Source organism: Affinundibacterium baiyunense (genome assembly GCF_018139645.1).
Taxonomy (GTDB): domain Bacteria; phylum Pseudomonadota; class Gammaproteobacteria; order Burkholderiales; family Burkholderiaceae_D; genus Undibacterium; species Undibacterium baiyunense.
The window spans coordinates 1-115,343 of the sequence record NZ_JAGSPM010000007.1; the positions used below are offsets into that span (position 1 = coordinate 1).

At 44.9% G+C, this 115,343-nt stretch carries 93 protein-coding genes and 3 tRNA genes (1 of these 96 running past the window's edge); 59 read left to right on the forward strand and 37 right to left on the reverse strand.

The genetic code is table 11. The features are described 5' to 3' along the window. On the forward strand, positions 1-104 hold a 104-nt coding region (locus KDM92_RS11950; protein ID WP_212684929.1), incomplete at its 5' end, for an IS3 family transposase. A gap of 79 nt (positions 105-183) precedes the next feature. On the opposite strand, the gene KDM92_RS11955 is transcribed toward KDM92_RS11950, so the two are convergent. Next, positions 184-840, reverse strand: coding sequence for a response regulator (locus KDM92_RS11955; RefSeq protein ID WP_212684696.1), 657 nt, complete (start codon positions 838-840; stop codon positions 184-186). A gap of 347 nt (positions 841-1,187) precedes the next feature. On the opposite strand from KDM92_RS11955, the gene KDM92_RS11960 reads away from it, so the two are divergent. Then, entirely contained in the window at positions 1,188-2,798 is a 1,611-nt protein-coding gene (locus KDM92_RS11960) for a M1 family metallopeptidase (RefSeq protein WP_212684697.1), read from the forward strand. A 136-nt stretch (positions 2,799-2,934) separates the two neighbouring features. Here the strand turns inward: KDM92_RS11960 and KDM92_RS11965 are convergent, their stop codons facing one another. After that, the gene (locus tag KDM92_RS11965) at positions 2,935-4,767 is read right to left on the reverse strand and encodes a M61 family metallopeptidase (protein ID WP_212684699.1); all 1,833 of its coding nucleotides are present in this window, start codon (positions 4,765-4,767) and stop codon (positions 2,935-2,937) included. Between the two features lie 405 nt (positions 4,768-5,172). Then, positions 5,173-5,263 (reverse strand) — tRNA-Ser (locus KDM92_RS11970). Between the two features lie 167 nt (positions 5,264-5,430). Here KDM92_RS11970 and murJ point away from each other — a divergent pair. Then, positions 5,431-6,984: a murein biosynthesis integral membrane protein MurJ gene (gene murJ, locus KDM92_RS11975; protein WP_212684701.1), complete on the forward strand. Its 1,554-nt coding sequence runs from the start codon at positions 5,431-5,433 to the stop codon at positions 6,982-6,984. A gap of 136 nt (positions 6,985-7,120) precedes the next feature. Here murJ and KDM92_RS11980 read toward each other — a convergent pair whose 3' ends face one another. Then, positions 7,121-9,037 carry an ATP-binding cassette domain-containing protein gene (locus KDM92_RS11980; RefSeq protein WP_189344667.1) on the reverse strand — a complete coding sequence of 639 codons (1,917 nt, stop codon included), beginning with the start codon at positions 9,035-9,037 and terminating at the stop codon, positions 7,121-7,123. 239 nt (positions 9,038-9,276) lie between these two features. Between KDM92_RS11980 and KDM92_RS11985 the strand changes: the two genes are divergently transcribed. The 3 genes from KDM92_RS11985 (at position 9,277) to pyrF (ending at position 11,652) form a co-directional block, all read left to right on the forward strand. After that, positions 9,277-9,351, forward strand: a tRNA-Arg gene (locus KDM92_RS11985). Positions 9,352-9,517: 166 nt separating this feature from the next. After that, positions 9,518-10,693 carry an acyl-CoA dehydrogenase gene (locus KDM92_RS11990; RefSeq protein ID WP_212684702.1) on the forward strand — a complete coding sequence of 392 codons (1,176 nt, stop codon included), beginning with the start codon at positions 9,518-9,520 and terminating at the stop codon, positions 10,691-10,693. 140 nt (positions 10,694-10,833) lie between these two features. After that, on the forward strand, positions 10,834-11,652 hold the full coding sequence (pyrF, locus tag KDM92_RS11995) for an orotidine-5'-phosphate decarboxylase (protein WP_212684704.1): 819 nt from the start codon (positions 10,834-10,836) through the stop codon (positions 11,650-11,652). A 142-nt stretch (positions 11,653-11,794) separates the two neighbouring features. Here the strand turns inward: pyrF and KDM92_RS12000 are convergent, their stop codons facing one another. From KDM92_RS12000 to KDM92_RS12015, 4 genes are all read right to left on the reverse strand, one after another. Continuing rightward, the gene (locus KDM92_RS12000; RefSeq protein WP_212684706.1) at positions 11,795-12,280 is read right to left on the reverse strand and encodes a CinA family protein; all 486 of its coding nucleotides are present in this window, start codon (positions 12,278-12,280) and stop codon (positions 11,795-11,797) included. Between the two features lie 105 nt (positions 12,281-12,385). Further along, positions 12,386-12,898, reverse strand: coding sequence for a phosphatidylglycerophosphatase A family protein (locus KDM92_RS12005; RefSeq protein ID WP_230408326.1), 513 nt, complete (start codon positions 12,896-12,898; stop codon positions 12,386-12,388). Positions 12,899-12,900: 2 nt separating this feature from the next. Next, positions 12,901-13,869 carry a thiamine-phosphate kinase gene (gene thiL, locus KDM92_RS12010; protein WP_212684707.1) on the reverse strand — a complete coding sequence of 323 codons (969 nt, stop codon included), beginning with the start codon at positions 13,867-13,869 and terminating at the stop codon, positions 12,901-12,903. Positions 13,870-13,910: 41 nt separating this feature from the next. Next, positions 13,911-14,558: a DUF6882 domain-containing protein gene (locus tag KDM92_RS12015; protein WP_212684709.1), complete on the reverse strand. Its 648-nt coding sequence runs from the start codon at positions 14,556-14,558 to the stop codon at positions 13,911-13,913. 541 nt (positions 14,559-15,099) lie between these two features. Here KDM92_RS12015 and KDM92_RS12020 point away from each other — a divergent pair. Continuing rightward, positions 15,100-17,409, forward strand: coding sequence for an NADP-dependent malic enzyme (locus KDM92_RS12020; RefSeq protein ID WP_212684711.1), 2,310 nt, complete (start codon positions 15,100-15,102; stop codon positions 17,407-17,409). Between the two features lie 594 nt (positions 17,410-18,003). Beyond that, on the forward strand, positions 18,004-20,199 hold the full coding sequence (locus KDM92_RS12025) for a M4 family metallopeptidase (RefSeq protein ID WP_230408327.1): 2,196 nt from the start codon (positions 18,004-18,006) through the stop codon (positions 20,197-20,199). 144 nt (positions 20,200-20,343) lie between these two features. Here the strand turns inward: KDM92_RS12025 and KDM92_RS12030 are convergent, their stop codons facing one another. The 7 genes from KDM92_RS12030 to speE all read right to left on the reverse strand — a co-directional run bounded on the left by KDM92_RS12030 (position 20,344) and on the right by speE (position 26,676). Continuing rightward, entirely contained in the window at positions 20,344-21,486 is a 1,143-nt protein-coding gene (locus KDM92_RS12030; protein WP_212684712.1) for a methyltransferase, read from the reverse strand. A 239-nt stretch (positions 21,487-21,725) separates the two neighbouring features. Beyond that, on the reverse strand, positions 21,726-22,328 hold the full coding sequence (locus tag KDM92_RS12035) for a hypothetical protein (protein ID WP_212684714.1): 603 nt from the start codon (positions 22,326-22,328) through the stop codon (positions 21,726-21,728). Positions 22,329-22,399: 71 nt separating this feature from the next. Then, the gene (locus tag KDM92_RS12040) at positions 22,400-23,125 is read right to left on the reverse strand and encodes a 16S rRNA (uracil(1498)-N(3))-methyltransferase (protein WP_212684716.1); all 726 of its coding nucleotides are present in this window, start codon (positions 23,123-23,125) and stop codon (positions 22,400-22,402) included. A gap of 105 nt (positions 23,126-23,230) precedes the next feature. Next, positions 23,231-23,638, reverse strand: coding sequence for a DUF350 domain-containing protein (locus KDM92_RS12045; protein WP_189344656.1), 408 nt, complete (start codon positions 23,636-23,638; stop codon positions 23,231-23,233). A gap of 45 nt (positions 23,639-23,683) precedes the next feature. Then, on the reverse strand, positions 23,684-24,814 hold the full coding sequence (locus KDM92_RS12050; RefSeq protein WP_212684718.1) for a glutathionylspermidine synthase family protein: 1,131 nt from the start codon (positions 24,812-24,814) through the stop codon (positions 23,684-23,686). Between the two features lie 5 nt (positions 24,815-24,819). Then, positions 24,820-25,269 carry a hypothetical protein gene (locus tag KDM92_RS12055; protein ID WP_212684720.1) on the reverse strand — a complete coding sequence of 150 codons (450 nt, stop codon included), beginning with the start codon at positions 25,267-25,269 and terminating at the stop codon, positions 24,820-24,822. A 174-nt stretch (positions 25,270-25,443) separates the two neighbouring features. Beyond that, positions 25,444-26,676 carry a polyamine aminopropyltransferase gene (gene speE, locus KDM92_RS12060; RefSeq protein WP_212684721.1) on the reverse strand — a complete coding sequence of 411 codons (1,233 nt, stop codon included), beginning with the start codon at positions 26,674-26,676 and terminating at the stop codon, positions 25,444-25,446. Positions 26,677-26,856: 180 nt separating this feature from the next. Here speE and tkt point away from each other — a divergent pair, with 180 nt between their 5' ends. The 4 genes from tkt (at position 26,857) to lepB (ending at position 31,533) form a co-directional block, all read left to right on the forward strand. Next, positions 26,857-28,860 carry a transketolase gene (tkt, locus tag KDM92_RS12065; protein ID WP_212684722.1) on the forward strand — a complete coding sequence of 668 codons (2,004 nt, stop codon included), beginning with the start codon at positions 26,857-26,859 and terminating at the stop codon, positions 28,858-28,860. A gap of 54 nt (positions 28,861-28,914) precedes the next feature. After that, complete coding sequence (locus KDM92_RS12070; RefSeq protein ID WP_230408328.1) at positions 28,915-29,499, forward strand: GNAT family N-acetyltransferase; 585 nt, start codon at positions 28,915-28,917, stop codon at positions 29,497-29,499. A 212-nt stretch (positions 29,500-29,711) separates the two neighbouring features. Next, complete coding sequence (gap, locus tag KDM92_RS12075; RefSeq protein ID WP_212684723.1) at positions 29,712-30,725, forward strand: type I glyceraldehyde-3-phosphate dehydrogenase; 1,014 nt, start codon at positions 29,712-29,714, stop codon at positions 30,723-30,725. Between the two features lie 115 nt (positions 30,726-30,840). Continuing rightward, positions 30,841-31,533: a signal peptidase I gene (lepB, locus tag KDM92_RS12080; protein WP_212684724.1), complete on the forward strand. Its 693-nt coding sequence runs from the start codon at positions 30,841-30,843 to the stop codon at positions 31,531-31,533. 52 nt (positions 31,534-31,585) lie between these two features. Here the strand turns inward: lepB and KDM92_RS12085 are convergent, their stop codons facing one another. Then, positions 31,586-32,377, reverse strand: a complete 792-nt coding sequence (locus KDM92_RS12085) for an IclR family transcriptional regulator (RefSeq protein ID WP_438947467.1) — start codon at positions 32,375-32,377, stop codon at positions 31,586-31,588. Between the two features lie 385 nt (positions 32,378-32,762). Between KDM92_RS12085 and KDM92_RS12090 the strand changes: the two genes are divergently transcribed. Next, on the forward strand, positions 32,763-34,274 hold the full coding sequence (locus KDM92_RS12090) for a response regulator (RefSeq protein WP_212684726.1): 1,512 nt from the start codon (positions 32,763-32,765) through the stop codon (positions 34,272-34,274). 71 nt (positions 34,275-34,345) lie between these two features. On the opposite strand, the gene KDM92_RS12095 is transcribed toward KDM92_RS12090, so the two are convergent. Continuing rightward, on the reverse strand, positions 34,346-36,283 hold the full coding sequence (locus tag KDM92_RS12095; protein ID WP_212684727.1) for a GAF domain-containing sensor histidine kinase: 1,938 nt from the start codon (positions 36,281-36,283) through the stop codon (positions 34,346-34,348). 210 nt (positions 36,284-36,493) lie between these two features. Here KDM92_RS12095 and KDM92_RS12100 point away from each other — a divergent pair, with 210 nt between their 5' ends. Next, positions 36,494-36,967: a diacylglycerol kinase gene (locus tag KDM92_RS12100; RefSeq protein ID WP_212684728.1), complete on the forward strand. Its 474-nt coding sequence runs from the start codon at positions 36,494-36,496 to the stop codon at positions 36,965-36,967. Positions 36,968-37,049: 82 nt separating this feature from the next. Then, on the forward strand, positions 37,050-38,081 hold the full coding sequence (locus KDM92_RS12105; protein ID WP_212684729.1) for a hypothetical protein: 1,032 nt from the start codon (positions 37,050-37,052) through the stop codon (positions 38,079-38,081). Between the two features lie 80 nt (positions 38,082-38,161). Here the strand turns inward: KDM92_RS12105 and KDM92_RS12110 are convergent, their stop codons facing one another. The 4 genes from KDM92_RS12110 to hemL all read right to left on the reverse strand — a co-directional run bounded on the left by KDM92_RS12110 (position 38,162) and on the right by hemL (position 44,565). After that, complete coding sequence (locus KDM92_RS12110; RefSeq protein ID WP_212684730.1) at positions 38,162-40,081, reverse strand: bifunctional diguanylate cyclase/phosphodiesterase; 1,920 nt, start codon at positions 40,079-40,081, stop codon at positions 38,162-38,164. A gap of 152 nt (positions 40,082-40,233) precedes the next feature. Next, the gene (locus KDM92_RS12115; protein WP_230408329.1) at positions 40,234-40,932 is read right to left on the reverse strand and encodes a transglutaminase-like cysteine peptidase; all 699 of its coding nucleotides are present in this window, start codon (positions 40,930-40,932) and stop codon (positions 40,234-40,236) included. Between the two features lie 337 nt (positions 40,933-41,269). Then, complete coding sequence (locus tag KDM92_RS12120) at positions 41,270-43,135, reverse strand: TolC family outer membrane protein (protein WP_212684732.1); 1,866 nt, start codon at positions 43,133-43,135, stop codon at positions 41,270-41,272. A 143-nt stretch (positions 43,136-43,278) separates the two neighbouring features. Further along, positions 43,279-44,565, reverse strand: coding sequence for a glutamate-1-semialdehyde 2,1-aminomutase (gene hemL, locus KDM92_RS12125; RefSeq protein WP_212684734.1), 1,287 nt, complete (start codon positions 44,563-44,565; stop codon positions 43,279-43,281). Positions 44,566-44,837: 272 nt separating this feature from the next. Here hemL and KDM92_RS12130 point away from each other — a divergent pair, with 272 nt between their 5' ends. The 6 genes from KDM92_RS12130 to KDM92_RS12155 all read left to right on the forward strand — a co-directional run bounded on the left by KDM92_RS12130 (position 44,838) and on the right by KDM92_RS12155 (position 55,897). Next, a complete protein-coding gene (locus tag KDM92_RS12130) occupies positions 44,838-45,008 on the forward strand; it encodes a rubredoxin (RefSeq protein WP_189344643.1) in 171 nt (56 codons plus the stop codon). A gap of 178 nt (positions 45,009-45,186) precedes the next feature. After that, a complete protein-coding gene (locus KDM92_RS12135) occupies positions 45,187-45,588 on the forward strand; it encodes a response regulator (RefSeq protein ID WP_212684736.1) in 402 nt (133 codons plus the stop codon). 26 nt (positions 45,589-45,614) lie between these two features. Further along, on the forward strand, positions 45,615-45,980 hold the full coding sequence (locus tag KDM92_RS12140) for a response regulator transcription factor (protein WP_186890092.1): 366 nt from the start codon (positions 45,615-45,617) through the stop codon (positions 45,978-45,980). 12 nt (positions 45,981-45,992) lie between these two features. After that, positions 45,993-46,586: a chemotaxis protein CheW gene (locus KDM92_RS12145; RefSeq protein WP_230408331.1), complete on the forward strand. Its 594-nt coding sequence runs from the start codon at positions 45,993-45,995 to the stop codon at positions 46,584-46,586. An 81-nt stretch (positions 46,587-46,667) separates the two neighbouring features. Further along, positions 46,668-49,040, forward strand: coding sequence for a methyl-accepting chemotaxis protein (locus KDM92_RS12150; RefSeq protein ID WP_230408332.1), 2,373 nt, complete (start codon positions 46,668-46,670; stop codon positions 49,038-49,040). Positions 49,041-49,132: 92 nt separating this feature from the next. Next, the gene (locus KDM92_RS12155) at positions 49,133-55,897 is read left to right on the forward strand and encodes a hybrid sensor histidine kinase/response regulator (protein ID WP_230408333.1); all 6,765 of its coding nucleotides are present in this window, start codon (positions 49,133-49,135) and stop codon (positions 55,895-55,897) included. 85 nt (positions 55,898-55,982) lie between these two features. Here KDM92_RS12155 and KDM92_RS12160 read toward each other — a convergent pair whose 3' ends face one another. Next, positions 55,983-57,452, reverse strand: coding sequence for a cryptochrome/photolyase family protein (locus tag KDM92_RS12160; protein WP_212684737.1), 1,470 nt, complete (start codon positions 57,450-57,452; stop codon positions 55,983-55,985). Positions 57,453-57,678: 226 nt separating this feature from the next. On the opposite strand from KDM92_RS12160, the gene KDM92_RS12165 reads away from it, so the two are divergent. From KDM92_RS12165 to KDM92_RS12185, 5 genes are all read left to right on the forward strand, one after another. Further along, entirely contained in the window at positions 57,679-58,278 is a 600-nt protein-coding gene (locus KDM92_RS12165) for a YqgE/AlgH family protein (RefSeq protein WP_212684936.1), read from the forward strand. Next, the gene (ruvX, locus tag KDM92_RS12170; protein ID WP_212684739.1) at positions 58,278-58,685 is read left to right on the forward strand and encodes a Holliday junction resolvase RuvX; all 408 of its coding nucleotides are present in this window, start codon (positions 58,278-58,280) and stop codon (positions 58,683-58,685) included. Before KDM92_RS12165 ends, ruvX begins: the two co-directional genes overlap by 1 nt. A gap of 14 nt (positions 58,686-58,699) precedes the next feature. Continuing rightward, positions 58,700-59,665, forward strand: coding sequence for an aspartate carbamoyltransferase catalytic subunit (locus tag KDM92_RS12175; RefSeq protein WP_212684740.1), 966 nt, complete (start codon positions 58,700-58,702; stop codon positions 59,663-59,665). A 70-nt stretch (positions 59,666-59,735) separates the two neighbouring features. Further along, positions 59,736-61,019: a dihydroorotase gene (locus KDM92_RS12180; protein WP_212684741.1), complete on the forward strand. Its 1,284-nt coding sequence runs from the start codon at positions 59,736-59,738 to the stop codon at positions 61,017-61,019. Positions 61,020-61,104: 85 nt separating this feature from the next. Next, a complete protein-coding gene (locus KDM92_RS12185; RefSeq protein WP_212684742.1) occupies positions 61,105-61,839 on the forward strand; it encodes a lysophospholipid acyltransferase family protein in 735 nt (244 codons plus the stop codon). A gap of 37 nt (positions 61,840-61,876) precedes the next feature. Here the strand turns inward: KDM92_RS12185 and KDM92_RS12190 are convergent, their stop codons facing one another. The 5 genes from KDM92_RS12190 to KDM92_RS12210 all read right to left on the reverse strand — a co-directional run bounded on the left by KDM92_RS12190 (position 61,877) and on the right by KDM92_RS12210 (position 67,204). Next, positions 61,877-62,698: a symmetrical bis(5'-nucleosyl)-tetraphosphatase gene (locus tag KDM92_RS12190; protein WP_212684743.1), complete on the reverse strand. Its 822-nt coding sequence runs from the start codon at positions 62,696-62,698 to the stop codon at positions 61,877-61,879. Between the two features lie 5 nt (positions 62,699-62,703). Beyond that, positions 62,704-63,810 carry a ferrochelatase gene (gene hemH / locus KDM92_RS12195; protein ID WP_212684744.1) on the reverse strand — a complete coding sequence of 369 codons (1,107 nt, stop codon included), beginning with the start codon at positions 63,808-63,810 and terminating at the stop codon, positions 62,704-62,706. Positions 63,811-63,842: 32 nt separating this feature from the next. After that, a complete protein-coding gene (gene recN, locus KDM92_RS12200) occupies positions 63,843-65,489 on the reverse strand; it encodes a DNA repair protein RecN (protein ID WP_212684746.1) in 1,647 nt (548 codons plus the stop codon). A gap of 153 nt (positions 65,490-65,642) precedes the next feature. Beyond that, positions 65,643-66,536, reverse strand: a complete 894-nt coding sequence (locus KDM92_RS12205; protein WP_212684748.1) for an NAD kinase — start codon at positions 66,534-66,536, stop codon at positions 65,643-65,645. A 215-nt stretch (positions 66,537-66,751) separates the two neighbouring features. Then, entirely contained in the window at positions 66,752-67,204 is a 453-nt protein-coding gene (locus tag KDM92_RS12210; protein ID WP_212684750.1) for a GNAT family N-acetyltransferase, read from the reverse strand. Between the two features lie 215 nt (positions 67,205-67,419). On the opposite strand from KDM92_RS12210, the gene KDM92_RS12215 reads away from it, so the two are divergent. The 3 genes from KDM92_RS12215 to KDM92_RS12225 all read left to right on the forward strand — a co-directional run bounded on the left by KDM92_RS12215 (position 67,420) and on the right by KDM92_RS12225 (position 69,747). Beyond that, a complete protein-coding gene (locus KDM92_RS12215) occupies positions 67,420-68,121 on the forward strand; it encodes an HAD family hydrolase (RefSeq protein ID WP_212684751.1) in 702 nt (233 codons plus the stop codon). A gap of 58 nt (positions 68,122-68,179) precedes the next feature. Beyond that, entirely contained in the window at positions 68,180-69,211 is a 1,032-nt protein-coding gene (gene hrcA, locus KDM92_RS12220) for a heat-inducible transcriptional repressor HrcA (protein ID WP_212684752.1), read from the forward strand. A 122-nt stretch (positions 69,212-69,333) separates the two neighbouring features. Continuing rightward, complete coding sequence (locus KDM92_RS12225) at positions 69,334-69,747, forward strand: response regulator (protein ID WP_268973182.1); 414 nt, start codon at positions 69,334-69,336, stop codon at positions 69,745-69,747. A 125-nt stretch (positions 69,748-69,872) separates the two neighbouring features. Here KDM92_RS12225 and fur read toward each other — a convergent pair whose 3' ends face one another. Beyond that, on the reverse strand, positions 69,873-70,301 hold the full coding sequence (gene fur, locus KDM92_RS12230; protein ID WP_189344627.1) for a ferric iron uptake transcriptional regulator: 429 nt from the start codon (positions 70,299-70,301) through the stop codon (positions 69,873-69,875). 124 nt (positions 70,302-70,425) lie between these two features. Here fur and KDM92_RS12235 point away from each other — a divergent pair, with 124 nt between their 5' ends. The 11 genes from KDM92_RS12235 (at position 70,426) to KDM92_RS12285 (ending at position 81,760) form a co-directional block, all read left to right on the forward strand. After that, positions 70,426-70,953, forward strand: a complete 528-nt coding sequence (locus tag KDM92_RS12235) for an outer membrane protein assembly factor BamE (protein ID WP_189344626.1) — start codon at positions 70,426-70,428, stop codon at positions 70,951-70,953. 48 nt (positions 70,954-71,001) lie between these two features. Beyond that, positions 71,002-71,808 (forward strand): 4-hydroxy-tetrahydrodipicolinate reductase, encoded by an 807-nt coding sequence (dapB, locus tag KDM92_RS12240; protein WP_212684753.1) that lies wholly within the window; start codon positions 71,002-71,004, stop codon positions 71,806-71,808. A gap of 27 nt (positions 71,809-71,835) precedes the next feature. Beyond that, positions 71,836-72,495 carry a MotA/TolQ/ExbB proton channel family protein gene (locus KDM92_RS12245; RefSeq protein ID WP_212684754.1) on the forward strand — a complete coding sequence of 220 codons (660 nt, stop codon included), beginning with the start codon at positions 71,836-71,838 and terminating at the stop codon, positions 72,493-72,495. Between the two features lie 14 nt (positions 72,496-72,509). Next, on the forward strand, positions 72,510-73,019 hold the full coding sequence (locus KDM92_RS12250) for an ExbD/TolR family protein (RefSeq protein ID WP_329603157.1): 510 nt from the start codon (positions 72,510-72,512) through the stop codon (positions 73,017-73,019). 119 nt (positions 73,020-73,138) lie between these two features. Beyond that, the gene (gene leuS, locus KDM92_RS12255) at positions 73,139-75,766 is read left to right on the forward strand and encodes a leucine--tRNA ligase (protein ID WP_212684755.1); all 2,628 of its coding nucleotides are present in this window, start codon (positions 73,139-73,141) and stop codon (positions 75,764-75,766) included. A 263-nt stretch (positions 75,767-76,029) separates the two neighbouring features. Beyond that, entirely contained in the window at positions 76,030-76,548 is a 519-nt protein-coding gene (locus KDM92_RS12260) for an LPS-assembly lipoprotein LptE (protein WP_212684756.1), read from the forward strand. A gap of 95 nt (positions 76,549-76,643) precedes the next feature. Continuing rightward, positions 76,644-77,663: a DNA polymerase III subunit delta gene (gene holA, locus KDM92_RS12265; RefSeq protein WP_189344621.1), complete on the forward strand. Its 1,020-nt coding sequence runs from the start codon at positions 76,644-76,646 to the stop codon at positions 77,661-77,663. A gap of 177 nt (positions 77,664-77,840) precedes the next feature. Next, entirely contained in the window at positions 77,841-79,127 is a 1,287-nt protein-coding gene (locus KDM92_RS12270) for a glutamate-5-semialdehyde dehydrogenase (protein ID WP_212684757.1), read from the forward strand. Positions 79,128-79,156: 29 nt separating this feature from the next. Further along, complete coding sequence (locus KDM92_RS12275) at positions 79,157-79,579, forward strand: CopD family protein (protein ID WP_212684758.1); 423 nt, start codon at positions 79,157-79,159, stop codon at positions 79,577-79,579. A gap of 263 nt (positions 79,580-79,842) precedes the next feature. After that, positions 79,843-80,445 carry a 2-hydroxychromene-2-carboxylate isomerase gene (locus tag KDM92_RS12280; protein WP_212684759.1) on the forward strand — a complete coding sequence of 201 codons (603 nt, stop codon included), beginning with the start codon at positions 79,843-79,845 and terminating at the stop codon, positions 80,443-80,445. Between the two features lie 94 nt (positions 80,446-80,539). After that, positions 80,540-81,760, forward strand: coding sequence for a THUMP domain-containing class I SAM-dependent RNA methyltransferase (locus tag KDM92_RS12285; RefSeq protein WP_212684760.1), 1,221 nt, complete (start codon positions 80,540-80,542; stop codon positions 81,758-81,760). Positions 81,761-81,973: 213 nt separating this feature from the next. Here the strand turns inward: KDM92_RS12285 and KDM92_RS12290 are convergent, their stop codons facing one another. Next, entirely contained in the window at positions 81,974-82,492 is a 519-nt protein-coding gene (locus KDM92_RS12290; RefSeq protein ID WP_212684761.1) for a hypothetical protein, read from the reverse strand. A 72-nt stretch (positions 82,493-82,564) separates the two neighbouring features. Next, positions 82,565-83,047: a DUF5063 domain-containing protein gene (locus KDM92_RS12295; protein ID WP_212684762.1), complete on the reverse strand. Its 483-nt coding sequence runs from the start codon at positions 83,045-83,047 to the stop codon at positions 82,565-82,567. 371 nt (positions 83,048-83,418) lie between these two features. Here KDM92_RS12295 and KDM92_RS12300 point away from each other — a divergent pair, with 371 nt between their 5' ends. The 10 genes from KDM92_RS12300 to KDM92_RS12345 all read left to right on the forward strand — a co-directional run bounded on the left by KDM92_RS12300 (position 83,419) and on the right by KDM92_RS12345 (position 96,732). Then, the gene (locus tag KDM92_RS12300; protein WP_212684763.1) at positions 83,419-84,891 is read left to right on the forward strand and encodes an NAD-dependent succinate-semialdehyde dehydrogenase; all 1,473 of its coding nucleotides are present in this window, start codon (positions 83,419-83,421) and stop codon (positions 84,889-84,891) included. 623 nt (positions 84,892-85,514) lie between these two features. Further along, complete coding sequence (locus tag KDM92_RS12305; protein ID WP_212684764.1) at positions 85,515-86,732, forward strand: multidrug effflux MFS transporter; 1,218 nt, start codon at positions 85,515-85,517, stop codon at positions 86,730-86,732. 377 nt (positions 86,733-87,109) lie between these two features. Further along, positions 87,110-88,132 (forward strand): porin, encoded by a 1,023-nt coding sequence (locus tag KDM92_RS12310; RefSeq protein ID WP_189344612.1) that lies wholly within the window; start codon positions 87,110-87,112, stop codon positions 88,130-88,132. A 170-nt stretch (positions 88,133-88,302) separates the two neighbouring features. Beyond that, positions 88,303-88,836, forward strand: coding sequence for a DUF3016 domain-containing protein (locus KDM92_RS12315; protein ID WP_212684765.1), 534 nt, complete (start codon positions 88,303-88,305; stop codon positions 88,834-88,836). Positions 88,837-89,144: 308 nt separating this feature from the next. Continuing rightward, complete coding sequence (gene trmB, locus KDM92_RS12320) at positions 89,145-89,888, forward strand: tRNA (guanosine(46)-N7)-methyltransferase TrmB (protein ID WP_212684766.1); 744 nt, start codon at positions 89,145-89,147, stop codon at positions 89,886-89,888. 233 nt (positions 89,889-90,121) lie between these two features. Beyond that, a complete protein-coding gene (locus KDM92_RS12325; protein WP_212684767.1) occupies positions 90,122-91,291 on the forward strand; it encodes an MGDG synthase family glycosyltransferase in 1,170 nt (389 codons plus the stop codon). 71 nt (positions 91,292-91,362) lie between these two features. Next, a complete protein-coding gene (locus tag KDM92_RS12330) occupies positions 91,363-91,839 on the forward strand; it encodes a hypothetical protein (RefSeq protein WP_212684768.1) in 477 nt (158 codons plus the stop codon). A gap of 117 nt (positions 91,840-91,956) precedes the next feature. After that, positions 91,957-94,842 (forward strand): M16 family metallopeptidase, encoded by a 2,886-nt coding sequence (locus tag KDM92_RS12335; RefSeq protein WP_212684769.1) that lies wholly within the window; start codon positions 91,957-91,959, stop codon positions 94,840-94,842. Between the two features lie 88 nt (positions 94,843-94,930). After that, complete coding sequence (locus KDM92_RS12340) at positions 94,931-95,854, forward strand: peptidylprolyl isomerase (protein ID WP_212684770.1); 924 nt, start codon at positions 94,931-94,933, stop codon at positions 95,852-95,854. Between the two features lie 32 nt (positions 95,855-95,886). Beyond that, complete coding sequence (locus tag KDM92_RS12345) at positions 95,887-96,732, forward strand: alpha/beta hydrolase (protein ID WP_212684771.1); 846 nt, start codon at positions 95,887-95,889, stop codon at positions 96,730-96,732. Between the two features lie 93 nt (positions 96,733-96,825). Here the strand turns inward: KDM92_RS12345 and KDM92_RS12350 are convergent, their stop codons facing one another. The 5 genes from KDM92_RS12350 to KDM92_RS12370 are packed head-to-tail and all read right to left on the reverse strand — an operon-like array spanning position 96,826 to position 101,183. Further along, positions 96,826-97,869 carry an aldo/keto reductase gene (locus tag KDM92_RS12350; RefSeq protein WP_212684772.1) on the reverse strand — a complete coding sequence of 348 codons (1,044 nt, stop codon included), beginning with the start codon at positions 97,867-97,869 and terminating at the stop codon, positions 96,826-96,828. A gap of 35 nt (positions 97,870-97,904) precedes the next feature. After that, a complete protein-coding gene (locus tag KDM92_RS12355; RefSeq protein ID WP_212684773.1) occupies positions 97,905-98,948 on the reverse strand; it encodes a quinone-dependent dihydroorotate dehydrogenase in 1,044 nt (347 codons plus the stop codon). A 24-nt stretch (positions 98,949-98,972) separates the two neighbouring features. Next, the gene (locus tag KDM92_RS12360) at positions 98,973-99,815 is read right to left on the reverse strand and encodes an arginyltransferase (protein WP_230408335.1); all 843 of its coding nucleotides are present in this window, start codon (positions 99,813-99,815) and stop codon (positions 98,973-98,975) included. Between the two features lie 6 nt (positions 99,816-99,821). After that, positions 99,822-100,580, reverse strand: coding sequence for a leucyl/phenylalanyl-tRNA--protein transferase (gene aat / locus KDM92_RS12365; protein WP_212684774.1), 759 nt, complete (start codon positions 100,578-100,580; stop codon positions 99,822-99,824). Between the two features lie 33 nt (positions 100,581-100,613). Next, complete coding sequence (locus KDM92_RS12370; RefSeq protein ID WP_189344601.1) at positions 100,614-101,183, reverse strand: NUDIX hydrolase; 570 nt, start codon at positions 101,181-101,183, stop codon at positions 100,614-100,616. 195 nt (positions 101,184-101,378) lie between these two features. On the opposite strand from KDM92_RS12370, the gene KDM92_RS12375 reads away from it, so the two are divergent. From KDM92_RS12375 to KDM92_RS12415, 9 genes are all read left to right on the forward strand, one after another. Continuing rightward, a tRNA-Met gene (locus KDM92_RS12375) sits at positions 101,379-101,455 on the forward strand. Between the two features lie 320 nt (positions 101,456-101,775). After that, on the forward strand, positions 101,776-102,828 hold the full coding sequence (gene scpB / locus KDM92_RS12380) for an SMC-Scp complex subunit ScpB (protein WP_212684775.1): 1,053 nt from the start codon (positions 101,776-101,778) through the stop codon (positions 102,826-102,828). Next, complete coding sequence (locus KDM92_RS12385) at positions 102,815-104,677, forward strand: pseudouridine synthase (protein ID WP_212684776.1); 1,863 nt, start codon at positions 102,815-102,817, stop codon at positions 104,675-104,677. Before scpB ends, KDM92_RS12385 begins: the two co-directional genes overlap by 14 nt. 275 nt (positions 104,678-104,952) lie before the next feature. Then, a complete protein-coding gene (rimP, locus tag KDM92_RS12390) occupies positions 104,953-105,441 on the forward strand; it encodes a ribosome maturation factor RimP (protein WP_189344598.1) in 489 nt (162 codons plus the stop codon). Then, the gene (nusA, locus tag KDM92_RS12395) at positions 105,438-106,997 is read left to right on the forward strand and encodes a transcription termination factor NusA (protein ID WP_189344597.1); all 1,560 of its coding nucleotides are present in this window, start codon (positions 105,438-105,440) and stop codon (positions 106,995-106,997) included. Before rimP ends, nusA begins: the two co-directional genes overlap by 4 nt. 84 nt (positions 106,998-107,081) lie before the next feature. Further along, positions 107,082-109,949: a translation initiation factor IF-2 gene (infB, locus tag KDM92_RS12400; protein ID WP_212684777.1), complete on the forward strand. Its 2,868-nt coding sequence runs from the start codon at positions 107,082-107,084 to the stop codon at positions 109,947-109,949. A gap of 169 nt (positions 109,950-110,118) precedes the next feature. Then, a complete protein-coding gene (gene rbfA / locus KDM92_RS12405) occupies positions 110,119-110,517 on the forward strand; it encodes a 30S ribosome-binding factor RbfA (RefSeq protein ID WP_212684778.1) in 399 nt (132 codons plus the stop codon). Between the two features lie 196 nt (positions 110,518-110,713). After that, positions 110,714-111,658: a tRNA pseudouridine(55) synthase TruB gene (truB, locus tag KDM92_RS12410; protein WP_212684779.1), complete on the forward strand. Its 945-nt coding sequence runs from the start codon at positions 110,714-110,716 to the stop codon at positions 111,656-111,658. 155 nt (positions 111,659-111,813) lie between these two features. Then, on the forward strand, positions 111,814-112,350 hold the full coding sequence (locus tag KDM92_RS12415) for a DUF924 family protein (RefSeq protein ID WP_212684780.1): 537 nt from the start codon (positions 111,814-111,816) through the stop codon (positions 112,348-112,350). Between the two features lie 176 nt (positions 112,351-112,526). On the opposite strand, the gene KDM92_RS12420 is transcribed toward KDM92_RS12415, so the two are convergent. Beyond that, complete coding sequence (locus tag KDM92_RS12420) at positions 112,527-114,722, reverse strand: S9 family peptidase (protein ID WP_212684781.1); 2,196 nt, start codon at positions 114,720-114,722, stop codon at positions 112,527-112,529. A 97-nt stretch (positions 114,723-114,819) separates the two neighbouring features. Continuing rightward, positions 114,820-115,343 carry the 3' portion of a DUF2785 domain-containing protein gene (locus KDM92_RS12425; protein WP_212684782.1) on the reverse strand. Its footprint extends 385 nt past the window's final position, so only the last 524 of its 909 coding nucleotides appear in the window; its start codon lies off the right edge, out of view — the gene reads right to left on this strand; the stop codon is at positions 114,820-114,822.

Genomic DNA, 115,343 nt, shown 5'->3' on the forward strand with positions numbered 1-115,343 from the left:
GGGGCATCAAAGAATACATTCACTACTATAATCATGAGCGAATCAAACTAAAACTAAAAGGGCTGAGTCCTGTTCAATACAGAAATCAGCCCTCCTATGCATAACTAACAAACTGTCCAACTATTTGAGGTCACTTCACAACCTGGCTTTTTTAGTTTACTGACTATCGTGATTTGATCCAAATTAGTTTGGCAGAGAACTTTCGCTTTCCGCTTCGTCTTTTGGCTTATTTGAGTCAAGCACCTCGTTGAGCATGCTGATTAAGATCGAACGTGTCAGCTTTGATTTAGTCGCATAACCATCAATCGCATAATTCCCCATAATGTTTTCTTTGGCATATCCGGGCTGCCCCGTTCTTAGTACGATACGAAGGTCTTTGCGCGACAAATCATCGCGTAATACATTCACTAGCTTCAAGCCAGCATCAACCGTTTCCATTACGACATCTAACAGAATTAAGGATGTATCTGGATGGTTTTCAGCGACTTCTTGTGCTTCCTTTGCAGAGAAGGCGTGCAAGAATTCTAGTGGTTTTCCATGGATTTCAACCCCGCTAAGTGCAAGCACTGTCGTGTCGTGGACGTTGTTATCATCGTCCGCGATTAAGATTTTCCAAGGCGATATTCTTGATTTATCTGCATCATTATCTTCGCCTTCAGAGACAAAAATGATGTTATCGTCATTGTCGTCGCCAGACAAAAGAAATCTATCAGCAGTCATAAACTGCCATGCGGGATGACTGTTATTTATGCCACTTTGTGTCGCACTACGTTGGCTGGAAATAGGGCGCAATTTGTGCGAATTCCAGTCGGGCTGTTTACTGCTATGGCGAGTTTCCATCAGTAGCTCCCTGAACGTGGATGTTTTTACAAACTTCAAATTAATAATATGTGATACGCGGTAAGGAAACAAGCCCCATGCTGTGAAAAAAAGTGAAATTTGAACAGAATCCACCTTATGCACAGTTTGTATCAAATTATATGAAGCGCTTTTTGTTTTTCTTTGAACATAAGTCGATATAAAAAGTTCAGCTTTTTAGAATTTTTTATACTTTTGTATTGTCTATATCAATTCTAATGACTTGGTAATAATTTAGATATAGTCTGCGCAGACTATATGCCATTATTCTATTTTGCCTTTAATGAATAACATGCCGTCACATTTCTTTTAATAACAAACATCTCTATATGAAATCTTTTTTAATTTGTCTTCTTTCGCTATGTACTGCGACATCCGCTTACGCACGTGACTTTTATGTACGAAATTTCGCCATTGATATTGAACGCTATCGTTATTTTATTGAACTCAATGATCAGAATTCGCAAATTAAGGTGAAGGCTTTAGTGAAGTTGCGTAGTGTTCAGAGCGTCAATGTGATCGAGCTTGACTTGGGAGGTGTGGATCAGAGCGGCAAAGGGATGTTGGTATCCGCTGTGAGCTTGCTAGACCAAAAACTATCTCATCAGCAAACGGGTGACAAATTAAAAATTCAATTGCCATCTGCGTCGACCGTGAATGACGCGTTGGAATTGGCGATTGAATACGAAGGTGAACCGCGTTCAGGATTACATATCAGTAAAAATAAATTTGGAGAGAGAGTTTTTTTCGCTGATAACTGGCCAGATCAAGGTAGACAATGGTTAGTGAGCGTTGATCACCCAAGTGACAAGGCGGCAGTCGAATTTATCATCACCGCGCCAGAACATTATGCTGTCGTCGCCAATGGATTAAAGATTGAGGAAAGTAGCTTAGCAGGTGGGCGAAAATTGACCCATTGGCGCGAAGATGTCGCGCTTCCGGTGAAGGTGATGGTCATCGGTGTAGCACGATTTGCGGTGCAAGAAAGCGCCAAACTAAACGATGTATCTATTACGAGTTGGGTATTTCCGCAAAATAGAAGTGAGGGCTTTCATGATTACCGTGTAGCCATCAAAGCCTTGGATTTCTTTCAAAAAAACATCGGGCCATATCCTTATAAGAAGCTCGCAAACGTGCAATCGAAAACCCGTTTTGGCGGCTTAGAAAACGCGAATACGATTTTTTATTTTGAGAATTCTGTTACAGGTAAAGGTGAACAAGAAGCTTTGATTGCACACGAAATTGCGCATCAATGGTTTGGAAATTCAGCAACTGAGAATGATTGGCACCACGTTTGGTTGAGTGAAGGATTTGCCACCTATTTTACTAATCTGTATCTTGAGCACACCTATGGTCGTGAGCGCTTCGTCAAGCATCAATTAGCAAATCGTGACAAGGTCATTCGCTATCATCAAAAAGTTGTGCGCCCAATTGTGGACGTCACAATTGAAGACCCAAAAAATGTCTTAAGCCCCAACACTTATGAGCAAGCAGGTTGGGTTTTACACATGCTACGACAAGAACTTGGTGATGAAATTTTTTGGCAAGGTATCCGTCATTACTACGCTAAATTTGCGGGAAAAAATGCGATGAGTGCCGATTTTCAAGCATCGATGGAGCAGGTATCTGGCAAGGATTTATCTAAATTTTTTCAACAGTGGCTGTATCAAGCGGGTTATCCAAAATTGGGCGTGGAGTGGCGCTTTGATAGCGTTAAAAAAGAGCTTCATTTGAAAATTGAACAATTACAAAGCCAAGCGCAGTTTGATTTTCCACTGGAATTCGCAACACAAAGTGATGACGCGCAATTCCAATTGCATACTGTGAGAATTCAGAATAAGTTAAGTGAATTTAAGTTTCCGATGCAGAGCCTGCCTAAATCAATCAGTTTAGATCCGATGGTGAAACTTCTATTCGAGGCGAAAATTGAGCGGAAATAATTTCCACCAGATGTAATAAAGAAATGTTCGGAGTACGGGCTCGTCTAGAAAATATTCTGAGCCAGTATAGAAAGAAAAACGCCAGCAATTTGCTGGCGTTTTGATTTAAGGATGAAACCTAGCCAAGCCGTGAAGATTACTCCTTGGCTTTGTCGGCCGCGGAAGCTGGCTTTGCTGCAGGCCAAGCGACGCCCAACCAAGCAGCATTCAGTGCTTTTTGCTCTTCAGTCACCGCGTCTACTGCTTTGACTTTTGCCTTGCCTTTTACTTGGCGATTTGGGGTCAGCATGATGTCACGTAACTCATCACGACGGAATACCGATAGTTTGATTGGTGCTTGCTGCATTAACCAAAGTTTGTCATTGATATCTTTTGGTGTCAGGCGCAAACCATTTGCGGCAACCAAAATATCACCAGCAACCACGCCAGCTTTCCATGCTGGGCTATCACGCTCAACTTCGATCACGACAGGATGGTCACCGGTGTCACGAGTACGCCAGCCAGTGAACCATTCTTCTTTTTGTTCGTCATCTTTACCGCCTTCAATAACATAGCGCATGCCAACATGGTTGAGTAACTCGGTAAATGGAATCTCACCGGTGCTATCAACATATTTTGCCCACCATGCAGACCAGTCATTGCCTGTCACTGTTTTGAGCGCTGTACGAACATCCGCTTCGGTGTAGCCACCTTTATCAACAGTGTGGTGTTGATACAAGTATTGATGGATATGTTCAAATCCTTTTGCGCCTTTTGTTTGACGACGGATCTCGATATCCATGGCGTGCGCCAGCAGCATGCCCTTACTGTAGATATTTACTGAAGCGTTGCGCGCACGTTCGCCACCTGCATCGATCCAAGCGTCAAAACTCGATTCCGCAGCACTTTGTTGGAAACGGCCTGGTTGATGTTCATAAGCAAACATCGCTTTTGATAATTCCTCTAAGAACTCGTCGCGCGTTTGTATCCCTGCGCGTAAAGTCAAGAGCTCTTCAAAATACGATGTATTACCTTCAGCCATCCATAATAGGCGAGTGTAATTTTCTTTTTGATATTCGTAAGGAACCATCTCTTTTGGACGGTAGGCTTTGACGTTCCAAGTGTGCACAAATTCATGCGCAGCCGTACGTAAAAAGTTCAAGTACTCTTTACGAGGAGAGAAGCCCCAACGATTCTTTTGAATTACTGTGGAGTTTATATGCTCTGTTGCGCCACCGACGCCATCAGTCGCATGAACGATAAATAAGTAGCGCTTGAATGGATATGGACCAAATAATTTGCGACCACCTTCAACGATTTTCTTTAAATCGCCGGCCATTTTTTTTCCATCATAATTACCACGTCCCCATATCGCTAGTTCGATAGTGTGACCATCAACATCAAAGCTATGAAATTCGTGTTCACCAGTTTCAATTGGTGAATCAATCAACACATCATAATTTTTAGCGACGAAGCAATTGTCGCAATTACCTTTATCCATGCCGGAGCGAGAGATCCAGTTTTTCGGTGTATCTAAACTGACTTTTACCGCTTGATTGCGGAATGGTGCTGCATACATTAAGACACCGCTCGCATCAAGGTATGCATGCGTGTCATCGATATGCTGGGTACGTTCACCTAAGGCATTAGCGAATATCTCGTAAGAAATTTTGACGGTGTCGCCTGGTTGTGTTTTGACCTGCCAAGTACCTTTATCTGTTTTAGCAAAAGAAAGTGCCTTACCTTTACCATTGCTTGCAGCAAACTGACGAACATTTTTGCCTAAATTTAAAACCTCGTAGCGTCCAGTGCGCCAAATTGGCATTTGCACATCGAGAGTTTTACCAGAAACGGCAGGAAACTCTATGCTAACTTCGGCTAAATGTTGCGCAGGGTTGGTGATTTTAATTTGATAATTCACATCCGCAAAAGCGAATGGAGAAGCCATCGCGCAAACTAGCGCTAATGATCCTAAGAGAGTCTTTTTCATTGTTTTAGATATGAAGATTGATCAAGCGATTTTAAGAAAAAAGCACTGCGCGGCAAGCATGAATGCAAAATTAGAGCTTGTCAACGCAGTAGCCGAATGAAAAATTTTTTCTATTAAATTTTGTGCGGTAATTTCAGTAAAGTTCTAAGCAGTTCTAATTTATTAGGTTTGACTATGAGATCAATATCGAAATTTATCGCCCTACTAGATGTTTTGTGAAACGTGAATGTTGATGCGCAGACACTGTCTATTGACCACATTTATTTAATTTGGTTCTTGTTTGTGAAAATATTTTTTCATTATTAAAACTGCCGCAAGTTGCAGTTTGGGTCGTTGGCGATGCGCCCAAATGAATTTTTGACGAAAAAAAACCGCATAATCAAAATTATGCGGTTTTTTAAATTCTGGCGGAGAAAGGGGGATTCGAACCCCCGGTAGGCTATGAACCTACGCACGCTTTCCAGGCGTGTGACTTAAACCACTCATCCATCTCTCCGAATTCGTCAAACACCTTTAATTGCTTAAAGCCATTTGGGAAGCTCGAAAGTATAGCAGAGTTTAATTTGACGGTAAATGCCCAATTTTCGGATTTCTGTGAATTTGCTTGCATTTCTCTCTAGGAATATGAATGTTAGCCTAGTGCAGCGGCTATAATCTCGCCCTATGAACTTACTAAAAACACTGGCTGCTATTAGCAGTATGACTATGTTGTCGCGTATCACGGGCTTGATTCGTGATGTTTTATTTGGCGCGTATTTTGGCGCGACGGCGATGATGGATGCCTATGTGCAGGCATTTAAAATTCCGAATTTTTTCCGACGCTTATTTGCCGAAGGTGCATTTTCGCAAGCCTTTGTGCCGATTCTTGCTGAATATCGAAATAAGAGTTCAGATGTTGAAGTGAAAGAATTGGTCGATCATGTCGCCACCGTGTTGGTGTGGGCCTTGTTGATTACTTGCGTGCTTGGTGTGGTCGGTGCGCCGCTGTTGGTGTTGATGTTTTCTTCAGGGTTTTTGGGAACCTCTAAATTTGATTTAACCGTCAATCTGACTCGTATCATGTTTCCGTATATTGGTTTCATGTCTTTGGTCGCTTTGTCGAGTGGTATCTTAAATACTTGGCGACGTTTTAAAATTCCTGCGTTTACGCCCGTTTTATTGAACCTTTGCTTCATTGTTGCAGCGTATTTTTCGCTCGCTTTGTTTGGAAAAGAAAAACAGATTTATGCGCTCGCGTGCGCGGTTTTTGTGGGGGGCGTATTGCAGTTGGCGATACAAATTCCTTCGTTAATTCAAATTGGTATGCTGCCTAAGCTGTCTTGGAATCCGGCATTTGCACTCCGCGATCCAAAAGTGCGTCGGGTATTGAAACAAATGGGGCCGGCGGTGTTGGCGGTGTCCGCAACGCAAATTAGTATCATGATCAATTCAACTTGGGCTTCCTTTTTGCCAGACGGAAGTGCGTCGCAATTGAATTTTGCGGATCGTTTGATGGAGTTTCCTTCGGCAATGTTGGGCGTTGCGCTCGGTACGGTTCTATTGCCAAGCTTATCTTCTGCCAAAGCGAATGCGGATAAAACTGAGTATTCCTCCTTATTGGATTGGGGTTTGCGTTTAACCTGCTTGTTGGCATTGCCTGCCGCGGTTGGTCTTTTGACTTTGTCGGATGCGTTGACGGCGACCTTGTTTCATAACGGTAAATTTGATGCGCATGCGGTGAATGAAACGGCAAAAGCCGTCGCTGCGTATGGTGTTGGCCTAACGGGTTTGATTTTGGTGAAAATTTTAGCGCCAGGGTTTTACGCGCAGCAAGATATTCGTACGCCAGTCAAAATCGCTTTGATCGTATTGGTGATCACGCAGATCATGAACGTGCTATTTGTGCCTTTCATCCATCAAGCTGGTTTGGCTTTGTCCGTGGGTTTGGGTGCGTGTTTTAATGCTGCCTTGCTGTATCGCGGCTTACGCCAGCGTCAGCTTTATACGCCTTCTAGTGGCTGGCTCAAGTTTTTTGTGAAGTTGGGTGTGGCGCTATTGTTGATGGGTGGCGTTGCCCTTGGTTTGGCGGCGCAATTGGATTGGATTGCCTTGCAGAGTAATCGTTGGATCAGAGCTGCTTTCATGGGTGGTGTGATTTTGACTTGTATGTTGGTGTATTTTAGTTCGCTGTTTGTGATGGGCTTTCGCTTGCGTGATTTTAGAAAAGTTGCGCGCTAGGTCGCACGTTTGCTTGTGCCGATTGTTCGACGTCTCGTTTATGATGCTCTACTAACCACGATTAGTTACGAACCCAATAAAAAAGAGAAGCCGTTGTTAAAGGCTTCTCTTTTTTTACGCTTAGGATTTGAACAAATTATCCGCCAATCGCTTCCCATTTTTCTAAAGCTGCCATCAACAATTCGTCGATCTCAGCGAAGCGTTCATTGAGCTTTTTGATGTCATCAGGTGTCGCATCTTTGTAGAAGTCGCCATCTGCCAGTTTTTCAGAAATCGTCTTTTGCTCGGCTTCTAAATTGCTGATCAAATTCGGCAATTCATCCAGTTCTTTTTGCTCTTTGTAGCTGAGTTTTTTTGGTTTCGCTTCGGCTTTAGGCGCTGGTGCAGTCATGCTGCTGACTGGTGATTTACTCTCTGTTTTTGCCTTGACTGGTGCCGCAATTGCTTTGCCCGCTGGAGAATTTTTGTAGTTCTCCCAATCTGTGTAACCGCCTATGTATTCTTTCCATAAGCCATTGCCTTCAGATGCGATCACTTGCGTGACGACGTTATCTAAGAACATGCGGTCATGACTGACTAAGAATACGGTACCTTCGTAGTCTTCCAATAATTCTTCGAGCAATTCTAGTGTGTCGATGTCGAGATCATTGGTTGGTTCGTCGAGAACTAAGACATTTGCTGGCTTTGCGAATAAGCGCGCTAACAACAGACGGTTGCGTTCACCACCAGACAAAGTTTTGACAGGTGAGCGAGCGCGTTCTGGTGCGAATAAAAAGTCACCAAGATAAGACATGACGTGCTTACGCTGACCATTAATTTCGACAAAATCGCTACCTGGAGAAATCGTTTCTGCCAAGCTGACTTCTTCATTGAGTTGCGTGCGCATTTGGTCGAAGTAAGCGATTTGTAATTTGCTGCCTTGCTTAACCGTGCCGCTATCAGGTTGATCTTCACCTAAGATCAATTTGAGTAAAGTGGTTTTGCCCGCACCGTTTTGACCAATCAAACCAATCTTATCGCCACGCATAATGATGCTAGAGAAATCATTGACGATATTCTTAGGACCAAAACTCTTGCAGACGTTTTCCAATTCCGCCACGATTTTGCCCGAGCGTTCACCGGTCGTAACATCCAGACGTACTTGCCCTTGTTGTTCACGACGCGCTGCACGTTGCAGACGTAATTGTTCAAGGCGTTTAACGCGACCTTCATCGCGTACGCGACGTGCTTTGACGCCTTTGCGTATCCAGATTTCTTCTTGCGCTAAGAATTTATCAAATTTCGCGGCTTCAACTTCTTCAATTTCTAATTGTTCGGCTTTGCGCACTTGGTAGGTAGAGAAATTACCCGGGAATGAAGTGATTTTGCCACGATCGAGTTCGATAATACGCGTGGTGACATTGTCGAGGAAGCTACGATCATGGGTGATGAACAAGACGCTGCCTTTGAAGTCTTTTAGTAAGGCTTCTAGCCATTTAATCGATGAGAAATCCAAATGGTTGGTTGGTTCATCAAGCAGCAATACATCAGGTGCACTGACTAAGGCGCAGGCCAAGGCAACGCGCTTTTTCATACCGCCAGACAGTGTGCTCATGATAGCGTCTTTGGAGAGATTCAACTTATCTAAAGTCGTCTCCACTGTATTGCCTAAACTCCACGCATCGGCGGCATCGAGCTGCACTTGAATATCGTGCATGCGCTCCATCAATGCTTCGTCATTATCACCACCAAATTGCCCTGTGATCGCTTCGTACTCTTGCAGTAGTTTTGGCAAATCGCCTAAGCCGGAGGCGACTGCATCAAATACCGTTTGATCAGGATCAAATTGTGGCTCTTGTTCGACATACGCAATCTTGATGTTTTGTTGCATAACCAACAGGCCATCATCGAGTTTGAATTTGCCCGCGATGATTTTGAGTAGAGACGATTTACCCGTGCCATTGCGGCCAATTAAACCGACGCGTTCCGAGGTTTCAATAGAAAATTCTGCGTGATCGAGGAGGGCAACGTGACCAAAAGCCAGTTGCGCGTTGCTAAGAGAGATGACTGCCATAAAAAACTTCTGTCGAGCTAAAGAGAGCCGATGCGTGTAGATGAATATCGTTAAAAACTAGGAAAGGCGCTATTGTACGCTAGTTGCCTGTCGTTTCATCGCTTCATCGTGTCAAGCGAGATCGCATTTGATTGTTATTGGTCGCTCAGGTAAGATGGCGACCTTCGTTCACTAGTGGTTTTTTAATAATCAGTAGTGCATAGCGAAATCGCAAAAATCCTGAGACGGATTTCAAGAGTCTCTCCGTAGCACAATGGATAGTGCACATGCCTCCTAAGCGTGGGATACAAGTTCGATTCTTGTCGGAGGGACCAGATTTCCCATATTTGTGTCAGTTTTAATTGTTAAATTGGCACAGTTCAAATTTCCTACCAAGCGTAAATCGGTTAGCATGTTGGTCTAACAAAACAAGCGATGACCTTGTCGGCTACCCTACATGCTGTCACGCAAAGACTAACCACAAGAATTTGAGAGACTACGATGGCAAAAGCATCATTTCAATGGGACGACCCATTATTGTTGAATTCCCAATTAAGCGACGACGAACGCATGGTGCAAGACGCGGCACGTGTGTATTGCGAAGAAAAACTCGCACCGCGAATTTTGGATGCTTTCCGTAATGAACGTACCGATCCAGCAATTTTCCGCGAGATGGGAGAACTGGGGATGTTGGGCTCTATGATTCCGACAGAATACGGTGGAGCAGGTTTAAATTATGTTTGCTATGGCTTGGTCGCGCGTGAAGTCGAGCGTATCGATTCTGGATATCGTTCTATGATGAGTGTGCAATCCTCTTTGGTCATGGTGCCGATTAATGAATTCGGTAGTGAAGCGCAAAAACGCAAATATTTACCTAAGTTAGCGACGGGCGAGTGGATCGGTTGTTTTGGCTTGACCGAACCAAATCATGGTTCTGATCCGGGCAGCATGGTCACACGTGCAAAAACGGTGGAAGGTGGATATTTGCTCACTGGTTCTAAGATGTGGATCACGAATAGTCCGATTGCAGACGTGTTTGTGGTGTGGGCAAAAACTGATGATGGTCGTATCCGTGGCTTTATTTTGGAACGCGGCTGGGAAGGTTTATCTGCACCAGCGATTCACGGAAAAGTGGGTTTGCGCGCTTCCATCACGGGAGAAATCGTGATGGATGAAGTGTTTGTCCCGGAAGAAAATTTGATGCCGCATGTGGAAGGCTTAAAAGGCCCATTTACTTGTTTGAATTCAGCGCGTTATGGCATTGCCTGGGGCGCTTTAGGTGCGGCAGAGTTTTGTTGGCATACAGCGCGCCAATACACGATGGATCGCATGCAATTTGGTCGTCCACTCGCGGCGAATCAGTTAGTACAAAAGAAGCTGGCCGACATGCAAACGGAAATTACCTTGGGATTGCAAGGTTGTTTGCGCCTCGGTCGCATGAAAGATGAAGGTACGGCTGCGGTAGAAATTACGTCCATTATGAAGCGTAACTCTTGCGGAAAATCGCTCGATATCGCCAGAACCGCGCGCGATATGCTGGGCGGTAATGGCATTTCAGATGAATTTGGCATCGCTCGCCATTTGGTGAACTTGGAAGTGGTAAATACCTATGAAGGCACACACGATATTCATGCTTTGATTTTGGGGCGTGCGCAGACGGGGATTGCAGCTTTTTAACCGTATTTCGGCTGGCAGTAAAAAGCCAGAAAAAGCGATGGTTTATAATTAAGGGATAAAAACTTGCTGATACGGTGAGTTTTGTCCCTTTTTTATTGAGATCATCGACTTGATTTCATTTTAAACGATAGAGATATACCGTGACTTTTTTGCAAAAACTTTCCAGCGCTTGGACTACGAATAATTCTTTGTTGTGCGTAGGTTTAGATCCAGACGTGAATAAATTTCCTGTGGAGTTGGCAGGACAGCCTGATGCAATCTACGCCTTTTGTAAAGCGATTGTCGATGCGACTGCTGACTTGGCTTGTAGCTTTAAACCGCAAATCGCTTACTTCGCTGCCTTGCGCGCTGAAGATCAGTTAGAAGCTATTTGCGGTTATATCAAAACGACTTATCCTGCTATTCCTATCGTGTTGGATGCGAAGCGCGGTGATATAGGTGCGACCGCTGAACAATATGCGCGTGAAGCCTTTGAACGCTATGACGCCGATGCTGTTACGGTCAATCCTTACATGGGTTTTGATTCCGTCGCGCCGTATTTGGAATGGAAAGATCGCGGCGCGATTGTGCTGTGTCGTACCTCGAATGCAGGCGGCTCAGATCTGCAATTTTTGGATGCGGGCGGCAAACCTCTGTATCAACACGTCGCGCAATTGGTGGCGGATAAGTGGAATACCAATGGTCAATGTGCGCTCGTAGTTGGTGCCACGTTCCCAAATGAAATCGCGCAAGTACGTGCATTGATCGGCGACATGCCATTGCTGATTCCTGGCGTTGGTGCGCAGGGTGGCGATGTCGAGTCCACGGTGCGTGCAGGTCGTACGGCAAACGGCACTGGTATGATGATTAATTCTTCACGGGCAATTTTGTATGCAAAGCCTGTGGCGGATGAAAGTTATGCGCAAGCGGCACGTCGAGTTGCTTTGGAAACGCGGGATGCGATTAATCAGTTTCGATAATCGAGTTACTGAAATTTAGAAAATCGAAAGGCGCGAAGATTGATTTCTTCGCGCTTTTTTTATAATGCTATTGTATTTTGAGATCGGATTTAGCGAGATTGCGTTAAGTACAGTTAAAGCTAATTTTGAAAGTCCTTGAGTCTTAAATTTCCTCAACATAACGCAATAATTTGCTTAAGGCATGCGCCACGGTCTGCTCACGTATTGCATGGCGATCACCACTAAATACTTTGCGTTCGGTATGTGTTACGCCACCAACGCGCCAGCCGAAACAGACCGTACCAACTGGTTTGCCTGGTACTGCACCACCTGGCCCAGCAATCCCTGTTGTCGAGATCGCTACATGCGCTTCAGAGTTTGCCAATGCTCCTTCAGCCATCGCTGCCGCGATTTCTTCACTGACTGCACCGTGTTGCGCAATCAACGAGGCTGGAATATTTAGCATCTCGGTTTTTGCCGAATTAGAGTAGGGTACAAAACCACAATCAAACCATTCTGAAGAACCGGCGATTTCGGTTAGTGCACAGCTAACACCGCCGCCTGTGCATGATTCTGCAACCGAGAGTAATAATTTTTTTTCTTTGAGCGCTTCGCCAACTTTTTCTGCGAGCTTGAGCATGTCAGTCATGATGGTCTCCTGATCTGTTATTTACAGATGCACTTTAGCACTTCAAAACTTGCTTGCGGTATTTTTTAAATTGATTTTTTGTATTCGATCAGCATTGTTGTTTGCTCACCAATTTCGCCATAAAGCAAAGATGAGGAGTGCGAAAAATGCAGCAACAATATCATCGAACATAACACCAAATCCACCTTTCAACTTGCGATCAAAATAAGCAATTGGCGGTGGTTTGACCATATCAAAAAAACGGAAAGCGATGAATGCCCAGCACTGTGTGATGAATGGCGCTGGCGTGATGAATAGTAGCACCAGCCAAAACGCAATAATCTCATCCCAAACCATGCTGCCGTGATCGGCGATGCCAAGATTTTTTCCTGTAATTTCGCAAGCCCACACGCCAAGAAAATATCCGACAACGATGATGATTCCCCAGTTCACCGGTGTAAATAACTGAGGCCAACGTACACTTAATACAGTAAAACTGAGCCATGCAAACAGAGTGCCTGCAGTGCCGGGCATGACGGGCGACAAACCACTGCCAAATCCTTGTGACAGAAAATGTGCAGGGTGAGCCAGCATGAATCCCGCAGTCGGTTTTAAGATGGGATTAGGGTTGCTATCCATATTTATTCGGTGGTGAAATGATCAAAACTACGCAAGACGAGTTGAATTTCTTGATGGTTTTTATCAATTAAGCGTAAGCCTTTTGAGGCTTCGATACTGCCGATTCGTGTGACATTGGTTTGGCTAGTTAAGCCCGCTTGTATTACCGCATCACGTTGATGAACTGGTGCTGTAAAACATAGTTCGTAGTCGTCGCCACCAGCTAAACAAAATTCACGTCGTTTGTCTTGTGCTTGTTGTTGCAGTATCGGGCCAGCCGGTAAATCATCCACGTAAAGGCGGGCGCCAACTTGTGAGCGTTCTAAGATGTGGCCAAGATCGCCAATCAATCCATCTGAAATATCTAACGCGGCATTGGCGATTCCACGTAAGGCAATTCCTAATGCAATGCGTGGTGTCGGAGTGTGCATGCGGGTGGCAGCGATGCGATGATCTTCAGTTGAAAGCGTCAATTCTTTCCAATAAGCGGCAAGCGCCAAACGCGCATCGCCAATATTGCCAGAGACCCAAATGTCGTCGCCCACTTGCGCAGCATCTCGCCTCAGAGCGGAATTGGGCAGTACTTCACCGAAGATCGTGATGCAAATATTCAGCGGGCCTTTTGTGGTGTCACCACCAATTAGACGACAGTGATGTTGCTGCGCTAAATTGAATAATCCTTGTGAGAAAGGTGCTAACCACGCTGGATTCGCTTCTGGTAACGAAAGCGATAAAGTGAATGCGAGTGGTTTAGCGCCCATCGCTGCAAGATCCGACAAATTGACTGCTAAACATTTATGACCAAGTTGATAGGGATCTGCATCTGGAAAAAAATGTCGACCTGATACCAGCATGTCGCTTGATATGGCTAGCTGCATATCGGGTGCGGGATTAACTAAAGCACAGTCGTCACCGATCCCAAGTGCGAAGCGTGGATCTTCAGCGTAGTTCTGTACAAAATAATGTTTGATAAGGTCGAATTCTGAGAGCATATTGCATTGTATCGAATGCATACTGCGTCGTGGTGAAAATGTCAGATCGATTTTGCTTCGTGGGCGATTTGTACTTCACCAAAATTTAAAAACAGACTCACTCCCGGCTTTACTTCAACGCGATAAGCGCCTTTTGCTTGGTTCAGACGCATCGCGAGTGCAGTCAGCTCCCATGCACGTTGTTCGGTGCAGTGTATATTTGCTTTGACGAGTTCCTTTGTTTTTTGTTCTTTGCCAAATTCTTTGACTGTTGTTGCATTGCGTTTGAGCGCAGGTAGTACCGAAGGATGGTCCCATGCCCACATAAATGAATGATCTTTGTGATGGAAGGTACCAATGATTTGTGCCGGGGCAAGTGCGAAGGTTCCATCATCGAATGTCAGTAAGAGTTGGCCATTATTTTGATCTAAATGCCAAGACTTCTCATCGCCTAGTCGCCAATTTGCGTTATGTAGCATGTTGGCAATTTGGGCCTCATCAACACTCGCTGCAATAAATGCATCCAGATTCTTTTCGCGGTGAAATAACTTAACCATATCTTTATACTGCTTTATTGTTCGCCAGTTGCTAATTGCTTGGTATGCATCGGCTGTAAGTGTCGCGGCTGCGCGTTTAATGAATACTTTGAAGTAGGTTCGACTGAAACTAAGTTTTTGTTCTTTTTTTGTACTCGCATCGATTTCTTTCATTGTTTTATTTTGTTGATTCGACCTAGATCGGATTACGCCTAACTTCTTTCGTGTCAATTCCAGCAATAGTGATATTGAATCTTATTTGACATGGTTTTGTCATGATGATTTTTACTCAGCGCGCGTTTTTGTTGTTTGATCTTTTTTATTGCTTAAATGATTCTGAGAAAAAAATGTAATGATTATGGTAATTATTTTGGTTTTGTACCAATGACTTTAGATAGGTGAACACTTGTATTTGTATTTTTTTGATACTGTTTAGCGAATTGATTAGTGAAGTGATTAGTGACGTAATTAATGAAATAAAGTGATGCAGATGCAAGCTACAAGACAATCATGATCGCGTTGATGTCAGGTACGAGTCCATAGAATCGACCTATTTTGATAGCTATTCACTATGTTTTTGACCTTATTTAGTCATTCTAGCTATCGCTTATGCAAAAAAGTCATAGAACTCGTATAAATACGTATGAAGCAAATGTTGCCTCTCTGCTAGAATCATTAACCCCCTATTTGTTTGTTTAAGAAGGAATGGACTCGCATGGATTCGCCAGAACAAAAAGAATTACTTCGTCAACAATTACGTCAAGCCGCATTGGAATACCATGAATTTCCAACGCCTGGCAAAATCAGTGTCACTCCAACTAAACAACTTACGAATCAGCGCGATCTGGCGCTAGCTTACTCGCCCGGTGTGGCAGCGCCATGTGAAGAAATTGTGGCTGATCCGGCTGCGGCATTTAAATACACAGCACGTGGCAATCTGGTCGGTGTGATTACCAATGGCACCGCAGTGTTAGGTTTAGGCAACATCGGCCCTTTGGCTTCCAAGCCAGTGATGGAAGGTAAGGGCGTCTTGTTTAAGAAATTTGCGGGAATTGACGTATTTGATATCGAAATCAATGAGTCAGATCCAGACAAATTGGTGGATATTATTGCTTCCTTAGAGCCGACGTTTGGCGGTATTAATTTAGAGGACATCAAAGCGCCTGAGTGTTTCTATATCGAACGTAAGTTGCGCGATAAGATGAAGATTCCAGTTTTCCACGATGATCAGCATGGCACTGCGATCATTGTTGGCGCCGCAATTTTGAATGGCTTAAAAGTTGTTGGTAAAGATCTCAAAGATTGTAAGTTGGTGGTTTCTGGTGCTGGTGCGGCGGCGCTGGCTTGCTTGGATTTGATTGTTGATCTTGGTTTTCCGATTGAAAACATCTTTGTCACGGATCTCGCTGGCGTGGTCTACAAAGGTCGTACCGAGTTGATGGATCCTGATAAGGAACGCTTCGCACAAGATACGAGTGCGCGTAGTTTAAAAGAGGTCATCACCGGCGCAGATATTTTCTTGGGATTGTCCGCCGGCGGCGTACTAAAACAAGACATGGTGAAAACCATGGCGGCACGTCCTTTGATTTTGGCGTTAGCGAATCCTACGCCTGAAATTCTGCCTGAAGAAGTCAAAGCAGTACGGGATGACGCGGTGATGGCTACTGGCCGTTCCGATTTCCCAAATCAAGTGAATAATGTACTGTGTTTCCCGTATATTTTCCGTGGTGCGTTGGATTGTGGGGCAACGACCATCACTCGCGAAATGGAAATTGCGGTCGTACATGCGATTGCCGATTTGGCACAAGCTGAGCAATCTGATGTGGTGGCATCAGCCTACGGAATTTCTAACTTATCGTTTGGCCCTGAATATTTAATTCCTAAGCCATTTGACCCGCGCTTGATGATTAAGATTGCACCAGCAGTAGCGAAAGCAGCAGAAGATTGTGGTGTTGCAGCGCGACCAATTCAGGATATGCAGGCGTATATTGATAAGTTGCAGCAATTTGTTTACCACAGTGGCACGTTCATGAAGCCACTATTCCAAATTGCCAAGAAAGCACCAGATTCTCGCAAGCGCATTGTTTTTGCAGAGGGTGAAGAAGAACGTGTTTTGCGTGCTGTACAAGTGGTCGTTGATGAAAAACTGGCTAAACCAATTTTGGTTGGTCGCCCACATATTCTGGAAAAACGAATTGAGAAGTTTGGTTTGCGTTTGCGCCCAGGTATCGATTTTGAAGCGATCAATCCAGAAATGGATGCAAGGTATCGTGATTACTGGCAAACCTATCATCAAATGACCTGCCGCCAAGGTATTACTGAGCAATACGCAAAGTTAGAAATGCGTCGTCGCCACACTTTAATTGGCTCGATGATGGTTCACAAGGGCGATGCTGATGGCATGATCTGTGGAACATTTGGTATCGGTAGTTTGCATTTGTTTTACGTGAACCAAGTTCTTGGTAAACGTGCTGGCGTGAACGTATATGCGGCTATGAATGGTTTGGTTTTACCAGATCGTCAATTGGTCTTGGTTGATACGCATATCAATGAAAATCCTAGCGCAGAGCAAATCGCTGAGATTACGATTTTGGCCGCAGAAGAGATGCGTCGTTTTGGTATACAACCAAAGGCGGCGCTGTTATCGCACTCCAATTTTGGTTCAAGTAATAGTGAATCAGCCAAGAAAATGCGTGCCGCGTTAGCGATCGTACAACGCGATGCTCCAGATCTTGAGATTGATGGTGAAATGCACGGCGATACAGCGTTAGATTCTGATTATCGTCAAAAAATGATGCCAAGTTCTACATTAAAGGGTGATGCGAATTTATTGGTGATGCCAAATATTGACGCTGCCAATATTGCATATAACTTATTGAAAACGGCTGCGGGCAATAATATTGCGATTGGGCCGATTCTATTAGGTTGTGCAAAGCCAGTTCATATTTTGACTTCTTCAGCGACGGTTCGTCGTATTGTCAATATGACTGCTTTATGTGTAGTGGATGCAGTGGCGCAGCGCTAGTCGATTTTTGCATTTTATTTAATAAAGCCGTCATTACATTGACGGCTTTTTTTTATCTAATAATAGCCATGCGAATGGATTGACACAATCGCTTTTGGTGCAATACCACTTAACTGTAAATCTTGGAGATTGGCAAGATTTCCTCTTGGGAAATAAAATTATTAGAAGAAGCTATTAATACCACTTCTGCTGTTGTTTTTTTATCTTTGTCAATTATGTGCAAACATTTGTGATAAATAGTGCTGTAATCTCATTTTTAAAATATTTTTAAGTCGAGTTTTTTCGATATTTTCTTTGTTTTCCTTCCTCTAGTCCAAATTTTGTACTGTCATTGCTTTATTGGTTATCTATAAAGTTATCTCTTGTCTGCACTGAAAATGTTTGCAATTAGCTCACGCTCTGTTCTACTTGCACTTGCCAGATGAGATATGTCAAAAAATCAATATATGTTCGGCTTTCTCAGATAAAAAGAGCATTTTGCCGCTACAAACCAAAATCAAGGTAGTTAAAAAAGGCAAAAAATGGGGACTAAAGCCACAAGCTTTGGTCAATTCAATACTTAGGGAGTTTTTCAACTAGAAGGTAGGGAATAAGATGAAAAAAGGTATGAAATTACAAGCTGTGTTGCGTCCAACAATCTTAGCAAGTTTAGTCGCTGCATCATTCAGCGTTTCAGCGGCTGATCGTATTGATTTGAGTGCTGGTATTCCAGCGAAAAATAAGGCGTTTAATTCGGCATCCAATAGTGCATCCGCGAGAGCCCATGAGGTGCTCGGTTTGGGTGCTGGAGAACTGCAAGCCTTGCGCAGCCAAAAATACGGCAACAAGCTCGTTACTCGCTATGAACAGTTGCACCAAGGAGTACCAGTTTGGGGTGAGGTAATCGTTGAGCATTCCGATGAGACGCAATCGATTGTTTCTTCTGCTGCGCGTTCATTCCACGGCGCCATGTTAAGCAATTTGGCAAATGACTTGCCAACAGTGAAGCCTTTATACTCCGCAAGCCAAGCGTTAGGTCTACTGAAGAACGCAAAGCGCGCAAGCAATACATCAAACGAACAGACAAAATTATTCGTGAAGCAAGCAGCAAATGGCGTGGCTAAATTGGTTTATTTAGCATCTTACGTCACGATCGCAGCCGATGGTACGCCAAGTCGTCCACACGCATTGATTGATGCCAACACAGGTGCGCTGTTAGAACAATGGGAAGGTATTACGCATCTAGATGCTGGCGGCCCTGGTGGTAATCAGCGTATCGGTCGTTACACCTATGGTCCTGCAGGCAGCGGTGCTACTTATGGTCCATTAAATGTGTCTAGCACGTGCCAAATGACTAGCCCAAATGTCGATACCTACAATATGAATCATGCGACATCTGGCACCGGCACATTGTATAAATTCACTTGCCCTACCAACACATTTAAAGAAATTAATGGTGCTTATTCTCCATTGAATGACGGTCATTTCTTTGGCAATGTCGTATTCAATATGTATCAAGCTTGGCTGGGAATTCGTCCAATCTCTGGCAAGTTGCAAATGCGCATTCACTATGGCACTAACTATGAGAATGCATTTTGGGATGGTTCTGCAATGAGCTATGGTGATGGCGGCAGTACTTTCCATCCTTTGGTTTCTTTGGGCGTTACTGCACATGAGGTTAGTCACGGCTTTACTGAACAAAATTCTGGTTTAGTGTATTCAGGCATGTCAGGCGGTATGAATGAAGCTTTTTCTGATATGGCGGGTGAAGCAGCGTCATGGTATATGCGTGGTACAGGAACTTTTATGGTCGGTGACGATATCAAAAAAGGCTCTGGAGCAATGCGTTACATGTATAACCCAGAGTTAGATGGTCGTTCAATTGGTCATGCAAGCAAGTTCACTAGCAGCATGGACGTGCATCACTCCAGCGGCGTATTCAATAAAGCCTTCCATATCTTGGCAACCTCATCTGGTTGGACTGTACGTAAGGCATTTGAAATCATGGCTGATGCAAATCGTCTGTACTGGACTGCCAATAGCACATTTAACCAAGGTGCGTGTGGCGTGGAAAAGGCAGCAATCAATCGTGGATATGCAGTTGCTGATGTTACAGCAGCATTTGCCGCCGTTGGTGTTACTGGTGGCTGTGGAACAACGACGCCGCCACCAACTGGTAGCGTATTGACGAAAGATGTTGCGGTAACGTTCTCTGCAGCTGCAGGTCAAAGTGCGACTTACACATTCGCAGTGCCAACTGGCGCGACGAATCTCACATTCAAAATGTCTGGTGGTACTGGTGACGGCGATTTGTACACCAAGTTAGGTTCTGCTCCAACGACAACTTCTTACTTGTCGAAATCAGATGGTTCAACGAATGCTGAGACAATCACTATCGCTGCGCCAACCGCAGGAACTTACTACTTGTTGGCAAATGCGTACGCAGCTGTTAATGGTGCTTCGATTGTGGCGAGCTACCAAACTGGTACAACGCCACCAAGTGGTAATGTGTTAGTCAGTGGTGTTGCCCAAAGTGTGAGTCTGGCTACGAATGGATCGAAGGTGTATAGCATCGTTGTTCCTTCTGGTAAAACAAGCTTAACCTTTACATTGTCTGGTGGCACTGGCGATGGTGACTTGTATGCACGTATGACAACTGCACCAACAACAACTAGCTATACTAAGAAATCTGATGGCTCTACAAACACAGAGACCATCACTTTCAGTGCGCCAACGGCTGGTACTTACTACTTATTAGTGAATGCTTATGCCGCGGTATCAAACGCAAGTGTTAAGGCTGTAGTTCAATAAGAGCTGGAATGATTAAACAAACTCGGTTTATTCTAATGAATTGAATTGAAACGAGTTTGTTTGATCATGGTTTGAGAAACTGTTTGAAATAGAAAAGCCGTCGAGAAATCTGACGGCTTTTTCTATTAGGGGGTAGGCTTTGTGTTATTTCAACCGCAGGCGCCACAGCGATGTAATTTCTGCCGCGCGTGCTTGATGTAAAGGATCACTACTGTCGTTCACTTTTGCATGGCGAGGCCGTATATCCATTTTTCCGATGACTTCAAGTCCATTTAGATCTATCCAACCCCAAAATTCCTGTGCACTTCGTAATCCTAAGTGTTCCGCTAAATCTGACATGATGAGCCAGGCTTCGCCGCCCGGTGCTAGGTGCTTTGATAACCCGGCTAAGAAGCCGCGTAGCATTTGACTGTCTTGATCGTAGACCGCATATTCGATAGCAGCATTTGGTCTAGCCGGAACCCACGGTGGATTACAGACGATTAGCGCAGCTTGACCATCTGGGAATAGATTTGTTTTGGTGAGATCGACTTGTGGTAAAAGATTGAGCCTAGTTAAGTTCTCCTTGGCGCAGGCGAGTGCTCGATCATCTTGATCTGTCGCGATGATTTTTTTAATGCCACGTTTGGCTAAAATTGCCGCGATAACGCCTGATCCAGTACCGATATCAAAAGCGAGTTCTAGGTTGGGCAGGGAAGCTTTTGCGACTAGATCAAGATACTCACCGCGTACAGGCGAGAAGACGCCGTAATGCGGATGAATTTTGTCTCCCAACGCGGGAATTTCGATGCCGTTTTTTCTCCATTGATGGGCACCAATGATTCCCAGTAGCTCACGTAAGGAAATCGCAAAATCTCGATCTATCTGTCCGTAAGCTTCTAAACAGGCTTGTTTCACATCTGGTGCGCGGCGCAAGGGAATTGTGAAATCCGCATTGATCGGAATAAGCAGCATACCTAAAACACGAGCTCGTTGTGCCTGTGCTTGACGATGTAAGTGAAAAGCGTCGGACGCTGTAACTGGTGAGTTTGCTGATTTTTTTACTCGTGAGCGTTTTTTGTCGATTCTTCTTGTGATTGCCTGTAACAAGTTCTTTGCATTTTGAAAATCTCCACGCCATAGTAGTGCAGTTCCTTCACAAGCCAATTTATATGCGGCATCCGCATTTAAGGTATCGTCTGCGATTTGTGTTCGCTTGGGTGCTGGACTGGCGTTTTCAGAGTGCCAAAGCAAGGTCAGTGTTTCTTGATTTTCTAGCCAACTTATAACGGGATGTGGGGCATGCATGGGGACAATGGGTGAGGTGAGTCAGAACGATATGCCCGAAGTTTAACAAATGCGGCGCTTGAAAAGGGATAAAGATCTAAAGTGAGTCGCTGATACTCCTACTCATATTTTGTTTCGCTAGCAATTTCAGATAAAACGACGATGCATGCAGCATATCGACTAACATGAGCGCCCAGTGTCAGTGGAAATCTAATCGGCACTGGTAGCGTATATCAACGACTTTGATCAGTAATTCGGTCTTAATAACCCCAAGGCGTAGGGGGAATGCTTGTTGGTTTTGTTAAATCAAAGTTCACTCTAAATTCGCGTCCTTCGCGAATGAGTCGGTAACTAAAAGAATTCGGGTAAATAAATATTTGCCAGATATTTGTGATTGATTGGGCGCTGCCTAAACGTGCGAATAGCTCTTTGGAATACTGGTCAGCAGGAAATGATTGGATATTTTTCCATCCTCCATCAAGGGTGTGCCCACCATACATGGTTTGCGCATCATGACTGCCATCGGCATGTCGGTGATCATGTTTGAGTGAGAGACCTGAACCAGTTTTTGTGATGATCCAAGTACGTGAGTGATTGTCGCCAACATGAAATGGGATTTGCAATTGAGTATCGCTGCATTTCCGTACATGCATGACGAGTTTTCCTTCAAACCCATCTGATTTTGGATTATCAACGACGACCTTTCCCTCGAAGGCCTTGCCGCATAATTGTTTTAATTGATCAAAGAAAGCATCATGAGTGGGGACAGAAACCAATGGTGCTTCTTGTTTTATTTGCGCTTGGATCGGGCTAGTCTGCGCAATACCGATTGCAAAGATGGCGGTGAATAAATGTTTTTTCATGGAGCAAGTCGATTTAGATTGATAAGCATGGAATATCGGTTTGAGTGGATCAAATAAAGGCGATGTTTGTTTTAGATCCCACCCCATGCCGCGCTAATTACCGAAATCGCGGCTAATCCAGCGGTTTCGGTTCTGAGTACGCGCGGACCTAAACTTAACATTAGTGCACCTTGATTTACCGCTAGTTGCTCTTCTTGCTCAGAGAATCCGCCCTCCGGTCCGATTGCGATGGTTAATGTTTGTGCAGGGTGATGTTTTGCCCAATCGGTTAATGATTGATTTGCACGCGGCGAGAGCAAGATGCGTTTGTGCATATCTTGTTGCGTCATCCACTTTTGTGCATCGATTAATTCTGCCAGATGGGCAAGCCGTTTTCGTCCACATTGTTCGGTAGCACTTTGGATGACACCTCGCCAATGCGCCATTTTTTTCTCTGCCCGTTCTTGATTCAACTTCACGACGCTACGTTGTGCGGCAAGCGGTTGGATGTGATTCACGCCTAGCTCTATCGCTTTTTCGATAATCCAATCCATTTTGGAGCCTTCTGGTAAGGCTTGCGCCAGACTTAAATGAAATGGTAGTTCGACTTCCTCGGGCAAGAAAAGCTTCACTTCAGCGTTGACTTGTTTTTTACTGATTGCTGTCAGTGTTGCTAAGTAACTGCCGCCTTCGCTATTAAAAAGCTCAACACGATCGCCGACGTTTAAGCGTAGAACAAAAATATGATGTGCTGTATCGCTTGGTAGATCGACAATCGCACCGACAGATAAAGGCAGAGAGCAATAAAAACGAGGCATGTGATGAGAGTAAATGTACGAGCTAGTAGGGGAAAGTAGAGCGCGTTTGTACATGTGGCGCTCTGACAATCTTCATGAATTCAACGAAATAAAAAGCGATCTAAATTAATAGGTTTGGCAAGCGGCATTGAGTATGCCCATACCTAAGCTCAAGGCACCTAGAAAAATGCCAGAAGCAAGTTTGTTGTTCGGTACGTCTTTAATTAAGTCGGGTAGCAAGATTCGGGCGATTACAAACGCGAGTAATTGAATGACCAAAGCAATCGCGCTCCAGATCAGCATATCGGGTAAATCGACGCTATGCGCAACCGATGAGGCTAAGGCAATGCAATAACCTAGCACCGCTCCTGATAGGCTGGCAGACGCAGCGGTATTTCCTTCGCGGATTAAGGCAATTTCTTTATAAGGCGTGATACGAATATAGATCGCAATAAAGAGAAATAAAAAAGCGAGTGCGGAACCAAAGTGGCTGATAAATGCTGGAAAGCCATAGGCTAAAAATTGTGCGCTCATGAGGTACTTTCTAATCGATAAATAAAATGTGTTGGGGGATAAAACTTAATCGACAAAATAATGTGGAATAAAACGGCTAGTGTCTTTTGTGATGAGTGTTTCATCTTCGCGTATACCTATGCCAGCTGCCTCATCGCCTACGACCCATGAACCAATCGAGGTATAGGCTGGCGTAATGCCATCATCAAACTTTGGTTGTGGCGCATAGGCTTGATAAATGAAACCTTCTTGCCCATATTCGCCTTCAGTATGTATGACATTTCCATCTGCATAAATCGAAATATTTTCACCTTCTCGTGATAGCAGCGGTTTTTTTACAAAATTGCCGCTGATGCGCCATGCCTCGGTATATGCAGGCAGCAAATTCGGATGATCTGGAAAGAGTTCCCATAGTACCGGCAAGATTGCTTTATTCGACAATAGCATTTTCCATGCAGGCTCAATAATGCGAGCAGGGCGGTTTAATAAATGGCTAGCAAATTGTTCTCTGCTTAGCCATTCCCAAGGGTAGAGCTTGAACAGATTATCGATTTTGACGTCATTGTCATCGACCAATTCGGCATTGGCTTCATCCCAACCAAGTTCGTTGATGCTCATTTGCTTGGTTGCGAATCCAGCTTGAATTGCCGTGTCGCGCAAGTAAGAAAGATTACCAACATCTTCTTCACTATCCGCGCAAACAAAATGCACAACACCTTTCGCGTCAAACTTTTTCCATTGATCGATTAGTTTTTCGTGCAAAGAGTTAAATTGATCAGCATTTGGATAGACATCCTGCATCCAATACCATTGTGCGACTGAGGATTCCACCAAGCCGGTCGGTGTATCTGCGTTATATTCCAACATTTTTGGTGCGCCGGTACCGTTCCAACTTAAGTCAAAACGACCAAATAGTGAGAACTCTTTTTCACGCCAGCTCTCTTCTACGTAAGACCAAAAGCTTTGTGGAATCGCAAATCGTTCAAATTGACCATGACGAATAACGTGCTCAACTGCTTGCAAACTCATTTGATGCAAATCGATGGTAGCTTGTTCTAGAACATCAATTTGATCCGCGGTAAAACGATAAGCGTACCGTTCATCCCAATACAATCCATCAATGGAGTGATAGCTAAAGCCAAGATCCTCGAATTGACGTTGCCACGCAGTGCGGGGCGTTAATGATTCTCGAATCATTCGGTTTAGCCTCCGCCAGAAAAGCCACGTGAACTTGAACCGAAACCGCCACGGCTAACACTGCGTGTGATGCTGCGGCTAACAGCGCGGTCGCTCAATTGCGCAGCACTGCCATTAAACCGGCTACCTAAAAAATTACGTTGAGCGGCATCTCGTTGCCCCTCGTAGTAAGTGGGGCCCCAATAACGTCCGGTGTAGATGTGTCCACCAGAGCTATTGCCAGTAGTTGGAATCAAATTTGAACTTGGTGGTGCTGGCTGCGGTTGGCAGGGATCAGTGCTTCCCCAATCCTCTTTGCAATCTTCTAGACTTTGGTACTCATCACGTACGCTGGCGAGATGCGCGTTTGGGTCTTCGCTGCCACAGCCCGCCAAGCTCGCGACGGTGGCTGAAGTGACTAACATCAGTGGCAAACTTTGTGAGGCGCGACGTTTATGTTTTTGCTGTGTGCTCATCAGCATTCCTTCTTGATATTCTGAGACATTCAAATTATTCGAGTTGCCATTGTAATACTGCCTATCTGACTTGTGATGGTCTTTGTCTTTTTGTTTTACCGTTGCCAGTAACTTGTTGTTTCTTTGAACGTCGTGCTTAGACTTCAAGGTATTTCAATTCAAGAGACTAGTTCTTCATGCCAGCAAGCGGTGATGTAGTTCGGCGTTATAAAACTGTAGTCGATTAAGTTCGAGTTGCTGAATGCGTTGATTGATCTGTTCTTTGGATAACTGAAAATAATTCTGCTTAGGCACAGTTTTCGTATCTTTAGCAGCCATCGCCATGCCCCACATAGCGCCATAAAGTGGAATAAAAACGTCGAAGGCTTGTACATGATCGAAGCTCGCGTGTAGACGCGCTAAGCTTGTTTGGTAACGCTCTGCGTGATAAAACGCGCTGCCTAAATGCAAGACGATGAGTCCATGTTCATTCAGGCGTTGATAGCAAGACTGAAAAAAAAACTCAGTCATACAAGACTGCGCCAGATTGCTTCCATTTGCCGTAATTGGATCGGTCAGATCCAAGAGAATTAAATCGAACTTGTCGGAAGTTTCCTCAATGTAAGCGAAGCCATCGCGATGAATGATATTGACCTTGATTGAATCAAATGCGTTTTGGTGTATTGAGGCTAGGTGTTGCTTCGATAGCTTAATGACTTCTTCATCAATTTCGCACAAGGTGATGTGTTGAATACTTTTGTATTTGAGTAGCTCTTCCGTGGAGCCACCGTCGCCACCGCCGATAATTAAGGCGCTTTTCGGCTCGCCGTGTGTGATTGCGGCCGGATGGACTAAAGTTTCGTGATAGTAAAACTCATCTTTTTCTGAAGTCATCATCGCACCATCGATGCGCATGATCTTGCCGAATTCGGGCGCGATGGCGATTTGTATGTGCTGAAATGGACTTTGTACCTCTGCGACAATTTCAGTGATTTGGGTTTGCATCGCCGTGTGCGCACTTAGATTCTCTATTGCCAAGCTTTTTGTTGTTTCGCTGGGTGTCCCTCTTTGCAAACTTTGCCGCGAAACTTTCTGTGGTTGAAATGCAGTCACCAGACGTTCAACGATTTCTATGGCTTTTGCGCTATTGTCATTTTCAAAATTGCAAACATACACATCCAAGGTGACGGCTTGGCGTTCTGGCCAAGTATGAAATGCTACATGTGATTCTGCTAATAAAAGAGTTCCGGTAATTCCCGCTGGACTACCATCCGGATGCGTAAAGCCGTGAAATTTCTCGCCTACGATTGTTAAACCTGCCTGCAAAGTTGTTTGGCGAACTAAATCGCTTAGGCGATCTTCTTCTATCAAAAGTGCTGGATTGCATTGGCATGTAAAGCAATCTGCGGTGAGGTGTAAACCTTCCATAAATCTTAGTAAGAATGATGTGAAAGTCGCAATTGTATTCTGTGGCGCGCTGCTCTGGTAAAATAACGGACTTTATTAAGTAAAACGATCACTTTGGGTAACACTTGGTAATCCGAGCCGTATAAGACCTAATCGTTTTGCGCTCCGCACGATTTTTATAAACTTTTCTCCTCTGCCGCTATGACATCCACATTCCAGCCTGAAAATACTTCTAAGATGGCCAATGCAATTCGCGCATTGTCTATGGACGCTGTTCAAAAAGCCAATTCTGGTCATCCAGGTGCGCCTATGGGCATGGCCGAAATCGCGGTGGCATTGTGGGCGGGGCACTACCGTCACAATCCGACCAATCCATCATGGGTGAATCGTGACCGTTTCGTGTTGTCGAATGGTCACGGCTCGATGTTGCATTATTCTTTGCTGCACCTGACGGGCTACGATTTGCCGATGTCTGAAATCAGCAATTTCCGTCAATTGCATTCCAAAACGGCTGGTCATCCAGAAGTGCACATCACACCAGGCGTGGAAACAACCACAGGTCCACTTGGTCAAGGCATCACCAATGCGGTTGGTATGGCTCTTGCGGAAAAATTATTGGCTGCAGAGTTCAATGTCGATGGCGCGAATATTGTCGACCATCGCACTTATGTGTTCATGGGCGACGGCTGCTTGATGGAAGGTATTTCGCACGAAGCTTGTTCCCTAGCAGGCACATGGAAGCTGAACAAATTAACCGCATTCTGGGACGACAATGGGATTTCTATCGATGGACATGTAGAAGGCTGGTTCACCGACGATACGCCTGCGCGTTTTGAATCTTATGGCTGGAATGTGATTCGCGGTGTCGATGGTCATAACGTCGCTGCCGTCAATCAAGCAATTATCGCAGCCAAAGCATCTGACAAACCAACTTTGATTTGCTGCCGTACCGTGATCGGTAAAGGCTCTCCAAATATGGAAGGTACGCACAATGTGCACGGTGCTGCACTTGGCGATAAAGAAGTCGCTGCCGTGCGTGCAAACATCGATTGGAACTATCCACCATTCGAAGTACCAGCCGATGTGTACAGCGCATGGGATGCGAAAGTTGATGGTGCGAAAGCAGAAGCAGAATGGAATGCCGCATTTGCTGTGTACAGTGCTGCGCATCCAGCCAAAGCTGCTGAATTGACACGTCGTATGAACAATGGTTTGCCAGCGAATTTCGATGAAGTAGTGAAGGCAGCGATTGCGACAACCGTCGAGAAAAAAGAAACGATTGCAACTCGTAAAGCTAGCCAAAATGCGATTCAAGCGTTTGCCCCAAGCTTGCCAGAATTTTTGGGTGGTTCTGCAGATTTGACAGGTTCCAATTTAACGAACTGGAAAGAGTGCGTCGCGGTGCGTGCAAATCAAGCGGGGAACCATATCAATTACGGGGTACGAGAATTTGGTATGAGCGCGATCATGAATGGTATCGCTTTGCATGGTGGTTACTTGCCGTTCGGCGCGACTTTCTTGACCTTCTCTGACTACAGTCGCAATGCAATTCGTATGGCGGCTTTGATGAAGATTCGTAGCTTGTTCGTGTTTACACATGATTCCATCGGTCTTGGTGAAGATGGTCCTACGCATCAATCAGTCGAGCATATTTCCAGCATGCGTTTGATTCCAAATTTGGATAACTGGCGTCCATGCGATACGACTGAATCCACCGTGGCTTGGGCAGAAGCGATCAAGCGTACCGATGGTCCATCGACTTTGATTTTCTCACGTCAAAACTTGCCTTTCCAAGAGCGTAGCGCACAGCAAGTTGCTGATATTGCTCGTGGTGGCTATATCTTGCAAGACGCAGCAGATGCCAAAGTGGTGTTGATTGCGACTGGTTCTGAAATTGAACTTGCGGTGAAGTCCGCTGCGGAATTAGCTGCGCAAGGCATTCCAGCACGTGTGGTGTCTATGCCTTCAACCGATGTATTTGATCGCCAAGATAAAGCTTATCAATTGAGCGTGTTGGGTAAAGGCTTGCCACGTGTCGCGATCGAAGCTGGTGTTACAGCGTTCTGGCATAAATATGTTGGCTTAGAAGGTGCGGTAGTTGGTATCGATACTTTCGGTGAATCTGCGCCTGCTCCTGTGCTGTTTAAACACTTTGGCTTTACGGTAGACAACGTGGTCGCGAAAGTGAAAACTGTTTTGGTGTGAGTAGATTGAATAATTTAGTATATTTTGACTACGCGCAAGTGAATCCAACTCAATATGAATAAAATCAAGGAAATCCAATTACGTCGTGCCACAGTCGCAGATGCGGAAGCGATTGCAGCAATCCGCATTGAGGGCTGGCGCACGACTTATCGTGGCATGATTCCTGATAGTTATCTCAACGAGATGGACATGAACGAAAACGTACTGCATTGGCGTACGATTTTGCAGGCGTTGCCAGCGAAAGAAGATAGCTTGTGCGTGTATGTGGGGATTAGTGATAATGAGATCGTTGGTTTCGTCTCAGCGATGAAATTATCAGAGCCTAAGCTGGGCAAAGATGGTGAAATCAATGCGATTTATATACGCCCACAATGGCAGCGTTGTGGCATCGGTAAACGCATGTTGCATAAGGCAGCCCGTTCTCTACAAGCGATGGGCTGCACCAGTTGCGTGATTTGGGTGATTGACGGCAATTCCCAAGCTCGCAATTTTTACGAAGAGCTCGGTGGAGAGATCCTCATCGAGCAAGATTTTAGTTGGGATGGATTAGATCTGACCGAAGTGGGTTACGGTTGGAATGATTTGAATGTGATGTTGGCATCGGCAGATGCTTTGCCGTTTCCGCGTGCTATGCAATAGCGGTTTATATAAACCTCATATTCGGGCGCATCGCGTCGTAAGCGCTGAAACCGCGTTCCTCGCAATATCGATATATTGCTCCGGAGGGCTGGAAACTAGGCCTAGCGCTGCATCCCGACTAAGAGGTTTCTATAAACCTCGTTCAAAGTGTAGATTTTAAGTTTTTTTGTGTTTTATTTTTTGTTGCTGTTTGTCTTTTTGGAGATTGAACCATGACGATTCGCGTCGCAATTAACGGCTATGGCCGTATCGGTCGTAACATCCTACGTGCACACTACGAAGGTGGTAAGTTTAAGAATGAAATTCAAATCGTAGCGATTAACGATTTGGGTAACGCAGAATCTAACGCGCATTTGACACGTTACGATACCGCACACGGCAAGTTCCCTGGCACAGTGAGTGTTGAAGGCGACACGATGATCGTTAATGGCGACAAGATCAAAGTATTCGCAGAACGTAATCCTGCGAATATCCCTTGGGGTGAATTGAATGTTGACGTTGTGTTGGAATGCACGGGCTTTTTCACAACCAAAGAAAAAGCATCTGCGCATTTGGCTGGCGGCGCAAAGAAAGTCATCATTTCCGCACCAGGCGGCAAAGATGTTGACGCAACTGTTGTTTACGGCGTGAACCACGGCGTATTGAAAGCAACTGACACCGTTATTTCTAATGCATCTTGCACCACTAACTGCTTAGCACCATTGGCGAAACCATTGAACGATGCTATCGGTATCGAAAGCGGTTTGATGACAACGATCCACGCGTACACCAATGACCAAGTGTTGACAGACGTAATGCACGAAGATTTACGTCGTGCGCGTTCTGCAACCATGAGCATGATCCCAACTAAAACTGGTGCAGCAGCCGCGGTAGGTTTGGTATTGCCAGAGTTGAACGGTAAATTGGATGGCTACGCAATGCGCGTACCAACGATCAACGTGTCCGTAGTTGATTTGACGTTTATCGCTAAGCGCGATACTACAGTTGAGGAAATCAACAAAGTATTGAAAGACGCATCAGAAGGTGCCTTGAAAGGTATTTTGGATTACAACAAAGCACCGTTGGTCTCTGTTGACTTCAACCACAATCCAGCGTCTTCTACTTATGACGAAACATTGACCAAAGTAAATGGTCGTTTGGTCAAAGTATCTAGCTGGTACGACAATGAGTGGGGCTTCTCCAACCGTATGTTGGACACGACTGTTGCATTGATGAATGCGAAGTAATTTGATCGGCGTTCAAGTAATAGTAAGATGAAGTAAGATAAAAGCCCCGATCTCCCGGGGCTTTTGTTTATACAAAACGGTAGTAAGAATCTGTTGTTCAATTAAGGAGTTGATCATGAACTTAAACTTACGCAAGTTAGTTGCGGATAATAAGACATTCTTGTTATTTGTCGCTGGCATGATTTTGATGCGTAGCGCATTGGCGGATTGGTATGTCGTACCATCAAGTTCTATGTATCCACATTTGCTAGAAGGTGATCGCGTTATCGCTAATCGCATTGCTTATGATATTAAGCTTCCATTCACAGATGTGATCTTAAAGCACGTTGGTGAGCCGCAGCGTGGCGATATTGTTACCTTTAGTTCGCCTGCTGATGGTCTGCGTTTGATTAAACGCGTTATTGGTTTGCCGGGTGATGTAGTCGAGATGCGCGATCAAAAGTTGATCATCAATGGCCAAGTAGCGGAATATGCGCAAATTGATCAGCCTGATCCGCAATTTTTAACACCGGCACGTGAATATCCGAATCAGCAATTGATGTACACCGAGTCCTTAGGTAGTTTGCATCACAATATTATCGTAATGCCAGAGCGTCCTGCCTTACGCTCATTTGATGCGGTGACGGTTCCTGCTGGACATTACATGATGTTGGGTGACAATCGCGATAATAGTAATGATTCGCGTTTTTATGGTTTTGTTAAACGTGAGCTAATCACAGGTCGTGTCAAGCGTTTGATGTTTTCACTAGACTACGACAATTACTATTTGCCGCGTATTGAACGCATTGGTGCTAAGTTGGATCAATAAGCTTGCCATCCTATTTTTCTAAATTGCATGGCCGCGATAAATTCTGTATAACTTATTTTGCTAATTTCGGCATATAGCCAAGTGCCGCTGAGATTTGTTCAGCGGTGCTTAACAAATCTCCCAACCAAGCTTCTTGCAAGCGATCTGCGGGCGCAGAAATCGATAAGCCCGCAATCATTTTTCCGCTGTCGTCATGTATACCTGCTGCCATACAGCGTACTCCGAGTTCCAATTCTTCATTGTCACGTGCATAGCCGTTGTTGCGCACTGAAGCTAGTTCACGTTCTAATTTTGCGACATCGGTTATCGAATTTTTATTGTGACCAGCGAGACCAGTACGTGTAATGTAAGCACGCAGAGCTTTCGGTTCATCTATTGATAAAAACAATTTACCGGTGGAAGTCAAATGCAATGGCGCTCGTCCACCAATCGCGCGGACTACCTGCATACCCGAGCGCTCGGAAAAGGCGCGGTCGATGTAGACAATTTCATCGCCTTGACGTACCGATAAATTGATAGTTTGATTGGTAATCCGGTGTAGATTTCGCATGAATTCTAAAGCAGCTTCGCGAACATCCAAGCGGCTTTTTACGATGTTACCCAGCTCTAATAAACGCATGCCGAGACGATAGGTGCCAGTGTCTGCTCGGTCGACAAACCGCGTGATACAGAGATCATTTAAGATGCGGTGCGCAGTCGATGGATGCAAGCCAGTCACGCTGGCAAGTTCTTTCAGACTGACCGGGTCGTGATAGCGCGATAATGCGTCCAATAATGAGACCATGCGTTCGATCACTTGTATCGAAGTTTTTTCAGCGGAAATGGGAGCGTCGTTTTTCATCATGTGAATGGTGCATTGCAATAAATTCCTTTATACCACGATGTGAAATGACTGTGTTGAACTGAACTCTCTATTTTCGTCACTTGTTGTAAGTGGATATAGCGAAAGCAGATTAGTGATTCTTAACTTGTTGTTATGCCCGTTAAATTTATAGAAATTGATCTTGATATGAAGCATGGCGTCATAGACTATTTTTCAAACATTCTTTATGCATTATGGGTGTTTGCCAGCTTACATTTTTTGCGCATGCGTGTTGCTTCGGTGTAAGATCAAGCTTAGAAATGTGGTTACCGCATTTGCCGTTCGTAACTTGTTGATTTCGATTCAGATAGTCTTCTTTGTCATTTGCATCACACTAACTGCCTCAGTTTTTAAGGAAACGTAGTTTATGTCGAGCACATCATTAAGTTCTTCTAAGTCTGCACCTTGGAAAATTCTACTAGTCGACGATGAACCAGATATTCATGATGTTACGAAGTTGACTTTGCATCGTTTCGAATTAGATGGTCGGCGTCTGCAATTTTTAGATGCTTATAGTGGTCCAGAAGCGAAAGAAATTTTAAGTCGTGAGCCCGACATCGCTTTAGTGTTTCTCGACGTAGTGATGGAGTCGGAAAATAGCGGTTTAGAAGTCGCACGTTGGATGCGTCAAGACTTAAAGAATCAATTCACACGCATTATCTTGAGGACAGGGCAGCCTGGTCAGGCACCAGAAGAGAGTGTGATCGTTGATTATGATATCAATGATTACAAAGAAAAAACCGAGCTGGATCGTACCAAATTATTCACCACCACCTTTGCCGCTCTGCGTGCATATCGAGATATTTATACCGTCGAAGAAGCGCGTCGATTCCAAGTCACTTATCGTGAGGGACTAGAGCGAGTTATCGAAGCTTCTGCACATATTTATCAACAAAGAAATATGCACGATTTTGCGAATGGACTATTACAGCAAGTCGTGGCTTTATTGCGTCTAGAAAAAAGTATGTTACTGCGCTTGCGTGGTGCGAGCGGAGTATCGGGTGAGAATTCCTATGAGGTGCTGGCGAAGATAGGTAATTTCGATGATGATGACCAGCTATTCAACCAAGAATTACTCGATCATTTGCATCAAGTCACAGTAAATCGGATTTCTCATTTGTTTGGCGATACTTATGTCGGATATTTTCCCAATGAAAGTGGAAAAGCATCGTTGTTGGTGTTGAAAGGGGTAGAAAGCGTTAGTGACATCGACGCCAAATTGCTTGAAGTGTTTTCTTCTGGCGTAGCGATTGCTTTTGATAATATTTTGCTTAACCAAGAAATCAGCGACACACAAGGTGAGCTGATTATGCGTTTAGGCGATGTGGTGGAGTCACGCTCATCTGAAGCTGGAAACCACGTTCGACGCATGTCCGAAGTGTGTTATCTGATCGCGATTGCGTCGGGCATGGACCCGGACGAAGCGGCAATCTTAAAGCAAGCGGCACCTATGCACGATATCGGCAAGATTGCGACCCCTGATTCTGTTTTGCTTAAACCAGGAAAACTAGATCAGCTAGAGTGGGACATTATGAAACAACATCCGGAAGTAGGGATGTCAATCTTAGATGGTTCACATCGTCCCATTTTGCGTGCGGCCTCGATTATCGCGCACCAACATCATGAAAAATTTGATGGATCTGGCTACCCACAAGGATTAGTTGGTGAAGAAATTCACCCCTATGCCAGAATTGTTGCCGTGGCAGATGTGTTTGATGCATTGATGCATGCCCGCGTTTACAAATCTGCTTGGCCTGTTGAACAAGTGATCGCGCATCTGAAAAGCGTTAGTGGTAGCCATCTCGATCCGCAATACGTCGATTTGCTTGTGCAAAATGTTAATCGCGCAGTAGAAATTAATCTTCGTTATCCTGATTGATGTATAGTCGTTTTGAATTCGATTGTGGTAGTGATTTCGTTAAATCCACTTAGCTGTATTACTTAGCTGTATTAGCTAAGATTGATAGGGAAGCGTAGCGCATATTGAAGACCTTGACCTTGTACAGAACTTGCCTTGATCGTTCCACGTAATAGACCTGTCACCAAGTTGTAGACGATATGCGTGCCGAGACCACTGCCACCTTGTCCGCGTTTAGTGGTGTAGAAAGGATCAAATAATTTTCCTAGTGCTTCTTCATTCATGCCATGACCATTGTCGGCATATAGAAATTTCAGATAATCCCCATCCACTTCAAATTTGATTTGGATTTCACCTTGATTTAAATTTTCGAATCCATGATGTAATGAATTCATGACGAAATTGGTCAAGATTTGTGAAATAGCACCGGGATAGTTGTCGATTACTAGGCCTTCTGGGCAATCGATTTGAATCGAAATTTGTCGGCCTTTTAACTTAGGCTGAAGCGAAACAAGGGTTTCGTTTAAGTAGGGAAGTAATTGAAATCTACGTCGGTCATTCGAGGTTTGATCCACGGCGACTTGCTTAAAACTTTTTACTAATGAAGCAGCCCGTTTTGTATTGGTATTGAGGATGCGCAGGCTTTGGTCGAGAACGTCGAGAAACTGCGCGCGTTGTGAAGTATCGAATTGATCTGCAAGAATATCTTTACGGGTTAATCTTACTTCTTCGATTAGATGGCTGGTTGCAGTAACGCAGATTCCCAATGGTGTGTTGATTTCATGCGCAACACCCGCAACCAAACTACCTAATGAAGCGAGTTTTTCTTGCCTGACTAATTCTGATTGCGCCTCTTTTAAAGCGAGTAATGCATCATTGAGGGCGTTATTCTGTTGCTCTAAATTGGCTTTAGCTTGGCGTAAGTCACGATCGGCATTCATGCGCGCAATTGCTACCGCGATATGGCTAGCGACAAAAGTTAATAGCTCTAAATCTTGAACACCGTAGGTCACATTCAGATCATAGCTTTGCACAATGATGACACCATAAATTTTTTCTTTAATTAGAATTGGCACCCCGATCCAACTCTCAATATCTTGCCCACCTAATACTTGTTTGATTTCTTGATTTTGAATGAGTTGTTGTAGGCGCAAGCGATCTATCAATTGCGCTTTGCCGGTGTGCACGACAAAAGATGTCATTCCCATGCCAAGTGGGAAACGACAATGACTGGGAATCGGGTCTTTTTCGTCGACGAAATATTGAATACTAATTTCTTCTGTATCAGCGTGATAAAGCGCTACTGCAAAATTTTTTGCAACAATTAAGTTTTCGACGATGTGATGTAATCGGCGATACAAGTAACTCGCATCTTCGGTTGAAAAGGAAAGTTCAGCGATTGCATACAACGCGCTTTGAATTTTTTCTGAACGACGCCGCTCAGCAATTTCGTGGGCGAGGAGTGCGGTTCTTTCTTGTACTGCACGTTCGAGTTTGTCTACACTTTGAAAGGCTTCTAAAGCGTTGGAAATATGTAGGGCAATTAGTTCAAATAGAGCTTGATCTTCTTCAGAATACAGGGCGTTCTTGTCATAGCTTTGTACGACCATCGCACCCAATGTGCGCTTGTGATGGTCGATTAAGGGATAGCCCATCCAATGCTCTGAAGGTGCGCCCGTAATTGTATTGACTTCTTCCGCTGTAATGCGTGTCATTTCCGCGCTGCCAGCTGTCAAGGGCTTTTGATTGACGATGACCCATTTGGTTAGAGATGAGCCGGGCGCTTCTAGCTTAAATCGTTTGTTGGGATCGGGTGGCGGATCAACCTCATCAAGAAAATAGGCAAATTGAATTGACTCATCATCAGGATTGTAAAGCGCGATATAAAAATTCTTTGCGTACATGATCCTACTCAGTGCAACATGGATCGCATGCAAAAACTCACGTAGGTCGCTTGTATTGGCAGAAATTTTCCCAATTTCTAGAACCATTGCTTGTACAGCTTCTAATCGTTGCAGGCGGTGTTTCATGCGATTGTCCTTGTAGGCGTGGGTGCTCGAAGATCAAATAAGCTTAGATGAAAACGCCGAGAAATGAAATTAATCTGTGGGTTTTCAAGGCAAGTGGTCGTAGATATTTGCGAGATGCATTGAGTCTTGATTATTCATAATGTCATACGCAACTGTTAGAATCCTTTAACTCCTCAAACAAATAGGGCTTCATAAGATTAAGGATCTCGCATGAGTACATCGTCGCAACAACCCGAATCTCCAGAAAAGCAAACGGAGATACCTCCACAAAACGTATCGAGAGCGACACAAACGACAGCACAAGCAATCAGTGAGTTTAAGAGCAAGAGTGGATTAAAACGAATTTTTTCTGCCTTCTTTTATTCTTTAGATGGTCTGCAAGCCGCTTGGCGGCAAGAGCATGCTTTTCGCCAAGAATTAATCCTGGTCGTGATTGGATCTATCATCGCGCTATTGTTGCCAGTTTCAGCATTTGAAAAATTATTGATGATTGCAGTCTTGGTTTTAATGTTAATTGTCGAGTTATTAAATTCAGCGATTGAAGCGGTGGTAGATCGCGTTTCGTTGGAACGCCATGCACTTTCTAAGAATGCAAAGGACTTTGGAAGTGCTGCCGTGTTGTTGACTTTTCTGCTTGCGGCGGCGACGTGGGCGGTCATTCTGGTTGATCGTTTTTATTACTAGAACAAATTTTATTTGCAGGCGGTGCACCAAACTTTGAACAAGCTCGTTATCGAATTATTCGAATTCTTTGACGAGCATAAAAATGAACTTGCACAGCACCAGTCGTAATATTTGTTTGATATTGTTCTTTTTGTTGGGCTTAAGTAGTGTTGCTTTCGCTCAGCGAGATGACGGTGCTTATCAAATTTTGCAAGCGCGATATGGCACCGCAGAAAGTAATGTCGATGTCACCCAAACCTTAAAAGACTTGGCGCGAAGTGATGTCACTTTTCGAATGGGGAACCATAGTTTCGGTATTGACCCACATCCAAATCGCATAAAGACATTACGTATCTATGCGAGAGACCAGCGTGGTGAAGTGCGGGTGTTCGAATATCGTGAAGGTAGTGTCGTCGATGGTAATATGTTTCGCGGTTGGCGCGGCGGAAACTGGGGGCGGGAAGGTGATTATCATGGCCGTTGGGATCATCGAGGTGGCACAGATTACGGTCGTAACTATGCTTCCGACGATGGTGAATACCTGATCTTAAATGCGCGTTATGGGACTGCCGAGAGTCATGTTGACGTGACTGATCGTTTGCGAGAGTTGGCGCGTAGTGATCGCCAATTCCGTATGGGTAACCGCACATTCGGCATTGATCCTCATCCAAATCGTATCAAATTATTGAAGATTTACACACGTGGTTCTCGTGGAGAAATGCGTACCTTTGAGTATCGTGAGGGTAGTGTGGTCGACGGTAGTTTATTTAAGGGCTGGTCGCGAGGAAATTGGGGAAGTCGTCATGAAGGCGCTAGATGGAACGATGATTTTTCAATGCAAGATGAACGTAGAGAGAACCGTACATCGAAACGCAACTCAGATCGTCAAGCGAACACGCAGTTGACGATTATTAGCGCGCAATATGGAACAGAGTCATACAGAGTTGATGTGACTGCTGCGCTACGCATGCTCACTCGTGATGGTCGATTAGAAATGCGGGTTGAAAATGATACGGTAGGGCGGGTCGATCCTGCGCCTGGCATTGTAAAAACACTTTGGCTTACTTACTCAGTCAACGGTGGCCGTTCACAATCAGTTCGAGTACAAGAGCGCTATTGGTTGCGTTTGCCATAGTCACGCAAAACGGAACATGCATTTTGCATCACTCGATGGGTTTAAACATCGAGTGATGTGTTTGTTCAACAAAATATTCGTTAATCTTTTAGCGGAAACAGTCGTCCAACTTCGGGGCCCGTTGCGCCATCTAGGCCGAGTTGTTGCAGGCTGATAAATTCAGCATTGCTCGTTACGCTTTCTGCAAAACTCAGGAGTGCCAGTCGATGTACGATGGTGCAAACGCCTTTGATAAATGCCTGATTGCCCTCATTTTCTTCAATATTTCGAATGAAGCCGCCATCAATCTTGACGTAGCTTAGTTTTAGATCGTGCAATAAATTAATCTTATCGAATTGGCGTCCAAAATGTTCTAAACCAAGTTTGCAACCAGTTGGGGCAATATCGGTATGGAACATGCGGAATGCATCAATATTCGCAAAGACGCCACTTTCTGGTATCTCCAACCACAGGTGTTTGGCAGCGCCAGGTTTGCTTTGTAAGATGGCTTTGAGTTTGCTTCTAAATTCGCTACCTTGTATCGATTGTGCTGAAAGATTGACTGCGATATCGACCGATGAGTTGGTTTTGCTGAGCTCATCTAATGCAAGCTTAATCGCGATTAAATCTAATTTTTCGGTTAGCCCTAAGCGTTCTGCGATGGGAAGAAAGCGCGCAGCAGGAAACCACTCACCACCAAACATTAAACGTAGGGCTGATTCCTTGTGTACTAATTCGCCGTCTGATTTGGTGACTGGGAAATAGGCTAACTTTACCCAATTTTGTTCAATCGCACGTAGAATAAGTTTCGACCATTCCTCTGCACTACGCGGAGCATGTTCGATATTGAGCGGTGCAGATTGATGAATGTCGCTGATTCCGCTTGCTTCTGCAGCGGCTAATGCCGCATCGACTTGCGCCAGCAAACCACTCGAACTAATTCCATATTCGTAATCACCAAAGCCTATCGAAACCATAAAATCGTCAGCAACTGCTGCGAAAATTTGACGAATTTCACTCAGTAGATTTTGACTGATAGGACGGGCTTCTTTTTGCCTAAATAGCAGCGCAAAATCAGTCCCATTTAGGCGAGCGGCAAAACCGTCAGGTAGTTTAGCTTGGTGTGCTAATAACAGTTGTCCTATTTGTTTGAGTAGCTCGTCAGTTTTATTGCGACCAAGCGTTTTATTGACTGCGGCAAGGCCGGCTAAACGAATTAAGATTAAGCTTCCAGATGGCGCATTCTCTTCTTCGACGCTGGCTTGCAATTGGCTAATAAAATGAGCTCGATTGGCCAGGCCAGTAGTCGCATCCGAATTGGCGCGTATTCTCATCGCTTCTAAACGTTCCGCTTCTTCGGCGAACATCGATTTGAGTAGCGTCACGGTTGAGTTCATTGCGCTGGACAATTGTTTCAGCTCAGGCACGCTCGATTCCGGTGTAATAATGAAGCGGCGTTCGGTCATGCCTTTAGCTTGATCAATGACTTGCTTTAGTGGTTGCTTGATGCGACGTAATATTAAAGCGCCGAGATAGCAGGCGATCAAGCCAGAGATTGATAGTGTGACGAACATGTCCTTCACTGAGTTCCACAAAGTCTCGTAAGCACCGCCACTGCGACTAACAAGGTGAATTGACCCGAGTTGTTTCCAGCCATTTGAAATTTGTGCCTGACCAGGAATTGATTGAATAGGAAACCACTGTTTGAACCACGATGGCACAGTAGACTGTTCATCAGGAGCAAGACGTTCGACTAAGATTTTGCCATTGGGATCGAACATTCTGATCGAAGCGTAGTGGCCATTATCGAAAAGCGAGGTAATGATCAACTCAAGCTCAACTGGATCAATATTTTTTTGACTTAGTGAGAGCGCAAGCACGGTCGCGTTGTCAGAGTTCTTCATTCTTAATTGTTCGTTTAAGTAGGCGCGCGAACTCATCGTCGATGCGAATAAACTACCTACTAACGCAATTAAAGTGCTGAGGATGATAGCAAACCAAAGTTGGCGGTACATCGACATGGTGATTCCTTTGTTTATTTGGTGATTTCTAAAAAGTTTTACTCTGACTGATTTTGATATTAATTACTGAGTTAGTTTTATTCTTTGTCTCATTACTGGCATCGTTATTTGCATCGTTATTTGCATCGTTATTTGTTTGGTGATGGGCTTCATTATTCAAATCCTTCTTTTTTGGCTCGCTCAAGCAATTCTTGCCAGCGTGAGAGTCGACCTGTTCCACCTGGGCCCAGTGTCGCGTTGGCAGCGGCTCCTGCAAAAATACCTTGTCCATTAAAACTAAAAATGGGTGATAAGTCGTTGCGTCTTGATGCTGGTCTAATTTCTGAAATGAGATTGTCTAGAATTAAAGGATCTGCATCGCTAGAAGGGTAGTAGGCCAGTACCATGTGGGCTTGAGTAACACTGCTGTTGGGGCCACCAATACGTGCTTTAACATAGACTAAACGCAATTGTGCGTCGGGGATATTTAAGTTTCGCAAGCTAAAATATTTTGCGATCACATAATCTTCACAATCAGCTTTTTTCTTGCTGAGACTCTCAAGTGGCGTCGCCCAATAGTCTGATTGCCCCCATAGCTCAATATCTTCGGTATAAATTAATCGTCGATTAAAGAAATTATTTACTTTTTGTAGTTTTAGTTCGGTCGTGTTTTCTGTGCTGCTTAAAATAAGATTCGACCAGTCGTTGAAGATTTGTTCTTCACCGCTCAATGCGCGAATATTCGTGCGTAAGCGATCCCAGTTGATGCCGTGAGATGTCAACGACAACATGCTCGCAGCGATCACAAAACTAATCGTGATTAGCTTAGAGCGAATAGGAAACGCACGAAGTGTACGAAACGCAGGGGCCAATTTACTTTCACCTAGAAGTATGAATGAACGATAATCCGACGGACCGCGCTTACTTCCAATGGGATATTCGAGTTTTTACTTGCTTACTGCCATGCACATATCGTCCATCTCGATTGCAAAGATACTGACATGAGTCATAGTGTAACTTTGATTTTACAAGAAAAAATACTTCTCTTAGGAAACATTTGTGCTTATTACTTAGTCCTGCTAAATATGTTGAGCATTTTCTTGACGTGCTGTTAGCAAACGCATTTTTGCTTTTTAAAAGCAAGCGTTCAGAAAAAAGCCCGCACAAAAAAATTATGCGGGCTTTTTTTCTATCAAAATTTCACTTCGCTTACCATTGTTTTGCCTGAGGGCCAGACACTACTTCGTTCACGATTTGCCATTTTCCATTAACTTCTTCCCAGTACAGTGTTTTCTGTAAAGTATCTTGATAATTGCTCGAACGGTAATCCTGTTGGAAAATTGTTGTCGCATGCTTGTTATCTTGCATCGTAAATTTGATGTCAGACAAATCCAAACTGATTTTTTGCGCATTCAATAAACGAGCGCGACGAGCTGCTTTCCAAGATTCTCTGGATGTGTATTTGGTCGAGTAGAAGCTGAAGTAAGCATCTGGATTCATATTAACCCAAGCTTCGCGCCATCCTTTCAATGCGTTTAATACACTGCTTCTCGCTGCAGCGACTGTATCTTGAGGTACTTCCATTTTTGCTGCTGGAACAGCAGCTTCTGCTACGGTATTTACTGGTGCTTTGATAGGTTCTAAGCTTCCTAAACTTTCCAAAGCGCGTTTGTCCAATTGTGCTTTGTTCGCAACGTAGACTTCAGGGGCCTCAATCGGGCAATTGGCTGCACCGACATTCGTATTGGTATCGAGATTTTTCAAGGTATCGCTGCCATCGTCTCGGCGGGTGAGACCTAAAGCAGAATGGAGCTTACCCATGCCAGCATGTGTTCGTGCGTAGGCGAGGAATAAATCGACCTCGGCATTAGAGAAAGTACGCTTTGCTTGAAACAGTTCGTTTTCAGTATCTAATAAATCTAGTAGCGAGCGCTGTCCAATATCAAATTGTTGACGGTAGGCGTCACGCGCTTTTTCTATCGATAATTGGTGCTGATCTAGATAATTTAACTGGTCGGTTAATTTTCGTGTGTCGTTGTAAGCGATCGCCAAAGTTTGACGAATATCGCGGCAAGTTTTATCACGGAGATCTTTGGCTAGATTTAATTGATCCGCTGCTTCTTGAATTCTTGCCTTATCACTGCCGCCATTGAATAAATTCCATGACATGACAAATTCGGCAGAATTATTGTTGGTACGTCCAGAAACGAAATCAATATTGTTGCCACGCTCGGCACGTGCTTTGAAATCTAGGCGAGGTTGATAAGCCGAACGTCTAGATTGTAGGCTGCTATTTACAGACGCGATGTTTTCTATGCTCGCCATCAAGCCAGGGTGGCTAGTAAATGCCGTATTTAGCGCACCGACAATAGTTGTGGGAACACCAGTCGTAAGGCTGTTTAGATTTTCTAAGTCTGCAGCAGGCATCGTCCCGACTAAGCGTTGGAAACGCGCACTAACATCATGTAGATTCGAAGTCTCTGTGACTAAATTGGCTTCAGCTAACGCTAAACGCCCAGAGATTTGTTCAAGATCCACTCTGCGGCTAACACCTGCCTTGGATTTTGCTTGAATTTGCTCGAATACAGCTTTATGTCTTACATAGTTGTCTTCAGATAGACGAACCAGTTTTCGAAAGCGGATAACGTCGGCGTAGGCTCTGACTACTTCTAAGGTGATATTCTCGGAAGCATCTTGCAGTTCAAAGAAACGAACTCTCTTCAAGTAATCAAGTTGTTTTACTTGATTACTTGTGAGAAAGCCATCATAAATCATTTGATTTAGACTTAGCGCTGTTGAGGTACGATTTAACTCTGATTTTCCTATACGGTTATCTCTGCTATCTCTACCTGCATCCGCGCTCAATGTCAGATTAGGAAGATAAGCACCAAATGCGGCGTCTTTTCCCGATTTTGTTGCTTGAAAGCTGTGCCACTTTGCCTGAATTTCAGGATTGGTCATCAAGGCTTTTTGCGCCGAATCTTTCAATGTTTGTGTTTGTGCTTGGACGGGTGCCCAAACTGTTAAAGAGAGTAAGCTGATCGCAAGGCTAATTGTTTTTAGATTTAATGACATGTTTTTCTCGGAAAAAGGTCAAACTTATGTTGGGGCGAAAGATAGCAGAAAATTATCGTCAAACATAGAAAGATCTATAGGGTATTATCTGAATTTTTCAAAAATTAACACATCTAATAACGTAGAGAAACTTTCCACAAAATCTATTTACATGTCAATTTTTGCAAAGCGATACGCGCAGCGCTTATTGTCGTTTCAATCACGCTATTTGTGTGTTGCGCAGACACGAATCCTGCTTCAAACGCGGATGGAGCAAGATATATGCCAAGTTCGAGCATTTCATGAAAGAATTGTTTGAATTTATTTGCATCCGCTTGCATCACTTGCTTGAAGCTGTTTGGTACGTCTTTGCAAAAGTAGATGCCGAACATGCCACCAATCGCATCTGCACAGAAATCTATATTGAGTTCCTTTGCAACCGCATTGAGTCCACCAACTAACTTTTGTGTTTGGTTCGTTAAGTTCGTGTAAAAGTCAGGGGCTTGTATGAGCTTCAATGTGGTTAAGCCGGCGGCGACCGCGACAGGGTTGCCGGATAAGGTACCTGCCTGATAGACGCCACCTAAAGGTGCTAAATGCGCCATAATTTCAGCTTTACCGCCAAAAGCAGCGACTGGCAGTCCACCACCAATTACTTTTCCTAAGGCAGTCAAATCGGGTGTGATGTTATAAATTGATTGTGCTCCGCCAAGTGCCACACGGAAGCCACACATGACTTCATCAAAGATCAGGATGCTGCCATATTCGGTGCAAAGGCGGCGCATTGTTTGCAGGAATGCATCACTTGCTTTAATTAAATTCATATTGCCTGCAACAGGCTCGACGATCACACACGCAATTTGATCGCCCAATTCTTTAAACGCGTTCTCTAACTGTGTGCAGTCGTTATAGTCGAGTACCAAGGTGTGTTTAGTGAAGTCGTTTGGTACGCCTGAGGAAGTTGGATTGCCAAAAGTAAGCAAGCCGCTACCTGCTTTCACTAAAAGCGAGTCAGCGTGGCCATGGTAGCAACCTTCAAACTTAATAATCTTATCGCGCTTGGTGGCGCCGCGTGCCAAACGCAGAGCGCTCATTGTTGCTTCAGTGCCACTTGAAACTAGGCGAACTTGCTCAATAGACGGCACCAGTTTGCAAATTTCCTCCGCCATCAAAATTTCTGCTTCCGTTGGTGCACCGAAGCTAAGTCCTAGGCTCGCAGCTTGTTGCACCGCTGAAATCACTTCTGGATGCGCATGTCCTAAAATCGCAGGTCCCCATGAGCCGATGTAGTCAATATATCGTTTGTCATCTGCATCCCAAAAGTACGCACCTTGCGCTTTTTTAATAAATCTTGGTGTGCCCCCAACCGAGCGAAATGCACGTACTGGCGAATTGACACCGCCTGGAGTTGTGATTTGAGCACGTTGGAATAGTGTTTCATTGTTTGACATAGGTATTTGCTCGTAGCTTGAATTGTAAAAAAGAGGGGCTGCGTACTTGTTGGTATATAAACTAGTTCATGTGCATTGTTGTGATAGTGTCAGTGTTTATATTTCAAGTTTGTTGCTAATTCTATTTGTTGAAGTAACTCTGATTTGTTGTTGTTTTTATTCTCAGCATGTTTTTTTCAATGCGATTACTTTCAAATATATCTCGAAAAAACTAGAATGATGATGTTACTCCAACACCAACTGAAAGTCGTTATTAAAAAGGAATTTGTCTCGTGGAATATAAAACAATGATGTGCCTTATCTGTGGCTGGATTTATGATGAGGCAGCGGGTATGCCTGAGGATGGAATAGCGCCAGGGACAAAGTGGGAAGATGTGCCATTGAACTGGACTTGTCCTGAATGTGGCGCAAGAAAAGATGACTTTGATATGGTTCCGGTATAAAAAAGAGCTAAAGTTTGCATTTAATTGCTAGGGAAAACCCTCTATTTACTTACCTTTCATTCTCTCGCTGGCTTTCTTTGTTGTTTCATCGTGAAGAATCGCGCAAAAATTGGTGCAAGCTTGATAAACTTTGATAAAGTGCTGAATAGTAAAATTTTTTCCACTTTGAGATTGTCGCATGTCAACATCCATTAGCAATGAAAATTTAAGAATTATGGTGATTGATGATAGTAGTACTATCCGTCGATCTGCTGAGATCTTTTTGGGTCAGGTTGGTTATAAAGTGGTTTTAGCGGAAGATGGCTTTGATGCCCTTGCTAAGATAAATGATACCCATCCACATCTTATTTTTTGCGACATTTTGATGCCACGTTTGGATGGATATCAAACTTGTGCTTTGATTAAGAAAAGCGCCAAGTTTCGAGACACGCCGGTCATCATGCTGTCGTCAAAAGATGGCCTGTTTGATCGTGCTCGCGGTGCGATGGTTGGTTCTGAGGAATATCTCACAAAACCCTTTACAAAAGATAGTCTATTGAAGACAGTGCGAAAGTACACCACTGAGACTATTTCAGGTTAAATTCAAAAAACTTTTTGAGGTTGAATATGGCAATACAGAAAATTCTGATCGTTGATGACTCTCCAACTGAGCGTTATTTTTTGACTGATATCTTGGTGAAAAATGGCTTCTCAGTCTCCACCGCTGAAAATGGCGAAGATGCGCTCGCGAAAATAAAAGCAGACAAGCCGCAATTAATCCTGATGGACGTCGTAATGCCTGGTCAGAATGGTTTCCAAATTACACGTGCGATTTCTCGCGATCCAGACACGCAAGATGTTCCTGTGATTATCTGTACTAGCAAAAATCAGGAAACTGATCGGATTTGGGGTTTGCGTCAAGGTGCCAGAGATTACCTGGTGAAACCAATTGATCCTCAAGAATTACTTGCAAAAATTGCTGCGCTTGGTTAAGTGAGTCATTTTATGACAGAGAACATAAGCGAAAAATCGATAACGAGTACAGAGACTGCGGTGTCGCCGTCAGTAACTCGACGCGCTCGATTGCGAGATTTCCAATCGCAGTTGATGGAGCGAATGCAGGCTGCAAAATCAGGCGCTCACATACGTGCAAATCAACTAGGTGTACAAATTGGTAAGAACAAGTATTTGATTGACTTACGCGAGGCAGGTGAAATTGTTTCTGCTGGTAATTTGACAAAAGTTCCGCTCACCAAGTCTTGGTATCTAGGTCTCTCGAATGTGCGAGGCAGTTTGACGAGTGTGATCGATTATTCGCTTTTTGAGGGAAGTGAGCCTACATCAGTGGATTCATCCTGTCGTATCTTGGCTTTTTCCAATTCTTTGTCCTTCAATAGTGGGCTGTTGGTTTCTAAAGTTTTGGGTCTGCGTAACGCGGATGAGATGGATCTGATTGATGAGCAAGCGATGAATATGCCAGATCAGCAGAAAAAAAATTGGATTATCAATCGTTTTTTAGATTCAGATGGACAGATTTGGTCGCAATTAAGCCTCTCGTCGTTAGTGCAAGATCAAGAGTTTTTGCAAATCGGATTATAAGTATTTAAGTATCAAATACGCATTTGACGGAATAGTAATTTAGAAAAAGCCTAGCTTTTCAATCGTTTAGGAGATTTTGTAATGGCATTGAATAACCAACCACATTCGACTGAGGATCAAGAAGTCCAAGATCTAGACTTTGCGAATAAGCCTTCAGAAACACCGGTTGCATCGAATGAGAATGAGATTGTGCCAATTGAAACGATAGAAGAAGCCCACAATGTTCGCATGGTCGAAGAGCAAGATTTCGCTGAGCCTGAAGCAAAGCCAAACTTAAATTTTGAAAAAGAGCCAAATTTTGATAGCACGATCAATCGTGTAGATGCGACGATTATTGGCGATGCGCTAGAGACAGGCCGCGATATTCGCTTGCCATTGATTGGGCATTTGCCACTACAAAAGCAAGTTCGTTATTTGCTTGGTGCGATGGCGATTTCTTTGGGTTTGAGTGCATTGTTCGTTTACTTAAACGCAAGTCAATCTGCCTTGATTTCTACTCAAGCACAGATTTCTGGTGAGATTTTGATGCACTCTCAGCGTATTGGTAAAGCTGCCCCAAATGCGATTTATGGTAAACCTGCCGCGTTCTCTCAATTGGATGAGAGTCAAAAGACGATTAATGCAAACTTGGATATTTTGCTCAATGGTGGTGAATACAAAGGACGTTCAGTGTCGAAGCCAAGTTCTTCCGTTGAGCCGATTTTGAAAGCTACTAAAACGGCTTGGGCAAACTCGAATAAAGCCGCGACAACAATTACCAAAACGAAAAAAGAGTTGGCGAGTTTCCGTGAAGATCTTGAAAACATGAACTTGTTGTCGCCAACTTTGGAAAGCCTGACTAGTGATATTTCTACTAAAGAGGTGCAGGGCGGTGCATCTCCGCAGGCGATTTTCGCGTCTGGTCAGTTAGTTATGTTGACGCAGCGTTTGGCTCGAAGCGCGAGTGAATTTATGACCCCTGAAGGTATTAATCCAGAGAAGGCCTTCCTGTTGGGTAAAGATGCGAATACCTTCTATGAATTGGTTGAAGGTTTCTTGAATGGTAGTGAAATTAATAAATTGGCAGCTGTGAAAGACCCTGCTATTCGTTCATTGCTGGTCGAGTTGCAAAAAGTTTTCGTGGATTATAAAAAGAGTGTTGACAGTATTTTGACAAAGAATAATGAGTTCATTGCTGCGAAAAACTCTGAACAGTTAATTTTTAATGAGAACGAAGATCTCAAACAAAAAATTTCAACACTGGAAAAAACCTATACTGCACAGCAAGATTCAACGAACTTATCTTTCTGGTTCTTGATGTTGTCGGCAGCGGTTGCGCTGGTATCTGCAGCTGGTATTGCAGTTGTGTTGTTGCAAGACAGTCGTAATCGTGCGAAAGAAGCGAATCAACGTCGTCTCGAGGCCGATGCGCAAATGCAATTGGCGCAGAAACAAGAGGAACAAGCGAACGCCGTTAATGAACAAAATCAGGCTGCGATTCTGCGCTTAATGAATGAATTGCAAGAAGTGGCTGACGGTGACTTGACGGTACAAGCGACGGTCTCAGAAGATATTACTGGTGCGATTGCTGACTCCGTTAATTACACGGTGGAAGAATTGCGTGGTCTGGTAGGTCGTGTTACGACAACTGCAGTACAAGTTACAACAGCGTCTTCTCAAGCGCAAAATATTTCAGATGAGTTGTTGGAAGCTTCTCATCAACAAGCTCGCGAGATCGTTGATGCAGGTAAAGCGATTACCACCATGGCAAACGATATTACGGAAGTCTCTCGTTCTGCGAATGAATCCGCAGAAGTTGCGCGTCAATCGGTTGCTGCTGCGGAGCAAGGTGCGTTAGCGGTGGAAAACACGATCAAGGGCATGAACGAGATTCGTGAACAAATTCAAGAAACTTCTAAACGTATTAAGCGTCTCGGTGAATCTTCACAAGAGATTGGTGAGATCACAGAACTGATTTCCGATATTACTGAACAGACCAACGTTTTGGCGTTGAACGCGGCGATTCAGGCGGCATCTGCAGGTGAAGCTGGTCGAGGCTTCTCAGTTGTTGCGGAAGAGGTTCAGCGTCTCGCGGAACGTTCAGCGGAAGCGACCAAACAGATTGGTGCCCTGGTTCGTACGATTCAAACAGATACTCATGACGCGGTTGCCGCGATGGAAAAATCAACACAGGGTGTGGTTGAAGGAGCAAAACTGTCCGATGCGGCGGGTACCGCTTTGTCTGAGATCCGTAGCGTTTCAAACCGCTTGGCGGAACTGATTCAAGGTATTTCACTTTCTACAGAACAGCAGGCAACATCCGCGAACGGCGTTGCGCAAAATATTCAACACATTTTGACGATTACCGAAAAAACACAAAACGGTACCCAACAAACCTCTCTCTCCATTAAAGACTTGTCTAAGTTAGCGGAAGAATTGAAAAACTCAGTATCACGATTCCGAGTGACCGCTTAATTTTCGACAACAAGCTACTCAGTTGTTAGCTTGATTATGCACGTAACGCGGAAGACTTTGTCTTCCGCTCAAAGAGTTCGCGGGGTTTAAGAATGACATCAGGTTCTTCTAAAACGTTGGATTCAGGACAAGAGCAATTTGATATTGCTCCTTTGTCTTGGGTTATGACGGAATTAAGGGAAGCACTTTCCAGTGCAGGTAAGTTGTTGAGTGGTGCGCTTAATCAGGAGTCTGATGCGCAATCGACCGCTTTATTGCAGGCGAAAAGCTATTTACATCAGGCGCATGGCGCTTTACAAATTGTTGAAGTTGAAGGCGTTTCAATTGTCACAGAGACAGTTGAAGAGCTGATTGAACGTATGCAAGCGGGCAAGTTAGAAGTATCTGACACCGCTGTTCAATACATGACCGAAGCATTTTATGCAGTGCTTAGATATCTTGAAGATCTGTTGGCTGGAAATCCTCAGCAGCCAGTACGTTTGTTTCCAGAGTATCGCGCCTTGCTGGAATTAAAGGGGGCAGAGCGCATCCATCCCGCGGATTTGTTCTTTCCTTCTTTGTCCGTTCAGGAAAAAATTCCTGAGATGACGCTCTCAGGCAAGGTATCGGAAATTAATTACGGCGCAATTCGTTTGCGTTTTGAGAAGTTGCTGCTGACGGTGTTGACCAGCAAAAATCCCGAAGCAAAGTTGGAAGCATCGAATCAAATGAGTTTGTTGATTCGTGAGATTGAACAAGCGCAAACGACTTCGCAATCAAAAGCATTTTGGTTAGTGATGCGCGCTTTTGCTGAATCTACCGCATCGATTGATGCCAAAGATGAGCGTCATATCAAGCAAATTTGGGGGCGAATTAATCTACAGATTCGTCGTTTGGTTGAGGGTAATAGTAGTATCCCTGAGCGATTGCTTCGAGATGCTTTGTTTTTTATTGCGCAAGTTCGTGAGCCTTCCGCTTTTGTTACTCAAATTCGTAAAGCGTATCAGTTGGATCACCATGTACCAACGGATTACGACCAAAAACGATATGGATTAATCTCTCCCGATGTATTGGCAAGTGCAAAAGAACTTTTAGCTAATATCAAAAATTTGTGGGGACGTATCTCAAATGGAGATATGTCTTTGTCCGAAAAATTCTTTCAAAAGATGAAGGAGTTGGCGGATCTCGGCGTTAACCTGCAAACGCCACCATTAACAAAGCTATTAAAAGAATTAAATGGTATCGCTAGCCATGCTGTGCGCGCGCAAGACAAAGAACGTATGGGTTTGGAATTGGCCACATGCTTACTTTTCTTGGAAAACTCTTTAGAGCAAATTACGCATTTACCAGCGAATTTTTCTGCTCGCGCAGATGAAATTTCTGGTCGCTTATTGTCTGTCGTTAGCGGTGAGATTCCAGACGCGCAAGTGACTTGGATTGGCGAAATTTCTCGCGAAGCGCAACAGCGTCAAACCATGGGCGTGTTGGTCAATGAAATGCAGTCTAGCTTGAAGCAAGCAGAAAAAGCATTAGATGAGCATTTCCGAGATGTTTCTAATACGGCGATTTTGGCTCCCGTTGATGGTATTTTGGCGCAATTAGGCGGTGCTTTAGCCATCTTGGATCAGGATGATGCATTAGCTGCAGTCAATCATACCCGTGGTTTAGTGAACTCTTTTGCGAATGGTAATAGTGATTTAGCGCCTACCGATTTAGATACGTTACACCAAAAGGTTGCACAAAATGTCGGTGCTTTATCATTCTTCATTGAGACTTTGCAGAATCAGCCTGAATTGGCGAAGAAACGCTTTGTTTTTGATTCCGCAACTGGCTCATTTCAATCGAAGCTATTAGAAAAAGCGCCAGAGAAAGAGCTATTGCCATCGATTGAGCTGGAGGCGAATCCGCAGGCGACGCAAGCAACTGCGGAACAAGATTTGATTCAGCAACAAAAGGAATCTGAACGTTTATTAGCTTCCTTAGTTGAAGCGCCAGAAGATTCTGATTTGCAAGCGAAATTAAAAGATTCACTTGATCATGAGCGCTCGTATGCAGCCTTGTTAGATGATAGTGAGGCGAGTGCGCGTGCAAAGACCGCGATTGACCTACTTGCTCAAGCGGACTTAAGTCAAGCTGCTGCGCTCGACGAAATCGTCGCCGCAACTTCTCATGTAGAAGTTGCTCCCGCTATCGAATTGAGTCAAGAACTTCCGGAAACAGAAGCCGAAATTGATGCCGAGCTGTTAGAAATCTTCTTAATGGAAGCAGACGAAGTGCTTGGCGCAGTTCGTGAGAACATTCCACTTTCAAGACACGATACTAGCAATCAAGAGTACTTAATTCGTCTACGCCGCTCTTTCCACACCTTAAAAGGTAGTGGGCGTATGGTGGGTTTGATGGTGTTCGGTGAAGGCGCTTGGAACATAGAACAAGTCATGAATTTGTGGCTGTCCGAATCGCGTGCGGGTACAGAAGCCTTGTACCAGTTGCTTGAGTACGCGACAGAACAAATGGATGCTTGGGTTGAGGAGTTGAAAACTAAAGGCAGCTCGAGTCGAAATTCTGACTTAATTATTGCAGCCGCTCTGCGTGTCAAAGAAGGTTTGGATTTCAGTATTGATGCTGTTGCACCGGTGATTGAATCCCCTGTGCAAGAGGAGTCTGCACTGGTTGAGGCGAACGCTGAAGTAATCAATGCAGTTGCATTGGAATTGCCTGCAGTTGAAGAAGCGGAAATTCAGATTCCCGAACATCACATACCAGAATCAGAATTGCTTGTGGCTGTCTCTGAAGAGCTAGATGCGCTTGAACCAGCCTCTGAAGTCACGTTACCAGCTTTGGATTTGTCGAATGATATTCTTAAACTTGAAGAAAAGTCTAAGCATGTTTTGAGTGACGACACATCAGACTTGCTCGAGCCAATTAGCGCTCTCGAACAAGCTGGGGCGCAAGAGCTTGAATCAATTTCTTTGGCGACTCCAGATGAAATTCATGACGAAATTCAAGTCGACGCTCAAGACACTACTCAGGACGAAACTCAAGATTTGAATGAGCCACCAATTGAGTACTTTGAGCAAAAAATAAATCCAGACTTGGCGCCTGAAGTGGGAATGAGGGAATCAGATTCACAGCAAGTGACTGATGGCGTGATTGAGCTTGAAGAGGATCTTCAAGCGTCTTCCGAGCCAGAATCCACTTCGGAGGTTGAATCCAATATTGCGCGTCAACAGACGGCGCAGATTATCGAGTTCCCTGACTTCTCGATGCCAATCGCCAACGAAGCTGACAACACGAAGCGAATTGGTGAAATTGAAATTAGTCTGCCATTGCATACGATTTATATGGCGGAGACTGATGAAATTGTGCGCTTCCTCGCGCAAGATTTTGCAGAATGGCGCCATGAGCCAACACGCCCAGTTTCTCGTCATGCGGTTCATGCGGCGCATTCATTAGCTGGTAGTTCCGCGACGGTTGGTTTGTTCGCTGTGCAAGAATTAGCGCACAGTTTAGAGAATGTCTTGCAACGATTAGAGCGTCATCCTGTCAATTTGGAGTCCAATGAGTTTGATTTGTTGGATCATTCTGTTGATTGTGTAAAAGGGATGCTGCAGAAGTTCGCTTTGTCGGAAATGGCAGAGCGTGCTCCGCAAGAGAACCTACAATTGGCACAGTTGTTAGAACAAGTGATTGCGCGATCAAAAGTTGGTGATGATGGCGAGTTCATTACATCGACAAATGAGCGCCTTGATCCGGTTCTACTCGATTCTCAGCCGGAACTAGAACACGTATCGGAAACGGTTTCAGAACAAATCGCAGAGCAAAATTCCGAGCAAAGTTTGGAGCAAACATCCTTAATTCAAGACGCAATTGAGCAAGATGCGCTTTTGCTTGCAATAGAAACGGATGAGATTGATTCAGCATCAGAGTTACTATCATCAGAGCCAGTAGAAAATATTGAAGAACTCAGTATTTCGCCGATCGAGTTTACCGATGAAGAGCCTGTCGCTATAGCTGCTTCTGTACAAGAAGACAGTTTGCCAGTATTGGAAGAGCATGCTGTTCAGCTAGAAAATGATGTAAAAGCTGAAGCAGAGCTTGAAGCAAAAGTAGAGACAGAAGTAGAGGTAGAAGTTCAAGCAGAGCCAGCCTTAATGGAAGAAGCATCTGTGACTGCGGCAGAAGTGCCTGAGCTTGCACCTGTTTCTGAAGAGTTCCTTGCTGAAGACAACACTGAAGAGCCTGTGCTGATCACGCCGACAGCAGTTCCAGCTTATGTAGAACAAGAAGCGGCAATTGATCGCGCAAGTTCAGAAATTGAACTCAAAATTAGCGATGAGATTGATCACGATTTACTTCCAGTGTTCTTGGAAGAAGGTAATGATCTGTTGCCGATGATCGGTCAGTTATTGCGTTCATGGCAGCAAAGTCCGGATGATGATGCAATTCCTCAATCCATTTTGCGTTTGATGCATACGGTAAAAGGTAGTGCGCGGATGGCTGGTGCAATGCAACTAGGTCAGCATACGCATGACATGGAAACGCGCATCGAAAACTTGATGCACACCGGTAGCACGATTCGTCAACCATTGTTGGAAGATTTGTTGTCTCGTCACGATTATGCGATGCACTTATTTGAGCGATTGCAAAATCCTGATTTGGCAATACAAGCGATGCCGGAAGCTGACTTGCATAATTTGTCAGCAACCGAAGAATTAAATCAATTTGAACTTGCAGAACCAAGTGCTTCAGCACAAGATTCTGAGCCCGTAGTAGCAGTATCTAATGAAGATACGAGCGTGCTGACGCAAGCATCGAATCAAACATCGTCTGATGTTGAGTCAACCGTCGGTCAAGTGATCGACGCGCAAGCGCCAATCGCCCAATCGTCAGCTGTCGAGGCTGTAGCAACGACAAAACCAGCAATTGTTTCTCGCGCATTACGACAAGCAATGCCGCAAACGCCGACGGCAGTTGGCGCGGCGAGCAACGCTCCAGTTCCCTTGGTACGTGTACGTGCCGATATTTTGGATCGCTTGGTGAATCAGGCCGGTGAAGTTTCTATTTCACGTTCCAAATTGGAAAATGAAGTTGATACTCTAAAAGCTTCTTTATCCGAGTTGACCGAAAACGTCAGTCGTTTGCGTGATCAATTGCGTGAAGTGGAAATTCAAGCGGAGACGCAAATTACTTCACGTATGGCATTCTCAGGCGATCGTGAATTCGATCCTTTGGAGTTTGACCGCTTTACACGCTTGCAAGAATTAACGCGGATGATGGCTGAGAGCGTTAGCGACGTTGCTACTGTACAAACTGCGTTAAACCGTACGATCGAAGGCGCAACTATCGATTTGAATGCGCAAGCGCGATTAACGCGTGAGTTACAGCAAGATTTGATGCGCGTCCGCATGATTCCATTCTCCAGTGTGTCAGAACGCTTGTACCGAATTGCGCGTCAGACCGCGAAGGAAATGGACAAACGCGTCAATTTGGATATTCGCGGTACTTCTGTTGAAATTGACCGCAGCGTTTTGGAAAAAATGGTTGCGCCATTTGAACACATGTTACGTAATGCGATTGTGCATGGTATCGAAGCACGTCAAGACCGTATCGCACGTGGTAAGAGTGAAGTTGGTGAATTATTGATTGAAATTCGTCAGGAAGGTAACGAGGTTGTTATTCACTTCACCGACGATGGCCAAGGTTTAAATATCAGTCGAATTCGTGAGAAAGCGAAAAATGTTGGTCTGTTGACAGACGAAAATTATGTCAATGAATCGGATGTCGTCAATTTGATTTTCGAGCCAGGCTTCTCGACTGCAAGTGAAGTCACTGAATTAGCTGGACGTGGCGTTGGTATGGACGTTGTGCGTTCTGAGGCGGCTTCCCTAGGTGGTCGTGTCTCGGTCAGCACTGTTGAAGGGCAGGGAGCACATTTCACGATTCACTTGCCATTGACGTTGGCGGTCACGCAAGTAGTTATTTTGAATGCAGGTGGAAAAACATTTGCGGTGCCGTCAGTGTTGGTTGAACAGGTTCAGCAATTGAAGTCTGCTGCACTGGCAAGCGCTTACAACGATGGTGCAATTGTGTGGCAGGGTAATCGCGTGCCTTTACATTACTTACCAAGTATGTTGGGCGAACGTGATGCGACGCCAGACACTCAACAGTACACCCCGATTTTGATTATGAAGAGCGACAATGAACGTGTTGCGATTCACGTTGATCAAATTATAGGTAACCGCGAGGTGGTGGTGAAGAACGTTGGGCCGCAATTAGCGCGTATGATCGGTATCGCCGGTGCGACAGTGCTTGGTTCAGGTAATATCGTTTTGATTTTAAATCCAGTTCCATTGGCGCAGAAGATCGAACATGAACGTGCTAAATTACCAGACGCGCACATCGATAGCGCCAACCCAGAGATGGGTGCCGTGGCGGAAATGGTGGAGACGCAAGCGACACCAGCAAACGTCGAACCAGTGCAAGGTTTGCGTACCCATCATATCGTGATGGTGGTGGACGATTCTTTAACCGTGCGTCGTGTCACGCAACGTTTGTTGGTGCGTGAAGGTTATCAAGTCGTGTTGGCGAAAGACGGTATTGATGCACTCGAACAGTTGCAATCAATCACGCCAGATGTGATGTTGGTTGATATTGAAATGCCACGTATGGATGGTTTCGATTTAACGCGCAACGTACGCAGCGATTCAAGAACTCATCATATTCCTATTATCATGATTACTTCGCGTACGGCTGATAAACATCGCAACTATGCGGCTGAATTGGGTGTTAATGAGTACTTTGGTAAACCTTATCGCGAGGATGATTTGTTGGCAGCGATTAGTGGATTTGTGAATAAGCAAACGGAGTTAGTCAGCTGATAGCAGATGTAATAAGTTAAATTACGTTTTAGTTTGATACTTAGAAAAACGCCTCGAAATTTTCGAGGCGTTTTTTATGGTTTGATTAACTTACTTTTTTCACGACGCTGTATCGCTCTAATGTTCGCAGGCGGGCAACATCGTGTGCGACGATTGGATGAGGATAATCGACACCTAACTGGATATTTGCAGCACGCAATTCGATAGGACTAGTATTCCAAGGAGCATGAATTTGTTTTGCATTGAGTTTGGCGAGTTGCGGTAAATAGCGACGTATGAATTTACCCTCTGCGTCGAATTTTTCGGATTGTGTAATCGGATTGAAGATCCGAAAATAAGGTTGAGCGTCACAACCGGTAGAGGCGGCCCATTGCCAACCGCCATTATTTGCAGATAAGTCGAAATCGTTTAAATGCAAAGCAAAATAAGCTTCTCCCCAACGCCAGTCGATGCCAAGATCTTTGACTAAAAAACTGGCTACGACCATACGCAAGCGATTGTGCATGTAGCCAGTTTGATTCAGCTGTAGCATTGCGGCATCGACTAAGGGATAACCCGTTTTACCTTCACACCACGCTTCAAATAAGCGCTTCGCTTCGCTTCCGCTTTCCCATTGAATCGCATCGTATTCTGGCTTGTATGAATTTCCGACTACGCGTGGATTGTGATACAAAATCATAAAATAGAAGTCGCGCCAAATCAGTTCTGATAGCCAAACGCTAGCACCATCGTTGCCGCTCGCCGTTCGAATGTGCCGCATTGCTTGGCTTACTAAATATCGGATTGAAACCGTACCGAAACGTAAATGTACCGATAGATAAGATGGACCTTTAATCGCTGGAAAGTCTCGCGCAAGACCATAGCGATCGATACGAGTCAGGAAGTCATCAAGCAATGCCGCACCTGCGCACATACCACCTTGTAATTTCAATGCATCTTGATCGAGTTCCTCAAACCCTAATTCAGCTAAGCTGGGAAAGGGGGACTCTACATGTTCTGCAAAGTTGTTGACGTATCTTGCGACGGGATAAGATTGGAAATAGAAGTCAGCTCCATCTTCGGTTTCTGAGGCTAATTTTTTTAGCCAAGCATTTTTATAGGGTGTGAATACAGAAAATGGTTTGCCAGCCAGACTCAGAACTTCATCTTGTTCAAAAATAACTTGGTCTTTGTAGTCGATGAAGTCGCACTGGAATTGACTTAATTGCTGACGAACTTGCTGATCGCGCGCGATGGCAGTCGGTTCATAATCACGATTCGCAAAAACAGCATTGACAGCTAACTTCGCCGCTAAACGCGGAATCTCAAGTGCTGGATCGCCATGTAAAGTGATCAGATGCGCACCAATTCTTTTCAATTCGTCTCGTAGCTCTTGTACGCTTTGGTGAATAAATTGAACACGGCGATCTTGTTTTGGTAAAGCTTGCAATATTGTTGTATCAAAAATAAATACGCAATAGCAAGATCTCGACTGTTTTAATGCCTGATATAAGGCGGCATTATCAAAATGCCTTAAGTCTCGACGAAACCAGAATAAGCTTTTTGTATAAGTCATATTTTCAAATAGCCAATGATTTGTTTTTTTATGGGAAAGAGAAGCGGCACTGTTAGTCTAGCCCGTGACCATAGCACAGATCATAAAAGCACACTAAAACTGATAAAATATAGGGATGAAGAAGCGAACACAAATAAATTCCCCTAAAGAAGAATTTGATGACGAGGAAATTGAACTCCTCGTACATGATTTCTCTGATACTTTAGAAAAAGCAATTCAACGAAAGATGAACTCGTCTGACGCAGTCGTGAATGAGCAAGCACTGAATCTGAGTAACCATTTTTTGATCGCTATGCCTGGTATGGCCGATCCCATTTTTGGTGGCACCGTGATTTACATGTGCGAACACAATTCACGCGGTGCGATGGGGATGGTGATTAATCGTCCAACTGATATGACGATTGCCGAGCTGTTTGATCGTATTGATCTGCAATTAGAAATTATTCCGAACTCCCATCCATTGGGACAACGCCCCGTTTTATTTGGTGGACCGGTTCAAAGTGACCGGGGATTTGTGCTGCATGCGAACGTTGGTAAGTTTTCTTCATCATTAAAAGTGAGTGATGAAATTTCATTTACCACTTCGCGCGATATCTTGGAATCGCTCGCCGCTGGTGAGGCTCCGCAACGACTTTTGCTAAGTATTGGCTATGCTGGTTGGGATGCGGGGCAATTAGAAAAAGAAATTCTGGCCAATGGATGGTTAACCGTACCGGCGGATTTAAGCGTGATGTTTGATACGCCAGTGGAAGAACGTTTTGATGCTGCGATGAAGTTGTTGGGCTTTGATCCTTTGATGTTAGCTGCCGAAGCGGGGCATGCTTGATGGCGACTGTCGATAACGCCAATGTCAGTGGAACAATTTTAGCCTTCGATTTTGGCCTAAAGCGGATCGGTGTCGCCGTTGGCAATACCTTGATGTGTCAAGCGCAAGCTTTAACGATTATTCAAGCACCGAGTAATGACGGTAAATTCGCGGCGATCGCGAGCTTAATTCAAGAGTGGCAGCCGGTATTGTGTGTAGTTGGCTTACCGATGCACCAAGATGGCACCGCACATGAAATGACGACGCGTTGTCAACGTTTTGCTAATCAACTGCATGGGCGTTACGGTGTTCAGGTCGTGTTGGTTGATGAGCGCTATTCGTCAGCGGTGTTTCACGCTAAGCAGGGCGAACGAATCGATGATCAAGCGGCTGCCGTCATTTTGCAACAATATTTTGATCAAACATAACTTGAAGACTAAAGATGAAAAATCCACAGTTAAATAAGAACGGCGAACTACAGCACTTGTTGGGTATCGACGGTTTGCCGAAAAAAATCATTACTCAAATTTTGGATACGGCTTCATCTTTCGTCAGTATTGGTGAACGCGAGCTTAAAAAAGTACCTTTGATGCACGGTAAAAGTGTGTTCAATTTATTTTTTGAAAATTCGACGCGAACCAGAACAACGTTTGAAATTGCGGCGAAGCGATTGTCTGCTGATGTGATTAATCTCAATATTGCAGCTTCTAGTGCCAGCAAGGGAGAATCCTTACTCGATACGATTGATAATCTGGCCGCTATGCATGCCGATATGTTTGTGGTTCGCCACGCGACATCGGGCGCGCCATTTTTGATCGCACAACATTTGAACGATACAAAACAACATCATGTCCACGTGGTGAATGCAGGTGATGGTCGTCATGAGCATCCAACGCAAGGTTTGTTGGATATGTACACGATTCGTCACTACAAGAAAGACTTTAGTAATTTGACGGTAGCAATTGTCGGTGACGTTTTACATAGCCGAGTGGCGCGTTCTGATATCCATGCGTTGACGACCTTGGGCGCTGCCGAAGTGCGTGTAATTGGTCCGCGCACTTTGTTGCCGGGTGGCTTAGAACAAATGGGTGTGCGTGTGTTCACCGACATGAATCAGGGCTTGAAGGGAGTGGATGTCGTGATTATGTTGCGACTCCAAAATGAGCGTATGAATGGTGCATTATTGCCCTCGACTCAAGAGTATTTCAAACAGTATGGATTAACGCCAGAACGCTTGGCATTGGCGAAGTCAGATGCGATTGTGATGCATCCGGGTCCGATGAATCGCGGCGTGGAAATTGATTCTGCAGTAGCAGATGGTCCGCAGGCCGTTATTCTGTCGCAAGTGACTTTTGGCATTGCGGTGAGGATGGCGGTGATGAGTATTGTTTCTGGCAGCAATACCTAAGTCAGTCTTCCCAGTAGATCAAGAAAAAACGAACAGCAAGATAAGACGAGAATTTTCGGAAAGAAGCTAAATGAATCTTCATATTAAAAATGGCCGAGTGATCGATCCTGCAAGTGGCATGGACGCAGTGAAAGATCTGTTCATCGATGCTGGAAAAGTTGTCGGAATTGGCGATGCGCCAGCAGCATTTGTTGCGACACAAACGATTGATGCGAGTGGGTTAGTGGTTATACCTGGCTTGGTTGATTTAAGCGCACGTTTGCGCGAACCTGGCTTTGAATACAAGGCAACCTTGGAATCCGAGTTGCAAGCAGCAATGCGTGGTGGTGTGACGAGTTTGGTATGTCCTCCAGATACAGATCCGGTACTCGATGAGGCTGGCTTGGTTGAAATGTTAAAGCAAAGAGCCAAGATGCAGCATAAAGCAAATGTGTATCCTTTGGGCGCTTTGACGGTTGGATTGCAAGGGCAAAACTTGACTGAAATGGCTGCCTTGACCGCAGCTGGGTGTGTGGGCTTTTCGCAAGCGGAAGAACCCATCGTCGATACTAATGTGCTGCAACGCGCTTTATCTTATGCCGCAACATTCGGCTATACCGTTTGGTTGCGCCCGCAAGATGCCTTTGTTGGTAAAGGTGGCGTGGCACATAGTGGTCCGCTAGCATCGCGTTTGGGTTTGTCTGGCGTACCCGTGATGGCGGAAACGATTGCAATGCATACCTTGTTTGAGTTGATGCGTGCGACAGGCGCAAAAGTACATCTATGTCGTGTATCTTCTGCGGCCGGTTTAGAACTGATTCGTCAAGCGAAAAAAGAAGGACTCGTCTTAACTTGTGATGTTGGTATTCACCATGTACATTTAACCGATAACGATATCGGCTATTTTGATTCTAATGCTCGTCTAACGCCGCCGCTTCGCAGTCAGCGCGATCGCGATGCGATTTTGTTAGGATTGGCAGATGGCACAATTGACGCTATTTGTTCAGATCATACGCCGGTCGATGATGATGAAAAGGCTTTGCCATTTGCTGAAGCTTCTGCGGGTGCAACTGGTTTGGAATTGTTATTGTCGTTGGCAGTCAAGTGGGCCGATGATAGTCGCGGGGCGATTAGCTTAAAGCAGGCAATCGCAAAAATTACACATGATCCAGCGGCATTAGTTGGTTTGGTTGGTGGCCAAATTAAATTGGGAGCGGCGGCTGATCTCTGCCTTTTTGACCCGAATGCGCGATGGGCGGTACGTGCTGACGCGCTGGTTAGTCAAGGCAAACATACGCCTTTCTTGGGATATGAATTGCCTGCTGTCGTCAAAGCGACGATTGTGCATGGTCGAATTGCGTACAACTCTCTTTAATTGTGTTTCAAGAAAATCCCACAAGTTGCGAGACTTGCGGGATTTTTTGTTGATGGTCTTCCTTATTTCATTGGTTTGGTGATGCATGCCTAAATTGCGATTTATCCGTGTACTTTTGCATGTGTTCGTGGGCGTATTAACGTGCGCCTTGATTTTTCCTTTTGTTGCGGCAGTTAAACGCGAGGCTTTAGTTAAGCGCTGGTCGTTGCAGTTGCTTACTTTGTGTAAGGTGAAAGTGCGTTTGCTTGATCAAAGTGGTGGCCAGATTCCCGATCACGCGTTGATTATTGCGAATCATGTGTCATGGCTGGATATTTTTGTGATTAATTCGTGGCAGGCTTGTCACTTTGTTGCGAAGGCGGATATTCGTACTTGGCCGATTGCGGGTTGGCTCAGTGCGCAAGCGGGTACAATTTTTTTAGCGCGTGGAAAACAAAGAGAAGTTCGACGCATCTATGAGGGATTGGTGCATCAACTGCGCGACAATAAACGAATTGCATTCTTCCCCGAGGGAACAACTGGCGCGCAAGGTGGTGTATTGCCGTTTCATGCCAATTTATTTGAAGCAGCGATCGAAGCAGAAGTACCTGTTTTACCGTTCGCATTGCGCTACGTGGATGCACAAGGGCAGCTGCATCCAGCTGCGGATTTTATTGGTGAGATGACGTTTGCAGAGAGTATGAAATTGATTTTGCAGTCGGATGTGATGACAGCAGAATTGATACAACTGCCAATGATTCCCACCAAGGGAGCACATCGTCGAGAAGTCGCACAAGTTTCTCGAGAATTGGTGGCGAAAGCTCTGGGCGTATCGTTGTAAGATTCTTGGCTTTTGTCAACTCCGTTGGGCATTGAAGTCAGAACGGTGATTGATGTTGCGGACTGTTTACCTGCAATACAAGTCGGTCTTCTAAACGGACCGCCGTCAATTGTCCGCCCCATACGCATCCAGTATCGAGACTAATTAAGTTGTCACGCTGAATTAATCCGAGTGTTGACCAATGTCCAAAGACGACAGTGCAATCTTGTGTGGCGCGCTGCGCAAGATCGAACCACGGTGTCAGGTTTTGCGGTGCATTCTCAGCACCTTCTTTCACATCAAAATCCATACTGCCATCCGCGTGACAAAAGCGCATGCGGGTTAAGCCATTGATGATGCAGCGCAGGCGATCTGCTCCTTGCAATTGGTCGTGCCAAAGCTTTGGTGTATTGCCGTACATACTACTTAGCAAGTGAAGGTAATGCTCGCCGCGTAATTGTGTTTCGACCTCAAGTGCCAATGCGAGGGTCTGAGATTTTGTCCAATTAACGAACACGCCCGCGTGCACTAATAGGTGTTGATCAACATCGATGGCGAGCGGTCGATGGCGCAACCAGTCTAATAATTCCTTGCAATCATTTGCTGCAAGGAGTTCGTCTAAGGTATCGCTACGATGTGAGGGACGAACTTGATTCGCAAGTGCCAGCAAATGTAAATCATGGTTGCCCAGCACACTATCAGCGCGAGATCCTAAATTCTTAATTAGACGTAGCGTCTGTAATGATTTTGGTCCTCGGTTAACAAGATCCCCAGCAAATAGTAAACGTGCTTGATGATCGACTGCATCGATTAGCCGAATCAATTCGACTAATTGATCGTAGCAACCTTGGACATCGCCAATGACGAACGTGCTATGCATGAGAGCTATTGCGCAGCGCCGAGACGTTTCGCTTCTGCTCTGCTAATCAGTGCTTGTTGTTTCTCTTCCTCTTTCATGCTGTTTGTCATCATGGTTGGCCAGCCTATCAAATGCTGCTCGGTGATTTCTGCTAAAGCGCGCAAGCCATCTGGGGACTCATTTAAGCATGGGATGTAATGAAAGCTTTGTCCGCCCGCAGTTAAAAACGCTTGACGCACTTCCATCGCAATTTCTTCCAAAGTTTCTAAGCAGTCAGCCAAAAATCCTGGGCATACTACATCGATACGTTTTACACCTTGCTTTGCTAGTGCTTGCACAGTTGGCTCTGTATAGGGCTGTAGCCATTCGGCGCGACCTAAGCGAGATTGAAAAGTGACCACATAATCTTCTTTGCTTAGCCCCAATTGTTCTGCCAGTAGACGTGCGGTTTTATAGCATTCGCAATGGTAAGGGTCGCCGCGCATCAAAAAGGCTTTGGGTAAGCCGTGAAAACTCATAACCAGTTTTTCTGGTTTGCCATTTTGCTCCCATGATTGCAGGATTTTATTTTTTAAGGCGAGGATGTAACTTGGATGATCGTGATAGTGCTTAATAAAACGTAGCTCAGGTACGTTGCGCGTTTGTTGATAATGCTGGGCGACCGCATCAAAATTTGATGCAGTAGTTGTCGCTGAATACTGCGGGTAAGCAGGAAGGATCAAAATGCGATCATAGCCTTCGGTTTTTAGTTGATTCAAAACGTCGGGAATCGAAGGGGAACCGTATCGCATTGCATGCACCACATTCACTTCGTGTCCGCGCTCACCCAAATAACCTTTCAATAGCATCGCTTGTTTGCGGGTGTGAACTAATAAGGGCGAGCCTTCGTTGGTCCAAATAGTCGCATATTTCTCCGCTGATTTTTTTGAGCGGAAAGGCAGAATAATTAAATGCAAAATCATCCACCAAATTGCGCGTGGGATCTCTACCACGCGTTGATCCCATAAAAATTGTTTGAGATAGCGCTTTACCGCGCTTGGTGTTGGTGCATCGGGTGTGCCGAGGTTGATCAGCACGACTGCGGTTTTCACTAATTTACCGTGAGAATAATCAGGTTCTTTAAGAAATGCCATTCTGTACTTTCTATCTTGTAGCTGCGTTATTTTTATGAAGCGAGTAACTCGCGTGCATGTTTGCGGGTAGTCGCGGTAATTTCCACACCGCCCAACATTCTTGCGATTTCTTCGACTCTTTGCTTATTATCAAGCGCCGTAATTTGGGAAAAGGTTTGATTATTTTCCTGTGTTTTACTCACTTCAAAATGTTGATTAGCTTGGCTTGCAACCTGCGGCAGATGCGTTACACATAACACTTGTCTATCTTGCCCAAGTCGCTTCAATAAACGTCCTACTACTTCAGCAACCGCGCCGCCTATGCCGCTATCAACTTCATCAAAGATCAGCGTTGGCGTTGCTGTGGCACAGGAAGTAATCACCGAAATGGCTAAAGAGATGCGCGCCAGCTCACCCCCTGAGGCGACTTTGGCCAGTGGACGTAACTGCACGCCAGCGTGTCCGGCAACCATAAATTCGATTGTTTCTAATCCCGTCGAGCTTGGTTCACAATCGACTAACTGAATTGCAAACCGACCTCCTGCCATGCTCAAGTCCTGCATCGCTGCGCTTACGGCCTGTCCTAATTCTAGCGCTAATGCTTGGCGCTTTTTGCTCAATGTTTGCGCTTCGTTGAAATAAGCTTGGTAGGCTAACTCTTCTTGTTTTCTTAAGGACGCGATATCGGACGCGCCTGACAATTGTTGAAGTTGTTGTTGCAAACTGGCGAGTTCGCCAATCAATCCCTCTGGTTCGACATGGAAGCGGCGCGCAGTGCTGTGTAGGGTTTCAACCCGATGTTCTACTTGCTTTAATCTCGCAGGATCAAGTTCAACCCGACCAAGATAGTCGTTTAGTGCATAAGCACATTCTTGTAAATTAATTCTGGCGGATTCAAGTGATTCAATAATTGGCGTTAGTTTGCTATCAAACTCGACCAGTTTATTGAGTTTTTGTAGGGTCGAAGAAACTTGTGACAATATTGGGTGATCGGATTCGGCAATGATATCAGCAGCTTCTTGCGCGCCTTCCAATAAACTGGCGGCGTGCGCTAAACGGCTATGTTCTTGGTTGATTTCTTCCCACTCGCCTTGTTTGAGCTGTAGCTTGTCTAGTTCTCCAACTTGCCATTCTAGGCGCTGACGTTCCTGCAAAATATTTTTTGCATTTTGCTCAAATTCTTCTCTTTGTTTTGCTAGGTTGCGCCAATGTTTGAAGCGCTGAGCAATTTCGTTTGTGAGCGATTGCAGACCGCCTTGCATATCGAGAAGTTGGCGTTGTGCTTCGGCTTTTAATAGAGATTGATGTGCATGTTGACCGTGAATATCAACCAGCAATTCACCAAGTTCTCGCAGTTGTGCTGCAGTTGCGTTGATGCCGTTGATGTAGGCTTTTGAACGACCTGCATTATCAATCACTCGACGAATCAATAGCTGCTCGTCATCTGCATAGAAATCGTGCTCTTTCAACCAATCAACAGTGACGGCATTGCAGGAAAATTCTGCACAAATATCTGCTTTTTGCGCACCTTCTCTAACCATGCTGGCATCACCTCGACCACCTAAAGTGAGCGCCAGTGCATCAATCAAAATTGATTTGCCAGCACCGGTTTCGCCAGTAAAGACGGTAAAGCCAGCAGAAAATTCAAGTTCAATCGCATCAACGATAACAAAGTCACGAATAGCAAGCGTACGAAGCATAGGATCAAATCGAAGTATTGGTGAATAAGCGAAATTATTTAAAGTGAGTGTATCAACTTGTGGGTATATTTTACCGTAGTGCTAGGTACTGGGTGTGATAAAACACTGTATTTATTTACAGTTCTTTGCGGGACAAGATTTTGCGACGCTGAATTAATTCAGCGCGCCTTCGACGGAAGGGTATTCGTTCCAGTGCAGTTTTTCGCGCAAGGTGTGGTAGTAGTTCCAGTCCTCTGGATGCCAGAAAGTAATATGATGTGTCGAACGTTTGATGATGATCTTATCTTTGTGATTGAGATTGGCAAAGGATTGCATATCGAAATTCACACTAGCATCGCGCCCAGCAACGATTTCAACACTGATCACGCTTGTGTCTGGTAAGACAATAGGGCGATTCGATAGCGCATGTGGCGCAATCGGAACCATTGCAATTCCACCTAAACTAGGATGTAGCAACGGACCGCCAGCGGATAAAGCATAAGCAGTTGAACCTGTTGGGGTTGATACGATTAAGCCATCAGACCGTTGGTTGTACATGAAATGCTGATCGACTTCGACCCGCAATTCAATCATGCCAGAGCCTGCACCGCGCGATAGTACGATGTCATTGAACGCGACGCCGCTGAATATTTGCTCGCCGTCTCTCACTACGATCGCTTCCAGCATACGACGTTCTTCCGCGATATGCTTGCCACTTAAAATGTGCGCAACCACAGAAATCATTTGATCACGTGGGATATCCGTGATGAACCCTAAACGACCTTGGTTGATTCCAATTAAGGGAACATCGTATGGCGCTAATTGCCGTGCAATTCCTAGCATGGTTCCGTCACCACCGAGTACGATCGCGACATCAGCACTTCGACCGATATCGGCAACCGATAAGGCTGGGAAATCATTTAAAGCGAGATTTTGTGCTGAGTCGGTATCGAAAACAACCACATGCCCAGCATCGGCAAGAGAGTTTGCTAACTCATTTAACGATTCTCCCATACCAAGCGCATTGTACTTACCGATCAAAGCTATGGTTTTAGATATCGTTGTCATAGAGTAGGAACAAAGTTTAAATAATTCTTAAGATTACACTATTCTCAGCGACTTCTCTGCCAAATCTCAGCCACTTTGCGGAAATTGTTGGTGAATATATATGTTCTGTTGCTTGGTTTGAGCTCTTCTATTTTATTTTTGATGAAACTTACCAAATTACTGGTCGCGTTGCTTTTGGTGCTGATTCAAGCATTCTTTGTCTCTGGCGTATCTTATTAGGTACGTAAGTCGAGAAAATAATAATACTCGCTGTTTTTTTGATAGCCCAATGCGGTGTAGAGGCTTTGGCCTTGATAATTGTCGTGCGCTGTTTCAAGGAACAAGCCTTTGGCTTTAGTACCGATGGCAAATTCTCGCGCTCTATCCATTAATTGTTTGGCGATCCCTTGTCTTCTGGCTGATTGGTGGACATATAAGTCATTCAGTATCCAAAGGCGTTGTGCTGAGACCGAAGAATAGCTGGGGTACATTTGTACAAAACCCAAAGTTTGTCCAGATGTATCGCTCGCGAAGAATAGTATGGACTCCTGATTTTTCAGTCGCTCGAATAGAAATCGACGCGCGAGATCAAGGTCACTCTGTTGCTGGTAAAACACGCGATAAGCGTCAAATACAGGAGCAATTCGTTCTACATCGTTGGCATTGGCTTGTTGGATAAGAATAGTCATAAATGGCGGGGAGTTAAATTGGGCAAGAGTCGTGAGTTTGGATTGATATTGTATGTGAACTGATTTCAATCGCATTGAAGCATTTTTATCAATTCAAATCATATCAAGTCAGATTGAATCAAACTAGCTTGCATTGAGCCGCATAGACAGCAGCGCTTCGGTTACACTCGCTTGTTTTGATGCATGAACTTACGGTTTTCTTTTAGGCGATTTAAATGACGATAAAGGCACTTATTTTTGACTTAGATGATACTTTGTGGCCCGTCGCGCCGGTGATTCAGCAAGCCGAGGCAAGCTTGCATGATTGGATCGCCGCGCAATTGCCAAGCTTGACGACACGTTATTCAATTGAAGCGTTAAGAGAAAAAAGACAAGTTTTGCAAAAGACTGAGCATCGTTTTTCTTACGATTTATGGGCTTTGCGACATACGCTGCTAAAACAAGTATTTGCCGAATTCGATGCGCATCCAGAGTTGGTGGATCAGGCGATGCAGGTGTTTGCTGAGGCGCGGAATCGCGTTACGTTTTATGAGGATGTGATGCCAGCTCTTGGAATTTTAAAACAACGCTTCATTTTAGGATCAATCTCTAACGGATTTGCTGATCTTGAGTCTATAGGTTTAGATACGCATTTCTCTGTGTCGTTAGCAGCGCATACATTTGGCTGTGCCAAGCCAGATCCACGAATTTTTTTAGCAATGCTAGAAAAATTACAGTTAAAGCCAGCAGAAGTGATGTACTTGGGCGACGATCTTCGCTTGGATGTAGTCGGTGCGCAGCAAGTTGGTATGCTGGCGACATGGATAAATCGAAAGGGTGTTAATTTGGCAGAGACTGAGCATGCGCACATTAAACCGGATTTGATCGTGCGCGATATGCAAGAATTATTGCGAGAACTCAAGTTAATTACGCATTGACTGTTGGAGGTTTGCAAAAAATGATCCGTTTGTGTGGCCTCTAGCCTAAAATAAAACTATGCAACTAGATACTCGCGCTCAAACCTTATTAAAAGCCCTAGTGGAACGGTACATCGCAGATGGTCAACCGGTAGGCTCACGTGAACTTTCCAAAATATCGGGCTTGGAATTGTCTCCAGCAACGATACGTAATGTCATGTCAGATTTAGAGGACATGGGATTTGTCACGAGTCCGCATACTTCATCGGGCAGGATTCCAACGCCACGTGGTTATCGCATTTTTGTTGATCAATTACTCACTGTCCAAGAGCTTGATGAAACTGTTTTGGAGAGTGCATTGGGCGCTCGTATGCCATCGTCAATTATTGCTGGTTCGCCACAAAAAATGATTGCCAATGCTGCGCAAGTGCTCTCGTCCTTATCTCAGTTTGCCGGCGTCGTGATGACAGCGAGGCAAGAGTCAGTGTTTAAGCAAGTTGAATTTTTACGATTATCAGAAAAACGCATATTGTTGGTGGTGGTTACTCCCAACGACGAAGTGCATAATCGTTTATTGTTGACCGATGTTGACTATACGCCAACCCAATTGATACAAGCGGCAAATTATTTAAATCAAAATTTTGGCGGGCAAAGTTTTGATCAGGCGCGGGTCAACATTAAGCGCGAATTACGTGAGTTACAAGGCGATATGAATCGTCTAATGCATGCTGCATTGCAAGCAGGCAGTGAGGCAATGGCAGAAAATACCGAAGATATGGTGATCTCAGGCGAGCGTAATTTGCTTAATGTCAGAGATTTGTCGTCGAATATGAGTTCTTTGCGACGTCTTTTTGATTTGTTTGAGCAAAAGAGTGGATTGATGCAGTTGTTGGATGTATCGAGTAATGCGTCTGGCGTTCGAATATTTATTGGTGGCGAATCGCAGTTAGTGCCGATGGAAGAAATGAGCGTCGTTACTGCGCCGTATGAAGTCAATGGTAAAATCGTCGGCACTCTCGGGGTGATAGGCCCGACGCGGATGGCATATGAACGAGTAATTCCAATTGTTGATATTACTGCTAAACTTTTATCAAATGCGCTGAATCATTAATCTTCTAATGACGACTAATTGGGGTATTTAATTTGGGGCAGCTACTGTAAGGTATTGGCGACGATGAGTTAGTGAGTTGAGAGCTTCGACACACTTGGATTAAACATAAATCTTGTATAAAAATGGCTGACAATAAAGACATATCTGTGCTGATCGTTGATGATAATGACATGACACGAGAAACTTTGCGTGTGATTTTGCGTCACGATGGATATAACGTCATCGGCGAGGCTTTGGATGGAGATGCTGCGTTGGAAATGGCAACCAGATTGAAGCCCGACATCATTTTGCTAGATGTAGTGATGCCCAAAGTGAGTGGTATCGAAGCATTAAAGAGCATCAGAATGGTGATGCAAGATGTGTTTGTATTAATGGTGACGGCAAGTACAGATCAAGAAGTTGTATCTGAAGCAGTAAAAAGTGGCATTAGTGGCTATATTATTAAGCCATTTAATGCAAAAAAAGTGCTCGATACAGTGGGAAATGTCGTTGGTAAAGTGCGAGCTAATCGTAAGCAAAAGCCAGCCCAGACTTGAGTGCGGTTGAGGTAGAGGAAAAAATTCTCTAAAGATTGAAGATATTGTCGAGTAAATAGTAAAAAACCAATAAAAAACAAAAAGCGGGATTTTTCCCGCTTTTGTCTTTTCTGGATGCGTACAAGTTATTTCTTGTTAGCGCAATCTTTTTTGGTGCAATTTCCATACAAAGCTAGTGAGTGCTCAGCAATGGCAAAACCACGCTCCTCAGCGATAGCATGTTGACGTTTTTCAATTTGATCATCAAAAAATTCTTCGACGCGACCACAATCTAAACAAACGAGGTGGTCGTGATGCGAACCTTCATTCAGTTCAAAAATGGCTTTGCCCGATTCAAAGTGATTGCGATGCAATAAACCTGCTTGTTCAAATTGCGTTAGCACACGATAGACTGTCGCCAAACCGACATCCATGTTTTCTGTCAATAAGATCTTATACACATCTTCCGCAGTTAAGTGGCGTACTGTGCTACTTTGAAAGATTTCCAAGATTTTTAAACGTGGCAGAGTCGCTTTTAAACCGCTCGCTTTTAGGTCAGGCGTGTTATTTGTCATGTTTTCATTCAAAAGAAGGCTAAGTGCTTTATGATATCGGGTTTTGGAGCTGCGTAAGAAATTTCTGCTATCTTATCTGAAGTTTCCCAGTTCGACATTCTTGCTTGAAAAATTGAGGTAGTTTATGCAATTCACCCGTTTTACAAAGATCTCTCATCGATTTGCTTTAGTTGGCATGGCGTCCTTGTGTGTCGTGCTGTCTGGTTGTGCGACAAAGAAAGCAGAAATTGCAGAAGCAGATGCAAATGCAGTCAAGGGAACACAAATCGTTAAACCAACTGGTGTCGAAAAGCTGTTTGGTTTTATTTCGCCTTACCGAATTTCGATTCAACAAGGTAATTTCGTGTCGCAAGAAATGGTGTCTCAGTTGAAAGAAGGCATGACACGTGAGCAAGTGCGTTTCTTATTGGGTACTGCTTTATTAACCGATATGTTTCATGAAGATCGTTGGGATTATCCATTCCGTATGTTGAAACCGAATGGTGAAGTGATCTCTAGTCGTTTGGCGATTTTCTTCAAAGACAATACGGTAGCGCGTTTTGAAGGTGGTAATTTACCGACCGAAAAAGAATATCTCGCGCACATTACGAGTTCGGCAATTACATCACGTAATGAATCGATGCCTACCGAAGAAGCGCCGAAGAAAAAATAAGCGAACAAATAAGCTAATAAATAAGCCAAGAATTCACCGAGTAAAATTATGTCTAGTATGAAAATCGCTGTGGCTGGTGCATCTGGCCGCATGGGTAAAATGTTGATCGAAACAATCGTCGCCGCCGATGATGCGCAACTTGCTGGTGCGCTAGATATTCCGCAGTCTGCATTTCTGGGTATAGATGCTGGATTGGCGCTAGGTAAAACGACAGGTATTCAAATTGAATCTGACTTAGCAAAAGGCTTAGCGGATGCGGAGTTTTTGATTGACTTTACGCGTCCTGAAGGCACTTTAGAGCATTTGAAATACTGCGCCGAGCATGGAATCAAAATGATCATCGGTACCACGGGATTTGATGATGCTGGCAAAGCTGCAATCGCTGAAGCAGCAAAGAAGACCGCTATTATGTTTTCACCCAATATGAGCGTTGGTGTTAATGTGACGATGAAGTTATTAGAAATGGCTGCTAAGAGTTTTTCGCACGGTTACGATATCGAAATTATTGAAGCCCATCATCGCCACAAAATTGATGCTCCGTCCGGTACGGCACTAAAAATGGGCGAAGTTATTGCCGACACTTTAGGACGTGATTTGAAAGAAGTTGGTGTATTTTCGCGTGAAGGTGTGACAGGTGAGCGTGATCCATCATCGATAGGATTTGCGACGGTACGTGGTGGTGATATTGTTGGTGATCACACTGTATTGTTCGCAGGAATTGGTGAGCGAGTCGAGATTACGCATAAGTCGTCTAGCCGTGTGACCTACGCGCATGGCAGCTTACGTGCAGCACGTTTCCTCGCGGATAAGCAAACCGGTTTGTTTGATATGTACGATGTACTTGGTTTGAACTGAATTTAATACGGAAGTTGAGATTCGTTTATGCCGATCACACTAAGCCAATATTGGATGCAACTTGATGAGTTAGGTCGAGCTGTTGCGGTCTTTCTCATTTTGATGTCCTTGATTAGTTGGTTCACTATTTTTTCCAAGGCTTGGTCTTTTTGGCGCATACGACGCAGCACCCATGCTTTGCAAGTATTTTGGAACTCGCCAAGCATCGAGGATGCTGTCACCTTGTTAGATGCGCTCGATGTAGAAAATATTTATACCCCGCTGGCAAAACAAGGTTTGCAAGCAGTTAATCCTGCAAGTCGGACTAAATCAATTATGGCTAAAACCGAGGTTGGCGATATTGTGACGCGGGTAATACGAGAAGAACTCAATCGCGTCACCGTGCGTTTAGAGTCAGGACTGACTTTGCTAGCTTCAATTGGCGCTACCGCACCTTTCATTGGTTTGCTGGGAACTGTGTGGGGCATCTACCATGCGTTGACAGCGGTATCAGGTTCATCTGCGATTCAAATTGATCTTGTCGCTGGCCCGGTTGGTGAAGCACTAGTCATGACAGGCTTAGGTTTGATCGTGGCGATTCCTGCTGTGCTTGCTTATAACGCATTCAATCGTGTTAATCGAATCACATTCGCTGAATTAGATGGCTTCGCCTTCGATTTGCACGCGTATTTGACCAAAGCGAATTGATTGAGGTCTGACTGATGGGATTTGGTCAATTCAAAAGTGTCGGTGGTCGTTCTGGTAAGCCCATGGTGGCGATGGCTGATATTAATGTCACACCGATGGTTGATGTGATGTTGGTATTGCTGGTGATTTTTATAATTGCAGCGCCTTTGCTCAATCATGCAATTCGCTTAGAGTTGCCACAAGCAGAATCGTCAGCCTTACCGCAAGATTTGAAAACCATCACTTTGTCTTTTGATCCTGAAGGCAAATTGTTTTGGGATGCCGAGTTAGTCACATTGGAACAAGTTGGATCGCGCTTTGAATTGAGTGCAAAACAAAAGCCACAACCAGAGATTTTATTGCGTGCAGATAAGTCAACCAGATATGAGTCGATTGCCCAAGTCATGTCTGCTGCGCAAGCGCATGGGTTAAATAAAATTGGCTTTGCGACAGAGGCAAAGACCGCAGTGAGTTCCACCAAATCAGCTTTGCAAGCAACTTCGCAATTATCTTCGCAATCACCTACCGCTAGCCTGAAAAAGTAAGTCAAAACTGGCTTTTTCTCAGCGGATTCCCTCATATCATCGCGCTTTAGCCTTATAATCTAAGGTTAATGTAGCCTTCATTTTTTACCAATTTTACTTATTTCTTCAATCGAATTGTCATGCAAGAAAAATATAGCCCAGCAGAAGTCGAATTAGCCGCCCAGCAGCATTGGACACAAACAAACGCGTTTAAAACGGTAGAAAACGATCCGCGTTTCCCCAAAGGGAAGTACTACGCTTGCTCGATGTTGCCATATCCATCTGGCAAGCTACACATGGGGCACGTGCGTAACTACACGATCAACGACATGCTGGCGCGCCAATTGCGCATGAAGGGTTATAACGTCTTGATGCCTATGGGCTGGGACGCGTTTGGTTTGCCAGCGGAAAATGCGGCGATTGCCTACAAAAAATCACCAGCAGAATGGACTTACGCCAACATCGAAGATATGAAATCGCAAATGCAACCTTTGGGTTTGGCATTTGATTGGTCACGTGAAGTGGCAACTTGTGATCCAGATTACTACCGTTGGAATCAATGGTTGTTTTTGAAGATGTTGGAAAAAGGCATTGCTTATAAGAGGACCCAAGTAGTGAACTGGGACCCGATCGACCAAACCGTATTGGCGAACGAGCAGGTTATTGATGGTCGCGGTTGGCGTTCTGGTGCGATTGTTGAAAAACGTGAGATTCCAGGCTACTACTTCGGCATCACGCAATATGCGGAAGAGCTCTTGTCTAGCATCGACCAACTCGATGGTTGGCCAGACCAAGTTCGTACCATGCAGCGCAATTGGATAGGTAAGAGTGAGGGCGTACGTTTCGCGTTCAGCCACGAGATTAAAGATGACACAGGCGCTTTGGTACAAGACGGCAAGATGTGCGTCTTTACCACACGTCCTGACACCATTATGGGTGTGACTTTCTGTGCGGTCGCTGCAGAGCATCCCATCGCAACCGTCGCTGCAAAGAATAATGTGAAGTTGGCAGCATTCATCGAAGAATGCAAAGCCGGCGGTACCACAGAAGCAGAAATGGCGACCAAAGAAAAAGAAGGTTTGCCAACAGGTTTATTTGTCACGCATCCATTGACTGGCGAGCAGGTGGAAGTTTGGGTCGGCAACTACGTGTTGATGAGCTATGGCGATGGCGCTGTGATGGGCGTTCCTGCGCATGATGAGCGTGATTTCGCATTCGCTAAAAAATACGGTATCACGATCAAACAAGTCGTCGCCGTTGAGGGCGAGAACTTCACCACCGATGCTTGGGCAGAATGGTATGGCGATAAACAAAAATGCGTGACGGTCAATTCTGGTAAATACGATGGTTTGAACTACAAAGCCGCTGTCGACGCTGTTGCAGCCGATTTGGTCGCTAAAGGTGTAGGTGAGAAGAAAACCACTTGGCGTTTGCGTGATTGGGGTATTTCTCGTCAGCGTTATTGGGGCACACCGATTCCTATCATCCATTGCGATGACTGCGGCGATGTGCCTGTGCCATACGAAGATTTGCCAGTTGTTTTGCCAACCGAATGTATTCCAGATGGCTCTGGCAATCCATTGAAAACGCATGCAGCTTTCTTGAATGTGCCGTGCACGAAATGCGGCAAACCAGCGCATCGTGAAACCGACACCATGGATACTTTCGTCGACTCCAGTTGGTACTTCATGCGCTATACCTGCCCAGATGCGACAACGATGGTCGATGAACGCAACGACTACTGGATGGCGATGGATCAGTATATCGGCGGTGTCGAACACGCGGTCTTGCATTTGTTGTATGCGCGCTTCTGGACTAAAGCCATGCGTGATATGGGCTTGGTGAAAATTGACGAACCATTCAAAAACTTGTTCACGCAAGGGATGTTGTTGAATGAGTCTTACTACCGTGAAGATGCATGCGGCAAAAAAGTATGGTTCTACCCGAACGAAGTGGAAGTGCAGCATGATGACAAAGGTCGTCCAATTTCCGCCAGTTTGAAGAGCGATGGACAGCCTGTGCAAATGGGTGGCATTGAGAAAATGTCCAAGTCCAAAAACAATGTAGTCGAGCCAAAAGATATTATCAGTCAATTTGGTGCAGATACTGCACGTCTGTTCACGATGTTCGCAGGCCCTCCAGATCAAAGTGCCGCATGGAGCAGCAGCGGTGTGGAAGGCGCATCACGTTATCTGCGTCGTCTGTGGGCGACAGCGTTGAAATTCTCTGTAACGATTGCCGCTGGCGCAACCCCTGCAGCGAACTACGCTGCAGATGTCAAAGCTTTACGTTTTGAAGTGCATAACACCTTGAAACAGATCGATGGCGATTATGATCGTTTGCAGTACAACACGGTGGTTTCTGGTGCGATGAAATTGTTGAATACAATTGAATCGTTCAAATCAGAAGCAGAAGGTTCAGCTGCTGCGATGCGTGAGGCTTTTGGTATTTTGTTGCGCGCTTTGTATCCTGTTTGTCCGCATATCACGCATGCTTTGTGGAATGAGCTCGGCTATGCGAAAGACCTCGGCGGCATCATCGACGCACCTTGGCCACAAGTCGATGCAGCGGCATTGGTGCAAGACGAAATCGAATTGATGGTGCAAGTGAACGGCAAATTGCGCGGTAGTATCAAGGTAGCGAAAGATGCTGACAAAGCGACGATAGAAGCGGCAGCAGTAGCGAATGAAAGTGCCGCACGTTTTATCGAAGGTGCACCGAAGAAGATTATTGTTGTGCCGGGTAAGTTGGTGAATATTGTTGTTTGAGTTTGACTGATTTTTTGCGGGGCGGGTGCAGGATATGCATAGATTTGAGCTCCTAATTATTCCCTCTCCCGCAAGCGGGAGAGGGTTAGGGTGAGGGCGGTTCAGAAACGATAAAGTCGTTGAAAGTCAAAAAGCGGTGGGCGCTCCTGATTTTCGTCCTAGATGATTCTATTCGAAACTGAACCACCCTCATCCCCGACCCTTCTCCCGCTTGCGGGAGAAGGGAGTTTGAAATCCCAGTTGTTAAGTAGAGTGAAAGCCTCATGAGCATAAAGCGTTTTCTAAAAATTGTTAGTTATCTTGTTTTTATCATGGGTCTAAGCGCTTGCGGCTTCGCGTTACGCGGCGCAGTCGCGTTTCCGTTCCAAAGTATTTACGTCGGTTTGCCAGATAGTTCTGCTTTAGGCGGTGAACTCAAACGCAATCTACGTGCGAATGGTAAAACGGAAGTCACTACTCAAGCGACTTCGGCGGATGTGATTTTGGATGTGTTAGGTGAGTCGCGTGATAAGACGATCTTGTCACTGAACAGCCAAGGTCGTGTGCGTGAATTCAATTTGATTTACAACTTGAAATTTCGTTTGCGTGATAAAGCCGGACGTGAAGTATTAGAACCGACCACGATTAGCTTGAAGCGCAATCTCAGTTTTAAAGAGAATGAAGTCCTCGCGAAAGAAGCGGAGGAAGCTTTGTTGTATCGCGACATGCAATCGGAATTGGTACAACAAATTATGCGCCGTCTCGCCGTCGTGAAGATGGATGCACCAGTCAAAGCAGACTAAGAACACTAAGCACACTAAGCAAACTAAGCAAACTAAGCAAACTAAGCAAACTAAGCAAACTAAGCAAACTAAGCAAACTAAGGTCAAAACAGAATATGCAATTACGCTACGATGCTATTGATGCCCATCTCGCCAAAGGTTTGGCGGCGATGTATGTCATCTCCAGCGATGAGCATTTGCTAGTTCAAGAGACCGCTGACAAAATTCGTAAAGTCTCGAAAGCACAAGGTTTTTTAGAGCGTGAAATTCTCACGGTAGAACGCTATTTCAAGTGGGGCGAACTGCTCGCTGCGAACCAATCGCAATCCTTATTTGGCGATAAAAAGCTGATTGATTTGCGTATCCCGACTGGCAAACCAGGCAAAGACGGCGGTGCGGCTTTACAAGAATATGTACGAGATCTCTCGCCCGATAACATCACTTTAATTACCTTGCCTAAACTTGATTGGGCAACGCAAAAAGCAGCTTGGGTGACGATGTTGCAGCAGGTTGCCGTCTATATCGACATCCCTTTAATTGAACGGGTTGCCTTGCCGAATTGGATAGGACAACGATTGGCGGCACAAGGCCAAAGTGCCGATCGTCAAAGCTTGGAGTTTATTGCGGATAGGGTGGAAGGCAATTTGCTCGCAGCGCATCAAGAAATTCAAAAACTCGGTTTGCTACATCCACAAGGTAAATTGAGTTTTGACGTGATCCATGACGCAGTCTTAAACGTCGCCCGTTATGATGTTTTTAAACTCAACGAAGCGATGCTAGTCGGTGATGTGGCACGTTTGGTCAGAATGTTAGATGGACTCAAAGGTGAAGGCGAAGCGCTACCTTTGGTCTTGTGGGCGATGGCAGAAGAGCTACGCACCTTACTCAAATTAAAATCCGGCGTCGCACAAGGACGCCCATTGGGGGCACTCTTAAAAGAGTACCGTATCTGGGGCCCAAGAGAAAAACTCATGGAACCCGCATTACGTCGCGTGAGTTTGGCGACCCTGCAAGCAGCATTACAAGACGCTGCGCAAATCGACAAAATGGTGAAGGGCTTACGTGCGCCAAAATTTGCTGGTGACGCTTGGGATGCTTTGTTGCATCTGGGTTTGCGCGTAGCAAAAGCAAATTAACGCTTCGCCAAATCGCTTATTTGGGCGCATCGCGTTGTTGCTCATGCTCGCAATATCGACATATAAGGTGATTGTGTAGTGCGTGCTGAGCGCCTAGTGCTGCATCCCAGCTAAGAAATTTTGAGATGCGTAGCGCTAACCAATCAATGATACTAATAGAGTTTAGGTTAAACAAAGATGAGTACGGATCTCAATACCTACAATATTCAAGATTACATGCAGACATTGGGTCAGAAGGCTCGCGCCGCTTCACGAGCGATGGCAAAGGCCGACACAGCGACCAAAAATAAAGCCTTGCTGGCAATCGCAACCGCTATCCGTCGTGAAGCACCAGCACTGCGTACAGCGAATGAATTAGACCTCGCTGCAGCGCGAGCATCGGGCATGGATGCCGCGATGTTAGATCGCCTTGCCTTAAGCGATAAAGCGATTGCTACGATGGCAGAAGGTCTAGAACAAATTGCCCGCTTGTCCGATCCCATCGGCGAAATCTCGAATATGAAATATCGCCCATCTGGCATACAGGTTGGACAAATGCGCGTGCCGCTGGGCGTGATCGGTATTATTTATGAAGCGCGACCGAATGTGACGGTGGATGCCGCGGGTTTGTGCATCAAGAGTGGTAATGCAACCATCTTGCGCGGTGGCTCCGAAGCTATTCATTGCAATCGCGCACTGGCGTTACTGGTGAAAGAAGGCTTAGCTGCGGCTGGTTTGCCGGAACAAGCGGTGCAAGTAGTTGCTACCACCGATCGTGCAGCGGTTGGTGCCTTGATTACTATGCCAGAATATGTCGATGTGATCGTCCCGCGTGGTGGCAAAAGTTTGATAGAACGCTTGATGCGCGAAGCGACTGTGCCAATGATCAAGCATCTGGATGGTATTTGCCATGTTTATATCGATGATAAAGCGGATATTCAAAAAGCGATCGATATAGGATTTAATGCAAAATGCCATCGTTATGGTACGTGCAATACAATGGAAACTCTATTGGTGGCCGAAGCAATTGCACCGAAGGTTTTGCCCTTGTTAGCCGAGCGTTATTTGACTGAAAAAGTAGAATTGCGTTGTGATGCACAAGCAGCACAAATCCTACACGCTTATCCTCATCTAGCCCAAGTACAAGAAGCTGATTGGTCCACCGAATATTTAGCGCCGATTTTGGCAATTAAAGTCGTCGCGGACATGGCGGAAGCGATCGCACACATCACACAATATTCGTCCAAACACACAGAATCCATCATCACCGAAGACTATAGTCGCGCGATGGCATTTTTGCGTGAAGTCGATTCAGCTTCTGTGATGGTGAATGCATCGACCAGATTTGCGGATGGATTTGAATATGGGCTCGGCGCGGAAATTGGCATTTCTAATGATAAACTGCACGCGCGCGGACCCGTTGGCTTGGAAGGATTAACTTCTTTGAAATACGTGGTCTTTGGTCATGGTGAAGTTCGCCAATAACAGAAATATAGTCAAAAATAAGGTCATCCATGCTCTACGTCAAAGCATTTCATATAGTATTTATCGCCTCTTGGTTTGCCGGCTTATTTTATTTGCCGCGTATTTTTGTCAATTTGGCGATGGAAAGTCATCAACCTAGCGTTGAACGTTTGCTGCTAATGGCACGTAAGTTATACCGCTTTATGACCATCTTGATGATTCCTGCATTGGTATTGGGCTTTTGGTTATGGCTAGGCTACGGTATTGGCAAAGGGCCAGGTAATGGCTGGATGCATGCGAAGTTAGCGATTGTAGTTTTGTTGATCGGCTATCACCATGCTTGCGGCAGTGTCTTGAAAAAATTTGAACGCGGTCAAAACAAACGCAGCCACAAGTGGTTCCGCTTTTTCAATGAAGTACCAGTATTAATGATGATTGCGGCAGTGATTTTGGTGGTGGTGAAACCGTTTTAGTCGGCTATTTGTAGAAAAGTCGAATGCAGATAACACTCCCTCGCCCGCGAGCGGAAGAGGGCAGGGATGAGGGTAGTTCAGCAGAAACAAAAGTCTCGTAGGGCGGGTGAAACCCGCGCTGCTTAGGTGCTAAATTGGCGTGCGGCGCGGGTTGCACCCGCCCTACAATTTGTGCAGCTTAGTATGTTGAATGGAGTACCAAGTTTGAGAGTCGATTAGTCAATCAGACAACAGATAGACGTTTAACCTGTGGAGTGTCTTGCATGAGCAAAGTTTGTGATTACTATTTCGCACCCCATTCACCTTGGTCTTATTTAGGTCATCAACGCTTTATCGATATTGCAGCCAAGCACAAAGTAAAAATTGCTCTTAAACCTTGCGATTTAAGCCGTGTGTTTGCAGCGTCTGGCGGTTTACCATTGGCCAAACGCGCGCCGCAACGACAAGCTTATCGTCTGCTCGAGTTGCAGCGTTGGAGCGACTTTTTGCAAGTCCCTATGCATGTGCAACCTCAGTTTTTTCCGGTTACGCCCGATCCTGCAGCGCGATTAATCATCGCTGCGCAAATCGCGCATGGTAACGAAGTCGCATTGGCTTTATCAACATTGATCATGCGTGCCATGTGGGCAGAACAAAAAAATATCGCCGATGAAGCAACTCTAATTGGCCTCGCCTGTGATGCAGATTTAGATGGCAAACAATTGGTAAAGTCAGCAGAAACCGCAGCAGTACAAGCTGACTATGAACGCAATACCAATGATGCGATTGCCGCCAATGTTTTTGGCGCCCCTTGGTATGTGTACAAAGGCGACGGCTTTTGGGGACAAGATAGATTAGATTTTCTTGAACGCGCGTTTGCGTCTTAGTTCGAAAAAAGTATTTGCATTTAATTTTTAGTAAGCCCTCTGGTCACGCAGCGTGGTCAGAGTTTTTAAAACCATGACGGAAAAAAGGTCCCCCATGAAAACACGTTATTCTTATTTTTGCCCGTGCCCACGCGGTTTGGAAACGGCTTTAGCCGAAGAGCTCAACGAGATCGCCGATCTCAAATCACCTAAGACGATACACGTCCACACACAAGTGCCAGGTGGTGTACATTTTTCTGGCGAGCTGAATGATGCGTATCGCGTCAACTTGCATTCACGTATCGCTTCCCGCGTCCTGTTGCGGATGGCGCACGGTGGTTACACCAACGAAAACGATATCTACGATTTGACGCTAGAACAGCCGTGGGAAGATTGGTTTGGCTATCACCACACGATACGCGTTGATGTCACTGCGGTGAAGTCGCCACTCAAGAGTTTAGAATTCACCACACTTAAAATTAAGGATGCGATCTGCGATCGTTTCCGCGATCAATTCACGCAACGCCCATCGGTTGATACCAAACAACCGGATATGCGCATCGTCGGTTTCTTAGATGCACACAACTACACCGTTTATCTCGATACTTCAGGTGAAGCCTTATTCAAACGCGGCTGGCGTTTAGAAACAGGCGATGCGCCTTTGCGCGAAAATTTGGCAGCAGGTTTGCTCCGTACTTCAGGCTGGAAACCAGGCGTACCTTTGTTTGACCCTATGTGCGGTTCGGGCACGATTTTGATTGAAGCAGCGCAAATGGTCGCAGGCATTCCACCCGGCATGCGTCGCGAATTCGCCTTTGAAAAATTTGCCGCCTTCAATGAAGAAGAATGGCAAGACATCAAAAAAAGCATACGCGCTAATCCATTACCAACCGAACCAACAATTTTCGGCAGCGATATTTCTGGCGACATGGTCAGCATGACGCGCAATAATTTGAACAAAGCGGGTATCAAATTTGAAGTACCGCTCAAACAAATCGAAGCGCAAGAAATCAAAGCACCAACTGAGCAGCCAGGTATCTTGTTAACCAACCCACCTTACGGCGAACGTATCGGCGTACGCGGTGATCAAAGCTTCGAACCCGACGATTTAGCACGCGAATTTTTCGCCGCGTTCAGTGCTACATTGAAGCAACGCTTTGCTGGTTGGAGCGTGTTCTTGTTCACTGCCGATTTGGGTTTGCCAAAACTTTTACGTCTTAAAGAATCACGTAAAACACCGTTCTTTAATGGTGCTTTGGAATGTCGTCTATTCCGCTTTGATATGGTGGCGGGTTTTAATCGAAGAGAAGCAGCTAAACCTAAAGACGCTGAGTAATTTTTGTGTTTTGTAGGTGCGAATAGCGTAGCAGATTCGCACGTATCGATTCATTGAGATAGCTTACATTTAGATGTGCTTCTCTACACTTTGATCAATATGCGCACCTACGGCGCTAAATAAATTTTTCATGGAATAGCCAAAAAATCACCAATTAAAACATAACGCCAAGCTAACTGGCTTGTCGAAGGCAAGTCAGTGTTGGGCGACAAGTTAAATAGTATTTCGTTCATAGATAGATTCAAAAGGAATATTGAACTCTTTCAACAGTCCGGACCACGTATCTATGACCTTTTTCATAAACTGATGGGATTCTTGAATCTGCTCGCCTTCGATAATGATTGATATTTCGATGCTTTCTCGTGGATCAGCAACATGCAAATCGCCATTCCTGTCTTCATACACATCTGCGACGCTAGAACGAGATATAACCGCTCCTTTTGCAATCCGAGTAGACTCAAAATTAAAATGCTTATTGGAATTCGCGATATCCCGGCATGCAGCCAATTCAGAATATCCATTGCATTTTTCGTGAACATCCAAGTCGGCCGGAAAACTTGGATGTTTTTTGACCCAATCGCGCAAGGCATGTGCTGTAACACAGAAATTAAAAAAGTGATCGCACATTTCCTCTTTGCGAATGTCAGCACCGGCATGGAAAGTTCGATAAAGCTCCCGTTCAAGTTTGTTGAGCAAATCTGCTGGTGTAACGTAGAAGTAACGAAGCGACATTTCTCTTCCTAAACTTAGTTATTTAACGGTTGAACTCAGCCGCCGGCGTAGCCGGTCGGCTGGAGTGAATTGTTAGAGTTGTATGCTCTCATTTGTTGACCATGCATGAAGCGCGTATAGCGCCCCCGTTGCGTGCCTGCCCCAATGGGTTTGAAAACTTTGCCGCCACTCCCAAACTGCCTCTTTAACATGGCCGCGATCGTACAGCCAAAAACCAGCCTTTAAGTCGCGATAGATGTCCGCTAAATCATCGGCAAGATCTCCAATTACTGGTTCTTCTTTCCCGACGTTGGCGGGATTGAAGAATGTCGAATAATAGTTGAAGGGTAGAAAGCCAAACCGATTGTAAGTGACCCTCCATTCTTCATCTGAGATTCTTTCCCCCTCTAAGTCTTCACCAAACCCAAGGTTGGAGGTAGCCAAGATAGCCGAGGACAAATTAGCCAATAACTCAATCGCAGTTTTAACTTCGTTTTCTGTCGATACCGGCTGAGTCTCCGCCCATGCGCAGAACTTGCGCGCCACTTCTGCAAAATTTTTTAGCGGACTTTCCATAGGAGAGTTGTTGAGCTCTAACTTGTATTAAGATGAAAAAACCAAAGTTAACATATTCTTAAAAAACTAGCAATGAAGTTTGAAGTCTCTCGAATCCCGCATCCAGCGTAGTTCTTTTTTGTTATACCTCGTGAAAAAAGGTTTAACAGCAGGAAGCCAATAATCAGCTCGGCACAGCGGTCGCCGACATTATTGATCACATCATTAAAGCATGGCAAAGCATCAAGCGCAGTCAAGCAGGCAGCGCACTTTTGGCGTATCCTTCTACTTTCCGTGCGGCATGCTTATTGAGTATTGCATATTTCGGCCACTTCATGCATTTGGTTGTCGGTATGCCATGTCTCCCGCACTATTTTTTTTTACTGACTCCCATGACTATCACTACTCGCCTTCAACTCAAAGACAGCGCATTAATCCATGACCACGCTTTTATTCAAAACAATTGGATAGATACGCCAGAGCGATTTGCTGTTCATAACCCTGCCACAGGTGCCTTGATTGCCGAGGTCAGTAATCTCGATACCGCCCATGCGCAAGACGCGATACAAACCGCGCAGGACGCTTTGCCTGCTTGGTCTGCTTTGACGGGCAAAGAACGCGCGAACATCTTGCGTAAGTGGTTTGATTTGATCGTGGCGAATGCCGATGATTTGGCAGCCATCATGACCGCGGAGCAGGGTAAGCCTTTGGCGGAAGCGAAGGGCGAAGTTTTATATGGCGCGAGTTTTGTCGAATGGTTTGCGGAGGAAGCAAAACGAGTTTCAGGCGATGTGTTGGCATCAACTTGGGTGGATAAGCGCACGATGGTGTTGAAGCAGCCGATTGGTGTCTGCGCGGCGATTACGCCTTGGAATTTTCCATTGGCGATGATTACGCGTAAGGTGGCGCCGGCATTGGCGGCGGGTTGTACGATCGTGATTAAACCAGCGGAGCAAACGCCTTTGTGTGCATTGGCTTTGGCCGATTTGGCTTTGCGTGCGGGCATGCCTGCGGGGGTATTGAATGTATTAACCGCCGATGCAGAGCAATCGATTGCGATTGGTCGCGTGCTGTGCGGTAGTTCGGTAGTGCGGCATTTATCGTTCACTGGATCGACGCCAGTCGGTCGTATTTTGATGCAGCAATGCGCACCAACTTTGAAAAAGCTGGCTTTGGAGCTTGGGGGGCATGCGCCGTTTATTGTGTTTGAAGATGCCGATGTCGATGCAGCGGTGGAAGGTGCTTTGCAATCGAAGTTCCGCAACGCCGGACAGACTTGTGTCTGCACCAATCGCTTTTATGTACACGAATCTTTATACGAAGAATTCTTAACGAAGTTTGCGCTCGCCAGTAAGAAAGTCGTAGTAGGCGAGGGTACGCAAATCGGCGTAAAGCAAGGCCCTTTGATTGACCAACAGGCTTTGGAAAAAGTACAAGCGCACGTTGCTGATGCGGTGGCGCAAGGTGCTCGCGTCTTGGCGGGCGGCAAGTCGCATGAAAAAGGTGGATTATTTTTTGAACCAACCATCATTGCCGACGTCAATCATCAGATGCTGGTGATGCGTGAAGAGACCTTTGGTCCTTTGGCAGCGGTAACGCGCTTTAGTAGTGAAGAAGAAGTGATCGCTGCTGCTAATGACACGGATTTTGGTTTGGCGGCGTATTTCTATGCGCGCGATATTGGCCGCGTGTGGCGTGTGGCTGAAAAATTGGAGTACGGTATGGTTGGTGTTAATACCGGACTGATCGCGAATGAAGTGACGCCGTTTGGCGGCGTTAAACAATCTGGTTTGGGGCGAGAGGGTTCTAAATACGGGATGGATGAGTATTTGGAGATGAAGTATGTTTGTTTGGGTGGGATTTGAATTTTTTTTGAATTGATCTCCGATTCAATACAAAGCTTAGAGCTGTTCATATTTTATTCTTTGTGATTTCTGCGAAGGTTAAATGGGCTTTAAGCTCCCTACCTTTCAAGGCATCGGTAGCTATACAAGTTCAGATTTGCCTAGAAACCCCTTCTCCCGCAAGCGGGAGAAGGCGGGGATGAGGGTAGTTCAGATTGACGAAATGCATATTTAAATGCCGCGTTCTGTATTTAGAACACATGCAGTCGATATGTTTTCTCGCTTGTTAGCCTCCCTCACCCCAACCCTCTCCCGCTTGCGGGAGAGGGAGTGTTATTAGAACTTTGACTTGTATAGATAACTATGCTTTCAAGGAAGAGGGTGGGGATGGATTGTATTTTCAGAGTCGAGTTTTGGTCGTTTGTAACCCTTCCCCATCCCAGCCTTCCCCTTGAAGGGGAAGGAGCTTTATCAACGATGGAACAATATTGATCTCAGATTGGCAATGATTGGAAATTACTTGTAATTATCCGCAATTTTTAGTCAGTAATTTTATTCAGTATTTTAGTAGTCATTAATTCGCAATTATTCGCAATTCGTTAGAAATCGTTTTGCGCAAAGTAGAAAAGAAGAGAAAGTAGTTTATGCATTCCAAAATTAAATTGAGTAACGCGGGCTTAGCAACTTTACTTGCTGCCTTGTCGATGCTTGGACCATTTTCTATCGATGCGTATTTGCCAGCGTTTTCTTCTATACAAACGAGCTTGCATGCATCTTCGATAGAGGTGCAGCAGACTTTGACGGCGTACATGTTGTCGTTTGCCGCCATGACTTTGTGGCATGGTGCATTGTCTGATTCATTTGGACGACGTAATGTGGTGTTGGTTGCTTTGGTGGTTTTTGCGATCGGCTCGTTTGGTTGTGCTTCGGCACACACCGTGCATTATTTGTGGGTGTTTCGCATCATGCAAGGTGTGGCAGCTGGTGCGGGGATGGTGATTGGTCGGGCGATTGTGCGTGATTTGTATGAAGGCGCGCCTGCAGAGCGTTTGTTATCCTTGGTGACAATGATCTTTTCGATTGCACCAGCGATTGCGCCGATTATTGGTGGCTGGGTGGTATCGCATTCCGATTGGCGTACGATTTTTTTACTGCTGTTTGTGTACACGGTTTTGTTGTTGATCGCTTGTTATAAATATTTGCCGGAATCTTTACCTGTCGAAAAGCGCCAACCGTTTAATGTGAATTTTTTGTGGGAGAGTTATCGCGATGTGTTTAAATCGCCTGGCTTTCATTTTATGGCAGGAACGATAGCGTGTAATTTTGCAGGTATCTTTTTGTTTATTTCTTCCGCGCCTGCCTTTGTTACACAGCACTTGAAATTAGATGCGCAAAGTTTTGGTTGGCAGTTTGTGCCCATGGTTGGTGGAATTTTCTTAGGTTCTCTTGCCGCCAATCGTTTGGCTGGACGTTTAACCATCACACGTCAAGTGAGTATCGGTTTTATGTTTTTGTTGAGCGCGGCTTTCGCGAATGTGGTGTTCCATTTCTTTTCTATGCCGATGTTGCCATGGTCGGTGATCCCTTTGTTTTTTTATGCGTTTGGAATGTCTGTGGTGTTTCCTGGTGCAACTTTAATGGTGCTTGAGTTATTTCCCCATATTCGTGGCATCGTTGCATCTTGCCAATCGGCCTCGGTCACTTTATTAAGTGCGGTTGTTGCGGGTGTGATGGCACCTGCTCTCGATCATTCTGTGTTATCGCTGGCTTTGGGGCAACTTGGTTTTGCCTTGCTAGGTTTGGCGTTGTGGTATGCGGGCCGTGTTTATGCGCGTAGACATAAAGTGATTGGTACGCATTGATATCTATTGATACTTATCGATATTAAGATTCAGTAAACCTGCGTCATCATTCAGATGATCTCATGCCGCGACGTAGATAGTTGGCGCAGCTAGCCTATGAATTACGTCCTATTGATTGCGTTACAAAAGAAGCCGCAAAAAAGCCGCGAATTTATAAGCGGCTTTTTTTATTTCTGCCGAAATTCCAATCTGTTGTCATGTCACATAACCGTCACTGTTGTGTCACATACATGTCATTTTTACTCTCTATACTTGCGCCTGTCGTTGGATCGCTGAACTGGTTCAAGGCTTTAAATTAGACTTGTAATCCGCTTTTTGCAGTGCTGTCTCGGTAGTCTGTAAAAAAACAAATTTTTTAATTTTCTGGAACTTTAGCTATGAAAAAATCAATTCTTGCACTAGCCGCATTGTCAACATTAGGTGCATTTTCTGGTGCCGCAATGGCGCAAACATCAGTCACGGTTTACGGTATCGTTGACGCAGGTGTTGCATACAAAAAAGCAGGTGCAGGTTCATTAACATCTTTGGATAGTGGCTTGAACTCCACATCCCGTTTGGGCTTCAGAGGTACAGAAACATTGAGCGGTGGTTTGAAAGCCAACTTCAATTTGGAAATGGGTTTGAAAGCAGATACTGGTGCAAATGACTCTGCAATTTTTGCACGCGGCGCTTGGGTTGGCTTGTCTAGCGCAGACTTCGGTTCTGTGAACTTGGGTCGTCACAAATCATTGACATACATCTACGGTGCGCAAATCGATCCATTCATGGATGGTTTGTTGGGTAAAACAGATTTGATGTTCAAGATCAACGCAGTTCGTGATAACTCCATCACTTACACATCAAATAGCTTTGGCGGCGGTTTCTCTGTTGCTGGTCAATATGGCTTCGGTGAAAAAGCGGGCGATGCAAAAGCAAACCGCGTAACTAGCGTCGCAGCTGCGTATGCAAATGGTCCTTTGATGGCGAACATCGTTTGGGATCAAGTAAAAGATACAAACGGCAATTTGGCTGTGGGTGGCGAAAAATTGTTGGCTGGTATGTCTTATGATCTCGGTAAAGATTTCTTCGGTGTGAAATTAAACGCGATGTATGAAGAGATCAAAGGCTCAACAAGTTTGACAGTTTTGAAAGAAACTAAAGAACAGTTGTACATGATCGGTGGTTCGATCAAAGAAGGTGCCAATACTTTTATCTTGAGCTACACAGATTCTAAAGTTAAAACCAGCACAAATGCAGACTCAAATCGTATCGCATTGGGTTACACCTATGACTTGTCTAAGCGTACTAACTTGTATGCATCAATGGCTCGTGTAGAAAACGAAAAGTCTGTGAAGACTTTAGCGGATGTGAATGGCGCGACAGCAACTTTGTTTAACTTTGGTATTCGCCATAAGTTCTAATTTGCTCAATCAGTTTGATTGAAAATTCAGAAAAAGCTGCCCGCGATGGCAGCTTTTTTTGTATGGATTTGTATAGAATTTTTACGTAAGTGTAATATGCCTTGTCCCGTATTTTTTTTGGACTACAATGCAGCAGTCCATTGGATAATTTGTATTGGAAAGGTGAGATCATGAAAAAATTATTGTTGGCCGTATTGGCACTAAGCTTGACTTCAACAGCCGTATTCGCAGGTGAAGCGAAAGTGAGCTTTGCGAAGCTTGATAATTTCACAGATATCAAGGCTGGCCATGAACAAAAAGAGCGTTTTCGTGAACGTTTGACAGAGGAATTCACCTCGGTGTTTGCAGGCTTTGCCGCCAAACTACCAGAGGGCTATCGGTTAGAAATAAATGTTACTGACATTGATTTGGCAGGTGACATCCGACCAGGAATGACAATCCATTATGATCAGATTCGTTGGATGAAAGAAATTGATTGGCCACGCATCCAATTCACTTATGCGTTGAAAAATGCGCAACAAGAAGTGGTCGCCAGCGGCAAGGAAGAATTGCGCGATATGGACTACTTGCGTCGAGTTCGTATTCCTTCAGGTAAGACTTCATTCGAGTTTGAAGAAAAAATGTTGCAAGATTGGTTTAAACATCAAGTCGTTTCAGGTGCATTTCCTTCACAAGATGCGAAAACACTTACTGCGACCAAATAGCTTTATTTAAATTAAATAAATTAATTTAAGTAATAACTGTTTTTATGAAGGGTCGATTCAATTTTGAATCGACCTTTTTTATTTCTGTGCAAATTTTTATGCATGTTTGTAAGCATGATTGCAGTGAATCAGTGATCCATTGTTGAGTCTGCTTTGTCGATACAGCTTTATTGAGCAATGATTAGGTTTGCCAAGCGCTCCTTAAGCCACGTAAAATAGCGCCTTCTTGAAGCAAATTAGCTGAACGTATTGCATTAAACGCATAAATTTCACGATGTTGCTTCTATTTTTCTCCACCGAATTGATCCATGTCTACAGAAAATCCCAAAACAGGCGATGCTACTGCGCCAACCGAAGAGCCACGTAAGTCGCTTTTTTATGATCCAACCGAGTACCGTATTCGTAGTTTTGTCACCCGCGCAGGACGACTCTCTGATGCCCAATTAAAAGCGATTGAAATCTTGGGCGCTAAGTATATGATTCCTTATCAAAAGGGCTTACTCGATGTAGATGCGACGTTTGGACGACAAGCGCCAACTATCTTTGAAATTGGCTTTGGTATGGGCGAGACCAGTGCCAAAATTTCGACCCTGATGCCTGAGAAAAATTTTATTGGAGTCGAAGTCCATACGCCAGGTGTTGGTAATTTATTGAAACTGACCGAAGCAGCTGGCTTGCAAAATCAGCGCATTATTCAACACGATGCGTACGAGGTATTAATGCACATGATCGCGCCCGAATCCTTGGCTGGTGTGCATGTGTTTTTTCCTGATCCTTGGCATAAGGCACGTCACAATAAACGTCGTTTGATTCAAGGGCCGATGGTCGCTTTATTGGCCTCGCGGATTCAATCTGGCGGCTATATTCATTGCGCGACCGATTGGGAAGATTATGCTGTGCAAATGTTAGAAGTGCTTAGTGCTGATCCAAGCTTGAAAAATACCGCAGATGGCTATGCGCCACGCCCAGATTATCGACCTGTAACCAAGTTTGAAAATCGTGGTTTGAAGTTAGGTCATGGTGTGTGGGATTTGGTATTCGAGAAGAAGTAAGTTGGATCATCACGCACTTTGTGACGCTTAATTTTTGTCACATTTATTGTACATAAATCTGATTAACAACTGTAATCGATCACTGCGATAGCGATAGATAACAAAACGCAGCCTGTAATAGGGCTGCGTTTTTTTTCATCTATTGCGAGCTCGCGAATTCGTTGGTGATTTTGCTTGTTGGGCTTAATCACTGTCATCTTACTGTCACTTAGCGTCTCTACAATCTGTCTCCTATGACAGAGCAACAAACACGATCCGGCAAAACCATTTTAATCTTGAGCGTTTCAGCGGGAGCGGGACACGCCCGCGCAGCAGAGGCGATTCGCGCATATGCACAGAGTGCTAAGCCAGATTGTCGCGTGATTCATCTTGATGTGATGGATTTTGTGACACTTGGCTTTCGTAAAATCTATACTGATTTTTATGTGCGTTTGGTGAATCGAGCTCCGACCTTGTGGGGCCATTTATATAACTTCACCAACGATGCGCGCACCGATAGTTCAATGGAAAAATTACGGCGTAGCTTAGAACGCTGGAACGCCAAAGCACTACTGCGCGAAATCGCAAACTTAAATCCCGATGCAATTATTTGTACACATTTCTTGCCAGCAGAAATGTTGGCGAGATTAATTGCGCGACATGAATTGGATTGTCCGGTGTGGGTGCAAGTAACGGATTTTGATCTGCACAGAATGTGGGTGCACAAGGGAATGGCGGGTTATTTTGCCGCAAATCAGGAAGTAGCTTTTCGTATGCGCGAGCATGGAATTGCGGCAGAGACGATCCATGTAACCGGGATTCCTATCATGCCAGCATTTGCAGAGAATTTATCGAGAGACGAGTGCGCGCCGGCATTTGGATTGGCACCATCACGCTTTACGATGATCTTGATGGGCGGTGGTGCTGGTCTCGGTGATTTGGCTGAAGTTGCGGCACGTTTGCTTGAACTTCAATTGCCAGCAGAAAATCCCTCTAGTCAGTTTCAATTAATCGTACTTGCCGGGAAAAATCAAAGAGCCTTGCAGGCATTACAAACCCTTGCACTTTCTTACCCACAGCGCCTTTTTCCTATCGGCTTTACCTCGCAGGTTGAACGATTAATGACGTGTGCTGATGTGGTGATTACCAAGCCTGGTGGGCTCACGACCTCAGAGTGTTTGGCAATGGGTTTGCCGATGATTGTGAATGCACCGATTCCCGGTCAAGAAGAACGTAATGCAGATTATGTATTGGAGCAGGGCGTCGCATTAAAAGCAGTTGATTCACTTGCGCTGATCTACCGTATTCAAGAATTAATCGCACAGCCAGATCGATTATCAATGATGGCGCAGCGCGCAAAACTGCTCGGTAAACCAAATGCGGCACAAGCGGTATTTGAGCGCGTGTTTGCTAGTCTGTGTTGAGAAAAACTCTTCATCAATATTCTTGCAATAGGGATGAAACCAATTTAAACAAGATTATTTAAGGACAGTTTATGCGCTTACAGTGGAAGGGCTTGTTGCTCACTTTATGCTGGGTTGGCCTGATGGCGTTTTTCTTCGCCGAGGTGGAAATCCAGATCGAAGGTGGTGCCGGATGGGCAACAAGTTTGCCAACTTGGCGCATTGAACAGCATTGGTTGTTGGATATTTTTTGGGGTGGGCGAGCAATGACCGGCTATCACGCTTGGGTTTTTCCATTCATTGCCATGGTTTTTCATCTACCATTTTTCTTTTTGCAAATATGGTCATGGAAACTACAAGCGCGTGCGCTCGCGTGCATTATGGTGTTTTGGATTGTTGAGGATTTTTTGTGGTTTGTGCTCAACCCCGCATTTGGATTAACACGATTTAATCCTATTGATGTCTTTTGGCATAAGCATTGGTGGTGGGGATTGCCTACCGACTATTGGACTTTTTCTTTGATTGCCATAGTTTTGTTGGTCTACTCATTTAATCAGAAGAAAAATTAAGTCAGATGGACTCGTAGAAATTGCTGCTATATCACCGTACCCACCCATTGTGATTAATTTGTATTTATATAAAAATTGGAGTAAGTTGCCTGCTTAATTTATTTTTGTGAATAGCTTATGCGCGCATCTTCTCTCCGGTTTCCCGCTCGTTCAATTCTTTCAGCGTTTGTTTTAGCGACTTCGCTCTTCGCACCGGTTGTCAGCTCTGCACAAATATCTTCAAATGCTGCTTATGCTGCGCATCAATCTATTCCTTATTCGTCTAAGTTAGTCAAAGCAAAGTTGGATAATGGATTGACTTACTACTTGCAAAAAAATGCCACGCCCGAGAAAAAGGCGGAGTTGCGCTTAGTGATTAAAGCTGGTTCCATTTTGGAAGACGATGATCAGCAAGGCTTAGCGCATTTTACTGAGCACATGGCATTTAATGGCAGCAAACATTTCAAGAAAAATGATTTGGTTTCTTTCTTGGAATCGATAGGAGTGAAGTTTGGTGCTGACTTAAATGCGTATACGAGCTTCGATGAGACGGTGTACATCTTGCCGATTCCAACCGATAAACCGAGCAATTTGGATAAAGCGATTATGGTGTTGGCAGATTGGGCAAATGGATTGAGCTTTGATCATGCTGAAATTGATCGTGAGCGCGGCGTAGTCTTAGAAGAGGCGCGTTTGGGCAAGGGCGCCGATGATAGACTTAAAAAACAAATTATTCCCAAGACTTTATACGGCTCGCGATACGCTGAGCGGATGCCAATTGGAAAAGAAGAGATCCTGAAAAATTTTGATTACGATGCTTTGAAGCGATTTTATCGAGATTGGTATCGTCCGGAATTGATGGCCGTGGTGGTGGTTGGCGATATTGATCTCGCACAAACAAAAAAACTGATAGAGAAGCATTTTGCTGGTTTAAAAAAACCGCAAAAACCGCGTCCACGTGTCGTCGCCGAAGTACCTCTAAAGAATATGGCTGATGCAATCGTAGCGACTGATAAAGAGGCGAATTATTCCGCCATTAGTATCTCGCAAGGACGCTATTTGAAGATCAATGATGGCAAGTTTGGAAGCTATCGCGAGCGTCGTATTCAGCGCTTTTTTAATGCAATGCTCAGTGATCGTTTAAATCAATTGGTGCAATTACCTCAGCCACCTTTTATCGCGGCGAGTAGCGAAGTTAGAGGTTTGGTTGCGCAGTACCAAGAGTTTAATTCGGTCGCGGTGATTGGCAAGGCTGGTGTGCAGGCGGCGATCGATGCATTAATGCAAGAAAACAAGCGCGTTGCGCAATTTGGTTTTAGTGCGGATGAATTTAACCGGGTTAAAGCGAATATTTTGCGCAATATGGAGAATGCTTATAAAGAGCGAGAAAAAAATCAGTCAGACGAATTGGCGGAAGAATTTATCCGCAATTTTTTACTGGGTGAGGCGATCCCAGGTATCGAGGCTGAGTACGTATTTCATCAACAAATCGTCAATCAAATTCAGCTTGAAGATGTCAATCAATTTGCACGCAGCATCTTAATTAATCAGGAACCGAAGCTAATCGTGTATCAAGGTAGCGATAAGCCTGACCATACGATTCCGGATACACAGCAATTGATAGAAATGGTTAAGCTGGCAGAACAAAAACAAGTGACCGCCTACACCGAGAAAAAAGCGGTGACGAGTCTATTCGATACAATGCCAAAAGCGGGTCACATTATTCGTGAAGTGAAAGATCAGAAGTTAGGTACGACGAGTTGGACACTAAGTAATGGTGCTACTTTAGTCATGAAACCAACCAATTTTAAAAAGGATCAAATACTGCTTGGTGCAACGCGAGTTGGTGGTATGTCGATGCTCGCCGATGCCGATTTTTTACAAGCGCGCTATGCGACCGCAGTAGTCGGCGCGATGGGCATGAAAGATTTACCACCTATCGAGTTAGGAAAATTCTTGGCAGGGAAGAGTGTGGGTGTCTCGACCAAATTTGGTGAAGATGCTGAAGGTATTTCTGCTTCATCCAACAATAAAGATCTCGAAGCGATGTTGCAGGTGGTGCATCTTGCGATGACGGCACCACGACGCGATCCTGCTTTATTTCAATCCTTTGTCGGTAAGCAGCAAGATGCTTTACGTAATCAGATGGCTTCACCGTTCATGGTATTTCAAGATCAATTGATACACACGATGTATCCATCGCATCCACGTGCACCAATATTGACTACGCCAGAGCATATTGCGAACCTTGATTTGGATCGTTTGATGGATATTTATCGAGGTCGCTTTTCCAGCGCAAAGGGCTTTACTTTCTTTTTGGTCGGTAGTTTTGATATCGCAAAAATTAAACCTTTGATGTTGACGTATCTGGCTAGCTTGCCTTCACATGATGTTGAAGTCGGCGTCAGAGATCACGGCTTGCGGCCTGTTTCTGGCATCGTCAAAAAGAATGTCTACGTCGGTAAAGAAAACCAAAGTTTGATTAGCTTGCAGTTACATGGCGAGCGCAGTATGAACATCAAGGATCGTATGCGTTTTTCTGCCTTGATGGAAATTCTGCAATTGCGACTCACCGCCAAAATGCGTGAGGAACTTGGTGCTGTGTATAGCCCGCAAGTGTCATATAGAACGGTGTTGAACCCCTATCAAGGATATGTAATTGAGTTGTACTTGCCGAGTGGGCCAGAGCATGTCGAACAGTTATTGAGCAGTAGCTTTGCCTTATTCGACGAGTTGAAGACAAATACCGTGACTAGTGAGGAACTCAATAAGGTGAAGGAAAATTGGCTAAAAAATCGCCAAGAGCAGATTAAAACTAATGATTTTTGGATGACAATATTTACTAACGCCAAAGAAGAAAATGAGAACCCGATGCATGTCTTCACCTTTAATGAAAGGGTGAAGCAATTGCAAGCCAAGGAATTATTAGAGGCCGCCAAAGTTTATTTGAATGCAGAGAATTACATTCAAGTGGTGATGTATCCGGAGCATATGAAGCCAGCAGATGGCGTTGGGAACTTATGATCAGTAGTTTATTCTTAAGCAAGTAGATGAATTCAAAATCAGGATTTAAATCGGATTCACATCGAATAAAAAATGAAAGGAAGAGAGCATGAAAGCAAACTTTGTATCTAAGAAAATCGTGTTAGCGCTAGTATCAACGGTGTTGACTACTTCGGCGATGGCGCAACAACAAGCAAAAAAAGCGAGCTCACCAAAATTGACGATGGCTGATGTGTTAAAGGCCTCGCAAGCGAGTGATTGGCGATCATTAAATCCTGACAATACTTTGTATTTAGAATTAGAAAAAGGTCGTGTCGTCATTGAACTAGCACCAGAGTTCGCGCCAAAAAATGTTGCGAATATCAAAATGCTTGTGAAGGAAGGATATTTTGATGGATTGGCGATCATTCGTTCGCACGATAACTACGTGGCGCAGTGGGGCGATCCCAGTGAGAAGCGAGAATTTAAAAACGCCAGCAAGAAGGTCGATGCAGAGTTCACCGTCAAATATAAGCAAACAGATACATTTACACGCCTTCCAGATGTAGATGGCTACGCACCGCAAGTTGGTCATGTTAATGGCTTTGCTGCTGGTCGTGATCCAAAGTCGCGAACAACTTGGTTGACTCATTGCTATGGCGCGATTGGTGTCGCAAGAGGAAATGACATCGATAGCGGCAATGGTGGTTCCTTGTACGCGGTGACTGGGCATGCTCCACGCAATTTAGATCGAAATATCACGGTGGTTGGACGTGTGATGCATGGTATAGAATTACTCTCCAGTTTGCCACGCGGGACTGGCGCCTTAGGATTTTATGAAAAACCTGAAGAACGAACACCGATTAAGACGGTACGTTTGGCGGCAGATGTACCTGAGGCAGAACGTAGTAAGTTAGAAGTCTTCCGCACCGACACCAGCAGTTTTAAAGCATTGGTGGAAGCACAAAGAAATCGTGCTGGCGATTGGTATAAATTTGCAGCCAATCATATTGAATTGTGTAATGTGCCAGTGCCTGTCAGGCTTGTGAAGTAAGACGTTTGCATTCGTATTGTCGAGATAAATCAATGAGAAAATTTGTTCCCTTGCTCGTTCTAACTGCCGCTTTAAGTGGCTGTATGACCGTCACCGTAAGCTCTAATCAGTTTGTACCTCGTGACGCTCATAAATTAGCTTTATTAAAAACTAGTGCGCCAACATATCAATTGCGTGATTTGGAATTTGTACAAGCAGACGGCTCAGTAAGTCGTGGTGTGTATTTCAGTCAGCCCAAGGCTGAAGCAACTGTGTTTTATCTGCTTGGAAGTGGCGTTCGTTTAGATGCGAGTGGTGCTTTTTTTCTGAAGCCATTCGCCGATATGAATTTGAACGTGATTGCCTTTGATTATCGTAGTTTCGGTCGTAGCGATGCGACCACGGCAAAGCATGGTTTACAAGAAATTGAGACGGATACTTTAGCTCTGTATGACTATGCGCGCGGTTTGGTGCAAGGGCGTTTGATTGTGCATGGACACTCATTCGGCAGTTTTGTTGCTGCCAATTTAGCCGAGCAACGTCTACTAGACGGAGTGGTATTAGAAGGAACCGGAACAGATCCGCAAACCTATGCGCAGAATCTCACCCCTTGGTTTGCCAAACCTTTTGTATCTTATAAGTTAGACGGCGATGTAGCCCAAGTCGATAATCGTCGCAGTCTACAAAACATTCAATTTCCGATCTTGATCATCGCAGGCAAGCGCGACACCACTACACCAGAAGCAACTGCCCGTGTCCTTTTCGATGAACTTAAACAAAGCAAGAAACGTTTCATCAGCGTCGATGCAGGGCACATGGATGCCATGTTATTTCCTGAAACGAAAGCGGCGTATAGGGCGTTTTTGGTAGAAGCGATGAGTGCTAAGTCAGACCGGTGATTGCAATAAGATAGATATCAGAGTTTTCGCATCTTGTGATGGACTTTTTGCTAAAAGAGTCCATCACTTGCTTCTCGATATACCGTAAGATATTTACTGCGCTGGATTGGCAGATGTCGCATGAATTGCATTGATCGCTGCTATCACTTCATCGCTGAGTTTGACTTCGGTGGCGCGAATATTTTCTTCTAATTGCTGTAAATTGGTTGCACCGATGATGGTGCTTGCGACGAACCAACGTGAGTAACACCATGCCAGCGCGAGCTGGGTTGGTGTGTAGCCAAAATCACGTGCTAGCTGGGTGTAGCGTTCGCTAGTCGCGATCACTTCCTGGCGCATGTAGCGTGGGCTCCATGTTGCGGGAAATTGTGTAAGCCGTCCTTTGGCTTGCACATCATCGACATATTTTCCTGTTAAACGTCCAAATGCAAGTGGGCTGTATGCCAATAAGCCCACTTGTTCACGATAGCAAGTTTCGGTTAATCCTTGCTCATAACTGCGATTCATTAAGTGGTAGGGATTTTGGATAGAGACGATGCGCGCTTGTTGTTGGCGTTCAGCATGCTTGATGAATTCGCTCACTCCCCATGGTGTTTCGTTGGAGACACCGATGTGACGAATCTTGCCTTCTTTGATCAAACTATCGAGTACGTCTAATGTGGTTTCGATTGCGACACTTTCTCTTTCTAGATTTGGATCAAATTCTTTTTGACCAAAGATAGGCGCATTTCGGCTTGGCCAATGTAATTGGTAGAGGTCGATGTAATCTGTGTTGAGCCGCTTTAAGCTGGCGTCGATTGCAATGCGAATGTTTTTTTCATCAAGATCGTTGTCACCATTGCGTATCCATGGCATACCGCGAGATGGACCTGCTACTTTGGTAGCTAAAATAATTTTATCGCGTTGACCGGATTGTTTGATCCAGCTGCCTATGTATTGCTCGGTTCTATGCACGGTTTCGGTACGTGGCATGACGGGATACATTTCTGCGGTATCGATGAAGTTGATACCATGTGCCAAAGAAAAATCAAGCTGCTGGTGTGCCTCTGCTTCGGTGTTTTGTTCGCCGAATGTCATGGTGCCTAAGCACACCTCTGACACCATCAAATCACTGCTACCTAGTTTTTTTAGTTTCATATTCAATCCAAATTTTGCAGCCGCATTCAGCTAGATTATTTGTCATTTCGTATCGCGACTGCACACTCACGTACTAATGCTGGACCGCGATAAATCAAGCCCGAGTAGACCTGCACTAGAGACGCGCCAGCATCCATTTTTGCCACCGCATCTTTACCCGAAAAAATACCACCTACACCGATAATGGGTAAGGCATCACCCAGCTCTGATTTTAAGGCGCGGATGACTTTATTGGACAATTCAAATACCGGTTCGCCAGATAAACCGCCGGTCTCTTCGCCGTGTTGCAAACCTTTGACAGCGTCGCGTGTGATGGTTGTGTTGGTGGCGATGACACCATCTATCTTGTGACGTAATAACGAGTCAGCAATGTTTTTGATTTGTTCGCTGTCTATATCCGGTGCAATTTTTAAGGTGATCGGCACATAGCGTTTGTGTTGATCGGCTAAACGTTGTTGTGCGTCTTTGAGTTTGGAAAGCAAGTCGTCAAGTTCTGATGCGCCCTGTAATTGACGTAGATTTTTGGTGTTTGGTGAAGAGATGTTGACGGTGACATAGCTAGCGTATGGATAAACTTTGTTTAAGCATAGTAGGTAATCATCGGCAGCTTTTTCGATCGGCGTATCGGCATTTTTACCGATATTTAAACCGAGCACGCCTTGTTTTTCTTGGTAAAAGCGCGACGCCTGCACATTGGCGACAAAGGCATCAACACCGCCATTATTGAATCCCATGCGATTGATGATCGCGTTCGCTTGCGGCAAACGAAACATCCGTGGCTTGGGATTACCAGCTTGTGCGCGTGGCGTCACCGTTCCGATTTCAATTGAGCCAAAACCTAGGGACGCTAAGCCATCGATATAGCGCCCATCTTTATCTAAGCCGGCTGCCAAGCCAACTGGATTTGGGAAGGTGATTCCCATTACCTTGCGTGGATCAGCTGCTGGCTTAGGGAGCAGTCGCGTCAATCCCATATTGTGTGCACGCTTTAAGCCGGGCAGCGTTAAGTCATGCGCACTTTCGGGGTCCATGAAAAAGAGGAAAGGTCGGGCTAGAGAATAGAGCAATTGATCAGACATAATAAGAGTGTAATAGTAAATAATTTAAATGGAGAGTGGCTTCCAGCTGCCGTCCTGAAGCGCTTGCAAAGGTTTGAAATTGGTTTTGTACGACATTTTGCGGCTCGCTTCTATCCAGTAGCCGAGATAAAGATAAGGAAGCCCGAGAATTTTGGTTTGTGCGATTTGCCATAACACATTAAAGGTGCCGTAAGCGCTTTGCGGTACATCGGGATCATAAAATGTGTAAACCGATGACAGGCCATCATTCAAAATATCAATGATGCTAATCATGCGCAAAACCTGATTGCCGTCACGAAAACTAACTAGTCTCGTATTCACGCGACTTTGTAATAAGAACTGCGCATATTGATCGCGTCCATCTTGATCCATACCGCCACCTGCATGTCGGCGACTTTGATAGCGTTGATAGAGTTCGAAGTGTTCTTCGACAAATTCAAGAGGTAAGACTTCGGTGTATAAATCTGCGTGTCGCTGTAATGCCCGACGCTGACTGCGATTGGGTTTGAATTGACTGACAACGGTACGTACCGGTGTGCAAGCAGAACATTGATCGCAGTAGGGGCGATAAATAAATACACCACTGCGTCTAAAGCCACGGCTCACCAGTTCAGAATAAACCTCACTGCCAATTAAATGGGCAGGCGTAGCGACTTGTGAACGTGCTTGCTGATTCTCTAGATAACTACAAGCGTACGGCGCGGTTGCATAGTAATGCAAGGTAATGTAATCGTTCGTATTCTGGTCATCTGCGCTTTCAACCTTATCAGAGTTGGCGCAGTGATCCACATCGTCACGATCATATTGATTCGCATCGTCGTTGATTGGCGACATCAATTGTATTGGTGGTTTAGTGCGTGATTGCATCGCTATTCATCTTTCTGCTGGCTGAGGATGCGTCGATTGCAGGTAGTGCTTGAAACTGTCTAAAGTGAGTGGAGACCATGCATCAATCGTTTCTTGTGTGATTGCGCGTTTTACGTGACGCATGAACTCTTCTCGACTAATTGCTTTGGCACCGAATGATGCGAGGTGCGATGTCTCTTGTTGGCAGTCTATCATTTCCACATCATGCTTGCGTAATAAAATAACTAGCTGACTTAATGCCATTTTAGAAGCATCGGTTACCTTGGCAAACATGGATTCGCCATAAAACATCTTGCCTATACAAACACCGTAAGCGCCGCCGACTAATTCTCCATCTAGCCAGACTTCAGAGCTATGTGCATAACCTAATTTGTGCAGTGCTGAGTAGCCTTGAATAATTTCTTCTGAAATCCAAGTGCCATCTTGACTTTTGCGCGGTGCCGCGCAGCAGCGCATGACTTGTGTGAATGCGCTATCAAAGCGAAAACTCCAGTTCGCGTCTTTAAGCGATTTGTTGAGGCGCTTCTTTAAGCTGTCCGAAATCTTAAAGTCACGCGTCTTTAATACCATACGCGGATCGGTCGACCACCATAGGATGGGCTGCCCTTCAGAAAACCAAGGAAAAATTCCATTTTGGTAGGCTGTCAATAAGCGTTCAGGCGACAAATCAGCGCCCGCAGCTAATAAGCCTGCCGCACCTTGCTCGGCTGTCAATGCCTCGTCAATGTGAGGGAATGGGCTGTCAATCTCTAACCAAGGAATCATGAGTAAGAAAGTAAAAGTCTGAAGCAATGTGCATTAATCAGGTCGGTGCGATTTGTAGAAATCATGCTCGTGCAACTGGAAATGCCCACCGGAACGAACATTCTTTAAATCTTCAAAAAAGAATTTTAAGGTTTGACTTACCGTTGGGAAGGCGATTTCTTCCCAAGGGATTTCATGTTCTGCAAATAGTGCGACCTCTAGACTTTCTGTGCCAGCTAGATAATTCGTATCAATCAAAGTCGCTCGATAAAATAAATGCACTTGATCGACGTGGGGAACGCTCAATACCGAATACAACTCATGCAGTTGAATATTCGCACCAGCTTCTTCGATAGTTTCGCGTTGTGCTGCTTGGCGACAGGTTTCCTGATTTTCCATAAAGCCTGCGGGCAAAGTCCAATAGCCATAGCGTGGCTCGATCGCACGTTTGCAGAGCAAAACTTTGGTTTCACCTTGTAAATTCCAGATCGGTAAGGTGCCGACTACCATATTCGGATTTTGATAATGAATCGTCTCGCATCTGGTGCAAACAAAGCGTTCGCGCGTGTCCTCTGCTGGAACTTTTAAAATCACGGGAGCAGCACATGCGGAGCAAAATTTCATCAAGCGAATCTTTCAAGATGGTGACAGTAATTGAATCTATGAAAGTGTATCACTGCCAGCTAGTTTCACTAGATCTAGCGTGCTTAAAACGATGTCTTGTCATTATCGTGCAATAAAATAATGCTTACGATTAAGGAAAAACAGAGAAAGAAATTGCGCAAAGCAGCAAAGTCCTGTATAGTTCTACTTATCAGACGCGGGGTGGAGCAGTCTGGCAGCTCGTCGGGCTCATAACCCGAAGGTCGTAGGTTCAAATCCTGCCCCCGCAACCAGAATTACAAGAATAAAGCCACGTTTCATCGTGGCTTTTTCGTTAGGCTGACAATTTTTTTGATTGGTTTGCGTTTAGAGCGTGTTTCTAGACTACAATCTGGCATCTACTAAATTGATCGACTGTTTTGACTGACCTATATTGGTGAACCGGAGTTGGTGATCCATGTGCAGGTGAGCTGCAGACTGATCCGCCAGGCGCACATTTTGAATCATGCTGCGCGATGTCCTATAAGACTAGACTGGTTGGGATAAATATTATCCCGAGTGCTTCACTGAATACTTCTTAAGATCAACACAACCTGTTAGCTAAAGAGTTTGCATGAATACTGCAGATGCCAAGCGTGTACTCGAAACCGCATTGTTATGCGCGCATGAGCCGCTGACCATTAATACAATGAAAAAATTGTTTGTCGAAAGTAGTGATCAAGAAGATTTGGTCGGTGCCGATACGATTAAATTAATGCTGGAAGAAGTGCGTCAAGATTGGTCTGATAAGGGAATTATGTTGGTTTCTTTATCGACTGGGTGGCGCTTTCAAAGTCGTCCAGAGATGCGTGCATATATAGATCGTTTAAATCCTGAGAAGCCGCCCAAATATTCGCGAGCGACTTTGGAGACTTTGGCGATTATTGCTTATCGTCAGCCAGTGACGCGTGGCGATATCGAAGAGATTCGTGGTGTGGCTGTTGCTTCCCAGATGATCAAAACACTGGAAGATCGAGGTTGGATAGAAACAATCGGTCATCGTGAAGTGCCAGGTCGACCAGCTTTATTTGCGACCACCAAGCAATTTTTAAGTGATCTTGGCATGGCTTCATTAGATCAATTGCCACCTTTGCAGCAAATTGGTCAAGAAGAGTCTGAGGAGGCGCCAGCATCTAAGGATGTCTCTCCAGAATTAAATATGTTTGATGGGGTTGAATCCTCGGTTGATGCCTCTGATTCGGCTGGCATCAATATTGAAGTCGCTGAAGTGGTCGAAGGGACTGGCCTGCAGCAGGCTCAGGCAGAGGATGCTTTCGAAGTGCGTATCTCTAGCGATAATGTGTCAGGTATCGCAACCGAAGTTAGCTCGATTGAGATAATTGAAGATGAAATTAATTTAAGTGCGCAAGTTGTGAATGCAGATATCGCTGTTGATGTCGTTAATGACGCAGATGGCGAAACTGATGCTGAAGTAAATGCGCAAGAGAAATTGAGTCAAGTTGCGGCGGAAGATTTTGCGGCAGATACTCTTGAAGATGATGCAGCCAGTGATGTGATCTTGGATGATGTTGCAATGATGGCTGATACGAATTTAGATGAAAAAGTGGAAGCGTATGCTGAAGCTCTAACACCTTTCAAACCAGAATCAGATAATGAACACAAATAATCCAGACGAAACTTTTAACCAGCAAAATTCTAGCGCTGAGACCGATGCGCCACGCCCTCGTGCAAAGCGTGCTGTACGTCCGAAGGTCGCGAAGACCGATGAGTTTGTCACTGAAGCAGTAATTGCAGGAAGTGCTGATGTGCCAGCGGCGAAGACGCAGCGAGCGCCAAGTAAACCTAGATCTAAGCCAAGACTTAAGCAGGATGTTGTTGGTGCTGATGCTGAAGTCCCTGCATCAGATATTGTCGAGCTATCTGCTCCAACATCTAGTGCGCCACGTCAACAGCGTGCTCCGCGTCAAGCTCGCACGCCACGTCAGGTTGAAGTCCAAGAAGTGAATGCGCAATCGCAAAATAATTCACAAGCGACGACATCGAATCAAGTTCATACTGACGAGGGTGGCGAACGTCCACGTCGCACCCAGGCTCAGGGTGATAGAAATCGCACTCGTAATTCAAAATCTCGTGATGATCAGGCGCAAGGTGCGCAGCGTGTTGAGGGGCAATCTCGGCATCGCCAACAACCTAAATCAACGCAGGGTGGGCAAAATCGTGGTGGAGAGCAGCGTAACCAAAATAATCCACGACGCTCGGGGCAGCCAAATACCCGTAGTGTTGCAAATGCGGATGATGTGTTCTCATTTGTAACTTCCGATGCATACGACTCAATGGATGATGTGAAACAAGCACGTCATGATAAAAATAAAAAGCCGCGCCGTGATTTAACTGCCGATGATGACGCGCCGAAATTGCATAAAGTGCTAGCTGAAGCTGGGCTGGGGTCACGTCGAGATATGGAAGAGTTAATTATTGCAGGACGTGTTTCTGTTAATGGTGAGCCAGCACATATTGGGCAGCGTATTTTGCCGCAAGATCAAGTGCGTATTAATGGCAAGTTAATTCAGCGCAAAGTGAGTAAGAAGCCACCGCGTGTGTTGATTTATCATAAGCCAGCGGGTGAAATTGTTAGTACAAGTGACCCAGAGGGGCGTGCCTCGGTTTTTGATAGTTTGCCGCAGATGAAGGTTGGTAAATGGTTGGCTGTTGGTCGTCTTGATTACAATACAGAAGGCTTATTGCTGTTCACGACCTCCGGTGATTTGGCAAATCGTTTAATGCATCCGCGCTATGGTATTGAGCGCGAATATGCTGTGCGTACTCTGGGTGAGTTGGAAGAGGGTATGCGTCAAAAATTGTTGGCAGGCGTTGAGTTAGAAGATGGTATGGCGCAATTCTCCAAGATCTCTGATGGCGGTGGTGAAGGTGTCAATAAATGGTATCGAGTGATTATTGGTGAGGGTCGTAATCGTGAAGTTCGCCGTATGTTTGAGGCGGTTGGTTTGACTGTGTCACGTTTGATTCGTACTCGATATGGTGTGATGACTTTGCCTTCAGGCTTAAAGCGTGGTCGTTGGGATGAATTGGGCGAAGATGCTGTACGTAGCTTGCTAAAAATTAGTGGCTTGGAAAAAACGGTTGGTGAAAAGACTGAGCGCTCAAGCGGCAAGCCAAATGGTAATCGTGTGCAGGGCGGTAAAGTCCCACGTAATGTGAATCCGTTTGATGCGCCAGTTCAGCGAAGTTACGAGCCAACTGTGCGCGCAGGGTTTGCTAATCCGCAAAACGGTCGTCCGGCGCGTGCTACTTATGCTGGTTCGCAAGCTAATGGTTCTGGGCAGAGTGCGAAATCAGGTGGTAAAAATGCCAAGTCACGCAGCCGTCAGCCAGATCCTTTGCAAACAGCGTTGGGCTTTCCAATGCGAGATCAAAACCGCCGCGGTCCAACTGTGCGTGGTAGTGGTCAGGCGATTGGTCAGGCGATTGCAGCTCGTCGCCGTCGTGGTGGTTGATAAATCCTGCTCGGAAGTCGGTAGAAGATGTTGCCTAGGCTGAGTTTTTCACCGACTTCTCATTGCGATTGAGTAATTAATCGTTTATAATCTTGTAGTTAGCAGATTTTTCCTTAAGTTAATTTTTAATTATTTTAAAGATTTATTTGAGGCGCTAAAAAGATGGGCTGGTGCCCATTTTTTTTTGGCGAATCGTTTTTGAGTGCAAATGCAAGTGATTTGATGATTACTTGATTTGCTGCAAGAGTGAAATCTGTGTTTATCGGAGAATTGTCTTGCAATTGTTGGAATTAATTGAAAAGACTGTCAATGGGACAGGCTACGATCTGGTCGATTTTGAGCGAGCAGAGCGTGGTTTGTTTCGTGTGTATATCGATCTTTTGCCTGAAGATGTTGAGGAAAAAGGTCATATTACGGTTGAGGATTGTGCGAAAGTCAGTCATCAATTGTCCCACGTATTGACTGTAGAAGAAGTGAATTATGAGCGCTTGGAAATTTCTTCCCCGGGCTTAGATCGCCCTTTGAAAAAGTTTGCTGATTTCGTTCGTTTTGCTGGTGAAAAAGCCAATGTGAAATTGCGCTTGCCTATGCCAGGCATGGCAAATCGTAAAAGCTTCGAAGGTATATTACACGAGCCAGAAGGGGAAACTCTGAAGCTCGAATTTGAAACAAAAGATGGCGCAGCGATGCTTGAGTTTACGCTCGCTGATTTAGATAAGGCACGTTTAGTGCCGCAAGTGGATTTTAGGAGTCGCAAAGCATGAGTCGCGAAGTTTTATTATTGGTTGATGTGCTGGCGCGTGAAAAAAACGTGGATGAAGATATCGTTTTTGGCGCATTGGAACATGCTTTGGCAACGGCTACCAAAAAACGTTATGACGGCGAAGTTGATATTCGCGTTGAAATCGATCGCAATACTGGTGAGTACCGCACCTTCCGTCGTTGGCATGTAGTGGCTGACGAAGCTGGTTTGCAATTGCCTGATCAAGAAATTTTGCACTTTGAAGCGGTTGAGCAATATGCTGACATCGAAGTGGATGAATACATCGAAGAGCCAGTAGAGTCTGTCGAGCTGGGGCGTCGTTTTGCGCAAGATACCAAACAAATCGTTTTGCAACGTATTCGTGATGCAGAACGTGAACAAATTTTGGCTGAGTTCTTGGAGCGTGGTGATTCCCTCGTCATGGGTACCATTAAACGTATGGAACGTGGCGAAGCTGTGGTGGAATCTGGTCGTATCGAGGCACGTTTGCCACGCGATCAAATGATCCCAAAAGAAAATTTACGCGTTGGTGATCGTGTTCGTGCTTATATTTTGCGTATCGATCGTAATGCGCGCGGCCCACAAGTTATCTTGTCTCGTACGGCGCCAGAGTTCATCATGAAATTATTTGAACTCGAAGTGCCAGAAATCGAACAAGGTTCTTTGGTGATCAAGTCAGCAGCACGTGATCCGGGCGTACGCGCTAAGATCGCGGTTCATACTGATGATAAACGTATTGATCCTATCGGCACTTGCGTAGGTATGCGCGGTTCTCGTGTACAAGCAGTCACTGGTGAACTCGGTGGCGAGCGTGTTGATATCGTCTTGTGGTCTGAAGATCCAGCACAATTCGTCATTGGTGCATTGGCTCCAGCGAACGTTTCTTCGATCATGGTGGATGAAGAAAAGCATGCAATGGATGTTGTGGTTGACGATGAAAATCTGGCGATCGCGATTGGCCGTAGTGGTCAAAACGTACGTTTAGCAGCCGAGTTAACTGGCTGGCAAATTAATATTATGACCGCGGAGCAATCCGCTGATAAAGCAGAACAAGAAACTGCGGGCATCCGTAAATTGTTTATGGAGAAGCTCGATGTTGATCAAGAAGTGGCAGATATTCTAGTAGACGAAGGTTTCTCCAGCTTAGAAGAAATCGCTTATGTACCAATTAGCGAAATGCTGGAAATTGATGCCTTAGATGAAGATACAGTGAATGAACTGCGTAATCGTGCACGTGATGCGCTTGTGACAGAAGCGATTGCTTCTGAAGAAGGTGTTGAAGGTGTAGAAGACGCGTTGATTAATCTGGAAGGTATGAGCCGTGCAACAGCAGGTAAATTGGGCTTGGCTGGTATTAAGACCCTCGCTGCTTTCGGTGGCTTAGCTTACGATGAATTTGGTGCGATTTTGGCTCTGTCTACCGACCGTGCGCGCCAATTAATTGATAATGCATTTGAAGATGTGACTGATGATGAGATGAAACTCATCGACGCTAAATATGATGAACATGCAAAAGCCGTATTGGAAAAAGCATGGAAACTCGTTGAAGCAAAATAATCACGAGTGAATAACCCATATTGAAGCGTAGATTTAACTCAATTGAATGTTAAATCGCAGCACAAAACAAGGAAAGAGGACTGAATGGCGAGTAATAATGTAGCTCAATTTGCCACCGAGCTGAAAATGTCAGCGGATTTACTGCTCACGCAATTGAATGCCGCAGGCGTTACAAAAGCGTCTGCGTCCGATATCTTGTCTAAAGAAGATAAAGACAAGTTGTTGGAACATTTACGTCGTTCACACGGCGTGGCTCCTGATGCCGAAAAGAAAAAAATCACTTTGACTCGTAAAGAAACAACCGAGATCAAGCAAGCTGATGCAACGGGTAAAACACGTACTGTGCAAGTGGAAGTACGCAAGAAACGTACTTTTGTAAAACGTGATGAAAGTTCTCCTGAAGAGAATCTGAAATCAACAACTCCAGCGATCGATCCAGCAGAAATTGCACGTCGTGAAGCAGAGGCGAAAGCCGAAGCTGAATTAGCAGCGCGTCGCGAGGCTGAATTACTCGAGAAACAAGCACAGCTAGCTAAGTTGGAAGCAGAAAAAGAAGCTGAAGCGAAAGCTGCGCGTGAAGCAGAAGCCGCTGCTAAGGCAAAAGCAGAAGCAGAAAAAGCGAAGCAAGCTGAAGAAAAACGTGCAAAAGCAAGTAAAACCGTAGTGGCAGAAGTGTCAGCTGCGGATGAAGAAGCGAAGCGCGTAGCAGCAGAAGACGCGAAGAAAAAAGCCGCGGCTGAAGCAAAAGAAGCTGCAAAAGAAGCCGCCGCACGTGCTGCAAGTGCTGAAAGTGCACGTAAAAAAGTAGCTGACGAAGTTGCGCAAATTAAAGAAATGATGCTGGCCGCGCGCAAACCGAAACCGGTAGAAGCACCAGCCGCCGCACCATCTAAAGTTGCGGAAGGCACTTTGCATAAACCTGCAGATAAAAAAGCGGGCGATAAGAAACCGGCTGGCGATAAGAAAGAAGCTAAGCCTGCAACCGCTGCAGCACCAAGTGCAGATAAGAAATCAATCAAGTCAGCAAACGTTTCTTCTACTTGGCAAGAAGATGCCGCGAAAAAACGTAGCGGTGGTTTGAAAACTCGTGGCGCAGCTCCAGTTGGTCGCGAAGGTTGGAAGAGCGGACCTAAAGGTCGTCGCAACCAACACCATGAAGAACGTGAATCGAACTTCCAAGTGCCAGTTGAGGCAGTGGTAAAAGATGTCTACGTGCCAGAAACACTAACAGTTGCAGAGTTGGCACATAAGATGTCTGTAAAAGCGTCTGAAGTGATTAAGCATTTGATGAAACTCGGTCAAATGTGCACGATTAACCAAGTTCTCGATCAAGAAACAGCAATGATTTTGGTTGAGGAAATGGGACATAAAGCATTTGCTGCAAAGATTGATGATCCTGAAGCGATGTTGACGGACGTTGCTGAACATGCTGAATATGAGTCTTCACCACGTGCGCCAGTTGTCACCGTGATGGGTCACGTTGATCACGGTAAAACCTCTTTGCTCGACTACATTCGTCGCGCTAAAGTTGCTTCTGGTGAAGCTGGTGGTATTACGCAGCATATCGGTGCTTACCACGTCGAAACGCCGCGCGGCATGATTACTTTCCTTGATACACCAGGTCACGAAGCGTTTACTGCGATGCGTGCACGCGGTGCAAAAGCAACTGACATTGTTATTCTGGTTGTTGCCGCTGATGATGGCGTGATGCCGCAAACCAAAGAAGCGATTGCTCATGCAAAAGCAGCGGGTGTTCCTTTGGTCGTCGCGATCAATAAGATTGATAAACCAGCAGCGAATGCTGATCGTGTGACGCAAGAATTGGTCGCAGAAAGCGTAGTACCAGAAGAGTACGGTGGCGATTCTCCTTTTGTGCCAGTATCGGCCAAAACAGGTCAAGGTATTGATGATTTGTTGGAACAAGTATTGTTACAAGCGGAAATTTTGGAATTACGTGCTCCAATTGATGCGCCAGCAAAAGGTTTAGTAGTTGAATCTCGTTTGGATAAAGGCCGTGGTACTGTTGCGACGATCTTGGTTCAATCAGGTACTTTGAAACGTGGCGACGTTGTGTTGGCTGGTTCATCTTATGGTCGTGTTCGTGCGATGTTGGATGAAAACGGCAAGAACATCAATGAAGCAGGTCCGTCAATCCCAGTAGAAATTCAAGGTTTGACCGAAGTACCAACCGCTGGTGAAGAAGTGATGGTCATGGTTGATGAACGTAAAGCACGTGAAATCGCCTTGTTCCGTCAAGGTAAATACCGCGATGTTAAATTGGCGAAACAGCAAGCTGCAAAACTCGAGAACATGTTCGAAAACATGGGCGAAGGCGAGCTCAAAAACTTGCCAATTATCGTCAAAACCGATGTTCAAGGTTCACAAGAAGCTTTGGTTCAATCTTTGGTCAAACTGTCCAACAACGAAGTACGTGTACAAGTCGTTCACGCAGCGGTTGGCGGTATCTCTGAATCCGACGTAAACTTGGCAGTCGCTTCGAAAGCAGTCATTATTGGCTTCAACACGCGTGCAGATGCCTCCGCACGTAAGTTAGCTGAATCAAACGGCGTGGATATTCGTTACTACAATATTATTTACGATGCGGTTGATGAAATTAAATCTGCCTTGTCTGGTATGTTGGCGCCTGAGAAGCGTGAAACTATCATCGGTATGGTTGAGATCCGTCAAGTATTCTCAGTCAGCAAAGTCGGTTCAATCGCAGGTTGCTTGGTTACTGAAGGTATGGTTAAGCGTACGTCATCCGTTCGTTTGTTACGCAACAATGTCGTGACATGGACTGGTGAGTTGGATTCCTTGAAGCGATACAAAGATGATGCTAAAGAAGTTCGTGCGGGTATGGAGTGCGGTCTCTCACTCAAAGCCTATAACGATATTCAGGTTGGGGATTTCTTAGAAATCTTCGAAATTCAAGAAATTGCGCGGACGCTGTAATAAGTAAAAAAGAGGAAGCGAGAGCTTCCTCTTTGATTTTTGAAATAAAGAAAATAAACAATATTGAACCGCGGAGGCGCAGAGAACGCAAAGTTAGTTTTTATTCTTTGTGTGATCTGCGCCTTCGCGCTTCATATTGTTGTTTTGAATTAGGTATTGTTTTTATATTATGGCCAAAAATAGTAAATCCATCCCAGCTCGCGGTTTGCGCGTTGCAGATCAAATCCAACGAGATTTATCTAAAATTATCTGGGCAGAACTCAAAGATCCTCGCGTCGGTATGATTACGCTGACGGAAGTTCAATTAACGCCAGATTACGCGCATGCTAAAGTCTATTTCACGACTTTGGCAGATGATCCAACCGCGATTAAAAATACTTTTGAAGGCTTGAATAAAGCTGCCGGATTTTTGCGTAATCAATTGGGATTGAAGTTGCGCATCCACACACTTCCACAATTACACTTCATCCATGACACATCGACCATGCGGGGTATTGCAATGTCGAAACTGATCGATGAGGCAAATGCAACGCATGTGCCGGAAGATAAAAACGACAGTGAAAACTGATCAATCTTAAGAAAGCAGAACCACAACAAGCAAGAAATTTGCATAAATAGAGATCTGTCGTTTGCTTCGAATACGCGACTGTTGTTGGTTTTTGTTCTTCACCGCGATTCCATCGCAAACAGGCGAGATTGTTCTAGTTCGCCATGTTTCTCTCTTTCGTATTTTTATTTTGAATTTATAGTTGGCGACCAGTGTAATGAATCAAGTCATTAAGAAAAAAACACGTTTGAATATCAATGGCGTACTGCTATTGGATAAACCCGTGGGCTGGTCGAGTAACGACGCTTTAATTAAGGCAAAGCGATTACTCAATGCGATTAAAGCAGGTCATACCGGTACCTTAGATCCATTTGCCACCGGTTTATTGCCGCTGTGTTTTGGTGAGGCTACCAAGTTTTCCGCAGACTTATTAGATGCCGATAAGACCTATCGAACTGTGGTACATCTTGGCGTGATAAGCAACACCGGCGATACTGAAGGTGAGCTAGTTCAAACTTGTGAAGTGAATGTATCAGAAGCACAAATTCGAGCTGTCTTGGAGCAATTCAAAGGCGATATCTTGCAAGTGCCACCGATGTATTCGGCGCTCAAGCGCGAAGGTAAGCCACTTTACGAATATGCACGCGAAGGTGTCACCTTGGAGCGTGAGGCGCGTCCAGTTACAATTCATTCACTTGAATTTGTGAAGTATGAAGCGCCATTTCTGACATTGAACGTGTGCTGCAGTAAAGGCACTTACATCCGTGTATTAGGTGAAGATATTGGTAAAGCGCTAGGCTGTGGTGCGCATTTAAATGCATTACGCCGTACTCAGGTTGGTCATCTTCGCTTGGAAAATACAGTGACCTTGGATCAGTTGATCGAGATGAGCGAGGAGCAACGTTATTCTTTGCTAGCGCCAGTGGATGCTTTACTGTCGAGCTTTCCTGAAGTTGTCTTAAGCGAAGAATTATCGCGCCGTTTTTTGCAAGGACAGCGTATCTCATTGGCAAAAGAGGGCGTGACACATCCGTCACAAGTAGGGCGTGTTCGGGTCTACCGTATCGACAATGACAGTTCAGCGCGGCAGTTACTAGGATCGGCACAGCTACAGGAATTTTCCGTGTTAGCACCTGAGCGTTTGATTTCTACCGCGCATTAATTCGATCATCTATCCGCTCTGCAATTTGCTCACTAATTTTTGATTGAGTTAACTGCTGCTGAGCCTCTCAAAAGTGGTAATAGTTAGTTTGAACGATTTGTCGAATTTCAATGGTAAGGTTAAGTTTTCTTCCGTTAACGCAAATGGCGACGGCGATGTATCAACAAATTATTCAATTCTGGTTTGAGGAAGTTAACCCGAAACAGTGGTGGACTGTTGACTCACAATTTGATCAACTGATCGCACAACGATTTTTGCCATTGATGCATCAAGCTGCTGCTGACGAGTTATATGCTTGGCGAAATGTGCCGCACGGGCGCTTAGCAGAAATCATTATTCTTGATCAGTTCTCGCGCAATGTTTATAGAAATACGCCATTAGCTTTTACTCAAGATAGCATGGCTCTTGCACTTGCTCAGGAGGCTGTGTTGCTCGGGGTAGATAAAGCATTGACAGAAATAGAGCGTACTTTTCTTTACTTACCATTTATGCATAGCGAGTCGAAACTGATTCACGTTTGGGCTGAACACCTGTATCGCGATCACGCGCCACCAGGAAATTATCAGTTTGAATTACGGCATAAAGCAATCGTTGATCGTTTCGGTCGCTATCCGCATCGAAACGCTATACTTGGTCGTGCATCTAGTGATGAGGAAATCGCATTTCTAAAGGAAGAGGGATCGAGTTTTTAACCATGAGAAATTTCCTTGATTCGTATCCTTATTTCATTCTGTACTTACTGATTTAGTAGCGAACATCAAATCTAAAAGTAAAAAAAGCGACTGCATTTTATTGCAGTCGCTTTTTTTACAAATGTTTAAGGTCTAAACTTTGACGAAAACTCGGCTTGAGTCAGACCAAAAAGTGCTTACAAATTATCCTGCAAGAATTTCCACTTTGCTTTTTGCATAGACCAGTTTTGCCATGGATCTGCTACGCCATGACCTTGGCCTGGATACAATTGCAAGCTGTAGTCTTTATTCGCTTTGGCTAGTGCATCGATCAGCATGACCGTATTTTGTGGGTGAACATTGTCGTCCATGGTACCGTGCATGATCATGATTTTGCCGCTGAGGTCTTTTGCTGCTTTTAATGCAGAGCCTTTATCGTAGCCTTCAGTATTTTCTTGTGGCAGTCCCATGTAGCGCTCGGTATAAATACTGTCGTACAAACGCCAATCGGTTACTGGCGCACCGACGAAGCCGACTTTCCATGCTTTGCTGTGTGTCATCGCATAAGAGGTGAAGTAACCGCCATAGCTCCAGCCATTGAGGGCGATTCTATCCATGTCGGCAAAGCCTTGTTGGCGTAACCATTCCAAGCCATCTAATTGATCTTGTAGCTCCAATTGACCGAGTTTTTTATGAATAGGCCAAGCACTGGATACGCCTTTATTGCTGGCGCTTTGATTATCCATGACCCATACCACATAGCCTTGTTGTGCTAAGAAGTGATAGTACAAGTTTGCACTCCATTGATCACGCACTTGCGGTGCCATTGGTCCCGCATATAAGTGCTGATAAACTGGATATTTTTTGCTGGCATCAAAATTTGGTGGCAAGAACAGTAAGCTCTCCATCATGAATCCATTGCGGGATTTGATTTGCTGATGCTTCACTGTTGCCAATTGCAAGTCTTTGATTTTTGCTGGAACACCTGCATCGTCAACGAGTTTTACCAGTACCCCTGCGTCAGTGAATAAGGATTGCTTAGGCGTTTGCGCCATGCTGCTCCAGCTATCGACGAAGTGGGTAAAGGTTTTATTCCAACGCACCATGTGCGAACCTTTTTCTTCGGTAAGACGCTTAAAATTGCTGCCATCGAGATTGACGCTGTAGGCATCATTGCCGATTGGATTGCGTTCGTTTGCAGCAAATAAGACACGTGATTTTGCTTCATCGACGCCATGTACTGCACGTACATCCCAATCGCCTTGGGTTAAAGCTTTGACTAATTGGAAGTTTTTGTCGTAGTGATATAAGTGACGATGACCAGTGCGATCCGATTGCCAGATGAAACTACCATCTTTTAAGAAGTGTGGCAGTGGTAGGCGTTCTGTCCAAGCTGGACTCGTTTCTTTAACGACGACTTTGCTATTGAGTTTGGCGTCATAAATACGCAAGTCTAACCAAGTCTGCACGCGGTCTTGCCATGCCGCCATTAACTTACCATCTGGTGTCCAATCGACTTGGACGATTAGCGTTTCTTTGCCAGGATAGGGATCTTGTGTCCAACTGATTTTACCTTTTAAATCAACCACACCAAGTTTGGCGATAGGATTAAAGTCGCCTGCTTTTGGATAGCGAGTACGATCGGTTTTAACTGGTTGCGCATGATCGCCACTCAAAGTGTAGACCGGTACTTTGGTTTCATCAAAACTCAAAAATGCCAATTTTTTTGAGTCAGGAGCCCAGCGGAATGCGCGGAAGTCACCGCGGCCGTAGACTTCTTCTTGATACACCCAATCTAAACGACCATTAAATACGGTTTCGCTACCGCCCGTTGTTAATCTAGTTTCTTTGGCTGTCGCGACATCGGTTGCGTACATGTCATTGCCTTTTAAGTAGGCAACCGTTTTTGCATCCGGTGACAATAAGGCTTCGTCCTCTTTGACATCGGGTGTGTTGGTCAGTGCACGTGCTTTGCTTGCATTCAGGTCTAGCAACCAGATGTCATTCTTGTGCGTAAAAATGTAGCTCTTGGTTTCTGGTTTAATTCTGGCACTCAGTTGATCGGCTAACTTATTGACTTCTTTCTCATCAATTTTAGCTGCTTTTAAAATGCTCAGTACATTGCCGTCGGCAGGTAAGGCGGTTTTTTCCCAAGTGCTTGGGTTAACCACGAATAATTCAGCAACGCCTTTATTTACTTTGGATTCGATCAAACGATTTTGATTATCCCAAGACAAACGAGTAAGTGGTGCAGCATTAAAATTGACGCGTTGTTCAGGGTGATACAACATTTCTAATGTGAGCTTGCCGTCGCCCGCATATGCTGCGCCATTAGCAGCAAAGCTTGCTGCTATGGACAGTGCAATCGCGCTCAAGGGAATAGTGCGTTTCATGGATGATCCTCCAAATGATTTTTCTTGATAGTTGGATAAAACAAAATAATATTTTTAAGGTCAACAAGTCGACGTTTTAAGACTGAATTTAGCTGACTTAGTTCAATTTTTTCATAGAACGAATGACGATGGGAAGCATTTTTTCTTGTAAGGCCGCTTGCTTACTTTCCTGCAGATTTATATACAAAGCGGACAGAAAAGTAGTCAGATTGTGCTTGCGCGCAAGGCTTGCTTGGCTAGTTTTTTTTAAGTCGAGCTTGGTTGCCAACAGACTAGTAAACCATGCATCCCATTCGCTGTTGCTGAGCGTAGAGCGTAGCGCCAAATAAAATACCGGCGTCATCAAGCGTTCTGCTTCGCCGTATTGATAAAAGTGTTGCTCGTTGCGAATTTGCTGTGCGAGTGCGGCGAGCATTGTTTCATGTTGCGCTTTATTGAGTGCTGGATTCAATGAAAGTTGCATCATCCAGTCGGCTGCATGCGCGACACCATGACGCCAGCCACTTTTCTCATCAAAGCCACGAAAATCAGTAATTTGGCTGAGATACAAGGCGGCGATCTCAATCATTTCTTGTCTTTGTGCCTCAGACATAAACGCTTTGCGTCGGTCAACTCGCGCCA

What these genes read in the sequence shown, in the direction of transcription:
- KDM92_RS12020 (WP_212684711.1), top strand. Translation starts at nt 15,100, where the DNA reads ATGGATTCGCCAGAACAAAAAGAATTACTTCGTCAACAATTACGTCAA.
- KDM92_RS12040 (WP_212684716.1), bottom strand. Translation starts at nt 23,125, where the DNA reads ATGCCTCGTTTTTATTGCTCTCTGCCTTTATCTGTCGGTGCGATTGTC.
- KDM92_RS12335 (WP_212684769.1), top strand. Translation starts at nt 91,957, where the DNA reads ATGCGCGCATCTTCTCTCCGGTTTCCCGCTCGTTCAATTCTTTCAGCG.
- KDM92_RS12245 (WP_212684754.1), top strand. Translation starts at nt 71,836, where the DNA reads ATGCCGATCACACTAAGCCAATATTGGATGCAACTTGATGAGTTAGGT.
- KDM92_RS12315 (WP_212684765.1), top strand. Translation starts at nt 88,303, where the DNA reads ATGAAAAAATTATTGTTGGCCGTATTGGCACTAAGCTTGACTTCAACA.
- KDM92_RS12155 (WP_230408333.1), top strand. Translation starts at nt 49,133, where the DNA reads ATGACATCAGGTTCTTCTAAAACGTTGGATTCAGGACAAGAGCAATTT.
- KDM92_RS12420 (WP_212684781.1), bottom strand. Translation starts at nt 114,722, where the DNA reads ATGAAACGCACTATTCCCTTGAGCGCGATTGCACTGTCCATAGCAGCA.
- KDM92_RS12175 (WP_212684740.1), top strand. Translation starts at nt 58,700, where the DNA reads ATGAAAAATCCACAGTTAAATAAGAACGGCGAACTACAGCACTTGTTG.
- KDM92_RS12250 (WP_329603157.1), top strand. Translation starts at nt 72,510, where the DNA reads ATGGGATTTGGTCAATTCAAAAGTGTCGGTGGTCGTTCTGGTAAGCCC.
- infB (WP_212684777.1), top strand. Translation starts at nt 107,082, where the DNA reads ATGGCGAGTAATAATGTAGCTCAATTTGCCACCGAGCTGAAAATGTCA.
- aat (WP_212684774.1), bottom strand. Translation starts at nt 100,580, where the DNA reads ATGATTCCTTGGTTAGAGATTGACAGCCCATTCCCTCACATTGACGAG.
- KDM92_RS12120 (WP_212684732.1), bottom strand. Translation starts at nt 43,135, where the DNA reads ATGTCATTAAATCTAAAAACAATTAGCCTTGCGATCAGCTTACTCTCT.
- KDM92_RS11955 (WP_212684696.1), bottom strand. Translation starts at nt 840, where the DNA reads ATGGAAACTCGCCATAGCAGTAAACAGCCCGACTGGAATTCGCACAAA.
- KDM92_RS12300 (WP_212684763.1), top strand. Translation starts at nt 83,419, where the DNA reads ATGACTATCACTACTCGCCTTCAACTCAAAGACAGCGCATTAATCCAT.
- KDM92_RS12055 (WP_212684720.1), bottom strand. Translation starts at nt 25,269, where the DNA reads ATGAGCACACAGCAAAAACATAAACGTCGCGCCTCACAAAGTTTGCCA.
- KDM92_RS12385 (WP_212684776.1), top strand. Translation starts at nt 102,815, where the DNA reads ATGAACACAAATAATCCAGACGAAACTTTTAACCAGCAAAATTCTAGC.
- hrcA (WP_212684752.1), top strand. Translation starts at nt 68,180, where the DNA reads ATGCAACTAGATACTCGCGCTCAAACCTTATTAAAAGCCCTAGTGGAA.
- KDM92_RS12415 (WP_212684780.1), top strand. Translation starts at nt 111,814, where the DNA reads ATGTATCAACAAATTATTCAATTCTGGTTTGAGGAAGTTAACCCGAAA.
- leuS (WP_212684755.1), top strand. Translation starts at nt 73,139, where the DNA reads ATGCAAGAAAAATATAGCCCAGCAGAAGTCGAATTAGCCGCCCAGCAG.
- KDM92_RS12190 (WP_212684743.1), bottom strand. Translation starts at nt 62,698, where the DNA reads ATGCATAGCACGTTCGTCATTGGCGATGTCCAAGGTTGCTACGATCAA.
- KDM92_RS12345 (WP_212684771.1), top strand. Translation starts at nt 95,887, where the DNA reads ATGAGAAAATTTGTTCCCTTGCTCGTTCTAACTGCCGCTTTAAGTGGC.
- KDM92_RS12090 (WP_212684726.1), top strand. Translation starts at nt 32,763, where the DNA reads ATGTCGAGCACATCATTAAGTTCTTCTAAGTCTGCACCTTGGAAAATT.
- KDM92_RS12295 (WP_212684762.1), bottom strand. Translation starts at nt 83,047, where the DNA reads ATGGAAAGTCCGCTAAAAAATTTTGCAGAAGTGGCGCGCAAGTTCTGC.
- trmB (WP_212684766.1), top strand. Translation starts at nt 89,145, where the DNA reads ATGTCTACAGAAAATCCCAAAACAGGCGATGCTACTGCGCCAACCGAA.
- murJ (WP_212684701.1), top strand. Translation starts at nt 5,431, where the DNA reads ATGAACTTACTAAAAACACTGGCTGCTATTAGCAGTATGACTATGTTG.
- KDM92_RS12070 (WP_230408328.1), top strand. Translation starts at nt 28,915, where the DNA reads ATGAATAAAATCAAGGAAATCCAATTACGTCGTGCCACAGTCGCAGAT.
- speE (WP_212684721.1), bottom strand. Translation starts at nt 26,676, where the DNA reads ATGGAAGGTTTACACCTCACCGCAGATTGCTTTACATGCCAATGCAAT.
- KDM92_RS12185 (WP_212684742.1), top strand. Translation starts at nt 61,105, where the DNA reads ATGCCTAAATTGCGATTTATCCGTGTACTTTTGCATGTGTTCGTGGGC.
- lepB (WP_212684724.1), top strand. Translation starts at nt 30,841, where the DNA reads ATGAACTTAAACTTACGCAAGTTAGTTGCGGATAATAAGACATTCTTG.
- KDM92_RS12105 (WP_212684729.1), top strand. Translation starts at nt 37,050, where the DNA reads ATGAACTTGCACAGCACCAGTCGTAATATTTGTTTGATATTGTTCTTT.
- KDM92_RS12085 (WP_438947467.1), bottom strand. Translation starts at nt 32,377, where the DNA reads ATGATGAAAAACGACGCTCCCATTTCCGCTGAAAAAACTTCGATACAA.
- KDM92_RS12150 (WP_230408332.1), top strand. Translation starts at nt 46,668, where the DNA reads ATGGCATTGAATAACCAACCACATTCGACTGAGGATCAAGAAGTCCAA.
- KDM92_RS12145 (WP_230408331.1), top strand. Translation starts at nt 45,993, where the DNA reads ATGACAGAGAACATAAGCGAAAAATCGATAACGAGTACAGAGACTGCG.
- KDM92_RS12165 (WP_212684936.1), top strand. Translation starts at nt 57,679, where the DNA reads ATGAACTCGTCTGACGCAGTCGTGAATGAGCAAGCACTGAATCTGAGT.
- KDM92_RS12005 (WP_230408326.1), bottom strand. Translation starts at nt 12,898, where the DNA reads ATGGATAGCAACCCTAATCCCATCTTAAAACCGACTGCGGGATTCATG.
- KDM92_RS12340 (WP_212684770.1), top strand. Translation starts at nt 94,931, where the DNA reads ATGAAAGCAAACTTTGTATCTAAGAAAATCGTGTTAGCGCTAGTATCA.
- KDM92_RS12235 (WP_189344626.1), top strand. Translation starts at nt 70,426, where the DNA reads ATGCAATTCACCCGTTTTACAAAGATCTCTCATCGATTTGCTTTAGTT.
- KDM92_RS12325 (WP_212684767.1), top strand. Translation starts at nt 90,122, where the DNA reads ATGACAGAGCAACAAACACGATCCGGCAAAACCATTTTAATCTTGAGC.
- KDM92_RS12360 (WP_230408335.1), bottom strand. Translation starts at nt 99,815, where the DNA reads ATGCAATCACGCACTAAACCACCAATACAATTGATGTCGCCAATCAAC.
- KDM92_RS12095 (WP_212684727.1), bottom strand. Translation starts at nt 36,283, where the DNA reads ATGAAACACCGCCTGCAACGATTAGAAGCTGTACAAGCAATGGTTCTA.
- KDM92_RS12015 (WP_212684709.1), bottom strand. Translation starts at nt 14,558, where the DNA reads ATGAAAGAAATCGATGCGAGTACAAAAAAAGAACAAAAACTTAGTTTC.
- KDM92_RS12035 (WP_212684714.1), bottom strand. Translation starts at nt 22,328, where the DNA reads ATGAAAAAACATTTATTCACCGCCATCTTTGCAATCGGTATTGCGCAG.
- holA (WP_189344621.1), top strand. Translation starts at nt 76,644, where the DNA reads ATGCAATTACGCTACGATGCTATTGATGCCCATCTCGCCAAAGGTTTG.
- KDM92_RS12050 (WP_212684718.1), bottom strand. Translation starts at nt 24,814, where the DNA reads ATGATTCGAGAATCATTAACGCCCCGCACTGCGTGGCAACGTCAATTC.
- KDM92_RS12100 (WP_212684728.1), top strand. Translation starts at nt 36,494, where the DNA reads ATGAGTACATCGTCGCAACAACCCGAATCTCCAGAAAAGCAAACGGAG.
- KDM92_RS12030 (WP_212684712.1), bottom strand. Translation starts at nt 21,486, where the DNA reads ATGCATGCCCCACATCCCGTTATAAGTTGGCTAGAAAATCAAGAAACA.
- KDM92_RS11965 (WP_212684699.1), bottom strand. Translation starts at nt 4,767, where the DNA reads ATGAAAAAGACTCTCTTAGGATCATTAGCGCTAGTTTGCGCGATGGCT.
- fur (WP_189344627.1), bottom strand. Translation starts at nt 70,301, where the DNA reads ATGACAAATAACACGCCTGACCTAAAAGCGAGCGGTTTAAAAGCGACT.
- hemH (WP_212684744.1), bottom strand. Translation starts at nt 63,810, where the DNA reads ATGGCATTTCTTAAAGAACCTGATTATTCTCACGGTAAATTAGTGAAA.
- KDM92_RS12225 (WP_268973182.1), top strand. Translation starts at nt 69,334, where the DNA reads ATGGCTGACAATAAAGACATATCTGTGCTGATCGTTGATGATAATGAC.
- KDM92_RS12350 (WP_212684772.1), bottom strand. Translation starts at nt 97,869, where the DNA reads ATGAAACTAAAAAAACTAGGTAGCAGTGATTTGATGGTGTCAGAGGTG.
- KDM92_RS12135 (WP_212684736.1), top strand. Translation starts at nt 45,187, where the DNA reads ATGTCAACATCCATTAGCAATGAAAATTTAAGAATTATGGTGATTGAT.
- KDM92_RS12285 (WP_212684760.1), top strand. Translation starts at nt 80,540, where the DNA reads ATGAAAACACGTTATTCTTATTTTTGCCCGTGCCCACGCGGTTTGGAA.
- KDM92_RS12270 (WP_212684757.1), top strand. Translation starts at nt 77,841, where the DNA reads ATGAGTACGGATCTCAATACCTACAATATTCAAGATTACATGCAGACA.
- KDM92_RS12370 (WP_189344601.1), bottom strand. Translation starts at nt 101,183, where the DNA reads ATGAAATTTTGCTCCGCATGTGCTGCTCCCGTGATTTTAAAAGTTCCA.
- truB (WP_212684779.1), top strand. Translation starts at nt 110,714, where the DNA reads ATGAATCAAGTCATTAAGAAAAAAACACGTTTGAATATCAATGGCGTA.
- KDM92_RS11960 (WP_212684697.1), top strand. Translation starts at nt 1,188, where the DNA reads ATGAAATCTTTTTTAATTTGTCTTCTTTCGCTATGTACTGCGACATCC.
- tkt (WP_212684722.1), top strand. Translation starts at nt 26,857, where the DNA reads ATGACATCCACATTCCAGCCTGAAAATACTTCTAAGATGGCCAATGCA.
- KDM92_RS12205 (WP_212684748.1), bottom strand. Translation starts at nt 66,536, where the DNA reads ATGACAACGATATCTAAAACCATAGCTTTGATCGGTAAGTACAATGCG.
- KDM92_RS12000 (WP_212684706.1), bottom strand. Translation starts at nt 12,280, where the DNA reads ATGACTGACATGCTCAAGCTCGCAGAAAAAGTTGGCGAAGCGCTCAAA.
- KDM92_RS12110 (WP_212684730.1), bottom strand. Translation starts at nt 40,081, where the DNA reads ATGTCGATGTACCGCCAACTTTGGTTTGCTATCATCCTCAGCACTTTA.
- KDM92_RS12260 (WP_212684756.1), top strand. Translation starts at nt 76,030, where the DNA reads ATGAGCATAAAGCGTTTTCTAAAAATTGTTAGTTATCTTGTTTTTATC.
- KDM92_RS12290 (WP_212684761.1), bottom strand. Translation starts at nt 82,492, where the DNA reads ATGTCGCTTCGTTACTTCTACGTTACACCAGCAGATTTGCTCAACAAA.
- KDM92_RS12025 (WP_230408327.1), top strand. Translation starts at nt 18,004, where the DNA reads ATGAAAAAAGGTATGAAATTACAAGCTGTGTTGCGTCCAACAATCTTA.
- KDM92_RS12215 (WP_212684751.1), top strand. Translation starts at nt 67,420, where the DNA reads ATGACGATAAAGGCACTTATTTTTGACTTAGATGATACTTTGTGGCCC.
- KDM92_RS12330 (WP_212684768.1), top strand. Translation starts at nt 91,363, where the DNA reads ATGCGCTTACAGTGGAAGGGCTTGTTGCTCACTTTATGCTGGGTTGGC.
- thiL (WP_212684707.1), bottom strand. Translation starts at nt 13,869, where the DNA reads ATGCTCTCAGAATTCGACCTTATCAAACATTATTTTGTACAGAACTAC.
- ruvX (WP_212684739.1), top strand. Translation starts at nt 58,278, where the DNA reads ATGGCGACTGTCGATAACGCCAATGTCAGTGGAACAATTTTAGCCTTC.
- KDM92_RS12310 (WP_189344612.1), top strand. Translation starts at nt 87,110, where the DNA reads ATGAAAAAATCAATTCTTGCACTAGCCGCATTGTCAACATTAGGTGCA.
- KDM92_RS11980 (WP_189344667.1), bottom strand. Translation starts at nt 9,037, where the DNA reads ATGGCAGTCATCTCTCTTAGCAACGCGCAACTGGCTTTTGGTCACGTT.
- KDM92_RS11990 (WP_212684702.1), top strand. Translation starts at nt 9,518, where the DNA reads ATGGCAAAAGCATCATTTCAATGGGACGACCCATTATTGTTGAATTCC.
- dapB (WP_212684753.1), top strand. Translation starts at nt 71,002, where the DNA reads ATGTCTAGTATGAAAATCGCTGTGGCTGGTGCATCTGGCCGCATGGGT.
- recN (WP_212684746.1), bottom strand. Translation starts at nt 65,489, where the DNA reads ATGCTTCGTACGCTTGCTATTCGTGACTTTGTTATCGTTGATGCGATT.
- KDM92_RS12140 (WP_186890092.1), top strand. Translation starts at nt 45,615, where the DNA reads ATGGCAATACAGAAAATTCTGATCGTTGATGACTCTCCAACTGAGCGT.
- gap (WP_212684723.1), top strand. Translation starts at nt 29,712, where the DNA reads ATGACGATTCGCGTCGCAATTAACGGCTATGGCCGTATCGGTCGTAAC.
- KDM92_RS12305 (WP_212684764.1), top strand. Translation starts at nt 85,515, where the DNA reads ATGCATTCCAAAATTAAATTGAGTAACGCGGGCTTAGCAACTTTACTT.
- KDM92_RS12275 (WP_212684758.1), top strand. Translation starts at nt 79,157, where the DNA reads ATGCTCTACGTCAAAGCATTTCATATAGTATTTATCGCCTCTTGGTTT.
- nusA (WP_189344597.1), top strand. Translation starts at nt 105,438, where the DNA reads ATGAGTCGCGAAGTTTTATTATTGGTTGATGTGCTGGCGCGTGAAAAA.
- rbfA (WP_212684778.1), top strand. Translation starts at nt 110,119, where the DNA reads ATGGCCAAAAATAGTAAATCCATCCCAGCTCGCGGTTTGCGCGTTGCA.
- scpB (WP_212684775.1), top strand. Translation starts at nt 101,776, where the DNA reads ATGAATACTGCAGATGCCAAGCGTGTACTCGAAACCGCATTGTTATGC.
- KDM92_RS12160 (WP_212684737.1), bottom strand. Translation starts at nt 57,452, where the DNA reads ATGACTTATACAAAAAGCTTATTCTGGTTTCGTCGAGACTTAAGGCAT.
- KDM92_RS12210 (WP_212684750.1), bottom strand. Translation starts at nt 67,204, where the DNA reads ATGACTATTCTTATCCAACAAGCCAATGCCAACGATGTAGAACGAATT.
- KDM92_RS12045 (WP_189344656.1), bottom strand. Translation starts at nt 23,638, where the DNA reads ATGAGCGCACAATTTTTAGCCTATGGCTTTCCAGCATTTATCAGCCAC.
- KDM92_RS12280 (WP_212684759.1), top strand. Translation starts at nt 79,843, where the DNA reads ATGAGCAAAGTTTGTGATTACTATTTCGCACCCCATTCACCTTGGTCT.
- KDM92_RS12355 (WP_212684773.1), bottom strand. Translation starts at nt 98,948, where the DNA reads ATGTCTGATCAATTGCTCTATTCTCTAGCCCGACCTTTCCTCTTTTTC.
- hemL (WP_212684734.1), bottom strand. Translation starts at nt 44,565, where the DNA reads ATGTCAAACAATGAAACACTATTCCAACGTGCTCAAATCACAACTCCA.
- KDM92_RS12180 (WP_212684741.1), top strand. Translation starts at nt 59,736, where the DNA reads ATGAATCTTCATATTAAAAATGGCCGAGTGATCGATCCTGCAAGTGGC.